94 protein-coding genes (1 of these 94 running past the window's edge) are annotated in these 115,343 nt (G+C 36.3%); 26 read left to right on the top strand and 68 right to left on the bottom strand.

Annotated elements, in window-relative coordinates:
- Window positions 1-102 carry the 3' end of a polysaccharide deacetylase family protein gene (locus DFR56_RS13050; RefSeq protein ID WP_110395895.1) on the top strand. The gene continues 744 nt to the left of window position 1, outside the view, so the window shows 102 of its 846 coding nt (coding positions 745-846); the start codon falls outside the window, past its left edge; it ends in the stop codon at window positions 100-102.
- A gap of 482 nt (window positions 103-584) precedes the next feature.
- Here the strand turns inward: DFR56_RS13050 and DFR56_RS13045 are convergent, their stop codons facing one another.
- The 3 genes from DFR56_RS13045 to DFR56_RS13035 form a co-directional block, all read right to left on the bottom strand.
- Window positions 585-1,928, bottom strand: coding sequence for a glucosaminidase domain-containing protein (locus tag DFR56_RS13045; RefSeq protein ID WP_110395894.1), 1,344 nt, complete (start codon window positions 1,926-1,928; stop codon window positions 585-587).
- A gap of 305 nt (window positions 1,929-2,233) precedes the next feature.
- Complete coding sequence (locus DFR56_RS13040; protein ID WP_244916528.1) at window positions 2,234-3,094, bottom strand: nuclease-related domain-containing protein; 861 nt, start codon at window positions 3,092-3,094, stop codon at window positions 2,234-2,236.
- A gap of 1,014 nt (window positions 3,095-4,108) precedes the next feature.
- Window positions 4,109-5,035 (bottom strand): AEC family transporter, encoded by a 927-nt coding sequence (locus DFR56_RS13035; protein WP_110395892.1) that lies wholly within the window; start codon window positions 5,033-5,035, stop codon window positions 4,109-4,111.
- Between the two features lie 296 nt (window positions 5,036-5,331).
- On the opposite strand from DFR56_RS13035, the gene DFR56_RS13030 reads away from it, so the two are divergent.
- The 3 genes from DFR56_RS13030 (at window position 5,332) to DFR56_RS13025 (ending at window position 7,396) form a co-directional block, all read left to right on the top strand.
- The gene (locus DFR56_RS13030; RefSeq protein WP_110395968.1) at window positions 5,332-5,661 is read left to right on the top strand and encodes a DUF3870 domain-containing protein; all 330 of its coding nucleotides are present in this window, start codon (window positions 5,332-5,334) and stop codon (window positions 5,659-5,661) included.
- A 340-nt stretch (window positions 5,662-6,001) separates the two neighbouring features.
- The gene (locus tag DFR56_RS23720; protein ID WP_280523458.1) at window positions 6,002-6,127 is read left to right on the top strand and encodes a hypothetical protein; all 126 of its coding nucleotides are present in this window, start codon (window positions 6,002-6,004) and stop codon (window positions 6,125-6,127) included.
- A gap of 477 nt (window positions 6,128-6,604) precedes the next feature.
- Window positions 6,605-7,396, top strand: a complete 792-nt coding sequence (locus DFR56_RS13025; RefSeq protein WP_158525639.1) for a metal-dependent hydrolase — start codon at window positions 6,605-6,607, stop codon at window positions 7,394-7,396.
- Between the two features lie 623 nt (window positions 7,397-8,019).
- On the opposite strand, the gene DFR56_RS13020 is transcribed toward DFR56_RS13025, so the two are convergent.
- The 3 genes from DFR56_RS13020 to DFR56_RS13010 all read right to left on the bottom strand — a co-directional run bounded on the left by DFR56_RS13020 (window position 8,020) and on the right by DFR56_RS13010 (window position 11,664).
- Window positions 8,020-8,979 carry a hydroxymethylglutaryl-CoA lyase gene (locus DFR56_RS13020; protein ID WP_110395890.1) on the bottom strand — a complete coding sequence of 320 codons (960 nt, stop codon included), beginning with the start codon at window positions 8,977-8,979 and terminating at the stop codon, window positions 8,020-8,022.
- 182 nt (window positions 8,980-9,161) lie between these two features.
- A complete protein-coding gene (locus DFR56_RS13015; RefSeq protein ID WP_110395889.1) occupies window positions 9,162-10,370 on the bottom strand; it encodes a CaiB/BaiF CoA transferase family protein in 1,209 nt (402 codons plus the stop codon).
- Between the two features lie 544 nt (window positions 10,371-10,914).
- A complete protein-coding gene (locus tag DFR56_RS13010; RefSeq protein ID WP_110395888.1) occupies window positions 10,915-11,664 on the bottom strand; it encodes an IclR family transcriptional regulator in 750 nt (249 codons plus the stop codon).
- 420 nt (window positions 11,665-12,084) lie between these two features.
- Between DFR56_RS13010 and DFR56_RS13005 the strand changes: the two genes are divergently transcribed.
- The 5 genes from DFR56_RS13005 to DFR56_RS12980 all read left to right on the top strand — a co-directional run bounded on the left by DFR56_RS13005 (window position 12,085) and on the right by DFR56_RS12980 (window position 17,631).
- Window positions 12,085-13,134 carry a Bug family tripartite tricarboxylate transporter substrate binding protein gene (locus tag DFR56_RS13005; protein WP_211320628.1) on the top strand — a complete coding sequence of 350 codons (1,050 nt, stop codon included), beginning with the start codon at window positions 12,085-12,087 and terminating at the stop codon, window positions 13,132-13,134.
- A gap of 61 nt (window positions 13,135-13,195) precedes the next feature.
- Window positions 13,196-14,260 carry a tripartite tricarboxylate transporter substrate binding protein gene (locus tag DFR56_RS13000; RefSeq protein ID WP_158525638.1) on the top strand — a complete coding sequence of 355 codons (1,065 nt, stop codon included), beginning with the start codon at window positions 13,196-13,198 and terminating at the stop codon, window positions 14,258-14,260.
- A 365-nt stretch (window positions 14,261-14,625) separates the two neighbouring features.
- A complete protein-coding gene (locus tag DFR56_RS12990) occupies window positions 14,626-15,072 on the top strand; it encodes a tripartite tricarboxylate transporter TctB family protein (protein WP_110395884.1) in 447 nt (148 codons plus the stop codon).
- Between the two features lie 15 nt (window positions 15,073-15,087).
- Complete coding sequence (locus DFR56_RS12985; RefSeq protein ID WP_110395883.1) at window positions 15,088-16,587, top strand: tripartite tricarboxylate transporter permease; 1,500 nt, start codon at window positions 15,088-15,090, stop codon at window positions 16,585-16,587.
- A gap of 18 nt (window positions 16,588-16,605) precedes the next feature.
- Window positions 16,606-17,631, top strand: coding sequence for a Gfo/Idh/MocA family protein (locus DFR56_RS12980; RefSeq protein WP_110395882.1), 1,026 nt, complete (start codon window positions 16,606-16,608; stop codon window positions 17,629-17,631).
- Window positions 17,632-17,737: 106 nt separating this feature from the next.
- Here the strand turns inward: DFR56_RS12980 and DFR56_RS12975 are convergent, their stop codons facing one another.
- The 7 genes from DFR56_RS12975 to DFR56_RS12945 form a co-directional block, all read right to left on the bottom strand.
- Window positions 17,738-19,021: an ArgE/DapE family deacylase gene (locus DFR56_RS12975; protein WP_110395881.1), complete on the bottom strand. Its 1,284-nt coding sequence runs from the start codon at window positions 19,019-19,021 to the stop codon at window positions 17,738-17,740.
- A gap of 446 nt (window positions 19,022-19,467) precedes the next feature.
- Window positions 19,468-20,829, bottom strand: coding sequence for an APC family permease (locus DFR56_RS12970; protein ID WP_110395880.1), 1,362 nt, complete (start codon window positions 20,827-20,829; stop codon window positions 19,468-19,470).
- Between the two features lie 321 nt (window positions 20,830-21,150).
- Entirely contained in the window at window positions 21,151-21,789 is a 639-nt protein-coding gene (locus DFR56_RS12965; protein ID WP_158525636.1) for a GNAT family N-acetyltransferase, read from the bottom strand.
- 1,416 nt (window positions 21,790-23,205) lie between these two features.
- Complete coding sequence (locus tag DFR56_RS12960) at window positions 23,206-24,627, bottom strand: NAD-dependent succinate-semialdehyde dehydrogenase (RefSeq protein ID WP_110395878.1); 1,422 nt, start codon at window positions 24,625-24,627, stop codon at window positions 23,206-23,208.
- A 60-nt stretch (window positions 24,628-24,687) separates the two neighbouring features.
- Window positions 24,688-26,055, bottom strand: coding sequence for an aminotransferase family protein (locus DFR56_RS12955; RefSeq protein WP_110395877.1), 1,368 nt, complete (start codon window positions 26,053-26,055; stop codon window positions 24,688-24,690).
- A gap of 225 nt (window positions 26,056-26,280) precedes the next feature.
- Window positions 26,281-28,386, bottom strand: a complete 2,106-nt coding sequence (locus DFR56_RS12950; RefSeq protein WP_110395876.1) for a sigma 54-interacting transcriptional regulator — start codon at window positions 28,384-28,386, stop codon at window positions 26,281-26,283.
- Between the two features lie 369 nt (window positions 28,387-28,755).
- Entirely contained in the window at window positions 28,756-29,076 is a 321-nt protein-coding gene (locus DFR56_RS12945; protein ID WP_110395875.1) for a MazG nucleotide pyrophosphohydrolase domain-containing protein, read from the bottom strand.
- A 97-nt stretch (window positions 29,077-29,173) separates the two neighbouring features.
- Here DFR56_RS12945 and DFR56_RS12940 point away from each other — a divergent pair, with 97 nt between their 5' ends.
- On the top strand, window positions 29,174-29,755 hold the full coding sequence (locus tag DFR56_RS12940) for an LOG family protein (RefSeq protein WP_110395874.1): 582 nt from the start codon (window positions 29,174-29,176) through the stop codon (window positions 29,753-29,755).
- A 508-nt stretch (window positions 29,756-30,263) separates the two neighbouring features.
- Here the strand turns inward: DFR56_RS12940 and DFR56_RS12935 are convergent.
- The 3 genes from DFR56_RS12935 to DFR56_RS12925 form a co-directional block, all read right to left on the bottom strand.
- Window positions 30,264-32,012, bottom strand: coding sequence for a thiamine pyrophosphate-binding protein (locus DFR56_RS12935; protein WP_110395873.1), 1,749 nt, complete (start codon window positions 32,010-32,012; stop codon window positions 30,264-30,266).
- Between the two features lie 351 nt (window positions 32,013-32,363).
- A complete protein-coding gene (locus DFR56_RS12930; protein ID WP_244916511.1) occupies window positions 32,364-33,350 on the bottom strand; it encodes a zinc-dependent alcohol dehydrogenase in 987 nt (328 codons plus the stop codon).
- A 53-nt stretch (window positions 33,351-33,403) separates the two neighbouring features.
- The gene (locus DFR56_RS12925) at window positions 33,404-34,834 is read right to left on the bottom strand and encodes an aldehyde dehydrogenase family protein (RefSeq protein WP_110395872.1); all 1,431 of its coding nucleotides are present in this window, start codon (window positions 34,832-34,834) and stop codon (window positions 33,404-33,406) included.
- 727 nt (window positions 34,835-35,561) lie between these two features.
- Here DFR56_RS12925 and DFR56_RS12920 point away from each other — a divergent pair.
- From DFR56_RS12920 to DFR56_RS12910, 3 genes are all read left to right on the top strand, one after another.
- Window positions 35,562-36,923, top strand: coding sequence for a hypothetical protein (locus DFR56_RS12920; protein WP_110395871.1), 1,362 nt, complete (start codon window positions 35,562-35,564; stop codon window positions 36,921-36,923).
- A gap of 103 nt (window positions 36,924-37,026) precedes the next feature.
- The gene (locus DFR56_RS12915) at window positions 37,027-38,043 is read left to right on the top strand and encodes a LacI family DNA-binding transcriptional regulator (protein ID WP_110395870.1); all 1,017 of its coding nucleotides are present in this window, start codon (window positions 37,027-37,029) and stop codon (window positions 38,041-38,043) included.
- Window positions 38,044-38,182: 139 nt separating this feature from the next.
- Entirely contained in the window at window positions 38,183-38,815 is a 633-nt protein-coding gene (locus DFR56_RS12910; RefSeq protein ID WP_158525635.1) for a DJ-1/PfpI family protein, read from the top strand.
- Window positions 38,816-38,989: 174 nt separating this feature from the next.
- Here the strand turns inward: DFR56_RS12910 and DFR56_RS12905 are convergent, their stop codons facing one another.
- The 14 genes from DFR56_RS12905 to DFR56_RS12840 all read right to left on the bottom strand — a co-directional run bounded on the left by DFR56_RS12905 (window position 38,990) and on the right by DFR56_RS12840 (window position 52,203).
- Complete coding sequence (locus tag DFR56_RS12905; RefSeq protein WP_110395868.1) at window positions 38,990-39,766, bottom strand: enoyl-CoA hydratase-related protein; 777 nt, start codon at window positions 39,764-39,766, stop codon at window positions 38,990-38,992.
- 104 nt (window positions 39,767-39,870) lie between these two features.
- Window positions 39,871-41,079: an acetyl-CoA C-acyltransferase gene (locus DFR56_RS12900; RefSeq protein ID WP_110395867.1), complete on the bottom strand. Its 1,209-nt coding sequence runs from the start codon at window positions 41,077-41,079 to the stop codon at window positions 39,871-39,873.
- 3 nt (window positions 41,080-41,082) lie between these two features.
- On the bottom strand, window positions 41,083-41,946 hold the full coding sequence (locus DFR56_RS12895; RefSeq protein ID WP_110395966.1) for a 3-hydroxyacyl-CoA dehydrogenase: 864 nt from the start codon (window positions 41,944-41,946) through the stop codon (window positions 41,083-41,085).
- Window positions 41,947-42,214: 268 nt separating this feature from the next.
- A complete protein-coding gene (locus tag DFR56_RS12890) occupies window positions 42,215-43,693 on the bottom strand; it encodes an aldehyde dehydrogenase family protein (protein ID WP_110395965.1) in 1,479 nt (492 codons plus the stop codon).
- Window positions 43,694-44,247: 554 nt separating this feature from the next.
- The gene (locus DFR56_RS12885) at window positions 44,248-45,027 is read right to left on the bottom strand and encodes an enoyl-CoA hydratase/isomerase family protein (RefSeq protein WP_110395866.1); all 780 of its coding nucleotides are present in this window, start codon (window positions 45,025-45,027) and stop codon (window positions 44,248-44,250) included.
- Between the two features lie 78 nt (window positions 45,028-45,105).
- Entirely contained in the window at window positions 45,106-45,882 is a 777-nt protein-coding gene (locus tag DFR56_RS12880) for an enoyl-CoA hydratase/isomerase family protein (RefSeq protein ID WP_110395865.1), read from the bottom strand.
- Window positions 45,875-46,180, bottom strand: a complete 306-nt coding sequence (locus DFR56_RS12875) for an EthD family reductase (RefSeq protein ID WP_110395864.1) — start codon at window positions 46,178-46,180, stop codon at window positions 45,875-45,877. Before DFR56_RS12875 ends, DFR56_RS12880 begins: the two co-directional genes overlap by 8 nt.
- A 350-nt stretch (window positions 46,181-46,530) precedes the next feature.
- Window positions 46,531-47,040 (bottom strand): 1,2-phenylacetyl-CoA epoxidase subunit PaaD, encoded by a 510-nt coding sequence (gene paaD / locus DFR56_RS12870; RefSeq protein WP_110395863.1) that lies wholly within the window; start codon window positions 47,038-47,040, stop codon window positions 46,531-46,533.
- 70 nt (window positions 47,041-47,110) lie between these two features.
- Window positions 47,111-47,929 (bottom strand): 1,2-phenylacetyl-CoA epoxidase subunit PaaC, encoded by an 819-nt coding sequence (paaC, locus tag DFR56_RS12865; RefSeq protein ID WP_110395862.1) that lies wholly within the window; start codon window positions 47,927-47,929, stop codon window positions 47,111-47,113.
- Window positions 47,926-48,291, bottom strand: coding sequence for a 1,2-phenylacetyl-CoA epoxidase subunit PaaB (gene paaB / locus DFR56_RS12860; RefSeq protein ID WP_377724100.1), 366 nt, complete (start codon window positions 48,289-48,291; stop codon window positions 47,926-47,928). Before paaB ends, paaC begins: the two co-directional genes overlap by 4 nt.
- 199 nt (window positions 48,292-48,490) lie before the next feature.
- The gene (gene paaA, locus DFR56_RS12855; protein ID WP_110395860.1) at window positions 48,491-49,474 is read right to left on the bottom strand and encodes a 1,2-phenylacetyl-CoA epoxidase subunit PaaA; all 984 of its coding nucleotides are present in this window, start codon (window positions 49,472-49,474) and stop codon (window positions 48,491-48,493) included.
- A 302-nt stretch (window positions 49,475-49,776) separates the two neighbouring features.
- Window positions 49,777-50,199, bottom strand: a complete 423-nt coding sequence (locus DFR56_RS12850) for a PaaI family thioesterase (RefSeq protein ID WP_110395859.1) — start codon at window positions 50,197-50,199, stop codon at window positions 49,777-49,779.
- Window positions 50,200-50,429: 230 nt separating this feature from the next.
- Window positions 50,430-51,224, bottom strand: a complete 795-nt coding sequence (locus DFR56_RS12845; protein ID WP_110395858.1) for an ABC transporter ATP-binding protein — start codon at window positions 51,222-51,224, stop codon at window positions 50,430-50,432.
- A complete protein-coding gene (locus tag DFR56_RS12840) occupies window positions 51,217-52,203 on the bottom strand; it encodes an ABC transporter permease (RefSeq protein ID WP_110395857.1) in 987 nt (328 codons plus the stop codon). Before DFR56_RS12840 ends, DFR56_RS12845 begins: the two co-directional genes overlap by 8 nt.
- A 403-nt stretch (window positions 52,204-52,606) precedes the next feature.
- Here DFR56_RS12840 and paaX point away from each other — a divergent pair, with 403 nt between their 5' ends.
- Window positions 52,607-53,449: a phenylacetic acid degradation operon negative regulatory protein PaaX gene (paaX, locus tag DFR56_RS12835; RefSeq protein ID WP_110395856.1), complete on the top strand. Its 843-nt coding sequence runs from the start codon at window positions 52,607-52,609 to the stop codon at window positions 53,447-53,449.
- 44 nt (window positions 53,450-53,493) lie between these two features.
- Here the strand turns inward: paaX and DFR56_RS12830 are convergent, their stop codons facing one another.
- Window positions 53,494-54,486: an NAD(P)/FAD-dependent oxidoreductase gene (locus DFR56_RS12830; protein WP_110395855.1), complete on the bottom strand. Its 993-nt coding sequence runs from the start codon at window positions 54,484-54,486 to the stop codon at window positions 53,494-53,496.
- Between the two features lie 4 nt (window positions 54,487-54,490).
- Window positions 54,491-54,754 carry a ferredoxin gene (locus DFR56_RS12825; RefSeq protein WP_110395854.1) on the bottom strand — a complete coding sequence of 88 codons (264 nt, stop codon included), beginning with the start codon at window positions 54,752-54,754 and terminating at the stop codon, window positions 54,491-54,493.
- A 584-nt stretch (window positions 54,755-55,338) separates the two neighbouring features.
- On the opposite strand from DFR56_RS12825, the gene DFR56_RS12820 reads away from it, so the two are divergent.
- Complete coding sequence (locus DFR56_RS12820; RefSeq protein WP_110395853.1) at window positions 55,339-56,316, top strand: NAD(P)H-dependent flavin oxidoreductase; 978 nt, start codon at window positions 55,339-55,341, stop codon at window positions 56,314-56,316.
- A gap of 309 nt (window positions 56,317-56,625) precedes the next feature.
- Here the strand turns inward: DFR56_RS12820 and DFR56_RS12815 are convergent, their stop codons facing one another.
- The 14 genes from DFR56_RS12815 to DFR56_RS12750 all read right to left on the bottom strand — a co-directional run bounded on the left by DFR56_RS12815 (window position 56,626) and on the right by DFR56_RS12750 (window position 68,187).
- Window positions 56,626-57,375 carry a glutamine amidotransferase gene (locus DFR56_RS12815; RefSeq protein ID WP_110395852.1) on the bottom strand — a complete coding sequence of 250 codons (750 nt, stop codon included), beginning with the start codon at window positions 57,373-57,375 and terminating at the stop codon, window positions 56,626-56,628.
- A 47-nt stretch (window positions 57,376-57,422) separates the two neighbouring features.
- Window positions 57,423-58,250 (bottom strand): N-acyl homoserine lactonase family protein, encoded by an 828-nt coding sequence (locus DFR56_RS12810; protein WP_158525634.1) that lies wholly within the window; start codon window positions 58,248-58,250, stop codon window positions 57,423-57,425.
- A 43-nt stretch (window positions 58,251-58,293) separates the two neighbouring features.
- Window positions 58,294-59,421 (bottom strand): ABC transporter substrate-binding protein, encoded by a 1,128-nt coding sequence (locus tag DFR56_RS12805; RefSeq protein WP_110395850.1) that lies wholly within the window; start codon window positions 59,419-59,421, stop codon window positions 58,294-58,296.
- A 26-nt stretch (window positions 59,422-59,447) separates the two neighbouring features.
- The gene (locus tag DFR56_RS12800) at window positions 59,448-60,218 is read right to left on the bottom strand and encodes an ABC transporter permease (RefSeq protein WP_110395849.1); all 771 of its coding nucleotides are present in this window, start codon (window positions 60,216-60,218) and stop codon (window positions 59,448-59,450) included.
- Complete coding sequence (locus tag DFR56_RS12795) at window positions 60,215-60,997, bottom strand: ABC transporter ATP-binding protein (RefSeq protein WP_244916509.1); 783 nt, start codon at window positions 60,995-60,997, stop codon at window positions 60,215-60,217. The genes DFR56_RS12800 and DFR56_RS12795 overlap by 4 nt, the downstream gene beginning before the upstream one ends.
- Window positions 60,994-61,917: a ribokinase gene (gene rbsK, locus DFR56_RS12790; protein WP_110395848.1), complete on the bottom strand. Its 924-nt coding sequence runs from the start codon at window positions 61,915-61,917 to the stop codon at window positions 60,994-60,996. Before rbsK ends, DFR56_RS12795 begins: the two co-directional genes overlap by 4 nt.
- A 6-nt stretch (window positions 61,918-61,923) precedes the next feature.
- Window positions 61,924-62,943 carry a LacI family DNA-binding transcriptional regulator gene (locus tag DFR56_RS12785; protein WP_110395847.1) on the bottom strand — a complete coding sequence of 340 codons (1,020 nt, stop codon included), beginning with the start codon at window positions 62,941-62,943 and terminating at the stop codon, window positions 61,924-61,926.
- Between the two features lie 332 nt (window positions 62,944-63,275).
- Window positions 63,276-64,217, bottom strand: coding sequence for an aldo/keto reductase (locus tag DFR56_RS12780; protein ID WP_110395846.1), 942 nt, complete (start codon window positions 64,215-64,217; stop codon window positions 63,276-63,278).
- Window positions 64,218-64,287: 70 nt separating this feature from the next.
- Window positions 64,288-64,692 carry a PaaI family thioesterase gene (locus DFR56_RS12775; protein ID WP_244916508.1) on the bottom strand — a complete coding sequence of 135 codons (405 nt, stop codon included), beginning with the start codon at window positions 64,690-64,692 and terminating at the stop codon, window positions 64,288-64,290.
- A 295-nt stretch (window positions 64,693-64,987) separates the two neighbouring features.
- Window positions 64,988-65,746 carry a type I 3-dehydroquinate dehydratase gene (aroD, locus tag DFR56_RS12770; RefSeq protein WP_110395845.1) on the bottom strand — a complete coding sequence of 253 codons (759 nt, stop codon included), beginning with the start codon at window positions 65,744-65,746 and terminating at the stop codon, window positions 64,988-64,990.
- Window positions 65,747-65,809: 63 nt separating this feature from the next.
- The gene (locus tag DFR56_RS12765; RefSeq protein ID WP_110395844.1) at window positions 65,810-66,646 is read right to left on the bottom strand and encodes a sugar phosphate isomerase/epimerase family protein; all 837 of its coding nucleotides are present in this window, start codon (window positions 66,644-66,646) and stop codon (window positions 65,810-65,812) included.
- 584 nt (window positions 66,647-67,230) lie between these two features.
- Window positions 67,231-67,365, bottom strand: a complete 135-nt coding sequence (locus tag DFR56_RS12760; RefSeq protein WP_110395843.1) for a YvrJ family protein — start codon at window positions 67,363-67,365, stop codon at window positions 67,231-67,233.
- Between the two features lie 263 nt (window positions 67,366-67,628).
- Window positions 67,629-67,847 carry a DUF2922 domain-containing protein gene (locus DFR56_RS12755; RefSeq protein ID WP_110395842.1) on the bottom strand — a complete coding sequence of 73 codons (219 nt, stop codon included), beginning with the start codon at window positions 67,845-67,847 and terminating at the stop codon, window positions 67,629-67,631.
- Window positions 67,848-67,962: 115 nt separating this feature from the next.
- Window positions 67,963-68,187, bottom strand: coding sequence for a DUF1659 domain-containing protein (locus tag DFR56_RS12750; protein ID WP_110395841.1), 225 nt, complete (start codon window positions 68,185-68,187; stop codon window positions 67,963-67,965).
- A gap of 383 nt (window positions 68,188-68,570) precedes the next feature.
- On the opposite strand from DFR56_RS12750, the gene DFR56_RS12745 reads away from it, so the two are divergent.
- Window positions 68,571-71,195, top strand: coding sequence for an N-acetylmuramoyl-L-alanine amidase (locus tag DFR56_RS12745; protein ID WP_110395840.1), 2,625 nt, complete (start codon window positions 68,571-68,573; stop codon window positions 71,193-71,195).
- Between the two features lie 796 nt (window positions 71,196-71,991).
- Here DFR56_RS12745 and nagB read toward each other — a convergent pair.
- Both nagB and DFR56_RS12735 read right to left on the bottom strand, forming a co-directional pair.
- The gene (nagB, locus tag DFR56_RS12740; protein ID WP_110395839.1) at window positions 71,992-72,705 is read right to left on the bottom strand and encodes a glucosamine-6-phosphate deaminase; all 714 of its coding nucleotides are present in this window, start codon (window positions 72,703-72,705) and stop codon (window positions 71,992-71,994) included.
- Between the two features lie 380 nt (window positions 72,706-73,085).
- The gene (locus DFR56_RS12735) at window positions 73,086-74,138 is read right to left on the bottom strand and encodes an LCP family protein (RefSeq protein ID WP_110395838.1); all 1,053 of its coding nucleotides are present in this window, start codon (window positions 74,136-74,138) and stop codon (window positions 73,086-73,088) included.
- A gap of 773 nt (window positions 74,139-74,911) precedes the next feature.
- Between DFR56_RS12735 and DFR56_RS12730 the strand changes: the two genes are divergently transcribed.
- The 3 genes from DFR56_RS12730 (at window position 74,912) to DFR56_RS12720 (ending at window position 79,099) form a co-directional block, all read left to right on the top strand.
- A complete protein-coding gene (locus tag DFR56_RS12730) occupies window positions 74,912-75,691 on the top strand; it encodes a PIG-L family deacetylase (protein WP_110395837.1) in 780 nt (259 codons plus the stop codon).
- A 166-nt stretch (window positions 75,692-75,857) separates the two neighbouring features.
- Window positions 75,858-76,970 carry a non-hydrolyzing UDP-N-acetylglucosamine 2-epimerase gene (gene wecB, locus DFR56_RS12725; protein WP_110395836.1) on the top strand — a complete coding sequence of 371 codons (1,113 nt, stop codon included), beginning with the start codon at window positions 75,858-75,860 and terminating at the stop codon, window positions 76,968-76,970.
- A 134-nt stretch (window positions 76,971-77,104) separates the two neighbouring features.
- Entirely contained in the window at window positions 77,105-79,099 is a 1,995-nt protein-coding gene (locus DFR56_RS12720; protein WP_110395835.1) for an acyltransferase family protein, read from the top strand.
- A 140-nt stretch (window positions 79,100-79,239) separates the two neighbouring features.
- Here DFR56_RS12720 and DFR56_RS12715 read toward each other — a convergent pair whose 3' ends face one another.
- The 12 genes from DFR56_RS12715 to DFR56_RS12660 all read right to left on the bottom strand — a co-directional run bounded on the left by DFR56_RS12715 (window position 79,240) and on the right by DFR56_RS12660 (window position 100,023).
- The gene (locus DFR56_RS12715; RefSeq protein ID WP_110395834.1) at window positions 79,240-82,257 is read right to left on the bottom strand and encodes an N-acetylglucosaminidase; all 3,018 of its coding nucleotides are present in this window, start codon (window positions 82,255-82,257) and stop codon (window positions 79,240-79,242) included.
- Between the two features lie 928 nt (window positions 82,258-83,185).
- Window positions 83,186-85,147, bottom strand: coding sequence for a hypothetical protein (locus DFR56_RS12710; protein ID WP_110395833.1), 1,962 nt, complete (start codon window positions 85,145-85,147; stop codon window positions 83,186-83,188).
- A complete protein-coding gene (locus tag DFR56_RS12705) occupies window positions 85,083-87,776 on the bottom strand; it encodes a glycosyltransferase (RefSeq protein ID WP_110395832.1) in 2,694 nt (897 codons plus the stop codon). Before DFR56_RS12705 ends, DFR56_RS12710 begins: the two co-directional genes overlap by 65 nt.
- Window positions 87,776-88,741 (bottom strand): class I SAM-dependent methyltransferase, encoded by a 966-nt coding sequence (locus DFR56_RS12700; protein WP_110395831.1) that lies wholly within the window; start codon window positions 88,739-88,741, stop codon window positions 87,776-87,778. Before DFR56_RS12700 ends, DFR56_RS12705 begins: the two co-directional genes overlap by 1 nt.
- Before the next feature lie 223 nt (window positions 88,742-88,964).
- Window positions 88,965-91,082 (bottom strand): glycosyltransferase, encoded by a 2,118-nt coding sequence (locus tag DFR56_RS12695; protein ID WP_158525632.1) that lies wholly within the window; start codon window positions 91,080-91,082, stop codon window positions 88,965-88,967.
- Window positions 91,082-93,139 carry a CgeB family protein gene (locus tag DFR56_RS12690; RefSeq protein ID WP_110395829.1) on the bottom strand — a complete coding sequence of 686 codons (2,058 nt, stop codon included), beginning with the start codon at window positions 93,137-93,139 and terminating at the stop codon, window positions 91,082-91,084. Before DFR56_RS12690 ends, DFR56_RS12695 begins: the two co-directional genes overlap by 1 nt.
- A gap of 36 nt (window positions 93,140-93,175) precedes the next feature.
- Window positions 93,176-94,084 carry an ABC transporter ATP-binding protein gene (locus tag DFR56_RS12685; protein WP_110395828.1) on the bottom strand — a complete coding sequence of 303 codons (909 nt, stop codon included), beginning with the start codon at window positions 94,082-94,084 and terminating at the stop codon, window positions 93,176-93,178.
- A gap of 18 nt (window positions 94,085-94,102) precedes the next feature.
- Window positions 94,103-94,930: an ABC transporter permease gene (locus tag DFR56_RS12680; RefSeq protein ID WP_110395827.1), complete on the bottom strand. Its 828-nt coding sequence runs from the start codon at window positions 94,928-94,930 to the stop codon at window positions 94,103-94,105.
- A 25-nt stretch (window positions 94,931-94,955) separates the two neighbouring features.
- The gene (locus tag DFR56_RS12675; RefSeq protein ID WP_110395826.1) at window positions 94,956-96,212 is read right to left on the bottom strand and encodes a nucleotide sugar dehydrogenase; all 1,257 of its coding nucleotides are present in this window, start codon (window positions 96,210-96,212) and stop codon (window positions 94,956-94,958) included.
- A 33-nt stretch (window positions 96,213-96,245) separates the two neighbouring features.
- Window positions 96,246-97,583 (bottom strand): glycosyltransferase, encoded by a 1,338-nt coding sequence (locus tag DFR56_RS12670; RefSeq protein ID WP_244916526.1) that lies wholly within the window; start codon window positions 97,581-97,583, stop codon window positions 96,246-96,248.
- A 2-nt stretch (window positions 97,584-97,585) separates the two neighbouring features.
- Window positions 97,586-98,785, bottom strand: coding sequence for a glycosyltransferase family 4 protein (locus DFR56_RS12665; RefSeq protein ID WP_110395825.1), 1,200 nt, complete (start codon window positions 98,783-98,785; stop codon window positions 97,586-97,588).
- A gap of 140 nt (window positions 98,786-98,925) precedes the next feature.
- Window positions 98,926-100,023, bottom strand: a complete 1,098-nt coding sequence (locus DFR56_RS12660; RefSeq protein ID WP_110395824.1) for a glycosyltransferase family 4 protein — start codon at window positions 100,021-100,023, stop codon at window positions 98,926-98,928.
- Between the two features lie 746 nt (window positions 100,024-100,769).
- Between DFR56_RS12660 and DFR56_RS12655 the strand changes: the two genes are divergently transcribed.
- From DFR56_RS12655 to DFR56_RS12635, 5 genes are all read left to right on the top strand, one after another.
- Window positions 100,770-101,051 (top strand): hypothetical protein, encoded by a 282-nt coding sequence (locus tag DFR56_RS12655; RefSeq protein WP_110395823.1) that lies wholly within the window; start codon window positions 100,770-100,772, stop codon window positions 101,049-101,051.
- 126 nt (window positions 101,052-101,177) lie between these two features.
- Complete coding sequence (locus tag DFR56_RS12650) at window positions 101,178-101,987, top strand: VOC family protein (protein ID WP_110395822.1); 810 nt, start codon at window positions 101,178-101,180, stop codon at window positions 101,985-101,987.
- A 64-nt stretch (window positions 101,988-102,051) separates the two neighbouring features.
- Window positions 102,052-103,026 carry an aliphatic sulfonate ABC transporter substrate-binding protein gene (locus DFR56_RS12645; RefSeq protein WP_110395821.1) on the top strand — a complete coding sequence of 325 codons (975 nt, stop codon included), beginning with the start codon at window positions 102,052-102,054 and terminating at the stop codon, window positions 103,024-103,026.
- Between the two features lie 7 nt (window positions 103,027-103,033).
- The gene (locus tag DFR56_RS12640) at window positions 103,034-103,810 is read left to right on the top strand and encodes an ABC transporter permease subunit (protein ID WP_110395820.1); all 777 of its coding nucleotides are present in this window, start codon (window positions 103,034-103,036) and stop codon (window positions 103,808-103,810) included.
- A gap of 15 nt (window positions 103,811-103,825) precedes the next feature.
- Complete coding sequence (locus DFR56_RS12635; protein ID WP_110395819.1) at window positions 103,826-104,578, top strand: ATP-binding cassette domain-containing protein; 753 nt, start codon at window positions 103,826-103,828, stop codon at window positions 104,576-104,578.
- Window positions 104,579-104,688: 110 nt separating this feature from the next.
- On the opposite strand, the gene DFR56_RS12630 is transcribed toward DFR56_RS12635, so the two are convergent.
- Both DFR56_RS12630 and DFR56_RS12625 read right to left on the bottom strand, forming a co-directional pair.
- Entirely contained in the window at window positions 104,689-107,748 is a 3,060-nt protein-coding gene (locus tag DFR56_RS12630; RefSeq protein ID WP_110395818.1) for an efflux RND transporter permease subunit, read from the bottom strand.
- Between the two features lie 2 nt (window positions 107,749-107,750).
- Complete coding sequence (locus DFR56_RS12625; protein WP_158525630.1) at window positions 107,751-108,608, bottom strand: efflux RND transporter periplasmic adaptor subunit; 858 nt, start codon at window positions 108,606-108,608, stop codon at window positions 107,751-107,753.
- An 814-nt stretch (window positions 108,609-109,422) separates the two neighbouring features.
- Between DFR56_RS12625 and DFR56_RS12620 the strand changes: the two genes are divergently transcribed.
- Window positions 109,423-109,611, top strand: coding sequence for a YjfB family protein (locus tag DFR56_RS12620; protein WP_110395816.1), 189 nt, complete (start codon window positions 109,423-109,425; stop codon window positions 109,609-109,611).
- 68 nt (window positions 109,612-109,679) lie between these two features.
- Here the strand turns inward: DFR56_RS12620 and DFR56_RS12615 are convergent, their stop codons facing one another.
- The 6 genes from DFR56_RS12615 to mreB all read right to left on the bottom strand — a co-directional run bounded on the left by DFR56_RS12615 (window position 109,680) and on the right by mreB (window position 114,123).
- Window positions 109,680-109,955 carry a hypothetical protein gene (locus DFR56_RS12615; RefSeq protein ID WP_110395815.1) on the bottom strand — a complete coding sequence of 92 codons (276 nt, stop codon included), beginning with the start codon at window positions 109,953-109,955 and terminating at the stop codon, window positions 109,680-109,682.
- Between the two features lie 350 nt (window positions 109,956-110,305).
- The gene (gene fabZ, locus DFR56_RS12610) at window positions 110,306-110,728 is read right to left on the bottom strand and encodes a 3-hydroxyacyl-ACP dehydratase FabZ (RefSeq protein WP_110395814.1); all 423 of its coding nucleotides are present in this window, start codon (window positions 110,726-110,728) and stop codon (window positions 110,306-110,308) included.
- A gap of 190 nt (window positions 110,729-110,918) precedes the next feature.
- Window positions 110,919-111,179 carry a DNA-directed RNA polymerase subunit beta gene (locus DFR56_RS12605; protein WP_110395813.1) on the bottom strand — a complete coding sequence of 87 codons (261 nt, stop codon included), beginning with the start codon at window positions 111,177-111,179 and terminating at the stop codon, window positions 110,919-110,921.
- A gap of 147 nt (window positions 111,180-111,326) precedes the next feature.
- Window positions 111,327-112,154, bottom strand: a complete 828-nt coding sequence (locus tag DFR56_RS12600; protein WP_110395812.1) for a flagellar hook-basal body protein — start codon at window positions 112,152-112,154, stop codon at window positions 111,327-111,329.
- 12 nt (window positions 112,155-112,166) lie between these two features.
- Entirely contained in the window at window positions 112,167-112,985 is an 819-nt protein-coding gene (locus tag DFR56_RS12595; protein ID WP_110395811.1) for a flagellar hook-basal body protein, read from the bottom strand.
- 136 nt (window positions 112,986-113,121) lie between these two features.
- On the bottom strand, window positions 113,122-114,123 hold the full coding sequence (mreB, locus tag DFR56_RS12590) for a rod shape-determining protein (protein WP_110395810.1): 1,002 nt from the start codon (window positions 114,121-114,123) through the stop codon (window positions 113,122-113,124).
- Window positions 114,124-114,549: 426 nt separating this feature from the next.
- Here mreB and DFR56_RS12585 point away from each other — a divergent pair, with 426 nt between their 5' ends.
- Complete coding sequence (locus tag DFR56_RS12585) at window positions 114,550-115,146, top strand: AAA family ATPase (protein ID WP_110395809.1); 597 nt, start codon at window positions 114,550-114,552, stop codon at window positions 115,144-115,146.
- Window positions 115,147-115,343 lie beyond the last annotated feature (197 nt).

The following is a 115,343-nucleotide window of genomic DNA, read 5'->3' as shown; positions in this document are numbered from 1 at the left end:
CAGCCCGCTAGCGGAACCGCACAAGGCGTGATTGAAGCTGTTCCATCGTTAAAGGAGCGTGGCTTTGAATTTGTGTTGTTAGAGGGGAAAAAATTGGAGTAGGATGAGTTGAGTGGAATAGGAATCTAGGATTTTAAAGGGACTTAGAATTTATTTTTACTCGAATAGAGGGATGTTTCTACTAAAGTGAAATTGCAACATTCGTTTACCATTTTGTAAAAAGGAGCGCTAACTCACACGCCCCTCCTAACTCTTTTAATCTATTGTTTCCAAATAGCATGTTTAAACCAACATCCGTATATTTCCATAGCTATTCGTTATGTAAGTATTTATTCAAAAACTCCGAACGGTATAATCCAGCTCAGTGTGGGAAAATACGGCTTCAATGCGGGAATTTTTCGAGAAAGTGCGGAAATTACCGCTTCAATGCGCAAATTTTCGAGAAAGTGCGGAAATTACAGTTTCACTGCGCAATTTTTTGAGAAAGTGCGGAAATTACAGTTTCACTGCGCAATTTTTTGAGAAAGTGCGGAAATTACAGTTTCACTGCGCAATTTTTCGAAAAGGCGTTGGAGTTTCTAAGACTATTTTTCCGCATACATTGGGATATCATAATAATATGTCGGATCGGTCAATTGCTCATATATTTCTTTTATTCTTATTGTCTGCTTTTCCGCCCAACCGATATCTGTGGCGTATTGCTTCCATTGCTGGCCCTCGCCCATTTTCGGATTCCACTTCATTTTGTAAAGTGTATTTTGGTCAAACTCATTATAAATATACCCTTCACCGATCCATGCGGCTCCGTCTTTGATAGCAGATTCGGGTGTGAACCACTTGTTTTCGTACGCCGTCTTTGCACCACATTCGAGTGGACAGCTATCCGCTGCACCAATTCCGAACATATTGTAAGTTGTTTTAATTTTTTTCAAATTTTCACGATTACTGTCCGTTACGACGACAGGTTCACCTTTTCCGTTTACCCCAACTTCCACTCCAGTTGCAAGTGCTGATGTACCGTGACCAGATTCTAATAGCGCGTGTGCGATAAGGTATGCTTCATTAATCCCATGCTCCTTACCCGCTGCTATGAACGCCTCCCCTTGTCCTTCTAAAATCCCTTTACCCTCAAGCACTGTATCAAGCTCCGATGCAGGAACATCAATCGTTGCATCAAGACGTATGTGTTGAAACAAATTTCCATCCTCACCATTCGGATCGAGTTGAACTTTTACATCTTCTGGAGTTGGAATCCGCCAACTTTTATAATACACTTCTACCCAATTGGGTTCTAGCCCAGCAATCGTTAAAGTGTCCCCTTTTTCCAATTTTCCAAAAGCGTGATTGCTCTTTGCAGGTCCTTGGCGCACCTTCGTGTTCGTCTTTACTTCAATTTGATCCGCATGGACGTCACTCGTTTGCACAAAATATGTATTTGTCTGGTAGGCAATCTTATACCATACATCACTTTCAGATCGATTATGCTCCTGCCATTCTACGGTTCCAAACCGCTCCTGTAATAATTTTGTTAATGTAAGTGGCTCTTGTTTGGACGACTTTCCAATATTTTCCTCAATGCCAACAATAAAAACAGGCGCCATTTTTGGAAAATCAAAAGCAATTTCACTTTCTAAAGAAGGTGCTGTCCTCACATTGGCTACTGGCACCGAAATTATCGGGCTGACCATTTTAACATCATTAAAATGAACATAACTAGGCTCATTTCGATAAATATCTGTAATCGGATTCGCATTCGCATTTACTTGAATATCTACCGCCTCATCAAGCGTAATGTGATAATCCGTAAATTCTTTCTCCTCATTTTTGTCCGAACGTGGCACTTCACCATCAGCAGCCACCCTTTCTAATGGTTGCCAGCTCAAAAAAATGAACATAACCACCGTTAAATGAATATATTTATTTCTCACTCTGTCATCCCCTGCTAGTAATCTAGTCCTAGAATAATAATATAGGAAAACACGGTATTTTAGTAGTAAATTTATAAAGAAAAATTTCCCTCAACTTTATGAACAGAAATTTTAAATGGTAGGGATTTAAGGAAGTGGTCTGGTTGAGAAAGTGCGGGAAAAATCAGGCTCACTGCGGAACTTTTCGGCAAAGTGCGGAAAAAGTCTCACTCATTGCGGAACTTTTCGGCAAAGTGCGGGAAAAACCTCGCTCAGTGCGGAATTTTTTGAGCAAGTACGGAAAATGTTCCGCACTTACTTCCTTTTTATTTTTTCATCCATATTTGTCTGCTTTTTTTGATAAATAGATGGGAACTTTTTATAATATGGAGTGCTTCGTGACGGTCATTTAATTGTAAAAATTCTCTACATGCTTTGTTAGTAATGGTCTTGCTTATGAGTAGTATATAATCTTGTAATCCTTTTAGGTATGCGTCTTTTGAGTATGCGCCACATTTGTAACAACGTCCTTTCCCATGTAAACGTTCCATGCCCAAGTTTTCGCATTGTTGGCAGTGAACACCTGGCAAAATTTCATTTTTCTTTATATCGAATGTTGCTAAGATATCATAATCAAAATCTTCACATTCTCGCATGATTGCACGAACCACTTTATTTTTTAGAGTAAGATTTACTATTCGATTTTTTGATATATTTTCATTCAGCTTCATTAACCTAAGTGGGATGTCATCGATATATGATACAACTTTACCTATTGTATCTTCATCTCCTTTTACATTGATGATTGTGCTAGATTCAGAGAATGCGATAAAATAGTAAATTGGAAAACTACTTATGTTACGGCTTTGCAACCATTGATGTAGATAGTATTGAATTTTTTCACCTTGCGTCAATGGATATTTGTACCCTTTCAGCGTTTTTCCATTATCTTGAACAAATTGTTTCAGGATCGTGTCAAAGGTGACAGTACCTTCGAAGCTTTTTACGTCAAGAAGAAAAATCGCAAACGGTGTTATGATGAACGAGTCAATTTGAACTTTTTTTCCAAATATTATTAATGTGATATCGCTTAAAATAGAATAATGATCTGGTAGTCCCTTGAGATGATAATCTAACTTTCGTTCCCCATGATATCCTTTAAGGTATTTTGCCGCTTGTTGCTTTATGAGTGGTAGCTTAGGGTGATTTGGAGCTAATCGAGAAATTAATGCATCTAGTTTTTGAAGTGGTATTGGTGGCTTTCGTTCGCGGATAAAGATGTTTTCACCTACTTTTTATAGCCATCATAAAGCATCTAAGTGAGTTCGTCAAAAAAGCAAAATGCGGATTTAAGGTATCTTTCATCGTGAGAAATGCTATTTTGCTCTTAGACAAAATTCCTTTTTAATACGATTCTTCCGGGGCAAAAGACAAATTTAACTATTAAAAAAGGGTTTTTTCCGTCTGGAAAATCAACCCGTCCGTTTTTCAACTAAAAAACACGACAATAAATATGCAGCTAAAGACACTGTACAAAACTGTCCCTCAAAACACGCCGAGCTCTGAAGGCGTACAAAAATAGTGGTAGATTTAGGCGCTTACGCTACGTATGAACAAATAGTGAGTCTTCCCTCATTTTAACTATGTCCTTTTCTTATGGAAAACGACTTTTTTTATTTTTAAAAAAGGCATCGTTCAGTTAATAGAGGAGTGATCCGATAAGCTTCGCTACACTCCTATAGCGAGACCACTGAAAAATTGTTTACTAGAGTCATAATGTTGATTTTCGCTTCAGACGGACGGGCAAGTGCTGAGCCGCTGTCTCGCTTTCCCGCAGAAGTCGCCGCCTCAAGCTTCAATTAGGAACATGGCACTTATCAATATCCAAGCTATACAGTGAGATCATAGCTAGAAGCTGCCGCCACTTAGATGTTTACTATCTTATTTACCGCTTTCCTACTTAATCCGCTACACACATCTCATCTTCATAATTTTCATATGTGCATCGTGTTAACTTAAAAATTTCCTGCTAAATCTATCGAATAAAATCAATATAGCACGAATGCCCTTTAATATAGCGACAGGCTTAGCGGATATGCACGATATTGCGATTCCACCATTTTCCGCATAAAAGTATCTTTCATCAGAATTTGTTCGGACACTAAGTAATAGTAAATCCGGCGTTGCACCCGTGTCACTTTTTAAGCAAACAACATCCGGCCCACATAAATAAAAAACGTTACAGTGAACGCACTCGCCAATGTTGAAAACAACACAATTTGCGCAGCTAAATCAGGATGATTTTTATACTCTTGCGCAATAACGGCACTATTTACAGCAGTCGGCGTTGAACTTGCGATAAGCAATGCTTGGGCGGTAATGCCGCTAATTCCGAAAACGAAAATCATTCCTAAAGCAACGAGCGGACCAGCGATCAACCGCAACACGAGACTAAAATAAACGGTGCCGAGTCCAGCTGTCAATTTCAACTGAGCAACTTGAGCGCCGAGCGTAAGGAGTGCGATCGCAATCATGGCGTTCGCAATATAATTTGCTGGCACCCAAATAAAACCTGGAACGCTAATGTTTAATGCATTCACGATTAGTCCACCAATCATCGCGTACATGACAGGCATTTTGAAATAAGCAAATGCAGCCTTCAGTTTGCCCGCAGACATCGATTGTAAAGAAAAAATGCCGTATGAAAAAATAAATATATTTTGAAACATTAAGACAATGACTTGAATGGACATTGCAAAGGGATCGCCACGAAAGACAAGATCATTCACTGGAACGGCATAATTACCCGAATTGAAAAAAATGATGCTATTTGTAAACGTCACTTTTTTTCCATGTTCAAGCTTTAATAGATGGGCAACGATAAAGGATAAAACATATAAAATAAATACGAATAATCCAATAAAAAAAAGCACTTTAATAAACATATTAAACGCAATTTCGGTACTCGATAATTTGACAAAAATAAATGCTGGCACGACAAAATATATATTCAAACGCGCCAAGGTTTGCACATCGAGTGAAAACTTTTTTTGTAGAATATAACCAATCGTCATAATAATAAAGACCGGCAAAATAATATCACGTAAGATCGTTATTAACTCAAGCAAAGTACCACCTTCAAATTTTTTTCTAATCCCTTTCCTCTATCATAAAGAATTTATCAGGCGAAATCTTAAATGATGAGAACTCTTCTGTTAAAATTTACATTTATTTAACATCGATTAAAATTATTAACTAAAATGGCTCGTCTATTTACAACAAATGTATCTTTTATTCTAAAATGCGTCAATCATTTTTTTATTTAGAGGGAGGGCTTATCTTTATTAAGAATAGTGATATTTGAATATTACTAATATTCTATTATAATAAATGATATCTTTTTATGAAGGAGGATTTACTATTGATGGATAAGTATAAGAATCATGTTCTTGTTGGAGGATTTGCTCAGCTTCCAAAGGGTACACCTGCATTTGAGATGCAAAAATCGATTGGTTGTATCTTAATTGTTAATCAAGATACTGCAGTAATTGAAAAGGCTACCTTTACATTTATTAAAGATTTAACGAATGACTTTATTTCTTCTCTGCTTATTGGATATTCATTAGTGGATGATATTGATGAAATATTATTAAATATGGAAAAAAAATTTTTAGTCCCTCCTCAAAAGGCAGTTGCACAATCGATTCTTTCTGCTAGAAATCGCTATATAGAAAATGCTCTATTAGAAAAATGAGTGATTTATTTTTTCGAAAAACTCTTGCGTTTCAATCGCTGTTTTCCTATACTATAATGTACATACAAATAGAACTGGCTAATCTATGGAGTGAAAGATATAGTTCTAAACTCGTCTAAAAGTAGATTAACAACCAGTAATATTTGCTTCATCTTTGCATGGCTTTTTTTCCTGCAATGATTACGCAAAATTATTGGTTTTTTGTCGTTCAGAATTTTTACGTAGATTGATTTTGACCGAATCGATTCGTTGAACAACTGCTTGTAGACGAAAGGGGGTACATGTTCTGAAACACTGTAAAAATGTAAAATTTCAATATCCGAGTAAAAGGAGGGAGGGAATGAAAAAGAAAGACTATACGCTTAACTTTGTGTTATTACCTTTAGTAAAGGAGAAGGGTGCACAACCAAGATCCGAAAGTATCATAAGAAATAAAAAAGTGGTGAAAAATCCTATTCATAAATAGTTTCCAGATAAAGCTCATGTTATATCAATCTCACTAAATATCACCTGAAATAGAAAATATAGTGTAAACTTAATTTTCTATCCATTTCTTATTGCTTATTTTTTCCAGCATGTTAAGATAGAAAGTGACAATAAAACCTCATGAAATGACAAAGAAATTTGTAAATGAAAGTTCTCGTTTTTTCACTCACATCTTAGAAAGTCTTTCCACTTATATACTTGCTCGATTGAAAACGTGGAATGTAATGATTCCACACTCTACATACTGTTAGTTGCGCAAAACTTTTTCACAAAAAAAATGACAATCAGTCGTTTAATACTGCTAAGTACGATCATTCATTGAATATAGTTGATCTTTGTCATCTTCCCTTTAAGCTTCACTTAATACTAAAAGTTTTTCGTGGTAGTTTTCAGAAGATTCTACCTGATAAGAGACGTATTTTTTTAAAAATTTATATAGAAAGAAAGGATGGTTTTTTTGAAAATTCTTAGGCTTGGTCACGCTTCTTATGTATTAAAAAGCAAGGCAGGTAATAATTATTTAATCGATCCATTTCTACACGCAAATCCTGGTTGCCCCGAACAGTACTTGAGCCCTGATTTTTTACAATCAATAAGTGCCGTATTTTTAACACATGGACATTTTGATCATACAGAAGGCTTGCAAGATCTAGTAAAAAACAATCCAGATGTACAAATCATTGCCCAATATGATTTAGGTTTAATTTTATTGCAAAACGGCTTCGAAAATGTCCAACTAATTAACATCGGTGGAAAAGTTCATTTTAGCGATATGCATGCAACAATGGTCAAGGCAAACCATTCCTCCTCCTATAATGAAATAATTGGAGCACCAATGTATGCAGGAACTGCGGTTGGGTATATGTTTAACTTTATCGACGATATGACCATCTATCATTCTGGAGACACAGCCATGATGTCCGATATGGAATTATTTCAAAAGTTCCATCAACCAGAAGTAGCTATTTTGTCGGCTTCAGGTCAATTTGTCATGGAACCGGAAGAAGCTGCCTTTGTCGTTAAAAACTTACTCGACGTCAAATACGTCATTCCAAATCATCAATTTCCAAACCACCAAACAACACCACGAAAAGAAGTCCTAGACGGCATGTTAGAAAACTTCCCTGTCATTGAAACGATGATGAATAAAGACCATAAGTTAAAAGAACTATTAGAAGACTATGATCAGACAGAAGTCGTTCTATTGAACTACGGCGAAGAAAGAGAGTTTTCATTTAGTATTAGTTAAGTGAGGTTAAATTTCCAACAAAAATAGGGAAGCCCTTGCACGATCATAGCTTTATCATGCAAGGGCTTCGTTCTTGTTTAATTAATTTTGATAGTGCATATTCTTAAGATTCAGTGCGAGAATTTTGCTGCAATTGCGGAAGTCAAATGGTCCATTTCTAAAGCATTTGTGCGATTGCGGAAGTTGAATCGTCCATTCCGGTATTGTGGATTGTCAGGATGAATTTTGGCTTTCAAGTGTAACATTCGAAAAATTCCCGTGATGGAATAGCATTTTTACGCACTTTCTTGAAAATTTCCGCACTCGGCTAGAGTTTTACGCACTTTATCGAAAATTTCCGCGCTCAGCTAGAGTTTTTCAGCACTTTATCGAAAGATTCCGCAACGAACTAGAAGTTTTACGCACTTCATCGTTCCAGTGCAGAATTCAAACATCACATGATGAACGCTTTTACGGAATTCGCTTATCTCATTACGGAATGTATACCATCCATTGCAAAAGTTCAATCGTCCACTGTCAGCAGAAATATTCCTTCACTATCTATAAGTAACTTTCCCTTTTAGTATTATTGCCTTTGCATACTATTCTACAAACATCTGAACCTTTATCATACTGGAACTCCCCTATTCCTCGACTTTTTCCTGTCCGCTCGGTGCGTCCTCATGCAAGCAAGAAGATGGTCCGGCTTTAAGCATATAGCTATCTCCTGGAACACTAATTAAATCGCGCACTTCCTTCGCCACTTCAATTAAACGATTCAAATTTGTGCCAGTCGCAATTCCCATTTCCGTTAGCATATGGGCAAGATCTTCTGTTGCGACATTTCCCGTTGCACCAGGGGCGTACGGGCAACCGCCAAGCCCAGCGATAGAACTATCGTACAGTGTGACACCCTGCTCTAAAGCAGCGAGCGTATTCGCAAGTGCCATGCCACGCGTATTATGAAAATGCATCGAGTAGGCAATATGCGGAAATACTTCCTGCAGAACTGCTAATGTGTCGTATACTTGCTTCGGATGTGCCATACCAGTAGTGTCGGCAAGTGAAATTTCGCGTACACCCATGGAATCATAGCGCCCAACTATTTCAACTAGACGCTCTACAGGTACCACTCCTTCAAATGGACACCCAAACGCAACCGAAATCGATCCCATTACTTCAATGTTATTCGCTGCAGCATAGTCAAAAATTGGTGTCTGCTTTTGTTGTGCGTCCGCGACTGTTGCATTGGCGTTTGATAAGCTATGCGAATCAGTTGCTGAAAGCATTGTTTTTACCTTTTTCACCCCAGCACCGACAGCCCGTTCTGTTCCTCGTAAATTAGGTACTAATGCTCGAACATCGACACCTTCTAGTTCATCGATGACAGTGCGCACAACCTCTTCTGCGTCTTTAAGCTGCGGAATTGCACGAGGATGGACAAAGGAAGAAATTTCTAAAGAAGAAATTCCTGTTTGGGCTAATGCACGAATTATTTTCACTTTATTAGCTGTTGGAATGAATTCCGAAATGGACTGGAATCCATCGCGTGGAGCCACTTCGCAAATTGTCACACGTTCTGGAAATTGTAAGCTTTTTCCCATGTAAAATCATCCTTTTAAAAAAGATTTTTCTTTATTTTATAAGGCGGAGAAACGAAAAAATAAAATGATTGCCGCTATGATGGAAAAAACATTTGTGAAAGTGGAACAATAATATTCCTCTCCCATAATTTCCATTTTGTGCTTTTGAACTACGTATCCGTTTAGCTTGCCTCGTAAGTTTTTTATATAATGCCTTGTTCTTTTAGTGCATTAATTTCTTCTTCTGAGAGTCCTAATGCTTCACTTAGAATTTCATTATTATGTTCACCAAGTTCAGGTGCACGGTGACGAATTGCTCCAGGTGTTTTTGAAAATTTCGGTACGATTCCTGGAACTTTTACTTTTCCTAAACGAGGGTGTTCCACCTCGACGATATTTTCACGTGCTTTATATTGTGGATCATTAAAAATATCTTCAATCGTATAAATTGGACTAACTGGAACACCTTGTGCATCAAGATTTTCCGTTAACTCTTTTTGTGTATATTGTTTAATAAAGTCGGAAACAATTTTTTGTACATCGTCGTCATTTTTTAATCGTTCCGAATTCGTATAGTAACGGTCATCTTCTAACATATCTTCACGTCCCATCGCTTTCGCTAGTCGATCGAACGTTGAATCTGTACTGCAAACGAGGACAACAAACTTTCCGTCTTTCGTTTCATACGTTCCAGCCGGGCTTGAGTGACCTGATAAACCTGGACTTCTTTCTCGAATTTTTTTATTTTGGTCGTATTCGGCAACAAGGAATTCAAGCATCCGGAAAATCGATTCATACAGCCCCATTTCAACGACTTGTCCCTCATGTTCCTCTCCAGTATCGCGATGGTATAATGCTGCAACTGCTGCGAATGCTACATAAACCCCTGTAATATAATCGAGCAATGAATACGATGGGCTAACTGGAGGACGATCCGGATACCCTTGGATTGCGGTATGTCCGCTAAAAGCAGTTCCAGGTGTCCCGAATCCAGCTTTTTCTCGATATGGGCCAGTTTGTCCATATCCAGAAACTCGTACCATCACTAGTTCTGGATTTTCCTTTTTTAAATCTTCATAGCCAAGATCCCATTTTTCCAGTGTACCTGGACGGAAATTTTCGATTAAAATATCAGATTGAGCGATCAGTTTTTTGAAGATTTTTTTCCCTTCATCTGTGCGAATATCAAGTGTTAATGATTTCTTGTTTCTGGCAAGCCCTGGCCATCTTAACGCTTCTCCATCTTTCCAAGGTCCCACTGTCCGGAGCGTATCTCCCTTATTCGGTAGTTCAATTTTTATGACTTCTGCTCCAAAATCTGCTAACAATGTTGCCCCAAAAGGTGCCGCAATCATCGTTGAAATATCTAGTATTTTTGTTCCAGTTAACGGACCAAAATTCTTTGCTGTCATCCTCATTACCTCCGTATAGATGTTGGATCGATCCAAATTAAAATGCCATTTGTACGTTGTAATAACTTTTTTTCGTACAAATGTCTTTGAACATCATTTTGATAATAAAATGATTAGTGCTCGATAAAATTAAATGGTGAAGATATTCATGTATTCGTTGACTCATCATTGTAAGTCTTTTAATAAAAAAATCGCTTGGTTGCTATTTGCACCTATTTGAAAAGTAGTGTTCGGTTATCCGAAGTTTTAACACAATACTGTCCTATCATTTATAGGCAATCCATCCGTACTACTAAGTATCGCCGGATTTTGTCGGCGTGCCTCATTTTCCGGAATGCAGTAAATTCTTCCGTCCTTACCGAATGCATTGTTAATCACACAGGCATTCCACTCTTCCACCAGTTTGCAGTCAATCCCTCCGTGTTACCGAGCGTTCACCTTTCCGCTAGACGAACTTGGCGATTTACCAAGCGGTATACAACTTTCAGATCTTCCAAGCGATTTTCCAGTCTTTCTCTACATGCTCGCCAACGCCGGTTGGCATTTAAATCGTATATCCCATATTCGTCGAAATTTCAAGGGCGGACGCGACAAGAATAGTCTTTAAATCAGTAACTTTTTTGGGATTAAATCGCTGTGCTGGCCCTGAAATCGAAAGTGCGGCAATTACTTCACCATTAATATTAAACACGGGAGCGGCAGCTGCTGATGTGCCGAGTTCTCTTTCTTCAATACTTTCAGCGTATTTTTCCATGACGATTTGATTTAATTCAGTTAAAAGTTCTGATTTGCTTTTCACCATACTTTGCTTTTCCATGACATCGTCTATAAATTTTCGTGATTGATAAGCTAATAACACTTTACCGCTTGCACCTACCGTTAATGGTAACTTTTGCCCGATTTGAATCATATGTTTCACCGATTGTAAACTTTCAAACTGTTGAATACAGACGCGGTGCTCTCCTTCTATCACGTAGAGATTTACTGTTTCTTTCACTTGATCGCGCAAACGGACCATGGCAGGTTGGGAAACTTCTTTTAATTCCATGGAACGACCGGCTGCATGACCTAAGAAATATAATTGTCTGCCGAGCCGATATTTTCCTGATGTCACTTCTTTTTCTAAAAAGTTATTTTCTTCTAATGTAGCGAGCAATCTTGTCGTCGTTGATTTAGCTAGTCCTGTTTCATTCGAAATTTCAGTAAGCGTCAACTCCTCACTGTTTTTTCCGAAACATTGTAATATATCGATTGCCCGTTGAACGGATCTAATCACTTGTGGGTTATTTTCCATTATTAACTAGTTCCCCTTTCATATTTCACATTAATGGAACTTAGTTCTGTATAATAGAACTCTAAGTCTAGTGTAAAACAATTAGAGTGCTTTTTCAATCTTTTTTATTTCTTCCTTATATACAAATTTTCTTTCCACAAAAATAAAACAAATGAACTGTATTTCTATATCCAATCTAAGGAAAAATTCCTATAATCTTTGATTTTTTTAAAAATTTCTAATGACATTCTTATTTTTTTATGTTAGAATGCTTTTATCATCAAATTCCATGTAGAAGTATATTGTTCCACACAATGGAATTTCATAAAGTCAGTAGTAAACGTTTTCAGATTTAACTAAAAAATGGAGGTGAGTTTTCTAACCGTAAATACTTATCATTATGCAAAAAAATGAATTATAATGAATAAGGAAGGTAGAGTGATGATGAATAAAGTGATTAAAAAAATTGGATTTCTATTTGCTTTACTTGCACTATTTTCTTTAGCAGCATGTGGTGGAGGTGAAAAAGACGCTAGTTCAGCGGACGATTCTTTTCCTGAAAAAGATATTACTGGTGTGATCCAGTGGGGTGAAGGTGGAGCAACCGATATTATTTCCCGGTCGCTAGCATCAATTGCAGAAGACGAACTTGGCGCATCCCTCATTATGCAAAATAAAACAGGTGCGACAGGTGCGATTGGAGCACAATATGTATACGACCAATCTGCTGATGGATATACCTTATTATTCGGAGCGGAAAACCCAAACCTTTATCAACTTTTAGGCATTTCTGAAAGGGATTACGTAAATGATTTCGTTCCAGTTTCAATTATTGGACAAAGTTACGCTGGAATCGTCGTAAATAAAGATTCAGAATTTGATACATTAGAAGATTTAGTTGCTTTTGCAAAAGATAATCCTGGCAAATTAAATATGGGAACTTCAGGTACTGGTGGTTTACCGCATGTGGCAAGTGCGATGTTAAAAAGTGAGCTTGAAACAGAATTTAATTTAATTCCTTATGATGGGGACGGCCCTCTTGCTGTTGCATTACTTGGAAAAGAAATTGATGTTACAGTGTTAGCCGTTTCAGCAGCACAGGAGTATGTAGACTCTGGCGACTTTAAAATGCTTGCCGTTCTTAATAACAGTTCATTAGACTCTATTCCTGATATTCCACCAATTACGGATATTTATTCGCAGTTTGATGCATATTTACCGTGGGGACCATTCCAGGGCATATTCGCACATAAGGATACACCTGAAGAGGTCGTTCAAAAGTTAAGTGATGCATTTGAAACAGCGCAAAATGATGAAGCCTTTATTGAAAAACTTACGAGCCTTGGCGTTGACCCGTTAAATTTACACGGAAAAGAAGCAGAAGACTTCGTAAAAGCAAACCGTTCAACATCTACTTGGATGCTGTATGAAGCCGGGGAAACAGACGTCTCTCCAGAAGATTTAGGCATTCCAAAAATTGGTGAAGAATAATAAAATACTTGAAAGAAAATGAAATCAAGTAACAATGAAAAAAACAGGGGGAAAAAACAGCATGAAGAACAAATTTTTAAAACGAACAATCCCACTTCTCGCAATTGTTATGCTAGTGCTAGCAGCTTGTGGCTCTGGTGGCGATGGGGATAAAAAGGATTCAAAAGATAGTGAAGATGCAGCGAGTTCATATCCTGAGAAAAACATTGATGGAATCATCATGTGGGGTGAAGGTGGAGCAACGGATATTATTGCTAGAACACTCGCTCCAATTGTTGAAGGCGAAATTGACGGTTCATTCGTTATGCAAAATAAAGCAGGATCGGCTGGTGCAATTGCAACGAAGTATGTAAGTGATCAACCTGCTGATGGATACACTTTATTATTCGGTGCAGAGAACCCGAACCTTTACCAAGTATTAGATATTGCTGATCTTAGTTATCAAGAAAATTTTGTTCCTATCTCAGTTATTGCTAGTAGTTATGCAGGAATTATTGTAAAAGCTGACTCACCTTTTAACACGATTGAAGATTTAGTAGATTATGCGAAAGAAAAGCCAAATGATTTAATTTTCGGTACGACTGGTGAAGGTGGGCTTCCAAGTGTTGTACTTGCAATGTTAAACAATGAATTAGGTACTGAATTTAAAACTGTTCCATATGATGGAGAAGGTCCTGTATCAACTGCCCTTTTAGGTGGCGAAGTGGATGTGACATCTGTAACAGTTTCAGCTGCACAAGAATATGTTGAGTCTGGAGATTTCCGTATGTTAGCAGTTGTGAACGATGAGTCAATCGAATCACTTCCAGATGTACCAGCTGTTACAGACGCTTATCCAGAGATCGGAAAATATTTACCGTGGGGTCCTTTCCAAGCAGTATTTGCACATAAAGATACTCCAGCTGATGTCGTTGAAAAATTATCAGCATCTTTCCAAACTGCAGTAGAATCAAGTGATTTTAAAGCTACTTTAGAAAGCTTAGGAATGGAATACATGAATATTAGTGGACAAGAAGCAATTGATTTTGTCGACAAAAACCGTTCTACTTCTGCATGGATGTTATATGAAGCAGGCGAAACGAAAGCATCACCAGAAGAATTTGATATTCCAAAAGTAGAAGAATAAAAAAATGTGGAGAAGCTCGCTTTAGGGCGGGCTCTTCTTTATTTTCATTGTAAGATATTCTGGCTATACGCAAGTATTAGATTTATTACCGATGAATTTGGTTAAGTGCTGATTGATGTGCTGTGCTCCATTTAATATGTTTTACGCACTTGCATTTGAAATTTTTGCACTTTCGATAAATTTTTACGCACTTGAACTCGAAATTTGCGCACTTGCTATAAAGATTTACGCACTTGAACTCGAAGTTTGCGCACTTTTGTATAAAAGTCAGGTACGACTTCACAAATTCGCAAATGAATATGTGACATGTCCATCTATTAATAAATTTACACCTCTAATTATTAGCTTTGAAAGGAGGAGTTGATATGCAAGCTGTAAAAAAATTAGCTCCTGGAATGATAATGGTTATCGTTAGTCTTATATTTTTTAGCCAGGCACTCGTCATGGAAAAAGCCTCAATACTTGACCCTGCAGGCGGAAGTTTTTTCCCAGCGTTAATTTCGATTATTATGCTGTTAACTGGAATTAGCGTTTTATTGCAACAGCGTCCTACACATCAAAGTGAAGAGAATAAGGAAGAGACTTTTTCATTAAAAGAGTATAAATTTATTTTAACTTTCTTCGCAATGATCGTCGTTTACGTTATTTTACTTTCAATCATTACCTTTTTTCCAGCGACGTTTATTTTCTTATGTGCCAGCATGCTTTACTTGAAAAATGTTTCATGGAAAGTGAATATTCTCGTTTCCATAGGTAGTGTTATCGTTATTTATTTATTATTTTCAAAACTTTTTCACATTATTTTTCCATAGTAAGGAGCGTTATCCATGGAAGTACTTCAAGATTTTCTTATACCATTTTTAGATATTAGATTATTATTACTCGTTGCTGCTGGTACATTTGCTGGGATTATTATCGGTGCCATTCCTGGACTTTCAGTTACGATGGGGGTAGCGCTACTTCTTTCCCTCACTTACTCTTGGGAAATGTACGATTCGTTAGCGCTTATGCTCGGTGTTTATTTCGGTGGAGTTTTTGGTGGTTCAAGAGCGGCTATTTTAATTAATATGCCTGGTGCTCCATCCTCTGTTGCAACAACGTTTGACGGGTATCCGATGGCTCAAAAAGGGGAGGCAAAACTTGCATTGACACTGACGACGATTTTCTCTTTTGTTGGAGGGATTGTTGGTGTTCTCATTTTAGCAACTGCTGCCCCACTTGTATCAAAAATCGCCATTCATTTTGCCCAACGTGATTATTTACTTTTAGCCTTGCTTGGACTTCTTTTAGTCGGAAGTCTCAGTAAAGGAGCAACCGGGAAAGGAATTTTTGCTGCAGGTGCTGGTATTATTATCGGTCTTGTCGGAATGGATACAATTGGTGGCGGAAGTAGATTTACATTCGGTTCTTTTCAATTAATGAATGGAGTTAATTTTGTCGTAGCGATTCTAGGGTTGTTTGGGATGTCAGAAATTTTGTATCAAATGAAAAATCTCTCTGCAGAGGGAAAGGCATCGATATTGAAGAAGACAGCTTTTCCAACGATTGCTTTTTTGCTGAAGTTTTTACCGTTATCATTACGTGTTTCGGTACTAGGTGTGTTAATTGGAGCTTTGCCGGGTGCGGGGGGAGAAATTGCGGCACTACTCGGATATGATCATGCGAAACAGACGGTTAAAAACCCGAACCGACCTTTCGGTGAAGGGGCTCATGCAGGGGTTATTGCTCCAGAAGCAGCGAATAATGCGGCAATCGGTGGTGCACTTATTCCACTTCTAACATTAGGAATTCCGGGAGATGCTGTAACAGCTATTTTTATCGGAGCTTTATTCATTCACGGCTTACAACCAGGACCATTATTAATGGAACAGAGTGGCGATTTATTTTGGATGATGGTCGGATCAGCAACACTTGCGAACATTTTCTTGCTTATTTTTGGACTTGCTGTCGTTACAATCTTCATTCGTATTATTACAGTTCCGAACCAAATTTTACTACCAATTATTGCGGTCATCACGGTGATTGGTTCTTATGCACTGAACAATAACATTACGGATGTTTATTGGATGCTCGGCTTTGGATTTATCGGTTTCTTTATGAAAGTATATAAATTTCCAGTGGCACCACTCGTGTTAGGAATTATTTTAGGGCCACTCGTGGACACGTCCTTCCGTAGGGCTTACATGGGATCAGATGGTGGATTTGACTTTTTACTCGGTTTTGTCAACGCACCAATCACACTTATTTTAACGATCGTTTTTGTCTTTACATTGGTATCACAGACGAGTATGTTCCAACAACTAAAAGCAAAATTTAAAAAAGCTTAATTAGAGGTGAGTACGAAAATGAAATTAGCTGTACTCGGACTAAATCATGGGTACAAATTCGCCCAAGATAGTAAACAGATTGCAGGTGTCGAACTTGTAGCAGTTGCAGGAAATGACAAATTAGCTAAGCAGCGAGCGGAATTGCTCGGTGCTCCTCTTTTTGTCGATTATCGAGATTTACTTGAGACATGTGAACTAGACGGGGTGATCATCACATTGCCTAACCATTTACATGAAGAAGCTGTTCGACTATGTGCAGAAAAAGGAATTCATGTGTTAGTGGAAAAACCAATTGCTGCAACGGTGACGGATGGTGAAGCGATGATCCGCGTTGCTAGAAAGCATGGGATTCATTTATTAGTCGGACACCATCGCCGCTTTTCAAGTAAGGTGAGAAAATTAAAAGAAACGCTTGCATCTGGCGTGATTGGTAATCTAGTTGGGATCAATATGATGTTTACGTTAGCGAAAGATCATGCCTATTTTGCCGAGAATTGGCGTATAACTAAAGGTGGCGGTCCCCTATTAATTAATGCGGTCCATGATATTGATACGATTCGCTTTATGACAGGCTTAACAATAGAGCGCGTGTATGCATCAAGTCAAAACCTCATTCGAAAAAATGAAGTCGAGGACACAGCTTCCATTTTAATGGAAACTGCTGAAGGTCCAACAATTAATTATTTCGTCTCTGATGGTGTTCCTGCCCCTTGGTCCTATGAATTAACGACTGGGGAAAATCCGAAATATGCACGTGCTAAAGGAGATTGTTATTATTTTTTCGGGACAAAAGGGAGCATAGCTTTTCCAAGTTTTACGGTTTATACATATGATGAGAATCAATACGGTTGGGATCATCCTTTGCAATTGAAAAAAATGAATGTTCAAGATAATGACCCAATGACAGCTGAACTATTGCATTTTATCGATATTGTAAAAAGTGGAGTGTCCCCATTCGTCACAGGGGCAGACGCTTTGGAAACATTAAAAGTGATCTTAGCGATTAAAAGGTCGGCAGAGGAGAGAAGGATTGTCGAGATTTAATGGACACTTTTTAAGGAAGTGAAAAACACCAAAAGGAAGGACACGATCGTCCCCCGTTTGGTGTTTTTTATATGGCCGTTAGGAACCGGCCGACATTGCGACCATTTTACCCACTCGTTTCGCCATTCTCCCTCGCACTTTCACTCCAATCAATGATATAATTGGCAAATACGTTCACGACCTCCACGACACTTTCCAAATGAACATTTTCATCAGGACCGTGCATATTTTCACCTACAGGTCCAAAGCATATGCCTGCCATCCCGTTGTAATATTGCGTAAACCGTGCATCATTTCCAGATGCTCGCCCAACAATCTTCACGTCTCGACCTAGCACATCGCCTGCTGTTTTTAAAAAGCCTTGGACGAAAGAATGTTCGGGATCTTGATACCACGGCTCTGTTGTCCATCCAAACCATTCAATCTCGGGTGGGTGAGCTTTAAACCAATCATCGTCAACAACTGCCCTAGCCACCGTTTCTTGAATTAATTTTTTTATTTCCTTCCTGCTTTCTCCCGGAATAAAACCGATTCGGCATTCTAACATCGCCCCTCCTGGAACCGTTGATACCCAATCACCTGCACGAAGCACCCCGAGATTCAAATGAACCGATTGACCAGATCCTTTTTCATACAGGTCAAATTTTACATTTTGGGCCCGCAACTCGTTCAATTCCTCTAGTGCAGCAACAATTTTATACATTTTTGAAATGGCATTGATCCCATGATGTGCAAGACCAGCATGTGCGGTCCTGCCAACCACCTTTACTCGAAAATACATAATGCCAGCATGTGAGATCGTCGTATTAAAATGGTGTGGCTCCGTTGAAATATATCCATCTGTTCGAAAGCCTGCTTCCAAACAAGCGAGTGCTCCACCACCTCCACCAGCTTCCTCTTCAATCACGGAGTGCAACTGGACATCGCCCGTAATCGGATAGGCAAGATCGATAAGTGTTTTCAGCGCAAACCAGTTGGCTATTAAACCCGATTTCATATCGGCAGCGCCCCTGCCGTACAATTTTCCGTCTATTATTTCCGCCCCCCACGGGTCAACGGTCCAATTCCCTACAGGCTCTGGTGGAACGACATCTATATGACCATGCAAAGTAAGAGATTTTCCATCCCCAACGCCATGATGAATGCCGACTAAGTTCGTTCGCCCCGCAAAGGGAATTTCAGAATCGACAAAAGCCTCGTGTTTTGCAAGCTCCTCGTAGTCTGGGGCCACTTCATGGATCGTTAAACCAATTTCCGCAAATTTACGCTTCATATAGGCTTGACCCACCATTTCATTACCAACAACTGTTTCAATTTGGACGAGCTCTTGAATCGTTTTAAATAACGCTGTTTTATTTTGTTCGATATAATTGCGAATTTTGTTTTTCAATGCAAATTCTCCTTTTAGTGCGTGTTCAAAAAGGCCGATAAAAAGGATCAAGAAGTTCCACTGGCTAAAAGCGCCACGTCCTGGGACTCCGCTAAATGCTCATCCCATCAAAAAGCATTGGGGCTCCGCTAAATGCTCGTCCCATCGAAAAGCATTGTGGCAACGCCAGTACTAGAACGTCCTATTCGTCGAAGGCGGCGTAGCTCCCGAGAACAGAGCGTATGCCTTTACATACGTGAGTACCGGAAAAGCAAGATTAGAAAACTTTGCATTCGCTACGCCTTTACTGCGAATGCCCTAGTTGCACTTATGCAGTAAGAAAGGATATATCCTTTCTTAGCTGCCAACGCAGAAATTCGATGCGTCATTTTTGTTGGACTTTTTGAACAACCTCTTTTACGTTTTGGCAAGTTGCAAAGGATTGATCCGTTTGACCATAGACAAAACTAAGCCTCTTTATTCACCAAATCATCCGCTTCACTTTCATCAAATGTACCCATCTTCTTTTTAAAAAATCTTGTTATAAACAACATATAAATAACACCTACAATGATCCAAACAAGACCTCCAATAAACGCATCTGCATGCAGGTGATACCACAGAATTCCCGTCGTTGCAGCTCCTAACAATGGCATAATTAAATACTTGAAAATATCGTTCGCTGATTTGTATCGTTTTTTCCGAAAAATAAAGTACGCAATCACAGACAAGTTAACAAACGTAAAAGCAATTAATGCTCCAAAATTAATGACAGAAGCAATAAGCTCTAAATCCGGCCCAATTGCCAGAAGCGAAACAACTCCAGTTAACACAACCGTAAAAACAGGCGTCCGAAACTTTGGATGGACATAGCCAAATGCTCGTTTTGGAAGCACTTCATTTCTACCCATAACGTAAAGCAGTCGTGACACACTTGCATGGGATGCTAGCCCTGATGCAACAGTCGCAGCAAAAGCTCCCGCCAAGAAGATGAGTTGAAAAACTTGCCCACCGACGTAAAGCCCGATTTCCGGTAATGTATCATCCAATAAATTAAATACACCGATATCAGGAAATAATGATTGTGTAAAATAGGCCGCAATGAAAAAGACCATTCCACCAAGTAACACTGTCACGATAATCGCTCTTGGTACTGTATTTGCATCTTTTGCCTCTTCCGTATACATCGTAATCGCATCAAATCCGATAAACGAGAAGGCAACGACAGTCGCTGCGGTAAAGACTGCTATCATCTCCACATCTTGGTGCCAAAGTGGATCGATTGTAAAAATGGTCCCTGCGCCCATACCATGATAAAGCTGAACAGAGGCGATAATGATAAAAATGATCATTAACGCTAATGTAAAAACAACGAGGATGACATTCAGTCCTGATGTCGACTTCATACTATATACATTAATTGCGGTAACGATTGCGACATAGGAAACGACCCAAATCCATACAGGCACTTCCGGAAAAAGGGATGCCATATAAATACGAATAATAAGTGCATTAACCATCGGCAATAATAAATAGTCAAGTAATGAAGCCCAACCGACCAAAAAACCGACATGCTCTCCCATCGTTCTTCTCGTATACGTATACGCCGAACCCGCATCAGGGAAAACTCGTACCATCTTTCCATAGCTAATTGCTGTAAAAACCATGACGATCAGCCCGACAAGATATGCGAGCGGCACAACCCCGCTCGAAATTCGCGAAACAATCCCAAACGTATCAAACACAACAGTCGGTGTCATATAACCTAACCCAAGCGCAACAATTGCCCAAACACCTAACGATCTTTTCAATGTCGCCTGTTTACCCATATTCCTATCTCTCCCCCATCGTAATTATTCTCGAAAACTTTTTATAATAAATTGATGTGAAACTTGCGCACTTACGATCTAAAATTCCGCACTAAATGGAGATTTTTTTTCCGCACTTGCAGTCTGAATTTCCGCACTTCAAAGTGGTTTTTCCGCAATCGCAGGATAAATTTCCGCACTTGATGGTGGTTTTTCCGCAATCGCGAGCTTATTTTCCGCACTTCATAGTTATTTTTGCGCAATCACAGACATATTTTCCGCACTACATAGCTTATTTTCCGCAATGAGTACTCCATTAACGAAATATGCAATCGCTTACAATTATGTTAATTCGTACTCATCATTTTTCCATTCCATCGATGTTGCATATTGTAAAGATTCTTTATCATCAGGCAAATAATTCGCGATCACCTTATTTAGTTGAAACCCATTCTTCTTCTGAAATGTGAGCACAGGATCATATATTTTATCCGCCATCACTGCTTTCGCATATTGCTCTGCACTCATTTTGTCTGCGTATTGATAATAATTCGGGATACGCCCACCAATGATAATACTTTGCAAATGTAACTCTTTACATATTTTTTTGCGTGCCTCATATAATTGCTTACCAATACTCATATTCCAATAATCTGGATCAACGCCAACCTCTATCCCATACAAATTAACACCCTCGGGATTATGGTTACGAATATATCCGTCTCCCGAAATCTCGTCATACGTATGATCATATCCATAGTCGGAAAAATTGACGATTAAACTAAGTGCACACCCGACAATTTTCCCACCATATTCTACACAAATTTGCCCTTTCGGAAAAATGTTCAACTGACTTTCCATATGCTCATATTTTAGTGACATCCCTGGTCCAAAACATTTATGGGATAATGCTGCCACTTCTTCTAAATCTTTCTGTTCAATATTTCGAACGATTATTTCCTGTTCTACCTGTTTTGCCATTCTCTTCCGCCTCCTTATTAATGTTTGCATAGACAAAACGTTTCAAAAGTTTGTGCTCATTTTTTAAATAATTAGGGTCTGCTGAACAACTAAATTGTGTTTCATCTTACCGTTGTCTTCCGCGAAATGTACAGTGCTTTTTAGCGGGCACGGCCTCAGCCCTCCGACGCACAATGTTTATTGCGACGAGTAATCGCAGTCGCAGGACGTGCTAGTGCAATCTTTACGGTGGGACGAGTAATCGCAGTCCCAGGTGTTGCGACAAAGCTTTTCGATGGGACGAACGAAAGTGCAAACTCTTTTCGATGGGACGAGCATTTAGCGCAGTCCCAGTCCCAGGACGTCGCGTACTTAACCTGCCTCGGAAGAAAACCACTTCCTGCGGGGTATTCCGACGTACAGGATGTACTAGCGCAGACGAAGACATAAGGACGTGGCGTTCTTAGTCTGCGTTCCTCTGTTGCTTTTCCCGCTGGAGTCAGTCACTTTCGCTCCAGACAACTAGAATAGTTCATTGCATGTGCAAAGGTTTTTTGGTAAAACAGTCAAAACCCTTGCACTTTATATCGAGAAAAACGGGTACAAACTATCGATGTAGATGGGATTTCTTTTTATTCAGTAAACCCTAATTAATTGAGTCAATTTCATAACAGACTACTTCTAGAATAAAACCGAACAACAAACAAAAGTATAATGTTATCGTTTGTTTTTACATCCTATAAAATTTTGGCTGGAACGGCAGGTGGTCGACTCCTGCGGGAAAGATTACAGACTAAAACCGCCCCTTGCGGGCAACGTCTGCATACCCCTTGCCGGGGCAGGAGGCTTATCAGCCGCCCGCGGAAAGCGATCACCTGGAGTGAAAGCCTTTTAGCAATATAGTTCGGTTTTTGAAGCGCTATAGTGAATGATGAAATTGATTTCATTAGCTTTCTATGAAAGTCTTTAGTCAAAATAAATGGTAAGGATGCAATTTTCCTTTTGATAAAGCATCTTCTGAATCTTAAAGAAAGTACATCCTTTAAATACACACGCATGTTGCTAGACGAATGCCGGGAAGAAATGACCGCGTATCATACGAGAGCGCTGCTTAGACATATATGAATGTATCAATCAAGATGAATGCATCTGTGCAAAATTAACGCGTATGTTAGAGAACGATGCGGCGGTGCGAATGTAAAGAACAAAGTACAAGGTTTTGTGTAATGAATACGTATATAGCACAATTAAATGTGCTGATTGCTATAAGATACGTAACCACATCTGACCTTCTTCTTAAAGGAAACACGCTTCCTTTGTTCCTTCCTTTCATCGGTTGCCGCTACTTCTTAATCGAAATGCCTTAGCCCGCGCTTATGTAGTAAGAAAGGATGTATACTTTCATATCTACCAAAAAACTTCCACACTAAGAAGCGTTCATTTCATATGAATAGACACAAACTTTTCTTCCAAATATTCTTCTAGACCATATTTTCCGCCTTCTTTTCCAATTCCGCTTTCTTTTATTCCACCAAAAGGTGCTTGAATGACGATTGGTGCAAGGTCATTAATCCCGACGATACCATATTCCAATTCACGCATCATCCGAAGCCCTCGCCCTAAATCTTTCGTATAACAATAGGCAGCGAGCCCATATTCTTGATGATTCGCTTTTTCAATTACTTCCTCCTCTGTTTGAAACGTAAAAATTGGTGCGACTGGACCAAATGTTTCCTCTGTCGCGATTTGCATTTCTTCATTGGCATATTGAATAACAGTTGGCTCATAAAAATAGCCGTCGCCACCGCTAAATGAATGCACTTTACCACCAGCTATTATTTTCCCGCCATTTTCGGTCGCATCTTCCACTTGGGCGGCAACTTTTTCAAGTGCGCCAGCGTTTATTAATGGTCCGACATCAACACCATCGTCCATTCCATTTCCAATTGTCAATTCAGCCGTTTTCGTTGCGAGCAACGCACCAAATTCCTCTGCAATACTTTCCGCCACGTATACACGGTTCGTACTAATACATGTCTGACCAGCATTTTTAAACTTTGTCATTAAAACACCAGTGACTGCTTCTTCTAGATCTGCATCTTCAAAAATGATAAATGGCGCATGGCCACCAAGCTCCATTGAAACCTTTTTTACCGTATCAGCTGCGTCGCGCATTAATTTCTTGCCAATTCTTGTTGATCCAGTAAACGTAATTTTGCGCACGTCAGGACTTGCTGTCATTACTTTTCCAATTTCTGCTGCAGGACCAATCACTAAATTGACGACCCCAGCTGGTAGTCCCGCTTCATGAAAACATTCAAATACTTTAATCGCCGATAACGGTGTTAAAGATGCAGGTTTTAATACGACTGTGCAGCCCGCCGCAAGCGCAGGGGCAATTTTTCGTGTGATCATTGAAAGTGGAAAATTCCACGGAGTAATTGCCGCACACACTCCGACCGGTTGCCTTAAAACCATTAAATGTTTATCTGGATGGGAAGCGGGGAGCGTGTCTCCATACAACCTTTTTGCCTCTTCGGCATACCATTCTAAATAATCGATCGCACTTATTACTTCCCTTTCTGCATCTGCTAACGGTTTACCGTTTTCACTCGTGATCGTTTCGGCTAATTCCTTGCTCCGTGAACGCATGAGCTTGACGACTGTTGCTAAATAGTTACTCCGTTTTACACCAGTCGTATTTTTCCACATTTTAAACGCTTCTGTTGCCTGAGCAATTGCCTCTTCTGTTTCCTCCGCACCTCCAGTGACGATGGATTCAATTACTTCTCCTGTGGCCGGATTAATGACATCGAGCTTTTCACCTGATGTCCGCCATGTTCCGTTTATATATAGCATTGTAAATCCTCCTCTTCTTTAAAACGCTTTCATTTCACTACGCTCCTGCCTACACCCTTTTTATTTAAAAGTAGTGAGCGCTTCATCGATAATGTGAATGATTTTTTCCATTTCTTCCGCATTTGTTACTAGTGGTGGTGCGATAGCGATAATATGATTATGGGCTCCAAGTGCACGTAAAATAAGTTGGCGTTTAAAACATTCATCGACAACTTTATTTGCCGGAAAGACATCTTCGCCAAAAAGCTTCCCACGTGACGGATCTTCATACAATTCAAACGCACCTAACAAACCGATACAGCGCGTATTTGTCACGATAGAATGTTTTTCGGCTAAAAATGCTAACCCTTTTTTCAATTCTAGCTCCATCGCCTGCACGTTTTCTACGACATTTTCTCGCTCGATTATTTCAATGTTTTTTAACGCAATGGCACAAGCAGTCGCATGAGCACTATACGTGAATCCATGTGCAAGCATTCCGTCATAGTCTACAATCGTATTTCTCACTTCATCATTTAACATGACACCACCAAGTTGTGCATACCCACTCGTTATTCCTTTCGCAATCGACATCATATCAGGAACGACATCCCAGTTTTCAACGCCGAACATTTTTCCAGTACGAGCAAACCCACAAATGACTTCATCGGCAATAAAAAGGATTCCGAACTCATCACATATTTTTCTAACTGCTTGCAAATAACCTTCTGGCGGAATATTTACCCCTCCTGCACCTTGCACAGGTTCCATAATAATGCCCGCAATCGTGTCTGCACCTTCTCTTTCAATGATACCGCGAATGGACTGTTCATAATTTGGATCCGTTTTATCGCCTAATTCACAGTTTAGTAAATGAGGTTTCGCATGAAAAATTTCATCAATATTCGATCCTGCAAATTCATGAAAAGCAGGAATTGCTGTAACTGTTTGTGCTGCCAATGTCACCCCATGATATGCGCTATTTAAGGAGATAAAACTTCTTTTTGTCGGTTTTCCTTTTAACCCCCAATAAAAGCGAGCAAATTTGATCACTGTATCATTGGATTCTGATCCTCCCGAAGTGAAAAATACGGCATTTAAATCTCCCGGGGCAAGGTCCGCTAATTTTTTTGCAAGCTTAATCGCTGGTTCATTGGAAAAGCCTTTAAACGCCGAACTATACGCGATTTTTGACATTTGTTCTTTACCAGCATCCACAACTTCCTCTTGTCCATGCCCGATATTTACGTTCCAAAGCATCGACATTCCATCGATATATTCTTTTCCATCCATCATATTTTTCACATAGATACCTTTTCCTTCTGAAAAAATAATTCCTGGCCCTTTCGCGACTAATTCATGTGGATTTGTCGATGGATGGATAAAATGTTGTTTATCCAACTCGACTAATTCATTTACTTTATTTGTTTCAACTGCATTTTTGTTCATTCTTTTTCCTCCTTGTCTTTTCAAGAATTGTGTTAGTTTATATTATTGCAATTTATATGCCAACATGAAAAAAAGCAGTGAATGATATACGAATAAACGGATATATTCCCTGCGTTGATACTATTTTAAACTAGTTGTTATTCCATCTTATTTTTCTAAAAGTCTGAAAAATCACCAACTTTTCTATGCGTGTTTGCATAATGTATGTCTAGATGCATAAAGTTATTAAATTCGTACCATTTCTTTATCTTGTAAAATTTTTTTATATTTACGACTAACAGTAGATTGATTAATTTGTAATACTTCTGCAGCTTTTGTTGTCGTTTCATATTTTTCCATCGCTAATGTAATTAATTGTTCTTCAAGCAATTCTTTCGCTTCTTTTAATGGGACAATTTCAGTAATGATTGGTTGAGCCTGTCTTTCTATTCCAAAATGCATAAATGGACGGATGAAATCAGCTGTAATAACATCTTCATCTGCAAAGACGACGAAACGCTCGATTAAATTTTGTAATTCGCGAATGTTTCCTGGCCAATTATATGCCTCTAGTAGACTTAATGCCTCTGGTGAAAGATGATAGTTTTTATTATATTGGTTATTTAATTGTTCGATAAAATGATAGGCCAATAGCGGAATATCTTCCGGACGCTCCCGTAACGGCGGAATCGTAATTGGAATGACATTAATTCGGTAAAATAAGTCATCACGAAATGTTCCTTCCTCAACTAATTGTTTCAAGTCTTTATTCGTCGCCGTTACAATTTGTACGTCGATTGGAATCGTTTGTGTACTACCGACTCTCGTAATTTCTTTCTCTTGCAATACTCTTAAAAGCTTTACTTGAAGACGAGAAGGTAATTCGCTAATCTCATCTAAAAATAAGACCCCTTTATGCGCTTTTTCAAAATAACCGATTTTCCCCTCATGATCTGCTCCTGTAAAAGCACCTTTCACATAACCGAAAAGCTCACTTTCTAACAATTCTTCCGGAATCGCTCCACAATTGAGTGCTAAAAACGGTTGGTCCGCTCGCTTGCCGTGCTTGTGGATCACTTCGGCAATTAAATCTTTTCCAACACCCGATTCTCCTAAAATCATCACCGACGAATGAAACTCTGCTAATTTTTCCAGTTTCATCATGACCCGCTCCATTTTCGAACTGCCATAGATCACTTTTTTACCAAACTTCTCTTTATTCTTCAAATCTTCTAATTGTTTTTGATATTCTTTTGTCAATTTCCTCGTTGCATCTAATTCATCTCTTAGTTTCGTCGTCTCCGTAATATCTCTTGATGCAATCACAATTCGGTGCAAATCTCCACTTGCATTAAACACAGGATTCCCGATGGCCATCATATTTTTTCCACTTTTTGTTTCTTGCACGATCGATACTTTCGTTTCTCGTTTCATGACAAGCCTTGCAACGGTCGCACCAATTTCACCAGCATGTTCAAGATCGAATAAACTTTTTCCGACAAGTTCTTTTACATCTGTCTCTGAAAAATCGTCTATAAAATTATCACTGTAGCGAAGGATAACTCCTTTATGATTAACAACCAAAATTTCATCATACATCGAGGTCAAAATCGCTTGTAAATCCGCATTTAAATCTTTCACATATTGAATTTCCATCGCCATTTCTTCGACTTTCGGCAGATCCTGAACGATAATCATAATCCCTTCCACATGTCCAGCCGCATCAATAATGGGGCTATAGTCAAACAAAACTCCGAGCTCATCCGTAATGTGAATTTGGTTAAGCAATGCTTTTGATGTTGCAAAAACTTGTTCGATTTTATGACGATTAAAAATTTCTCCCACATCTGCATTCATCACTTTTTCATATGAAGATTTCACCATTCGCAGTCCAGCTTCATTGCAGTTAACAAGTTTTCGTTCTGTATTGACGATAAAAATACCCATCGGAATCGATGCGAGCATCACTTTTAATAGATTCGTATTCGTATCTTCTTCTCGGAGCAACTCAATTAAAAGGTCCTCCCTACGAATATAGCCGATCCATTTATCATCACTTTTTACAAGGGCAATCGGGTCACCTAACGTCTGAAAAATAAACGGTAACGAAATAGACTCTTCATCTTTTAACACACCGACCATATCGAGTGAATTTGCATGGGATTTCAACACTTCTATCGTCATATTTTTATTCATATTCCCAATAAAAACATACGCATAAAGCTCCCCTTTCTTTTTTAAAAACAAAAAAGGGTCTCGATTATTCTTAATTTTTTCCTTCCAATTAGGTTCAAGAGGATCTACCGAAATACTAAATAAAGAATGAATTTTATCCCGCGATACATTCAACATAACAGCATCTCCTTCATTGACTATTTGCAAAGCAGTAACTAATATCGTACGCAGTTCAAAAATTTTCCGCACTTTCGATGAGAATTTACGCACTTTTCGCAATCACGATAAAAATTTGCGCAGTTACTAAAAAAATTCCGCACTTGAAATTAGATCTTCCGCACTTTCAGAATTTTTTCCGCAATCGGAACGGGAATTTACGCACTTTCCTAATTTTTTCCGCACTCACCATGAGATTAGCCGCACTTTCGAGAGTTATTGCAATCTTATGAGATAATTATTTTAAATTCTTCAACTATTTTATTGATTATACCATAATTTTATAAGCCGATTTTTTTCGCGGTAATAGTTAAAAAGGTTCACACTAATTTATTCATCCGTGTAACGCTTTGAGAGCTTCTCCTTATGAGAATGAAATATTTCTTCTAAAGAGATGTTATATTTATTGGCGATCACCATTACGTTACCTAATACATCTCCTAACTCTTCTACTAAAGCCTCTCGATTATTCCGATATGATTCCGTTACTTCGTCCGGTCTATCCCTCCCAATTTCAAGGGCTCTTATGGCTCGTGCTACTTCTCCAGTTTCCTCCGCTAAAAAGCCAATCCGAATAAAAATGTCTAGCTCTGACCAGCCTCTATTTTCATAATAATCATTTACCCACTGTTGAAATTCAGTTACATCCATTTTTTTCTCACTCCTTACATTCCATTATCGTAAAGTTTAACAAATCATTGTGACTTTTGTATAATATAAACGCGAATTCGTTAGGGGGAAGGTCAGAATGAAAAATGTAGCTGTATTTTGTGGTTCAAGTAATGGAGCATCTAATGTTTATATAGACAGTGCCAAAAAACTTGGCAAAGAACTAGCTAAACGTAATATTACTCTTGTTTATGGAGGAGCAAGTGTTGGCGTGATGGGAGCAGTTGCGGATGCTGTTCTAAAAGAAGGTGGGCAAGTCATTGGAATTATGCCTAGTTTTTTAGAACAGAGAGAAATTTCCCACCAAAGATTATCAGAACTGATCGTTGTCGATTCTATGCATGAAAGAAAGGCTAAAATGGCAGAGCTTGCAGACGGGTTTGTCGCTTTGCCGGGGGGACCAGGAACATTGGAGGAGTTTTTTGAAATTTTTACATGGGCTCAATTAGGACTTCACCAAAAACCTTGTGGCCTTCTAAATATCAATCATTACTTTGATCCTCTTGTGGAACTGTTTAATCATATGACAAAGGAACAATTTTTACAGGAAAAGTACCGTTCTATGGCACTTGTAGATACTGAACCAAATCGGTTACTTGAAAAATTTAATGTGTATGAACCGCCAGCCATAAAAACGTACATGAATGAAAAGCAGACGTAAGACAGACCAAGTTACAGATGCTTGCACATAAAAATGACCGTACACATAATTTTTTACCGAAAAAGAGGTAATTTTTCACTCGATTACCCGAGTTAAGATTGTAAAGTGAGTCAATTTCATAATAGACTACTTCTAGAATAAAACCGAATAACAAACAAAAGTATAATGTTATCGTTCGTTTTTACATCCTATAAAATTTTGGCTGGAACGGCAGGTGGTCGACTCCTGAGGGAGAAGAGGCCTAGATAAGACCCCGCAATATCGAAAGATTACAGACTAAAACCACCCTTTGCGGGCAACGTCTGCATACCCCTTGCCGGGGCAGGAGGCTTATCAGCCGCCCGCGGAAAGCGACCACCTGGAGTGAAAGCCTTTTGCTCAAGCAATATAGTTCGGTTTTTGAATCGCTATATTGAATGATGAAATTGATTCAAGTATTAAATCCAAATTCAACAGATAAGAACACCTAAAGGATTTTTTCCCTTAGGTGTTTCCAGATGACAATATATTATTTCACGCTTGCGTGGTGCACTTTTTTCCCTGGAGAGTAGATGTCCATAATATTCCAGTGGCCATCTGTAGGAACTGGATTGTTAATCATTGGCACATCGATTACAACAGGTTTATTCATTTGAATCGCTTTTTCAAGTGCTGGTTTAAATTCGTCTGCTGCATTAATTTTAATTCCTTCGACACCATATGCTTTTGCAATTGCCGCGTAGTCAGGTGATTTGTCAAAGACAGTTCCGAAAGTTGTGTCATAATGCGCTTTTTGGAGTCCAGCAATTGTTCCAAATGATGAGTTATTCATGATAATCCAAATGACTGGAATATTTTCTTCTGCCGCTGTTGCTAAAATGGCTGGATTTTGGCCGAAACCGCCATCTCCAACTAATGAAATAACGACATTGTCCGGTGCTGCTATTTTTGCTCCCATTGCAGCAGGTGCGCCGAATCCCATCGTTGCAAATCCACCTGGAGTGAGGATACTTCCTGCTTTATAAATCGGGAACTGCTGTCCGACTCCGTTTTTGTTCCAACCTACATCCGTTGTAATGTATGCATCTTTTGGAATGACTGCTTCGACATCCGCCAAAATTCGTTGTGGCATTAATGGGAAGCTATTATCATTACGGACTTCCTCATTACTTGCTTTGAATGCTTTTCTATTTTCAGCTATTTCCTGTTTCACTTTTTCATTCGTTTTTCCTTCTGGATAAAGCTCTTTCGCTACACGATTTAGTACAGTAAGTGCCTGTTTTAAATCAGCAACAACGCCGATTTCAACTGGATAATTGCGCCCAATTTCGTTTGCATCGATATCAATTTGAATTAATTTTGTGTTCGGAATGTCAAACGTATACTCAGATTCCCATGAGCTACTATCTGCTTCAGCAAATTGAGTTCCTAAAGCTAGAATCGTATCTGCAGTACGAGTTTTTTCGTTAATAAATTTCGTTCCCCAGAACCCAGTCATACCGAGCGTTAAGTCGCTATCATCTGATACGACACCTTTCCCCATCAGTGAATGAGCGACAGGAATATCAAAATGCTCATTGAATTCACGTAATTCTTCGGCAGCATCAGCTAAAATAACCCCACCACCCGCATAAATGACAGGGTTTTCAGCGTTCACTAGTTTTTCAATAATTTCTTTCGCTTTTTCATCATCGATAGAAGGCTTTGTGATAGAACGAGTATGATGTTTTACACGCTCAAATAATGCTGAGTCAATCTCTTTTGAAAACATATCCATCGGCACCGAAACTAATACCGGGCCAGGACGGCCTGTTTCTGCAAGTTGGAATGCTTTTTCGATAATTTCCGGCATTAAATCTGGACGATCCACACGCCATGCACGTTTGACAAATGGCCGATAAATTTCATACTGTGATGCATCTGCATGTAAATTTACTTCTTGGTGTGGATGTTTTCCGTAAAAATGGCTCGGAATATCGCCAGCAATAACGACCATCGGAATGGAATCAAGTGCAGCATTCGCCACACCTGTTGCCGCATTCGTAAGTCCAGGTCCTAAGTGGCTTAAAACTACTGACGTTTCTTTTTTTACACGTGCATATCCATCTGCCATATGAGCAGAAATTTGCTCATGTCTTACATTGACAAACTTGATGGAGCTTTTCTCAAGCTGAGAAAGAAATGCAATATTCGTATGACCACAAAGTCCAAAAATGTGTTCTACGCCACGATCTTCTAAATAATCAATTAATAAATTTGACACTAATTTTTTTGACATATAATTGCCTCCTAAAAATTCATTTGATTTAAGGTTGGGTACTATTTGTTCGTGCTGCAATTCTCCAGATTGTATCGATCTAAAAATTACTTAATACTTCATTATTCTCAAACGTCAGTGCGCAAAATTCTCGCGATAGTGCGGAATTCTCAATCGCCAGTGCGCAAAATTCCGCGATAGTGCGGAATTCTCAAACACCAGTGCGCAAATTCTCGCGATAGTGCGGAATTCCTAAACACCAGTGCGCAAAATTCTGAGATAGTGCGAAATTCTCATACGTCAGTGCGGAAATTTTCGCGATAGTGCGGAATTTCCAGCCCTTCTGTAGAAGTGACTAGTAAGCGTAATATGCTAAAATGCTAAAACTATTTTGCGATATTTTCCCGACGCAGCTTTTTCGTATGCTTTTTCAAAATCTTCAACCACCATAATATCGGAAATAATCGGCTCTACATAAAAATTTTCGTCCAACAAATAATCGATACTTGATAAAAAGTCATCTGGCACATTGTAAATGATCGATCCAAAAATCGATAATTCTTTACGCACCATTTTTACAACTGGGATTTCAGCAACTGCTGGAAAACCGATTGCGACAACTGCTCCACCAGGTTTTACGATCTCAATACATTGTTCAAATGACTCCTTCACACCTGCAACTTCAAGGACAATATCGAATTGATTCTCGTGCACATTTTCCGGATGACAAATTTCAATGGCCGGATAATGATCTTGTACTTTTGCAAGTTTTTCCGGATTTATATCGATTGCCGTAATTTTTGCCCCGAAATAACTGGCCAGTGCAACTGCTAACATCCCCTCCGTCCCACAGCCGATAATGGCCATGGAACTACCTTTCGCTATGGTCACTTTTTTCAATGCATGCACGATGACCGCTAGCGGTTCAATCAAAATCGCTCGTTCATTCGAAAGTTTTTCTGGTACTTTCACAATATAGTTTGACGAAACGACGAAATACTCGGCAAACCCACCGTGTTTATTGATACCTAATGATTTTTTTTCGGGACAAATATTTGTTTTGCCCGCACGACAAAATTCACATTTTCCACAGTAAGAATTCGGTTGGACGACAACACGATCGCCGATTTCCACTTTTGCATCTTGACCAGCCTCGACTACTTCCCCTAAAATCTCATGGCCTGGAACGACGGGATAATTCGCATGTGGAAGTTTCCCTTTATATACGCCGATATCAGATCCACAAATTCCACCATAAATAACGTTGATTTTCACTTCATCCGCTTGAAGTTTTTGCGTCATTGGTACTTCACACCAGGTCACTCGCCCTGGCTTTTCCATATATAGTCCGTTCACCATCGTCCCACCTCCTTGGATCAACATTTTCTATCCATATCATATCACGGATACATTTAATCCATGCGAAGGACGATCATTTTCGATTCGGTCATTTCTTGTACTGCATAACGTGGGCCCTCTCTACCGATCCCACTATTTTTCACACCGCCATATGGCCAGTGATCTAGTCGGAAGTTTGATGTTCCATTAATGACGACACCGCCAACTTCCATTTCGTCCGCAACTTTATAAGCTAAGTCGATTTGATTCGTAAAAATTCCTACTTGTAACCCAAATGGAGAATTGTCTGCTTCCGCAATCGCATCATCCAGATTGGTAAACGGAATAACACTAACGATTGGACCGAAAACTTCTTCACAAACAACTTTTGCTTGCTTTGGAGGGTTCTTAAGTACAGTCGGCACAACGGATGCACCGTTTTTCTGTCCCCCATGCAAAATTTCCGCACCAGCTTTCACTGCCTCATCAATCCAGCTCATAATTCGGTTTGCTGCATTTTCATCTACTAACGTTCCCACATCTGTTGTCGGATCAAGTGGGTCACCCACTTTTAGTTTTGCCACTTCTTCTACTAAACGTTCTGTAAACTCATCGACTATTTTTTCGTGCACGTAAATGCGTTGAACTGATATACAACTTTGCCCTGAATTACTATATCCAGTGCGCGCACATTGTGTTGCTGCCCGGTTAAGATTTGCATCTTCATGAACGATTGTTGCCGCATTTCCACCGAGTTCGAATAATTGTTTTTTAATGCCCGCAATTTCAGAAATATTTTTACTTGCGATAATTCCTCCAGTGAAAGAAATGATATTGACGCGATCATCACTTACAATTTGCTGACCAACTTCTACTCCACCTAACACCATATTGATCGCACTTTTCGGAAATCCGGCTTCAAAAAGAAGTTCAAGCAATGCTGTTGCAATTAATGTTGTTTGAGGAGCAGGTTTTAAAATCGTTACATTCCCCCCAGCAAAGGCTGGACCAACTTTATGACAAACAAGATTCAGTGGCGCGTTGAATGGTGTAACTGCTGCAACGACACCTACCGGAACACGGTACGTAGACGCTATCGTATTGACACCACGTTCAGAAACATCTCCAGGCAATGTTTCACCATGAAGCCGTTTCGCCTCTTCTCCCGAAAGTTCCAATGTTTCGATAGATCGATCTACCTCATCCAATGTGTTTTTTAGCGGCTTCCCCAATTCACTTGAAAGAATTTTAGCAAAAGTTTCTTTTCTTTCTTGTAAAAGTGCTGCTGCATTTTTTAAAATTTTTGCCCGTGTACTAGATGGGATTCGCTTAATTTCTGTTTTACTTTTATAGGAAGCTTCAAGCGCACGATCCACATCATCTTTCGTTGCGACATATTGTACACCTATTTTTTCATTAGAAAATGGATTAATAATATCTTGCTGCTCACGATCAGTCGAAAGCCACTCGCCTTCTATAAAAGAATTTGCAATTTTCAACTCCATTTAATCACCCTCTATAATAATTGTATCGATCTAATTTTTTGTTGATTTTCTCTGAGAATACAGTAATATTGTATATATGTGCATCTTATTTAGATCGATCTAATTTGAAATCGTTATCAACATAATACACTATATCTTATTAAATTTCAATACAATTACTATTTGAGTCCATTTCACAAATGCTAATTTTAATGATAAACCCGAACAATTAACCAAAATATGTCTATATAAAATACTTATTACAAGATTGGAACGTATGGTGGCGACTCCTGTGGGATAAAAGGCATCGATGAGACCCTGCCCCGGCACGACGTTGGGCGTAAAGGCCGGTTTTATCTGGCCATCCTAAAATTACGAGGAGATCATCAGCCGCCCACGGTAAAGGAGACACTGTGAAAACAAGCGATAGCGCAGGTTGAACAGATGTCGCTCTTATGCCCTGTGGTGAAAGCAGACCACCTGAAGTGAAGAACGACGTATTTCTGCAAATCTGTAGATTGTTCGGATTTACATGCAACTATATGAATTGAGAGATTCATTCATATGAAAAAACAGCAACTTTAATCCGTATTTTAGTAGATTGGCATTTTAGCGATTGTGCAAGGATCTGTTCTATATTTATTGACGAAACTTGCTCGTGATGATAGAAAAACATTCGACCACTCGCGAAATTCGTAGTAAATCAATACCCAATTTCGGAGCCATTCGTTCAAAAAGGAGGATTTTCATGTTACGGGTATTTTTATATCCCTTCATCATTATACTTTATATTGCCGCTCAATTAACGGAGAGCACGACACTCCTTTATATCGTCGGAATTTTTGCCAATATAACCGTAATCGTATCCCTTTTTCATGCGCGAGGATTGTACTTGTATTCAGGAATTATATTTTATGTGATCGGAATGATTCTATTTCTTCTAAATGATCTTCCTTGGCAGGCATTTTTCCTTCAATTTGATACGATGCTTGGGATTTTGGCTTTATTTTTATTGCTACCGTTTTTAAATTCGTTAATCCTTGTTGGACGGTATGATAAGCATTTAAGTTCCCTTTTACAATATAACATCAATCATGTTGGAGATTTATATAAGCGTGGTTCATTTGTTAGTCATATTCTTGGACTGTTTTTAAATATTGCAACAGTTCCATTAGTATTAAAATCACTGCATAAATCGTTAAATATTTATCCGACTTCGATCACAGATAGATTTTATACTACAAGCATTTTACGGGCATATGCACTTTGCTTAATGTGGAGTCCGATGGAAATTATGATTATTAAGTCACTTGAAATTACAAATGTTGATTATTTATTTGTTTTTCCAATCTTATTTCTGCTCACTATTTCGATATTATTCATTGATACAACGATCGGAAAACGAAAATATGGGCATCTCAAAATAGGGCTTGAACAATCGCACGTTTCACTTGAGATTATTTTTAAAAAAATGAAAGATTTACTTGTACTTCTCTTATTTTTAGTCGTTTCCGTTACTTTATTAAATCGAATAGTACAACAAGGTTATTTATTTTCATTAGTTCTCATGATTATTCCCATTTCGTTTATTTGGGCAATAAAAATTCGTAAAGTTAGACGATATATTATCCATAGCAAGCAACATTGGCAAATGAAAACGAAAGGATTAGCGAATTACTTTTTCATGTTTTTAAGTGCTGGTTTTTTCGTCAATATGGTAGCAAATACAAAATTATTAACAGTTTTACAATATGCATTTGTTCATTTTTCTGAGCAGTTGCTTTTCCTATTTTGCCTAATCGGTCTTTATTTTTTCATCACATCTTTTATTGGGTTTCATCCATTAGTTTCGATCGTTTTGTTAGCTGAAATTTTACAGCCAATCATAGCAAATATTCCAAGTATTCCGTTATCGATCGTCTTAATTATATGTAGCTTAAGCACTGTTATGTATAGTCCTTTTAATGTTTCGATCTCCATTTTAGCAAGTGAAATTAATTTACATCCATATCGAATTGGTGTGTGGAATATAGCATTTTCATTATTATTAATGGTAATTTCGATTGTTTTTGCTTATACTATACATATAGTAGGAGGCTTTTTTACATAGAATTTTCATCTACTCCTGCTTGTATACAATTTTTAGGCAATGTAATATAATGAAAATACTGACAAAAAAAAGAAAAACTTGAGCGTTAACATTTGGGGGGGCAATTATGAAGACACCACAACGCCGCGTTACATTGCAAGATGTCGCTAATCATGCTGGTGTATCTCGAGCAACTGCATCGCTCATCGTAAGAAACAGTCCAAAAGTTGCTGAAAAAACGAGGGAAAAAGTTTTAAAATCGATGAAAGAACTGGGATATGTATATGATCGAGTTGCAGCGAATTTACGTTCACAAAGTTCAACAACGATTGGTACGATCATTACGGATGTCGGGAACACATTTTTCGCACAATTTTTACTCGGGGTTCACCAAGAATTAGAAAAATACGGGTACACTGTTTTATTAGGTACTACATTTGATTCATTGCAAGACCAAGAACGTCTCATTTCCACCATGTTAGAAAATCGGGTTGGTGGCATCTTACTCTGCCCAGTTTCAAGCAGCTCAACTGAAACAGTAGAACGGATTAAACAACTTGATATCCCTATCGTATTAGGAATTCGGGAATTGCCCGATCTTGCTTGTGATTATGTCGGATTAGATTATCAAGCTGGCGCCTATACTGCAGTCAAGTATTTACTTGAAAAAAAGAAACATAAACGGGTAGCTTTTATTGGTGGGATTTCTGATTCATCCACATGGCAAGAAAGAATGAGTGGATACCAAAGAGCTCATGAAGAAGCGGGTATTCCAATCGATAAATCACTTATTTTTGATAGTGAACCGACAAGAGAAGGTGGACTGCTTGCGGTGGAAAAAATAATGAAGCATCCCGAGCCACCAACGGCTATTTTTTGCTTTAGTGATTTAATTGCGTTTGGAGCCATTATCGGCCTCAGAAAAATGGGCTATCAACCTGGAGAAGATATCGATATCGTTGGATTTGACAATATTCCAGAGGCAGAAATTTCGTATCCTCCATTAACGACCATTTCATCCTTTGCTCAAGTGACAGGAACAAAAGCTGCAAACCTTCTCCATCAACGGATTAGAGAACCTGTTCGGGAACGACAACGAATTATTATTGAACCACAATTAATTAAAAGAGAATCATCTTGAGAATTGCGAAAAAGATGTTTTGCTAATTGCAAAACATCTTTTTAATGGTACAAATAATTTACTATAAAACAAAGCCTATCCTATTTTATACATCTCGTTTAAAATGGTTATGATCGGTTTCAATAGAGGAGATAATAGAATGAAAAGAAGAAAGGTTGGAATGTTTCTTTTTGATTTTGTCGATTTACTAGATGTTTCAGGCCCTCCTGAAGTGTTATCATTAACGGCCAATAATAAAGCAGAACAGGCATTTACCCTTTACAAAAAGCAGTTATTACCTACACGACCGTTTGAGGTAGTAACGATTTCAGAATCGGGAAAGCAAATTATCACCCACTCGGGGATAAAAATAGAACCCGATTTTTGTATAGATCGCTGTCCTAAATTAGATATTTTAATCATTCCGGGCGGGCCATTAAGAGGAATACAATCTATCCTGAAAAATAAAAGAATGATAGATTGGATTAAAAAGCACCGTCATATTGAATATGTTTGCTCGGTCTGTACGGGGGCAATTATATTAGGAGAAACAGGATTACTAGATGAAAAAAAGGCAACAACTCATCACTTAGCATTAAAAATGTTTCAAAAAAATTACCCGCCTATCCATGTAGTAACAGATCGCAAAGTTGTCCATGATGGAAATCTGATTACTTCTGGTGGAGTTTCATCGGGAATTAACATGGCACTATATGTTGTGGAACAAATAATGGGAAAAACTGCCGCTGAACGGACTGCTAAAACAATTGAATTTGATTCGTTTTTATACTAAAAAGAGGCTCCCGATATCGTTTTAAAATTTAATTGTTATTCGTTTAAATGGTAAAAATAAAAACGCATGTAATCAAGAGGTGGTTACCCCCGAAAGATAGACATTTTCACTCTAACTCCCGGGGGTCGGTACCATTGAATTTCATGCGTTCTTTCATTTCCATACTAGATTAGTTTATCGTCCCTTAAATTTCGGTACTCTTTTTTCAGCAAATGCTGCTAACGCCTCAACACGATCTTCTGTCGGAATCGTTATTTCATATGCTTTCGCTTCAATTTGGAGTCCTGTTTGGAGATCAACATTCATTCCTTGTGTTATGGCATACTTTGCTTGCCGAACCGCAACTGGTCCATTTTTCATCATCCGATCCGCCAACCTCCGACATGTCGCCATTACTTCCTCACGTCCTACAACATCTAGTACGATTCCCAGTTCTTTCGCCTCTTCCGCCGTTATTTTTTTAGAAGTGAAAATGAGTTCTTTTGCACGCATTTCTCCGATTAAGCGTGGCAAGCGCTGGGTGCCGCCCGCACCTGGAATGATGCCCCAACTCGTTTCAGTTAAACCTAACTGGCAATCCGTACTTGCAATACTCAAGTCACATGCTAACATGAGCTCAAAACCGCCGCCAAAAGCATATCCGTTCACAGCGGCAATCGTTGGTTGTGGAAGTGAAGCGATTCCGTTAAATACATCTCCAATCAATTTTACATTTCTCTTTACTTCATTTGGCTTTAACGTTTTTCTTTCTTTCAAGTCTGCTCCCGCACTAAATGCTTTCTCGCCTGCCCCCGTGAAAATGACGACATTTATTTCTGCATCAAGATGAATTTCCTCTGTCACTTTTTGCAGTGCACATAATGCATCGTAATTAAACGTATTTAGCGCTCGTTCCCGATTGATCGTTACGTAACAAATGCCGTTTTCTTTTTTTGTTAAAATGGTAGACATAAGTCGCTACTCCTTTTTATGCTCTTTATGAAAAAATTCTAGGGAAATTTCCAAAAATCTTTTCCCCGTATTGCGTTTATTTCAGTAACAAAAATATTACAAATCTATAGCTCATCCACATTTTCCACAATTGTCGCAATCCCTTGCCCGACACCGATACACATCGTCGCAAGGCCGAATTTTGATCTACGTCTTTTCATTTCATAAATGAGTGAGGTCAAAATTTTTGCCCCGCTAGCGCCTAGAGGATGCCCAAATGCAATTGCTCCACCATTCACATTTACTTTTTCAGAATCAAGCTCGAGTTGACGAATACATTCGATCGCCTGTGAAGCAAATGCTTCATTTAATTCAATCAGATCAATGTCCTCCATCTTCAATTCTGTCCGCTGGATCGCTTTTCGTGTCGCATAAATAGGTCCTAACCCCATAATATTTGGCTCAAGACCTGATACAGCACTTACTACATATTTTGCCAATGGCTTCACACGCAATTCCCGTGCTTTATCTGTACTCATTAGCAGCAACGCACATGCCCCATCATTTATGCCAGAAGCATTTCCAGCTGTCACTGTCCCACCTGGAAAAATTGGCCGTAAGTTGTTTAATTTTTCTAAACTTGTTTCTGGTCTAGGATGCTCATCTTTATCGACTGAAATTGTATTTCCTTTTCGGTCTGTGTAAGACACTGGTACAAGTTCTTCCGCAAATGTATTTGCATCGAGTGCACGTTTTGCCCGTTGCTGACTTGTGTAGGCAAATTTATCCTGCTCCAGTCGAGAAATACCAAATTGCTCTGCCACATTTTCAGCTGTTTCAGGCATGGAATCTGTCCCGTACATTTCTTTTAATCGTTCATTCGTAAAACGCCAACCGATCGTCGTATCGAATAATTTCCTATTACCACGTGCATATGCCATGTCAGGTTTTGCCATCACATACGGTGCCCGCGTCATACTTTCCGTTCCCCCAGCGATATAAATATCACCTTCACCAGCGATAATGCCGCGCGCCGCATATGTAACCGCGTCAAGTCCTGAGCCACATAACCGATTTATCGTCGTCCCCCCAACATTTAGCGGTAATCCAGAAAGTAAGGCTGCCATACGCGCTACATTACGATTATCTTCACCCGCTTGATTTGCATTTCCTAACACTACATCTTCTATTTCTGTTGCTGGCACGTTTGGATTTCTTTCAAGAAGTGACTTAATCGTCACTGCAGCTAAATCATCTGGTCGGACATCTTTTAAAGCCCCATTATATCTGCCAAACGGCGTTCGCACCGCATCTACAATCACAACTTCTCGCATTTTTCATTCACCCTTTTTCGTGTAGTCGTATACTCCTTTTCCCGTTTTTCTGCCAAGTCTACCTGCTTTCACATATTGCTCCAATAAGGGCGCAGGACGGAATTTATCCCCCAATGTTTCATGTAAATAGCGCAAATTATTTAAGCGCGCATCTAAGCCAACGAGATCCCCGAGTTCGAAGGGACCCATAGGAAAATTGAGGCCGAGTTTGATCGCCTTATCAATATCTTCTGCTGATGCCACCCCTTCCTGTAACATATGAAATGCCTCATTGCCAACTAATGCACTAATTCTACTCGTTACAAAACCAGGAAATTCATTTACTTCAACTGTCTCTTTCCCCATTTTTTCCGCAACTTGCTGTACTTTCTTGACCGTTTCATCGCTCGTTTCTAGTCCGCGCACAATTTCCACAAGTTGCATGACATGAACTGGATTAAAAAAATGCATCACTGAAAATTGTTCAGGGCGGTTCGTGTAAGAAGCAAGTTCCGTCGGGCTAATAGTCGACGTATTTGAAGTGAAAATCGTATGCTTCGGTGCATATTTTTCCGCTTCGTTCATAATAGTTTGTTTGAGGTCCCGTTTTTCAGGTACTGCTTCAATGAAAAAGTCTGCCTTCTCAACCGCCTTTTTAAAATCAGTCGATGTGTGCAAATGAATGAATAAATTTTCAATTTGCGCTTCCGAAACCTTCCCTCGCTCAATCCCCTTTTCGCCAATCCGCCTCATATTTTGTCTCGCATCATTCAACTGACTTTTAGAAATATCAACCAATGTCGTTTGAAAGCCAGCAAGGGCGGAGACATACGCAATCCCTCGCCCCATCACACCAGCTCCCACAACTGTAATATTTGATATCGTCATGGTGTTGTCTCCTTTTCTTTTTAAAAATAAATGAAACTTTATTGCCGAAAAAATCACGCATCGTAATCCAGTCGCAGAAATTGCTTCTTCCATTGTGGAAGTTGTTACTCCCTGTGTGGTGGATGCTACTCCAGTGCGGAAATTTCTACTCCAGTGCGGAAATTTCTACTCCAGTGCGGAAATTTCTACTCCAGTGCGGAAATTTCTACTCCAGTGCGGAAATTTCTACTCCAGTGCGGAAATTTGCGCGGTAGACGCGCAAATTCCCTTATACGCCAAATGGATTGATTGGTTTTGATCCGTAATAGGATAGTACACTTTTATCTTCCATATATAAATCGAGTGACTCGACTGCCAACTCACGCCCAATTCCAGACTCTTTATATCCACCAAACGGTGTCCCGGGAAATGCGGAGAATGGACTATTCACCATGACAACTCCAGCTTCAAGTTGATGGGCTACACGTGTTGCTCGCCCTTGATCTGTCGTCCAAATTGCTGATGCTAAACCATATTTTGAATCATTTGCACGAGCGATTACTTCTTTTTCATTTGAAAATTTCTCCACTACAACAACAGGTCCGAAAATTTCTTCGCGAACTGCTTTCATTTCAGATGTCACATCAACAATAACTGTCGGCTCATACCAATAGCCATTTTCAAATCCTTCGATTTCTGCTTCTTTTCCACCAGTAAGAATGGTTGCTCCATCTTCTACCGCCGATTGCACATAACCATCGATTATTTCTAATTGTTCACGGCTAATAATCGACCCGACATGTGTCGCTTTATCAAATGGATCACCTAAATTGAGTTTTTTCGTTTTCTCCACAAATTTTTCCAAAAACTCATCATATATCGATTCATGAATAAACATCCGAGAACGTGCTTCACAAGACTGACCAGTATTAAAATAAATTCCGAATAATGATCCTGCAACAGCCCCATCGATATCCGCATCTTCAAAAACAATGTTCGGTGATTTTCCGCCGAGTTCAAGCGTGATCCGTTTTAGTGTGCGAGAAGCTTTTTCCATAATATCTTTTCCTGTTGGAGTGGAACCAGTAAAGGCAACTTTATTTACCTCTTCATGATTCACCAAATAATCACCTATGACAGCGCCCGAACCAGGAACTGTATTCACAACTCCTTCAGGCACACCTGCTTCATGACAAATTTCATTGATCAAAATTGCTGTAATCGGCGTCAGACTTGCGGGCTTTACGATAACCGAACAGCCTGCTGCAATCGCAGGTGCAATTTTCCACGCCGCCATCATCACTGGGTAATTCCACGGGATAATTTGCGCACACACCCCGACAGGCTCTTTATGCGTATAGTTGAAAAATCCATATGGCATATTATTCACAGTTCCACGATGACCGACAATCGCACCAGCATAAAATTCAAAATCCTCAATCGCCTGATTGATTTGCCCAATTGCCGCTCCTGCTGATTTTCCACTATTTAAAACTTCCATTTCGACTAGTTCTTTAAAACGGTCACGCATTATTTCAGCTATTTTGTTCATTACACGTGCTCGTCTACCCACCGGCCATCTGCGCCATTTTCCATGATCAAACGCATTTCTTGCTGCTTGAATCGCTTTTTCCGTATCCTCCGTATTTGCTTTGGCAACGGTAGCTAATTTTTCTCCTTTGGCCGGATTGTATGTATCAGAAAATTCACCAGATACACTTTCAGCCCGCTCTCCATTAATAATCATCGAATAATGTGCTCGTTTCATCGTTCCTACTTCTGTAATCGGTTCATTAATTGCAGTCTCTTTCACTTTTAATTCTCCCTTCCATTTTTAAGAATCTACTACTTTTAACTTACTTGTTCGAAGTACAGAAAATTCCTATCTAATAAAGCTGAATTTATTCATATAATGCCAAGTGCAATACCATAATGCGGGCTTCTTGCCTAAAAATGATGGCCCTATAAACATAATGCCGACTTTTCACACGAGAATGATAGCTCCATAAACATAATGACGACTTTTCACCTAATAATGATGGTCCCATAAACATAATGCCGACTTCTCAACTAAGAATGGTGACTCCAAACTCATAATGACGACTTTTCACACAAAAATGATGACTCCATAAGCGTAATGCCGACTTCCCACCCAAGAATGATGGCTTCATAAACATAATGCGGGCTTCTCAACCAAGAATGATGACTCCATTAACATAATGCGGACTTCTCACCTGAGAATGTTTACTTCTCTAGCCAAGAATGTGGAGCTTTTTCTCATTTTGTTCAGTGATACAGCGATCATCCTGCTTACAAACAATGTCACTTCCCTACAAATTTCGGTTTCCGTTTTTCTCGGAAAGCTTGTAGTCCTTCTTGATGATCTTCCGTTAATCCTGCTATGCGCTGGGCTTGTGCCTCCTGTTCAAGCGCCTCCTCAAATGGCAAATGCATACTATCCATCATATAGCGTTTTACTAATGAAAAAGCTTTCGTCGGCATCCCCGCAATTTTTCCGGCAAATGCAGCCACAGCATCATCCCATTCATTAAACTCGACTAGTTCTGTCGCTAAACCAAATTCAAAAGCTTCTTTCCCTGAAATTGGCCTTCCAAGCGTGGCAATTTCTAGTGCTTTCGCATATCCGACTAGACGTGGCAAAACATAGATAAATCCTGAATCAGGAATAAGCCCTATCTCCATAAATGCGCTCACAAATTTGGTTTTATGATGGACTAGGCGAAAATCACAAAGAAGTGCTAAACTCATGCCCGCCCCCGCTGCAACGCCATTCACGGCTGCAATTGTCGGCTTGCTCACAACTCGCAACGCTTTTACCATTGGGTGATAACGTTCTCTTAAAAACGTTGCATGGTTCGTATGTTCATCGACATTTCCAATATCCTCCCCAGCGCAAAATGCTCGCCCAGCACCTGTGATCACGATACAACGGACATCGCTGTCGCGATCTGCATCTGTCACCGCAACGATTATTTCCTTATTCATCAACGGTGTAAATGCATTAAAGGAATCAGGTCGATGTAATGTAAGCGTAGCGACACCAGCCTTTTTTTCATACAACACTGTTTCAAATTTTTCCATTGTTTATTCTCCTTACATAAAAGGTGAACGTTATCCGAGCAATTGCCACATCTCCCAAAATTACCATACACTTACAACTTACTCTCCCTTAAAATGGGCTGCTCGTTTTTCTATAAACGCTTGCATTCCTTCTTTTTGGTCGGCTGAATCAAAGGTAAGATAAAAGTTTTTCCTTTCCAAGGTGAGACCATCCTGGAGTGGTAAATCTTCTGCTTTCCCTACCGCTTCTTTTATTAATCGGACGGCAATCGGGGCTTGGTCTGCCAATTTTCCCGCGAGCCGCATTGTTTCTTCCTCTATTATTTCGGGAGCAACGACCCAGTTAATCACACCAAGTTCAAGCGCAACTTCTGCACTAATATGTTCGCCGAGCCAAATCAGTTCAAGCGCTTTTCGCTTTCCAATTGATCGGGTTAAAAGCTGTGTACCACCAGCACCCGGCATGACCCCGAGATTTACTTCTGGAAAACCGAACTGCGCATTTTCTGCAGCAATGATTAAATCACAGTGCAGCGCAAGTTCAAATCCGCCACCAAGTGCAAAACCTGATACCGAAGCGATGACTGGTTTGTTCACAGACATAAATCTGTCCCAAATTGCGAACGGGTCAGCAAGTTCAAATGATAAAGGCGATTCTTTCATCATCTCTTCAATATCAGCACCTGCTGCAAAAGCCCGTTCATTTCCTTGCAAAACAATCACACGAATGCGAGGATCGTTATCAAAAGCTTCCATTTGGCTGGCGATTTCTTCAATCATTTTTCGGTTTAAGGCATTTAATCTTTTCGGTCGATTTAATTCAATTACACCGATTGTTCCTTCCGCTTCCGTACGAACGTTAATAAACTTACCCATCGACTTCTTCACCGATCATCAGTGTAACGAGATCACCTGCAAATTGCATAACATCCTTTCCAGAAGCTTTACCTTCGTCTGTTCGCATTGCTGTCTGCAGTGCGTCCATATCGTCGTACACCATTTCACATAACAAATAAAATTCACTTTTTCCCATTGGTGATCCAACAATTTTTGTCACATTCATTTCACGAAGTCCAGGAATTTTTTCCGTTAGTGGGGCATGCACATTAAAATAATGCTCATCAAACTTTTCCTTATCCTGTGGTTGCTTGTATAACGCAATTACTTTTGCCATTTTTCATTTCTCTCCTTTTATTAAAAAATTTTATGCAGATGAATCAATTTCATCATTCAATATAGCGATTCAAAAACCGAACTATATTGCTTGAGCAAAAGGCTTTCACTCCAGGTGGTCGCTTTCCGCGGGCGGCTGATAAGCCTCCTGCCCTGGCAAGGGGTATGCAGACGTTGCCCGCAAAGGGCGGTTTTAGTCTGTAATCTTTCGATATTGCGGGGTCTTATCTAGGCCTCTTCTCCCGCAGGAGTCGACCACCTGTCGTTCCAGCCAAAACTTTATAGGATGTAAAAACGAACGATAACAATATACTTTTGTTTGCTGTTCGGTTTTATTCTAGAAGTAGTCTATTATGAAATTAACTCAGATGTATCTTTTAATACAGGTTTCATCGCTTCAAATGGATTCCGACAATCTAAACAGTAGAGAATGCTTCTACAAGCTGTCGGTCCAAATACATTTTCCATCGACGTATAATTTGATTCACAATATGGGCAAGCCACTGTCCATTCCGTACCGATTGTGTAATTTTCAGGAGGTGGGGAAATACCGAGCTTTTTCAACTGAATTTTTCCCTGTTCTGTAATATCATCCGTCGTCCACTGTTGTTCAAAAGAAAATGTCACCTCACAACGCTCTACCCAAGGAAGTGTTTCCACTGCAAGCTTTACATCTCTTTCAATAAAATCGAGGGCTGGACATCCTGCAAAAGTGGGCACCATCGTTACATAAACATCTTTTTCTGAAATGAGAATCGAGTGCACCATGCCAAGATCATAAACACTTACATTCGTAAGTTCCGGATCATCGACTGTTTTCAACACGTCTAAAATCTCTTCCTCTTGTTTCACCTGTGTCATCGATCCCCCTCCTCTCCTGTTGATGTAATAAGTTTTATACACCCAACCCTACCAGCTCCTCCCATTCACATCACCATACCGCTTGCTCATCTATTTGGTACACTTCTGTAAAAATGTTGATCGCTTGTTGTAAATCTTCCCCATGCATTCCCTCTCTACCATTTCCTAGTGACTTTTTTGGAATCGTGGCATATTTTGCAGGGAGCGTCTTTTTCACTTCTTCTAACCAGTACTGTTTGAACGTTTCTTCCTCGATTAAAATACCAAACTTCGCAATATCAGATGCTTTCGGCCCAAGACTTAACGCATCACCAAACTCTTCCCATGCCTCATCAAGGCGAGATAGCAGTTTCTCTTTCGCTTCATCAGTCGCACCAAGCAACTGTTCCATCCACAATTTCCAATGTGCAAGATGGTAAGTTTGTTCCATTATTATTTTCGTTGCCATATTTGCGAGTGGTTGATACGTGCTTTTCATGGCTGCCTGTAATTTTACTCGTTTCATTGTTTCATAGAGAAAATTCCTTACGACCGCAAGTGCCCAATCATAGTCGGGCTCTTCGATATAATGCCCATCTCCATTCATTTTTTCGAGATAAACAGAACTACGTCGCTCATCGACTTTTCGTGCATGGGCTAATGCATCTGCATCCCCTTCACCTAGTTCTTCAAGCAGCTGGAAAAACATCGTCGCATGCCCCATCGTATTTTGAGTGATGGAAGAAAAAGCAACATCTTCTTCAATAAACGGAGCCAATCCTAGCCATTCAGAACCACGAAACGAAATAATGAAATCATCATCCGCAAACTGATAAAGTAACTCGGCTAGTGCCTCGGCATATGCTCGATTTTGTTTTGCTACTTCGGCCGTTTCCATTGATTTGTTCATCCTTTTCTCCCCTCACTCCACGACATAATTTCCTTTTCATCTAACATCTTTAATTTTTCTTCTTTTTCGCGCCACAGTTTTCGTAAATAGCCGTACCCTTTCGTATTGCGATAATCTTTATTATCAAGCCGTTTCGTCAATACTTGTTTTTCTTCACCTGTAAGCGCCCGAATATCTTCTCGTGCAACGACCCATATATCGATCGCATCTTCCCGTCTCATAAAATTTTCCTGTGCCATCATTAATGCCATTTCCTTATTGGGCGCAAGCAAACTGAACTGATGTTGAAGGGGAAGTTTATTACTTTTTTTACTAAACACTTCATATTCTTTATAAAAGTTTTTTTCATTTGCTCCCGACATTTTCATCTACTCCTTTCTCGCAAACTATATCCCATTACGCCTCGGTGTAATGGCGTCCAGATTTTCTCGAGCCTACTCGGAAATTTCTTTTAAAAATCTGGTGCTATCCGCCGAAGTCTTTAACTTGATTCAGTTGGGGTTTGAACCCCCACTAAATGAAAAGGATAAACTAGAAATCGAGGACTTCTGCTGAAGCAAGTTAAACGACCGCTTCCTCTTCGGCTAATGCGCGCCTTACCCACCTACTATTTTCATGAGCAATCTCTCTTAATCTAAGTCTTGCTTTTGACCTCGGACCATGATTATTAATAATTTGTTTAAAGTCATCCCAATTCGGTTGTGCATATGTCCATTCTTTCGTGTCTTCATTAAATGTGAGCGTCTTATCTGGAATCTCGAGTCCAAGCGCCTTGACACGCGGAATATATTTATCAAAAAATGCTTGGCGTAATTCTTCATTCGTATTGATGCGAATTTTATATTTAATCATAATATCTTGGCGCGAAGAACCGGTAACTTTCGGGCTCGGCGGTCCAAAAAACATAATTAACGAATCCCACCAACGACTAAATGCTTCTTGTAACATTTCTCTTTGTTTTTTCGTCCCGTTCGCAAGTGCCATCACAAGTGCCTCTCCATGTTGAGCATGAAAAACTTCTTCCGCACAAATTCGTTGTAATGCTCGCTGATACGGCCCATAGGAAGCATTTAGCATATTCGTCTGCGTAATAATTGCCGCCCCATCAACTAGCCAAGCAATAATTGCCGCATCTGCCCATGACTTTGTTTTCATATGAAAAACATTATGAAACTTAATTTTTCCTGTTAATAAATCTTCCATCACTTCTTTTCTCGTCGTTCCAAATGGTTTTTGTAAGTCTTCTGCAACACGAAGAAGTAACTGGCCATGCCCCATCTCATCTTGCACTTTCGCCATAATAGCAAGCTTCCGTTTTAAAGATGGTGCTTTCGGTGTCCACTCCTTCTCCGGAAGCGCTCCCATTATTTCGCTAACCCCGTGCATCGATATTAACCGGATGAGCGCAGTCCGATAATCATCAGGCATCCAATCATTTGCCTCCACTTTTTCACCATTGTTTATTCGTTGCATAAAATGTTCGTATTTTTCTTCATCAGTTGAAACGTTTTGAATGGAGTCTGCACCTTCTATATAATGATACATTACACTTTCCTCCCACTACGTTTTATTAACGTCATACTATCATTAGGTAATTCTTTAGTCAAGATGTATTTTTTGATGGACAAAAAGGATAAAACTTTCTTACTACCTAAATGCAACTTTCGTTCTCGTTCCTTTAAGCTTAGCGATAAACTAGGTTTTCTTATTTGATAAGTCCTACCATTAAAATTAGGATGAACTTTGCTGTGCCGTCGTCTGCCAAACACTTATTTACGAGAATCCTAATAATTAGTATGCCAATTTCAATCCTCTTCACTTCAGAACGCTTATCCGTCTGGATAAACTCATTGTTTAATAATCAGTACAGAAGAAACACAATTTGCTACAAGCTTATTCTGTTGCTTCACTTCCGCGGTTAAATAGGAAATTCTTTTCCCACGTCTTTCCACTTTCGCCGTAATTTCAACTTCTCCCTCTGTCGTCGGTCGATGAAAAGTCGTATCAAGATCAATCGAAGCAAACCCTTCCTCATCCGTTAACTGAGAAGCGATCGCATATGCCATCATAATATCAACCGCAGCCGAAACAAATCCTCCCATCACAATGCCGTGCCCATTGATAAACTTATGATCGACCACCCAAACTCCATGCGCCACCCCATCAGCCGCTTCCGTGACCATCACTTGCATCGTTTCATCACATGGTGGTGGATTTTTCATTTGGTTAGCAACCTTTTGTAAATCTGTTATCGTGTAAATTTCTTTCATCTGTTTGCCTCCTTTATGATTTTTCAAGCAAAAAAGTTTTGAAATGATCCAGTCTAAAAATTAGCGCCTTCGCTTGCTGGATTCTGCGCCCATTGCGGAAAATGATCCATCTAGTGCGGAAATTTACTGACCCACTGCGGCATTTGATCGCCCTACTGCGGAAATTCTGCGATCAAGTGCGGTAATTTTGCTCCCTATTGCGGGATTTTTCCACCAAGTGCGAAAATCCGCTACCCTAAAACCGCCTGATCACTTGCTAGTTGCCTACCGCGAATACGCTGAAACTCTTCTAGTAAATGTTCAATTGTCAGCTTGCTCTTTTCCTTGCCACTTACATCAAAAATAATCTGACCTGCATCCATCATAATGAGCCTGTCACCCATGTCGAGCGCTTGCTGCATATTATGTGTCACCATCAATGTTGTCAGGTCAAACTTTGCGACAATTTCGGATGTTAATTCGGTGATTAACTCTGCCCGTGCTGGATCCAGTGCTGCCGTATGCTCATCTAGTAATAAAATATTTGGTTCTGTAAATGTGGCCATCAATAACGAAAGTGCTTGCCTTTCTCCACCTGAGAGCAGCCCAACTTTTGCGGTCAGTCGATTTTCAAGTCCAAGATTTAAAGTTTTTAAATAATCTCGAAAGGAATCTCGGCGTTTTTTAGTGACACCAAGCTTTAATTTTCTCGACTTATTACGTGAAAAAGCGATCGCTAAATTTTCTTCAATTGTCATTGATGGTGCTGTTCCTGCCATCGGATCTTGGAAAACGCGCCCAATAAAAGCAGAGCGACGAAACTCCGGCAAATGATCGACTCGCTTGCCAGCAATTAAAATGTCACCAAGATCAGAAAGGAGGTTTCCTGAAATAACATTCATTAACGTCGATTTGCCTGCCCCATTTCCACCAATTACCGTTACAAATTCACCTTTTTTCAATCCTAAATTAATATGTTGCAATGCCCGCTTTTCATCAGGAGTTCCTTCATTAAATGTAATGGAAATATGTTTTAAATTAAGCATTTTTCACATCCTCCATGTTGAGTGCTGCACGCTTTTGTTCGCGACGCTGTTTTTCCCGCTGAGCCTGCAATATTTTCGGTGCAACTAATGCTAAAATAACGAGTAAAGCGGTAATAAGCTTCATATCACCTGTCTCTAAAAATTCGACACGGAGGGCAAGCGTCACAACGATGCGATAAACGATCGCCCCTAAAATGACCGCGAGAGTTGCCCGAAAAATCGTTTTAATTCCGAATAAAGCTTCCCCGATAATAACAGAGGCAAGACCGATAATGATCATCCCAATACCCATTCCAACATCGGCAAAGCCACCGTGCTGTGCAATTAATGCGCCAGAAAATGCGACAAGTCCATTCGAAATGCCAATCCCAAAAATAATCAAAGTGTCCGTATTCGCGGAAAAACTCCGGATCATTCGCTTGTTATCACCCGTTGCTCGAAGCGCCAATCCGACCTCTGTTTTTAAGAAATAGTCAGCTAACATTTTAATAATGATAATAATAATGATCATGACAAACACGATGCCCCATGTTGGAGGAACTCGTTCAATTCCTACCATTGTAAGAAGATTATTTAACAAATGATCAAATCCAATTTTCTCCCAAAACGAGATGAACTGTGTTTTTAATGTCGATTCATTTAATAATGAAATTTGTGGAGATCCCATAATCCGTAAATTAATTGAATAGAGTGCAATCATCATTAAAATTCCTGATAATAACGCATTAATTTTTCCTTTTGTATGAAGAATACCTGTTATACACCCCGCGAAAAAACCTGCCGTTGCACCTAAAATAGTTGCGAGAACAGGTGACAATCCATTCATAATCGAAATAGCTGCAACTGCCGCTCCTGTTACAAAACTTCCATCAACCGTTAAGTCCGGGAAATCGAGCACTCTAAAAGATAAATATACACCGAGAGCCATAATCGCATAAATTGCTCCTGATTCTACTGCACCAAATAATGATAAAAACATGTCATCCTCCATCCCATCACATATTTTCAATGAAGTAAACGCTTACAATAATATAGGATTGTATGAATCATTCACCTCATTGCAACACTTATATGACATTAAAATAAATTACGTTACTATTACGTTATGTAAATTATATATATAATCATATATTGTGTCAATATCATTTTTATAACTAAATAAGGGAAAATCTATTGTAGAGATTTGTTTACCAGTTTACAGAAAAATATCGTATAACGAAATATGTGTATGACGATGAGAAAATGGTATATAAAGTTGACTTTATGTTATAATAGTGAAAATTGCATCATCAAGGTTATTAAATCATCATTATAAATACGGTTAGAAAACTTGGCTTATCGTCAAGCCTTAGCTACACGTATGCAATAAGAAAGGATTAGCGATGGATAAAAATTTTAGCACACGCTCCATGATTTTTACGATTTATGGAGATTATATTCGACATTACGGAAATGTTATTTGGATAGGAAGTTTAATTAAATTATTAGAGGCATTTGGCCATAACGAGCAAGCAGTCCGAGCAGCTGTTTCACGTATGAGCAAACAAGGATGGCTAAAGTCAGAAAAAAGAGGAAACAAAAGCTATTACTTCCTTACCGAACAAGGGGTAGCTCGTATGAAGGAAGCCTCGAAAAGAATTTATAAAGAGCCTACCCCACCTTGGGAAGGTAAATGGTGGATTCTCGTTTATACCATTCCTGAGGAAAAAAGACATTTACGAGATAAATTAAGGGAAGAGTTAGTTTGGAGTGGTTTTGGCCTTTTATCAAACAGTTGCTGGATAACACCTAACGATTTAGAAGATGAAATGACGCGAATGATAAAAAAATACGAAATTGAAGATTATGTCAGCTATTTCCAAGCCACATATAAAGGTATGCAAACAAATGAGGAATTAGTCAAAAAATGTTGGGATCTTGATGAAATTAATGAACGATATGCGCAATTTATTGAACAATACAGCCAGAAATATGTGATCGATAAAAGTAAAATAAATAAGAATGAAATCAGTGATAGCAGCTGTTTTGTTAAAAGTGCTTGGCTTGTCCATCAATATCGCAAATTTTTATTTATTGATCCGAGTTTACCTGATGAGCTTTTACCAGAAAAATGGCTTGGTGATTCTGCAACATCATTATTTAAAGATTATAATAATATTTTATCGAAACCAGCGAAACGTTTTTTTGAGTCGATCTTTGAACTTGGTGAGCTAATTGAACAATAAAAAAACTTGACTACATTGTCAAGTTTTTTTGTTTTGGCGAGCCATTAATTCGATACTTTCTCAAATAAGTGAGTGCTATGAACATTGACCCGTGCCTTCGGATCAAGCATCAACTTCGCTTGATTGACAGCAATGGTTGCTTCTCCAAACCCAGTTGCAATTAGTTTCGGCTTTCCTTTATACGTGCAAATATCTCCTGCTGCATAAATTCCCGCAATAGTCGTTTCCATCTGTTGATTGACACGCAGAGAATTACGTTCAATCTCTAAACCCCATTCTTTTAAAGGGCCTAAATCTGTGATAAATCCATAACTGACAATAATTTGATCGACATTTATAAATGCCTTTTCTTCTTCGCGAACCTTTTGAATTAAGACTTGCTCCAATCGTTCACCATTCCCGATTAGTTTTTTTATTTCAAAGGGAGTGACCACATGCACTGTCGAGTTTTTAAGTTCCGTTATGCTTGATTCATGGGCACGAAATTGGTGACGACGATGTACTAATGTCACCTCTTCGGCAACTGGTTCAAGTGTTAAAGACCAATCTACTGCAGAATCACCCCCACCACAAACGAGCACGCGCTTGTTTTGGAATTCAGCGACATTTTTAATAAAGTAATGGATGTTTTTTCGATGCGTTTGTACATTTTCCACTTCTAATGGACGTGGTTCAAATGCCCCTGCACCAGCTGTAATAATAATGGCTCTTGTATAATACACGTCTTTCGAAGTCACGATAACAAAAACCCCATCTTCTTGTTGCTTCACATCTAAAACTGCTTCACCTAATGTTATTTTTGGTGAAAACGTGAGTGCTTGCAGATGAAGTTGTTTCACTAAATCTTGCGCTTTAATTTTTGGAAATCCAGCAATGTCATAGATGTTTTTTTCCGGATAAAGAGCTGCCAATTGCCCACCAACACTTGGCATGCTATCAATGAGATGGACAGAGGCTTCTCTCATTCCTGCATAAAAAGTAGTAAACAAGCCAACAGGACCCGCACCGATTATGGTTATGTCTGTTATTTCTTTCATCCATTTAAGCCCCCTGTTCAAAAGCTTCTTTTAAAGGATCTCCATTAAACGGCTCATTCGAAACTTTAATCGATCCTGTTGGACATTCATCATGCGCATCTTCCAAATCAAATAAAACATCCTCGTCAACTGGGATATTCCCAACGTTATCATCCCCAATAAAATAGGATAATCCCGCATCATCATAGGCAAAAATATCCGGCGCAATTGCCCCACAACTTCCGCATGAAATACATGTATCTTGATTTACAATTGTATATTTACACACCACTTTCACTCCTTGAAATTTTATATAACGTAATTATAACGTAACCTTATTTTTATGTTATACTAATAATACAGAAATACATTTCGTGTGTCAATATCGTTTTAGCAACACTAACTAAATCAATTTCATCATTCAATATGTCAGTTAAAAATCCGAATACCGAAGATTAATTAATGGTTTCAACTCTAGATGAATGTTTTTAGCGACCGGCCGCTAAGCCTTCGTCATGCTAAAGCGCTCCTATTCTTACATGGGCCTGACGCACAATGTTTATTTCGACGAGTAATCGCAGTCGTAAAGGCGGTCCCAAATGTTTCCGATGGGATGAGCATTCAGCGCAGTCCTGGGACGTGACCGTTTTTAGCCGACCAGAAAAGTCGACCACTTAGAGTGAAAGCCTTAGCTGTTCGAATAGGAAGATTCTTCAATATCTCATGTTCAGATTTATCCTTTTAATTAGCTATCTATGAAAATAACTCAATTTATAAACATAGAAGGATAACAGTTTTCGGGAGAATGCTTAAAGAAACCCTTACAAAAAGGGTAATTTTTTAAAAGTAATTTATAAAAGGAGCGAATAGGAAATGAGCCATCACTTTTGCAACATGTTACAAATCAACTATCCGATTATTCAAGGTGGGATGGGAAATATAAGTAATGCCCCACTAACGGCGGCTGTATCAGAAGCGGGGGGGCTTGGCACCATCGGATGTGGTACAATGAAGCCAGATGAGGTGCAACAAATTATTGTGGAAACAAAAAAACGTACGAAAAAACCTTTTGCTGTCAATATAGCGATCAATGTCTCTCCATATACGAAAGAATTAATCGAGCTTGTCATCGAACAAAAAATACCAGTTGTCTCCCTATCAGCAGGAAACCCAGCTCCAATTATTCCATTATTAAAGAAAAATAACATCAAAGTTCTTGCTATCGTCGCTGCAGTTAAACATGCCGAGAAAGCAGAGTCTGCAGGTGCAGATGCCGTTGTTGCCGAAGGGTTTGAAGCAGCAGGAATTAATTCAAATCTTGAACTTACGACAATGACATTAATTCCCCAAATCGTAAAAAATGTATCGATCCCTGTTATTGCTGCTGGTGGAATTGGTGACGGTAAAGGGCTTGCCGCTGCTTTCATGCTTGGTGCTTCCGGTGTTCAAATGGGTACACGGTTTATCGCAACGAAAGAAGCACCTTTTCATGATCTTTATAAGCAAAAAGTTATCGGAGCGAGCGATACAGAAACAATGATTATTGGAAGATCAGTCGATCAGACAAGACGTGTATTACAAGGTCCATATGTCGAAACAATTCACACGAGAGAAAAATCAGGCATTTCAGTAGAGGAATATAACGAGATGACAACAGAAGCTCAACATACAAAAGGTGCTTTAGAAGGCAATCTAACAACAGGATTTATGAATGGTGGTCAAGTTTCTGGATTAATTGAAGATATGCCAACCGTTTCTGATTTAATGGAAAAAATGATGACAGATGCAAAAAAACAAATCCAAAAAGTGAATGAGCAGCTAATATTACCAATCAATAACATACAAAAATAATGAAGATGATTTGATAGGATGAGATAAATTACTTCAACGGTTTTGACTCCAAAAAATAAATTAATGAGCAAAACGGATTACATCTTTTAGTGTCCAGAAGCTTGATAATTGTTCAAAATTTCATATGCTCTAATTCACACATCGTTTCCAGACACTTAAAAAATACTTATAAAAGTACTAAAATAAATACTTTTTCATTATTAAAAGAGGTCCAGCAAATGAATCTACAAGACCTCTTCGAAAAATCATTTTTATTGCGACGAGTAACGTAATCGCAGGGACGTGCTAGTCTCCTCATTTAAGTACAATTTATTTTTTAGCAAGCCAAGTGACGATGCCATTCCATAAATTAGCGTAGCCGTCCCAATCTAAAAATTCCTTTGGCCCCCAATGCGGAGAACAATCCGATGCAAAAGCTGCTGTTCTCCCATCGCCATATTCATGAACAGCTAAGAAAGGATCATCTCCAGCTTTTACTAACACTTCAGCAGAGTCTTTTGCAATTAATTGATTATACCCTAGAAATGCGGGCCACTGTGATGGAACTCCTTTCAAAATAGGATGTCCCCCATTCATTTCTAACGGAATGATTCCTTCAGGTTTCTCCATACGATCATCATGTGGGTGCATATTCACTGGTAAACACTTTTCAATTGGCGTTCCATAGTATTTACCTAACGCTTCAATTCCTTGGAAGGTTAAATAACCACCAATCATCATAAATCCGCCACCTTGTTCTACATAATCATGTATCAATTGTAAACGGTTTGGCGCTACGACAGATTGATCAAAAGTTGTGCTTGACAATAACAATGAATTTGCCCCTACATCACTAATAATCACTACATCATATTTTTTAAGTTCTTCTAATGTTGTTGGAAACTGGTTTGGAACTACATGGCTAGGTAAATAATCAAATGCATGTCCTTCTTCTAAAAAAGCTTCTCGAATCCACTTAACACCTTCATCATATTCCGAAGTTGTAAAACTATCGAATCCTTTTACATGGATAATATGTTTCATCCATGATTCACCTGCAAATAATATTTTCAATGACATCTAAATCTCCCCATTCTCTCATTTCTCTTTTAACATCAATCAATTTTTTATCCTATAATTCCATTTGGATAATATTCAAAAAATTCATAATCATGGTTCGGAACGATGATATCCGAGTTTCCCTTAATATATTGGAAATTATTTACCCATTGTTGTACATTCCAAATTGGACCCATTGGCCATTCATGTCGAATATTCGAGTAATTATACAGAAAGTCCGATGCTAGACACACTTTCCCATCCATTGTGTTTGCCATAATAATCATTTGTCCAGGAGTGTGTCCACCCGCTTGTATTAATTCAATGTTTTTCGTCAATTTCATATTACCTTCAATCACTTTTAAACGATCACTAATCGCCGTAATTTTATGTTGCCATTCACGGTAATAAAAGTTAGTGAATTTTGGTGGACTGATTAAAAATGGAATTTCTTCCTTCTGCACAATAAATGTTGCATTTTTAAATAACTCGTTATTGCCAATATGGTCAAAGTGCAAATGCGTTAAGACAACAATATCAATATCATCAGGGGTCAACCCTTTAGCTGCTAATGCAGTTGTAATTTCCTGTTCTTTTGTTTTCGTTGCAATATAATCAATACCGTATTGATTTTGTAGCTCCATGATTTCTTCACAATCACCTAAACCTGTATCAATGAGGATGTTTTTGTCCTCACCTTCGATAAACCAAATAGGTACTGGCACCATTAAACCTGGTTCCACTGTCCCGTCTTCGTTGTATTTTCTCTCTTTATACCCGAATGGTACAAGTTCTTCTTTTGTTACTAATGGGTGTTTTTCAGGACTTCCAAATACACTCGTTGCATAACTACTTTCTAAAGCACCCGTTACTATATTATGAAGTCTGACAGTCATGTTATTTCCTCCTAATCTAGTTCCAGTCATTTATTCTACTTATTTAATAACCGCTTTCATCTGCACCATATTTGTCCATATATTTTTGTTGAAATTCTTCCCCTTTAAATGCAGAATATGGAACCTCTTTAGGAATTAATTTATCTACCTCAACAAAATATTTATTATCATTGTCCCAAGTTCTTTTCCAATACCCGAAACCTTTTTCATCAAGGATGTTTTCATTTACGAGCGCTGCATTTCCTGGGAAATCTTCAATTTCTGTAAAATATTTTTCAAATTGATCAACGGTCATTCCCGCACCTGTCTCAGAATTTATTTTATCTGTGATGATGTTACCAACTTCCTCCATGTTCTCCTCTGTGTAACGAATAACTTTAAACATGACATGCTGTAATTTTAGAAGTGCCTCTTCATTTTCTTTTGTGAATGAATCAGTTGAGATCCAACCATTTATTGGTACAGGAGCAAGATCAGGCCCAACTAACATCGTTGTATATCCTTCTTTTTCTAATCGTGTTCGTTGTGGAATACCACCAACATAAGCATCACCAGTTCCTGAAATAAACGCTGCCAATCCTTGGTCAGGGTCCATATCGATGACTTCAAAATCTTCCCTAGCAATTCCATTGTTTTCTGTCACTTCAATGACACTTTTACCCATATCGCTTCCCATTGTTGTAACAATCGTTTTTCCTTTAAGTTGTAGGGCTGTTTCTTTTACAGCGTCCTCATGAGACATTCCTTCAGCTTCAAAATCTTCTACAGTTTTAAATCCAACATCAGGACGCCCCATCATCGCTTGTCCTTCCGTAAAAATATTCCATGGATAAAGGAAAATCGCTTCTTCCATTTTATTATGTCCAGAAACAATACCAGTTGTATTGTAAACAGCAACATCAACAGAACCAGAAGCTAAAGCAGGCATGACTGCATTCCATGCAAGCATTTCAAATGAAACATCAAGTCCCTCTTCTTCAAACCATCCTTTCTCTTCTCCAATGATCGGAAGGAGTGTATCTTGAAAAGGAGAAACTCCAATCGTTATCTTCGTTAATTCTTCTTTTGATCCATTTCCTGCTTGTTCCTTTTTTTCTGAAGCTCCGCCACATGCAGACATCGCAAGTGCTATGATTAGTAGCAAACTCAAAACCTTACTTGTTCTCTTCATCTTTTCCACCTCTTCTTTTAGTAAAATTAATTAGGATTTTCGGTCCATTTTGTTGCTTTTGAACTAATTATTTTTAGCAATCTTTCTAATAAGAAAGCCTCTATTCCAATAATAATTGTCCCTAGAATAACTACCTCTGTATTTAATGTTCGACTTGCTTGCATAATAAGATAACCTACACCATATTTTGCCCCCATAAATTCAACTGCAACAGTTACAGCAAAAGATAATGCAATCCCAATTCTTGCTCCAGACATGATTTCTGGAATAATAGCTGGCAGTACTACAGTACGATATGTTTTTCCAGGTGTTGCACCTAATGTTTCGGAAGCTTGTAAATATACGGGTGGAACGTTTCCTGATGCAACAATCGTGTTAACAACCATAACCATAAAACACGCTAAAGCGCTTAAAAATATTTTGCCCGAATCTCCTACACCAAACCAAATTAATACGAGTGGAATGAGTGCGACTGGTGGAACTGGGCGTAATGCTTCAATAATCGGGTTTAAGATATGGAATGTCCATTTACTTTTAGCAAGGATAAGTCCAGTAATAACTCCAATTGCTGAACCAATAAACCAACTAACCACAACACGAATCAATGTCGCACCTGCATGGTAAAAGACACCTTCATTCATCATCGTAATCGCAGCCCAAACACCTTCTGGACTCGGAAAATATAGTGGTTTTATTAACCCAGTACCACTTGTTAGTATCTTCCAAAGAATCAACATTACGAGCAAAGAACCGATACTCACAAGCATCCACTTCGAACGATGGAAAAATTTATTCACTCTTGTTCAACTCCTTTAAATATTCCGTCTATTTGTTTACGAAGCCGCTGAAATTCGGGCTCCATTTTTAAAGATGGATCTCTATCCTTAGGAAACGGAATTTTTATATCGGAATGAATTTTTGCTGGTCGAGCTGTCATGACGATGACACGATCCCCCAGAAAAACAGCTTCTTCGATATCATGTGTAATAAAAATAATACTTTTGTTTTCCTCACGTGTTAAATCTAATAAGTCTTTTTGCATTACTTCTTTTGTCATTACGTCTAAAGGTCCAAACGGTTCATCCATTAGTAGTATTTCTGGTGAATTAATATAAGCTCTGGCAATATCCACCCTTTTTCTCATACCTCCAGACAATTCTTTCGGATATCGATCAGCAAATTCAGTGAGTTTTACTTTTTCCAAATAAAAATCAATTTTTGATTCCCATTCACTTCGCGGGAGACCTCTAACTTTCGGTCCATATTCAAGGTTCTTTCTTACAGTCAACCATGGAAATACCGAATCTTTTTGAAATACTACTGTTCTGTCAGGGCCAGGTTTGACCACCTTCTTTCCGTTGATGGACACTTCTCCACTAGAAGGCTGTAAAAAACCAGCAATCATATTTAATATTGTCGTTTTACCACATCCCGATGGACCTACAATACAAACTTTCTCCCCTTTATTTACAGTTAAATTAATATGTTGTAACACGGTAATTTTTCCTTTTGGTGTATCAAAATCTTTACATACATTATTTAGAAGAATAAGGTTTTCTGATGATAAGGTACTCACATAGATTCTTCCTTTCTTTGCATGAAGTTATTTACTTTGTCCACGTTTGGTATTGAGTTTTGAGCGCCTTCTATTGTGACAGAAATCGCAGCCGCTACAGAAGCATAATCCAAGCTTTTTTCAACTGAATGTCCTGACATATATTTTGCGATAAACGCTCCGATAAATGTATCTCCAGCGGCTGTCGTATCTACTACCGGTACTTGTAAAGCAGCAGTAGAATATACTTTTTGCTTATTGTTCATATAAAATGACCCTTTTTTTCCTAATGTAATAATTACTTCTTTCACACCACAGTCAATTAGGAATTGTACTGATCTTACTATATCTTCCTTTGTATCGCATTTATATTGTGTCATTTCAGTCGCTTCATGTTCGTTTAAAATTAATATATCAATCAGTGATAAATAATCTTTTGAAATGGCTAGAGCGGGTGCTGGGTTAAAAACTGTTTTTACTTGATGATGTTGCGCTTTTTCCAAAACAAATGCATTTGCTTCCCATGGAATTTCATTTTGTAATAATATGGCATCGAACCTATCATATGATACTCTGGATATATCTTCTTTTGTAATAAGTCCATTTGCTCCCTGGCTTAAAATAATATTATTTTCACCTGTTTGATCTATGGTGATGAGTGCCATTCCAGTAGTACTGTTTTTTTCTTTCACATGGGTAAGGTCAATACCATCATCTGATAAAATTCTCTTTATTTCGTTTCCAAAAAGGTCATTTCCAACTGCTCCTACCATACAAACGGAGGCTCCTAATCTTGCAGCGGCAACTGCTTGATTCGCACCCTTTCCCCCTGGAAAAAGAGATGTTTCCATTCCATGTATTGTTTCCCCAGGTAATGGATGTCGATTTACTTTTGTAACGATATCGATATTCATACTTCCCGCCACCAAAATCGTAGACATTTTCCCTCAACCTCCGTTACGTAAATTCCGTACAGAACCAAATTTTAGTAGTTCACAGCCTAATGTTACTTTCTTTGGAACGGTACTAGTTGATTCCTTTTTTGTTAATTTTTGAATTAATATCTCCGTAGCATGTACTCCCATTTCATGTGTAGGACGTTTTACAACAGATACTCTTGGTTCGACAAATTCAGCAATATCATTTTCATCAAAGCCGATTAACGAGATATCTTTCCCAATTTCCAGTTTTAAATCTCTTAACGCTTTAATAGCTCCTTGGCAGATCATGTTATTTGCGCCCAAAATGGCGGAAGGTGGATTAGAACCATTCATTAATTCAAAGGTTGATTCGTAACCATGTTTCTCTGTCCAATCTCCCTCCTTGTAATATTCATTAACTGGTTCAATATTATGATCCTTTAAAGCTTGTTCATACCCCCAATATCTTTCGGTTCCATCATTGAAATCTTGCGGACCAATAATAACCGCGATATTCCGATGACCATTTTCAATAAAATGGGTGGTTGCATCATATGCTCCCCTGAAGTTATTAATCACTACACCGTCCAGCCCACTTTCTTCAATGTAACGATCAACCAAAACAACGGGTTTATTAATACTCTTGTAAAACGCTTCCTCTTTATGTGCACCGACAAGAATGACTCCATCTACATTTCTACCTTGTGCACTTTCAAAAAATATGCTTTCTTCCTTTACATTGTCATTTGTTGAAAATACAAATACATAGTAACCCTCTTGACGCGCTACACTAACTGCTCCCTTAATGACTGCTGTATAGAAAGGGTTTTCAATATCAGGTACAACAACCGCCAACATTTGCGTTTGTTTTGTAATCATCGATACCGCCGTTGTATTCGGTACATAATTCAGTTCTTTAACAACCTTTAATACTTTTTCTTTCGTTTCCTTACTAACCCTATCCCGTCCATTTAGTACTCTTGAAACGGTTGCTACTGAAACATTTGCCTGTTTGGCTACTTCTTTAATGGTAATTTTCTGGCCCATTTGAACCTCCAATTTCATTGTTATATATAAACGTTTACATCGTTTATAACCTTGTTAATACCACCTTATAAAATATAATAAGATCTTTTTTGTAAAAACGTTTACATTGATTATAATAGAATAAATTACATTTTTCAACATAATTTTTTTCATATTATTAAATATTCTTAAGAATCATAGAATGAAATGGGCATTGTTAATATTTTCCTACGTAAATTTTAAGGGATAGGATGATCGCGATTCCTCATTTTCTGTAAAAACGTTTTTACATCTAACAGCACCTAAATTAAAAAGATGTTCCTTCAAAAATAGAGGGAACATCTTTTTTAACTTTAATAAACAAATATCTGATCGATATCATTTATCTCTTTTTCTGTTAACTTAACGTTTAATGCCTGTAAATTGCTTAACACTTGATCACTACGTTTGGCACCAGGTATTACAGCATCAATCGCATCTTGCGTTAAATACCAAGCTAGCACAAGATGAGCAATTTCCACACCTTTACTCGTAGCTATTTGGCGTAGTTTGTCAACATTTTGTAAATGTTGTTGGAAAGTTTCTCCTTGAAAATGTGCTTGTTTCGCTCGTAAATCTCCTTTTGCAAATGTTGTTTCTGCCGTATATTTACCAGCCAATAACCCAGAAGCAAAAGGAAAATAAGGGACAAAGGAAATATTATTGTCCAACGTATATGGGAAATAATCATTTTCGGCCTCTCGTTTTATTAAATTATACTCCCCTTGAACGACATTCACATAACCATCCCGATTCGCTTCTTTTAATTGTTCAAGTGAAAAGTTCGACACTCCGATCGCACGAATGATCCCTTTTTCCTTTAATTCTTGTAATGCACCAACTGCCTCGTATTTCGGTGTTTTTTCATCCGGGTAATGGATGTAAAATAGATCAATATAGTCCGTTTGCAATCTTTTCAGGCTTTCTTCTACTGCTTGCTTTAAAAATGCTGGTGAATTATCGAAAATAGTGTTTCCGTCCACATAAGTATGTGCGGCCTTCGTTGCAATGACGATATTTTTACGTTGCTTCGTTTCTGCAAGCACTTCCCCAATAATTTCTTCTGAGCGTTTTGGTCCATAACTAAAAGCGGTATCCCAAAAGTTGACATCATTTTCAATCGCTGTCAGCAAAAATGCCCTGCCTGCTTCATCCTTTATATTTGGATAAAGTCTTTGTCCCCCAACTGCATTCGTTCCAAGACCAATTGGATTGACATATAAATCTGTACTGCGAATAGTCACTTTTTCCTTCATTGTATCCCTTCTCTCTATTACATTTTTATTTCCCACTTTTTTGCAACCAAGTCTTTATAGACAAGATTTTTTATACATCCTTTTCTTTCATCATATATGTTGCAATGCCAATTGCAACCTCTTTGCCTTCATCATTTTCAATAACCGCTTCTCCGACGACTATTGATTTTCCTAGCTTAACAATCCGCCCTTTTGCGACCAATTTTTCTCCAACTGCTGGTCTTAAATAATTCACCTTTAAATCAACGGTAACCCCACCACGTCCTTTTTCAACTCGTGAACGTAAGGCAGATCCAACCGCCGCATCTACTAAACTTGCAATTACCCCACCATGAACCGTTTTTCTACTTTGCGTTATTTCATGGATAATCGGCAATTCAAGTACAGAATGACCATTTGCCAACTCAATCTCCTTCAGTCCAATATGGTTCCAGTACGGGTTATACCCCATTGTATTCTCACAGTTTTCGTTCATAAGACCATCCTTTCTTTTTTAATGGAAGATTTACGCACTTTGGATGAAATTTCAGCACTTTACTCGAAAGTTTACGCACTTTGCCCGAAATTTCAGCACTTCACTCGCAAGTTTACGCACTTTGCCCAAAGTTTCAGCACTTTGATGAAGAAGTTCCGCATTGCATTAGGTGTGCATACTCGTCAATCTTATTGCGTTCCTCATCATATCATGAAGCATGCTTAATCTTATATACAAAAAGAGGACAAGAATCCCTGCCCTCTAGCGTTCAGCTACGAATGAACTTTTTATTAACTTATTCCCAACTCGGAACTAATTCCTGAGTTAATTTAATTGTTTCACGTAATTTTTTAACTGGTATTTGACCTGGAGCCGAAAGTTCTACTCCAACTCCAAATGTGATGATGGAGCCGTATGCCCAACCAACGATTCTACTTAAACCACCAATATCACCCATTGACATTGTAACGACTGGCACATCGAGTAAATCGTCAATTGTTTTTGTCACTTCTAGTAAACGAAGCACATCTTCCTGTGTCTTAGGCATAACCGCAAATTTGGCAATATCTGCTCCATGCTGTTCTGCTAGTTTTGCACGTTTGACAATTTCTTCATTATCAGGTGTGAAAGTAAAATTATGATACGATAAAATTAATTGTTTTCCATTTTCTTTCGATACTGACCGTATTGCTTTTACAAATTTTTCTTCATTTGATGTTTCATAGTCAACAAAATCTACTTTTGTTTTGCGGCAAACTTCACTAATTAAATGTACCTTTTCATCTTCAGTTAACGAAATTTCCTCTCCGCCTTCATGTGCTGCACGAATTGTAAATAAAAGTGGAATATCCGTTGTATTCTTAATCTCTGCAACAAGTGCTAAAACAAGTTCTACATCCGCTAAATCTGTTAAAAAGTCTGCACGCCATTCGATTAAATCTGGTGTTTGTGGAAGGATTTTTTCTAGTTGATCCAACACTTCTACTTTTGTTTTTCCCGTTAAAGGTGTACAAATATATGGTGCTTTTTTATTTTCAAATATATCCGTTGTCATTATACTACACTCCGTTTCGTCTTTCTTTCTTAAAATAGTATACCATTGCAATCATCATTTGAATTAGCAATTCACTTTTTCTTTATTTCTTGGATGTTTTGCAAAATATTCTTTTGCAGTTACTAGGCATCGACGAGCAAATTCTTCATACCCAAGTAAATCGGACTGTTGTTTATTTGGTAGTTCAATCGAATAAGGGACCTGTGGAATCGTATTTACGATGCCCGCTACATCGATACCGCCTTCACCAACGTATGAACGAGCCTCTCGAACGATGCGGATCATCTCGTCATGATCTGTCGGAATAACGCCTGGAGCATCACATAGATGAACAAAACGGAACCAATCTTTTGGTACCTTTTGTAACTCGTCAATTGTATCATGTGATCGGTGGAAATGATGAATATCAATCATAAGCCCAGCGTTCTTTTTATCTACAGTACTTAACACATCAACCACACCTGCTAGATTTGAAACGCTTGCAATTGGAACAAATTCAAGTTCTACCGTTAATCCGTACTGATCAGCCAATTCGCAAAGCTTAGCAAATTGCTCGATATAATATGCGCGATCATCCGTCCAAATACTACTCAACACATGCTTTCCACCAAGTTCTGCTGCAACTTCAAGCTCTGGCTCATATTGTTTCGGGTCAACTCCATCTGCAATTCTAGCAAGTTCAATATCTAATAATTTTAAGCCTGTGTCTTTCAATGCTTGTTTCGTTTCTTTCAAAAGCTGGCTATTTTGCGCCAATGAAAAATTTGGTTCGCCAGGCAATCCCATATAAATTGGGCGAAGACTGACAAAGTCATACCCTGCACGAGCTGCCATATACGTCATCTCTGGCGGTGGAGTATTCACCACTGTCAAATAAGCTAATGAAAATTGTTGTGTCACACTAATTCCTCCTCAGTTGATTTTGGATCGATCTAATTTTTAGTGCGTAAAATTTAAAGTTATATCTTTTTCAAGTAAATCGATCTACTTTTAGAAAACGTTCTTTCGGCCATTAGCAAAAATAATTGAGTTTTTAGATCGATCTAACTGTGAAAGCGTTAAAATTATCATACAACATTTAATTTAAAAATTCAATTGATATTTATAAAGCATATAATCCCTTGGTTCCTTACTACCGAGCATTCACATCATACTGTTTTACTTCCTATGTTTATCCAAGATGACCACAAAGAAAATGAATAGTAACCATTTATGTAATTACTCTCAAAAAAACTGATAATAACCGGAGACTCTATGGGGCTAGTTCTTCATATGACAAAAATTTACGAGCTCAATATATTGATTTCAAATTATTATGCAATGCTATAGGCACTAAAATAGGTAAAAGAAAATTGATATGAAAAGAATCAGCTTTAGAAAACTATTTTTCCGACTATATGTATGCACACTTTCCAAAATTACGTTTTAAGGCAACATCAAATAAACTCCCCTTTCCCTAAGAGGAGCTCAATCATTATACAATATTATTTCATTTTCTCTGGCAATATCCGGATTGATTCGTTCAACACATCTAGCTTTCCTTCAATACGGTGCAACAAATAGAACGTTATCGCGATCGGAAAACTTAGCTCGGTGATAAACGTTACCCAGGTTTCCATTAAAGTCGCCTCCTTACCATCGGTTCGGGATACTTTTTTAAGGAACTTCTACTAAAACTGCCCCTACTTAAAAGGTAACGCAATTTATTAGGTGCTAAGTTTGATTCCGGCAAATTCACAAAATTACTTAACTACCCAGCACTAGATTAACTTCCAATCCATTTTCTTAGAGCCTTTACTAAAAAAGTTCCTAGCTTGTAAAAAAAGAGACCAGAGATTTGCACCACTGGTCTCGTTATCTTCCTTCCATTTCACTTTCATCATTACATTCCGATATCAATGTCGGTTACTACACGTTCAACGATACGAGCTCCTTTTTTGGCAACAATATTTCCACCAGTAGAATCGAAAACATTTTGTGCGATAATTTCATCCATTGCCGTGTTTATTGCAACTTCATCTGCTGGATCTACTGGACTATCCAATGAATATGTGACGGTTTTTCCTTCTTCATTTTCAAATAGTAATTCTAATTTTTTCACTTTGTCCCCTCCTCTCCTGCAATTTTCCGAATGTCATGAAGGATGCTTCCCCCATCCTACATCAACTTCCTCACTTAATTTTTCTCCCTCGTATCCCTCCATAATGGAGAAACCTTTATTGCCCCTCAATCTCAGAGTGGTCGAATCGCTCGACACTATGAAGTGGAAGTGTTTGTAGATTAGCTAGTGCTGTAGCTACTGCAAACAACTGGGTTGGGCTTGCGTCTGTTTTTACGTTATTAAATGATTTCGTTTTGAAAATAGGGTTTCCACTTGTAGAATGTTTTCCATTTTCCAAAACGAGACGCACTTGGGATTTCATCAATGTACTTGTTGCCATCAGTTATCACCCCGCTTTCACCACTATAATCGAAACTCGATCACGAAAAGTGGCATCCTTTGATAAAGAATTTAAAAATATTTACAAATTGTCGGATCAACTGTCACAACATGACTGATTCATTTAGTACTATTTTTGCTACTTTTCAACACTTTTTCATTCGTTTTGCCGATTATATAAATAAGGCTAATACTATTAAAATGCATGAGAAATTATTCGACAAAATCACTATATTACACTAAAATAGATAATAAGGCTTCAAACTTATTTACTACTTTAAATGTAAATCTAATAATAGGTATAAAGAATCTTGAACCAAATGAACTAGTCGAATAAGTAGGCCTTTACTAATCGATCTTTTGTAAGGAGGTGAAAATAAGAGAGTGGTAGAAAATAACATAGGTTTAAGAGAAAAAGGTGATATAAACTTGAAATTAAAAAACATCCTTTTTTCGACAATTGCTCTATTTTTAGTTTTTTGTCTCTCTCCCAAAATATCTTATGCAAATGAGCCCGATTCCTATCATTTGTTACAAGTGACAGAAACAATAGATTTAGATGAAGGTATAACTATAGTAGAAGGTACATATCTTTATGGGAAATTAGAGGACAGTGTAGTTCGTATACAATTTTCCAATGGAGACATTACAATCCCATTTAGTTCAGTCGAAGAGGTTAATAACCATTCAAGTTCACTCGAATTTATTTATATTAATACAATAGACGGAATGGAGCAAACCCTTTCCAAAGACACAAAGGTATATTCAACAGAGACCTTTGACAGGGTCCAGCTTCTAATTAATAAAGAAATATCTTATCCCGTTTTTAAAGATGAATTAGGAATTACATTTATTTATATAGGTAATTTGAAGTACGTCATAATAAATGAGGATAAGGAAACAGACAGTGAAGTTGAATTGGAGATTCCTAATATTCCAACTGAAGAAGTAGAGGAAGTAGTTCAAAATCAAGATGATGAACTGGTAGAAGATTCTAGTGATCTCACAGGTAATGAATACGAAGCAGACGATTTATCCGATTCTTTAAATGATGAGATCAATCAAAACGCTCAAAAGAATACTGAACAAATTGATAATGAAAACCATAAACAGCCAGTTAGAGCTACTACGTCTTTTAGCACATTACAAAGAGCTACGACCTCTTCAGCCGATCCATGGAAAGGTGTATCTACGAATTATTTTAAAGTAACAAAAGATGATTTGGTTGTCTATGATAATCGAGGTGGAGGTCCTTTAAAACCAATAGGAAAACTTAAAAAAAATCAAGTATATCCAAGAGTAAGTGATTACGGAAACTGGCATCGAATACAATATGGTAACATTTATGGCTATGTACGAAAGGCAGATACGATTCCTGATAATGGTTCAATCCTGAAAAATAAAAATAGTGCCTATAAAAATCAGTCTCGTTCATTCAAAGCATTAAAGGATGTTGTTATATATGATAATACGTCTGGTAGCCTAGTCCCTTATGGTGTTATTGATAAAGGACAGTCCTATCCAATTGCTACAGATTATGGGAACTGGTGGCGAATCGTTTTTTCTGATCGTGTAGGATACGTTCGAAAAAGTGACGTAGACTCAGAGTTCCTAAAAAGTGATAAGTATTTTAGGGCTGAAGGAAATATTCCTATTTATGATAATCGAAGTGGATCACTAAAAAAAGTTGGAGAGTTGAAAAAAGGCCAAATCTATCCCCGAGTAAGTGACTACGGAAACTGGCACCGTATCCAGTTTGGCGATATATATGGATATGTTAGAAAATCTGACACTTCTGTTGCATCTGGAAGTAGTATAAAAAACTTGAATAAAAACTATACAAATCAATCACGTACATTTACTGCCTTAGAAACAGCGACAGTGTATGATAATACATCAGGCAAATTAGTACCTTTTGGAACCATAGATAAAGGCGCAACCTTTCCGATTGCCACAGATTATGGGAACTGGTGGCGAATCGTTTTTTCTGATCGTGTAGGATACGTTCGAAAAAGTGACGTAGAATCGGAGTTCATTAAAAGTGATAAATACTTTAAAGCTGAAGGAAATATTCCTATTTATGATAACCGAAGTGGATCACTTAAAAAAGTTGGAGAGTTAAAAAAAGGACAAATCTATCCAAGAGTAAGCGATTATGGAAACTGGCATCGTATCCAGTTTGGCGATATATATGGATATGTTAGAAAATCTGACACTTCTGTCACATCTGGAAGTAGTATAAAAAACTTGAATAAAAACTATAAAAACCAATCACGTACATTTACTGCCTTAGAAGCAGCAACAGTGTATGATAATACATCAGGCAAGTTAGTCCCTTTTGGGACCATAGATAAAGGTGCAACTTTTCCAATTGCCACAGATTACGGGAACTGGTGGCGAATTATCTTTTCTGATCGGATTGGGTATGTTCGAAAAAGTAGTGTTCACGACTCAGTCGAGAAAAACGTAAAAATATTCATTGATCCTGGTCACGGCGGAAATGACTCTGGTGCAACTGGAAACGGTCTAAGAGAAAAAGATTTAACATTAGCCATCTCGAAAAGTATTGCAGATTATTTAATAAATAATTATTCTAATGTTGAAGTTAGATTGTCTAGGACAAATGACACCTTTATTACGTTGGAAGATAGGGCTAAAATGGCGAATAGCTGGAAGGCTGATTACTTTTTAAGCGCTCATATTAACGCTGGAGGGGGCACTGGCTTTGAAAGCTATGTTCACCCTACTAATAATTCCAATCAATCAAAAAAATATCAGGATATAGTTCATGAAAATGTAGCAAAAGAGGCTGGCGAAAGAGATAGGGGCAAAAAGACAGCTGATTTTAGTGTATTGAGAAACACAAACATGCCAGCAATACTTATAGAATATTTATTTATAGATTCAAAGAGTGATTCAGAAAAATTAAAACAACAAAGTTATATAAATAAATTAGGGAAAGCGACTGCTGAAGGAATCGCAAAAGCCTTCAATTTAAAAAGAAAGTAATTCAGTGATAAAGAGATGGCTAAAAAACCCCTAAGATAAAACAGTTGGAAAAAGTATAACTTTTCTCCAACTGTTTTAAATTTCTCAAAAAAATTGATATCAGCTTCTTTCAAGGGAATCTAGGTTAGAAAACTTTGCATGCACTTTATCAATCGCCCTTCGGAACAAGGAATCACCGATTTCCATTTCGAACCTAAATGCTTTCTTCCTCAATCGCTAACAGTAGATCTCAGCAATAGAGCTGTATATTCCAATGAATTTGACAATTCTTTCTGTTTTGTCTCCATACATTATTTAATGACTACAGATACCAATCTATTTGAATGTTGAATTATGTTTAGTTTAGTTTGTACATCTATGGAATCATCCGTCAAGCCAAAAAACGATTAAAGATAGCGAAGCAAATTAGAAATAAGTAGAAATGCTTTCAGTACTACATGTGATAAATACTTTAAAATCAATTAAATGAAAGCAGGTAACAGATATAACTGACTTATATGATAATTCATCGTTCGCTGTAAAAGAGTATTTTTCTTATATGACTTATGTTGGAGAAGTGGTTACCAAATCTTATAAAACATAAATACATTTCGAGAAAATCAAAAGATTCTCAATGCGATAGTTTTAAAGAGCAACCAAGGTAATGAAAATAACTTTCACAATTACGAAAGGTCACAAGAAAAAAATTAATTAAACGGTCTTAGTTCAAAACTTCGAATTAAAGTCGTTGATTATTTATTTCTACTGTCTACTGGATAGGGAGCAATTCACTTTTCCTAAACAGCCTAATATTAGTTTACAACGTTACATCTGTAATAATTGTAGTATTTGGGTGACGTTGTAAAATGGAGGCAGGAACTTCTTCTGTTATTTCACCATGTAGAACCTTTTTAAGTATTTCAGCTTTTTTATCACCTTGCACTAAAAGCATGATTTCTTTCGCTTCCATGATCGTACCTAAGCCCATTGTAAGAGCTTCTGTCGGGACTTTATCAAGCGAATCGAAAAAACGGGAATTTACTTCTCTCGTTGATTCCGTTAATTCAACAACATGTGTTCGTGAATCAAATGACGTTCCGGGCTCATTAAATCCAATATGGCCATTTAAACCAATACCTAATACTAAAAAATCCAAGTTTCCTTCTTTTGTTATTGAATCATCAAATATTTTACATTCTTTTTGTAAATCATCTGCTAACCCATTTGGGAGATGTGTGTTTTCTTTTTGTATGTCAACATGATTAAATAATTTTTCATCCATATAAAAACGATAGCTGTTTGGGTTACCTGCTGTAAGGCCAGCATACTCATCTAAATTGAAAGTAACCGCATTTTTAAACGATACGTCACCGGCTTGGCATTTTTCCGTCAATTTTTCATACATTCTTTCAGGAGTTGAACCAGTGGCAAGGCCAATTACTGGCTTTTCTAATCGACTTAACGCATGAACAAAAAGTTCTGTCGCTTTCTCACTTAATTCTTCATTGTTTTTTACTTTCACAATTTTCATCTGTTTCACTCCTCGTAAGTTGACTCTTAGCAAATCAAATATTCATTGTAGAAATACTTTCATTCTTACTAATTTACTTTTAAGAACTCCCCATAATTATTTTTTTATTACAATCATTTTTATAATAATTCATGTTCCAAGATAAAAGAGTTGCTTTAGCCAAAATATCTCCTAAAAAGTTCATTAAAACACAAACTCGTTGAAAAAGCTTCATTCCCATGCTTGAGCCTATGATGATCCGGACATTCTAATGATGGATTGATCCATATAAGCAGGAGTATCGCCTTTTCAACAAGTTTTAAAATGTAAAAAACTAGTATATAATATTCGAATCAAATTTGTTATTTTCACTTGCTTTTTCAGGATAGCCCATTTACAATTTAATTATTTATAGATGGATCCGCACTTTCAAATTCAGTAGATTCATTAAACGAATCTACATACTCTGATAACTCTAAATGTCCCTTAAGCATATTAATAGTCTCTTGTAATGCATCATCATCTAATTGCCAATAATAAATATTTTCTGGTTGATAGTCATATCCCTCAAGTGATAGTTTCTCGACATTCAATTTACTTCCATGGGTAGCGTATGAAAAAAAACTTTTCATTTCAGTAAAAGTCATATTAGTCGATAAATTGTTACCTACTGCTTCGATAATATCATCATATTTAAAAACTGATGTAACCGAGGTTGATTTGTTAATAACTGAATCGATCAATTCTAATTGACGCTTCCCCCGTTCCACATCGCTATCTTTCTTTCTAGTACGAGCAAAAGCCAGTGCTTCTTCACCATCTAGTATCTGTTTACCTGGAAGTAAGTGGATACTATCCCTATGGTCGCCAGAATCTGATTCTTTTACTTCGTAAGGAACATCCGCCTCAATTCCTCCTATAGCATCTATTACATCTACAAAAGCATGGAAATTCAATTTAACATAGTAATCTACTGGAATGTCTAGCAATCTTTCTACTGTCTCTATAGTGGCATAAGTTCCCCCAAAAGCATGCGCATGATTAATTTTATCTTCATAACCTACTTCCGGAATATAAACATAAGAATCACGTGGGATACTTAAAAGTTTGATGCTTTTTTCATCCTTATTTAGAGTCGCTAAAACAAGAGCGTCCGTTCTTGCAATTTCTCTACCTTTTCTCCCCTCATTCTCATCAACACCCATTATTAATATCGATACATTATCAAATTTTGGATCTACATAATCATCCCTTAAATCAGATTTATCGCGTCCACCATCTTCAAACGCACCACTTAGCGCAGAATCCGCTTTAATATATAAATAGGCACCATAGAAAGTTACTGCAAAAAAAGCCAAAAGCATCGGTAAAAGAATAAATTTAATTCTTTTACGTAATCGTCGTTTTGGTTTTCGTGTATCTATCCTCGATCTCTTATTATTATTCCCAACCATAAATAAAATCCCCTTTTAGTATTTAGGTACTCCTAGATTCTAAAAATAATTAACATTTATAAATAAATTCCATCCTAAATTATACTACAAAATCAGAAATTAGTACACAATAAAAATATTTTGAAATATGTCAACTTTTTCTCGATAATATTATTATATCAATAATTTGACTCTTCTCTTTATATGATTTCTACTACTGTCATTGCTTAATGCCATAGCATTTAACCTATCTTAACTCAATGTTATTTCAGACAATACTTTTCGGCTTATTAAACTAATTAGCTATACCAATCTACTAAAGCAAAGATTATTGTTGATAAATTCTGTAGTAGTTTGATCAATTTTTTTAAAAAATTGCTATTGCCTTTTGTCTTTTTTTATTCCAAAGTTTTGTAGAGTATAAATACGATAATCCATTAGTAATATGTTATAATAATAAGTTGAAAATGAATACTTTAGAAGGAAAAACACATCAACATTTTACATGGTGAAATTAACCAAAAGTACATACTAAAAATAGAATAGATGTCTCCTATATGTAAGTGAATATTGACATAAATAGCAATCTCTAAAAGAAATATAATTTACATTTAGAGATACAAAGTCTTCTGAAATTTCTTGTGCCTATTCTTCTCAGTTGTTTCTTTTAATCTTTGAATTTTGGGTTTTATACTGACGAACATTAAGTATTTAAAAAGCAATTCTGTTCGAATAAATAACGAATAAAGTTATTTATAAAATTTAAAAATGTTTTTAAAGTGAGGTTTAATGTAATGTTTAAACGAAAAACTATTATTCACAGAAAACTAATGTTTATACTGATATTAGGAATTATTATTCTAGAAACTTCTTTGAATAATTATGTTGTTAAAGCTGAAGAAGATCAAAAAACAGCAATTTTTTTAGTTCCACATCAAGATGATGAACTATTAACTTTTGGTGTTGCTATTCTAGATCACTTGTGGAACAATTATGACGTTCATTTAGTCCTAATGACCGATGGTGGAGCAAGTGCAGCTAATAAAGTGATATGTGATAAATTAGGTTTTGAATTAACAATTGAACAATTTGTTGAAGCAAGAAATAATGAATTTATTAGATCTGCACAAATATTAGGTGTAGATCAAGACAATATACATTTCATAGAATATAAAGATGGAGAAATTACCACAGATGATGTCAAAAATACTATTTTAACTTTTCAAGAACAATATCCAAATGCATCGTTTAAGGCAACAAGTTACTTAGACAAAAATAGTTCCCATGCAGCTGTTGGAGAAGGTTTACAACAAATGTATGATGAAGGTAAAGTTAAAGATGCTCGTTTCTATATGACCTTTTATCAATTTGGGTATGAGCCAATCCCTGAAACTGGCTATGATAATTATCATCCACATTTTCAGCCATTAATAGAAGCATCAGCGGATGTATATAATAGATGGCAACCAGAATTTGCATGGTATGCAATAGGAGGGCATTCAGTCCCAATGTTATTAGAAAAAGTTAAAGAGAATCCTATTAGTAGGTGGCATATGCCCGGATTTGAAAGATAATATAGTATTCAAACTAAATTTCTTTTAAAATTTAGTTGATTCATTCACACATAAACTACTACTTCTTAATAGTTTAAGAAAAGGATGCAATAGTATATAATATGTGTGGAGTTATAAACAGAAAGACAATCTAAGATTATTATAAGCAGTTTTTGGAGGGAGTAAGTTGACTAAAAAAGTAAAAGTAATGACTATATTTGGAACAAGACCTGAAGCAATAAAAATGGCTCCACTTGTTTTAGAGTTAAATAAAAGAAAAAATGAATTTGAATCAATTGTAACAGTTACTGCTCAGCATAGAGAAATGTTGGATCAAGTATTACAAATATTTGAAATTACACCCGATTTTGATTTGAATATTATGAAAGATAAACAAACGCTTGTGCAAATCACTAATCGTACTCTAGAAGGCCTAGATCAAATAATGAAAGAAGTAAAACCTAATATAGTACTTGTCCACGGAGATACTAGTACAACTTTTGCGGCTTCACTAGCTGCTTTCTACAATCAAATAACAGTTGGGCATGTTGAAGCAGGACTTCGTACATGGAATAAGTATTCTCCGTTTCCAGAAGAAATGAATCGACAACTTACAGGTGTAATGGCAGATTTACACTTTTCACCTACAGAAAAATCAAAACAAAATTTATTAAATGAGAATAAGCCTGAAGATCGTATATTTGTTACAGGAAATACAGCCATTGATGCTTTAAAAACTACAGTTGATAAAGCCTATACACATCCTATTTTAAATAAAATTGGAAATGATCGACTAGTGTTAATGACTGCTCATCGAAGAGAAAATTTAGGAGAAAATATGCACCAAATGTTTCGAGCAATAAAACGATTAGTCGAGACACATAATGATATTCATGTAGTATATCCAGTACATTTAAATCCAGTTGTTCAGCAAACGGCTGACGAAATTTTGGGTAATCATGATCGTATTCAATTAATTAAACCATTGGATGTTGTTGACTTCCATAATTTTGCGGCTAACTCCTATCTTATATTAACTGATTCAGGTGGAATTCAAGAAGAAGCACCATCCCTTGGAGTTCCTGTCCTCGTTTTACGTGATACAACTGAACGACCAGAAGGTATTGAAGCTGGAACATTAAAACTTGCGGGGACAGATGAAGATACCATATTTGACCTAGCTAATGAGCTATTAACAGATAAAAGTAAATATGAGATTATGGCAAAAGCACAAAACCCTTATGGAGATGGAAGTGCATCAAAAAAAATAGCTAACGAAATTATTAAGTTTTTCAGATAAGTCGTAGATTTAAAATTAAAAAGACAGCATAGTATTGCTGTCTTTTTTGAAACTTTCCAAATAGCTATTCATTTATACACAATATTTTGTTTTATGAGAAACAATGATCTTAAGATTGAAATGGGATGATTTAAATGAGAGAACTAAAAACTCCAAAAAAGGTATTTAGAAAAGAAATAGAAGGATTACGAGCAGTTGCTGCTATGCTTGTAGCAATTTATCATATTTGGTTAGGAAACGTTTCGGGAGGAGTGGACGTTTTCTTTGTTGTATCGGGATTTTTAATAACAACTTCACTTTTATCTAACTATGAAAAACACGGTAAAGTAAACTTTTTTAACTTCATTAAACGTTTAGCTACTAGATTATTTCCCGTTGCATTTTTTGTATTATTTATTGTTACCATTTTAAGTATCATACTACTCCCTAAAATTCAGTGGATGCAAACAGTAAAGGAAGTATTTGCTTCTTCTTTATATTATCAAAATTGGCAATTGGCTTTTGATGCAGTTGATTACCTTGCACAAAATAATGAAGCAAGTCCTTTTCAACATTATTGGGCCTTATCTATACAGGGTCAATTTTATTTACTTTGGCCGCTAATACTTTTCATTTCCGTACTTCTTGCAAAAAAAGTTTTTAACAAGTCAATTAGAGTTAGTTTTTTTGTATCACTAGTGTTTGTCTTTGTTCTATCATTCACTTATTCTATTTATAAAACATCTATAAATCAACCATGGGCATATTTTGATACATTTACTAGAGTATGGGAATTTAGTTTAGGTGGTATTATAGCAATAATAATTCCATATATTGCTGTACGTAAATCTTTAAGTTTTATTTTAGGTTGGACTGGATTGATTGCTATTATATTATGTGGAATTATTCTCCAGGTTTCTACCGTTTTCCCTGGATATGCTGCACTCTGGCCTACACTAAGTGCGCTTGCTATTATTATTGCGGGATCACAAGGAGGTACTTTTGGGGTTCATCGCATACTTGCATCTAAACCTTTTATGAAGCTGGGAAGTATATCCTATGCGTTTTACTTATGGCATTGGCCAATTCTTATTTTCTACTTTGTTCTCTTTGAAAATAATAAAGTACCCTTTTGGAGTGGAATAGTTTTAATCTTACTATCATTAATACTTTCTTACTTGACGACTACTTATATAGAGAAGCCTTTAAGAAATATGAAATATATAAACACAAATTGGATAAAAACACTTATACCAGTTTCTTTGACAATACCAGTTCTTATAACTGCAAGTATTTGGTCAATAACTATAGAAAAAACAGATACCGAACTTGCATTTGCTTATTATAATTCAGATTATGCTGGAGCAATGGCTTTGTTAACAGGAAATAGTGAAATAACTCCATTAAATAGTGATCAAATTGCTCCACAACCAATACAAGCTAGGCAAGACCTACCAAAAAATTATGAAGATAATTGTCATCAAAAGCCTGGGAAGTCGGATGTTATTGAGTGTGAATATGGTGATTTGGATAATCCAAAATACGAAATTGCACTAGTTGGCGGGTCCCATTCAGCGCACTGGCTCCCTGCCTTAGATAGCTTTGCTGAAAGCGAAAATATTAAAATTTTGAATTTTACTAAAAGTGGATGCAGGTTTTCAGCAGAAGGTAGTGTTGATAAAGATTGTAAGGAATGGAATGAAAAATTAATTGATAAATTAAAATCAATCAAACCAGATTTAGTATTCACACATGCTGATGTCGCTGGAGAAGATAAGGTACCGGATGGATTTTTGGTACAGTGGGATAATCTTAACGATTTAGATATACCTGTTTTCGCAATTAGAGATAATCCTAGATTTGGTTTTGATGTTGCTGTATGTGTTGAGGAGAATGGTGTAGATTCTAGTAACTGTATTGTTAGTCGTGAAAAAGTACTTCCCCTTAATAGTGCTTGGAGCCAATTAAAGGAAAAACCTGAAAACGTTCATTACGTCGATTTAAGTGATTCATTTTGTGAAGATACAGAATGTAAACCTGTTGTAGGAAATGTACTTGTCTATAGGGATAATGGTCATATAACTGCAACATATGCACGTACGCTTGGACCAATTTTACAAAATGAATTAATGACTATTTTGGAAAAATAGCATATTAACTTAGTTGAATAAAGAAAATTGACATTCGTGTAGTTTAGGATATTTAATAATTATATTTGTCATAATGTATCTTATCTTTATCAAAATAAAGCTGTCTACGTAGTTAACTTGTAGACAGCTCTTTCATTTGATTAATTATAGGATGGGTAATCAAACTCTAATGAATCAGTTATCCCCAGTTCTTGATAAAGATTATAAATAGCATTAACTTGTTTTGAAGCCCAGGCAACATCTGTAGCATATTGCTTCCAAGCGTTTCCATCTTTCATTTGTGGGTTCCATTTCATCTTATAAAGCGTATCCTGTTTAAATCTGTTCTGGATATAACCATTACTAATCCATTTGGCTCCTCCATCAATCGCCAGGGCAGGTGTAAACCATCCATTTGCATATGCCGTCTTGGCTCCACCATGTAATGGGTTTGTATCAACTGCACCAATTCCAAACATATTATATGTCTTTTTAATTGCCGTCAACTGGCTACGATTTTGTGCAGTTACAACTTCTAAATCACCTTTATTATTTATTCCAACCTCAACACCATTTGCTAGTGTAGAGCTACCATGACCAGTCTCATGGATAGCGTGTGATAATAAATATACATCATTTATTCCATGGTTTCTTGCTGCGTTGTAAAAAGCACTTCCTTGACCCGAAAGGGATCCTTTTCCTTTTAGATAATTATTAAGCATTGTGACGGAAGCACCGCTTGGTTTAGATAGAACTAAAAATTGAAATTTTTGTTTCGGATCATTCATAAAATTTTTAGGGTCCAAATAATAACGTATCTGGTCTGGTAATGCAGTAACTTCCTGTACTTTATCAGTTTTAATTGCATACCAATTATTCATTTCTCCTAATATTTCTACCTTGGTTCCTTTTGCTAACTTATCAATTACCTTGCTATCCTTGTCGCTTGAATTAGGTTTATTTCTTACATTAAGTGAATTAGCGGTTACTCTATTATTTTTGTCTATATATCCCTTATAAACAAAAGCATGTGAAGCCCAAACCTTAGGGTTCCGTTCTGGATCCTTTTGAATATCTACTGCTTGGTTTAAAGTTAAATTGTAATTTGTATAGGACACACCATATAGGTCTACTTCTGTTTTTCGTACATACCCTACTCGATCCAAATAAATGATCCTCCACCAGTTACCATAATCTGTGGCAATTGGATAGACTGTCCCCTTTTCTAATGTACCAAAAGGGACTAAATTACCCGAAGAGTTATCGTAAATAGTAACCTTTTGATTTGCTATAAATTTATTATTTGAATTTTTGTATTTACCATTTAAATTTTTTATTTCTTTACCAGTAGCATATCCCGTATGGGACTTTCTTACGTACCCGTATATGTCTCCGAATTGAACGCGCCACCAGTTGCCATAATTGCTTACGATTGGATAGGTTTCCCCTTTGTTAATCTCTCCGACTTTAATTAGTTTTCCTGTTCGATTATCAAATACTTCTGTATTCTGAGTTACTCGGAAATATTTATCCGTTGAACTGGATGTAGCTCTTACTTCATCTTTACGGACATATCCTACTCTATCAGCATAGATAACTCGCCACCAGTTACCATAATCTGTGGCAATCGGAAAAGTTGTGCCTTTATCTATTGTTCCAAAAGGGACTAACTTGCCTGATGTATTATCGTACACTGTTGCTGTTTGTAAGGCAGTAAATGTACGCGATTGGTTTTTATAGTTATTATTCATGTTTTTTATACTACTTCCAAGTGCAACAGAAGTTTCTGACTTTCTGACATACCCATAAAAATTACCAAACTGAATACGATGCCAGTTCCCGTAGTCGCTTACTCGTGGATAGATTTGTCCTTTTTTCAACTCTCCAACTTTTTTAAGTGACCCACTCCGATTATCATAAATAACAATATTTCCCTCTGCTCTAAAGTACTTATCACTTTTTATAAACTCTGATTCTACGTCACTTTTTCGGACGTATCCAATACGATCTGCAAAAATAACTCGCCACCAGTTACCATAGTCGGTAGCAATTGGATAAGATTGTCCTTTATCTATAATTCCATACGGTACTAATTTACCAGAAGTATTATCATAAACGACAACATTTTTTAATGCTTTGAATGAACGTGATTGATTTTTATAGGAACTGTTTTTATTTTTTAGGCTTAAACCATTATCAGGAACGGTATCTGCCTTTCGTACATAGCCATAAATATTACCATATTGAATACGATGCCAGTTACCATAATCACTTACCCTTGGATATACTTGATTTTTTTCCAGTTTTCCAATTGGTTTTAAAGATCCACTCCGGTTATCATATACGACTAAATTATCTTTAGTTACTTTAAAATAATTTGTAGATACACCTTTCCATGGATCTACTGTACGAGTCGCGGTACTTTGCATTGCACTAGAAGTTGTAAAGCTTTCTTGAGAGATATTCTCCTTTACTTCATCTGTGGTATCAGCTTCACCATGTTGATTATCTTCATCAAGAGTTTGTTCTTCAGATGGATATGTATCCTCAATTGGATCATTACTTCCTAAATCTTCTTCGGGGTCTTTAGCCTCTTCTTCTAAACCCTCATCCTCTTCCTCCTTTACATTATCGTTGTTTTCTTCCTCACCTGTATTATCTGATACTAAATTCTCAAAAGCTACAATTCTATCTTCTTCACTTAAATAGAATTCTATGTTCCCTAAATAGAATACTTCCATTCCAAGTTCATTTTCACTTATAGGATATGTTAAATCCTCATTAATTACCAAACGAGGGTTTTCATTAGGTTCTAATGAATATAATAGGAAGTCTTTTGAAAATTGCTTACTATTTTCTTGTGCAAAAGAATCGTGGAATGTAGGAGTACTCTCATCTTCACTAACCTCTCTAACTATTTGAAGAGGAATTACTGCAAATGTATCCGCATATTGGAAGGAGATTACTTCTTCCTGTATTTCTCCATAAAGATATGTATCCTTATTGATGATTATGCCTTCATCTAATTCAACTTGTTCAGTTGTTTGAAATAGCTTTGCAGTATTAATCTCCCCATCTTCTTTTACAACTCCAATAGAAGGGATAGGAGATAAAACTTGAGAAAATAGTAATAATATTGCTAGTGATAATACTGTGAAAATACGTTTCATTTTTATCATTTATAACCCCTTTCCATATTTTTATAAATATTTGATACACATATTATTATACTATTGATACATAGTAAACACAATGTACTAGGACATAAGTTTGTGTTAAAATAGGAAAACACTCCATGAAAGAGTGTTTTTCTGGTCGATATTGACAGTTCTATAAACTAGTAATTAATAACTCCTTTTTATTTACAATAATAATACATGCATTATCGAATGCTCTCATTAATTAAACCATTCTGGATTCAGGTATTAAAACGAAACTCACCCTGCTCTTGGTCTTCCGTTTTCTACATGTAAGAAAAATGTACTTCCAGCACCCTTAATAGGTTTATATGTATTGTAATTAATCACAATCGCATACATGTACTGAACTGGGGATTTAATTAAATGCTCATCAAGTTTACTAGACCTCGTTCTTTCTTGTCATGTATTATAATGTTTATCATTCACGTTGGAAACCCAATACGAGTTTTTCGTAGTTTTCTTAAAAGTCATTCTCGTTCCTGGGATTTGATGTTCTAAATGAATAAACTAATTTAAATGCACCTTTTGGTGTTCTCTCTGACCTTCAAAGAAAGAATTGCTGTATTTTGCTTTGATAATGTGTTTGTAGTTATGAGCCTCCAGTAATCTATCCAGATCTTTTATCCAAATGCTTCTTCATAGAGTCAATTAGACTCACCGTAAGATCAACCTACCATCTGGGAATAAAAGATTTGCTTCAGATGCTTCTCATATTTCCAATTAGTCTAGTTGTCGTTATGGGTAAATAACATGTACGTTTTTGTAGTAATAAATTGAGATCGATTCGTAGTCTAAAAATGTAAAACCTCCCAAAATTTTATAAATACTCATCCTGAAAGTGCTATAACCATCATTTATTTTTTCCGATCATTTTATTCCTAGTTAATTGATCACTAATGTAGATCAACTAATTAACAAATTTAAAGTCACCTATCCACAACCTAGAAGCATTTACCCAAGAAGCTAAACTAGAAGGTGAATGATGTTCAATATTTATATATAAGTCTTTTTGTTCAGATAATTTATCAATTTGAAATACATGTTCACCATAAAGATCTATAATATCTCTTGGTTTTTTAAATAAATTTGATTTAACTGTTATTTTATCTCTACCGTTTGGGTTATTATAATAAAATCTCAATTTAAACTGTAATCCTTCCCTAACATCATAATTCAAAAAGTTAATGTACAATTCATAAGACTCTTTTTTTTTTATATTATTATTAGAGAACTTAAATAAAAATCCACCATTAGTAATTTTTTGATAGATTCTCTCCGGCTGTGTCGAGGATGTTTTAATTAGTTTTAGACCTAGTTCTGACAGTCCACTTAGATTAGAATTTATTTTTTTATACTTTTTTAATTGACTTGCAGTGGATAGATATTTACTTTGTAAATTATTTGGTGAGTTTATATCCCAATAATTTAAAATAGGCCATAACTGATCAATAAGTTCAACAAATAACTTGTTTTTATGTCTATCCTCGATTGGATAAGAAAGTATTAAATCAACTATTTTTCTAGCGTTTAATAACAATATTGTATCAAATGCAATATCTGACTCACCAACAACTCCACCATGCCATTGAATTAACCTGTATGACAAAAATAACAATTCTAAAGGATTATAATTATAAAAGTTTTCTAACTGCGCATAATCCAATAAATTGGATACGTGCTTATTATTATCTGCTTCGTCCTCAATATTTGTCCATTTTTGTACATATTTCGCAATTGTTTCTACATCCCAATCCTCAACGTTTATAGATTCAAACGGAAATATATATTTTCCAATATTAAATAAAGCAGATGACCTAATATGTAAATAATTTTCACCTCCATATATTCGGTAATAATCATTAGCTAAATTATAATGGTGGTTCGAAAACACATTATGCTTAATTGTTTCTATAACACTTAAGTCTGTTGATTCATCCGATGAAATTTCAATAAATTTATGATTTAAGTTCAAATTATTTACAATAGAATCGACAATTTCTTTATCATTTTGGAATGTCTTTTTTACAAAATTACTCTCATTTGTAGTATCCTTTAAATATGTGAAAGTTTCCAATCTATGAATGAGTGGCTTTAATATAGCTAAAGACATTTTACTATCTCCACCACCTGTTAATGAGAGGAGTAATTTATAATTAGATTTATTTAACCATTTAACTGTTTCATTTAAATAAGAAATTAATTCGCGTCTGATTTCTTCTTTTGACCTAACTGAATATTTTCCAACAGGATAATATCTTTCAATTTTTGCAGTAGTTATTTCTAACGACATGTTAGGAATCAACTTTTCAACAGATTCAAAACGTGTATGACTTGAAAAGCTAACTTCTTTAGGATTATTGTAGAGCTTTTTAAGCTTATGTTCCATTGCTTCATTAATTAAGGTATCATGCGAACCGATTACCAATCTTCCTTTGCCTTTATAGTAACAAACTGCCTTTAGCCCTGCAACGTCATGAAAGAGCCGGATTTCCTCATTAGCATTTAAAATAAGTAGAAATCGACCACTTAGGTAAGATAAATTTTCTAAAAAATCATTATAGTTTGATTGTCTAGACATAATTAAGTTTTTAATAATAGCGTTTTTACTTAGGTCTCCATTTCTTATATCAAAAAAATAACCTAATACAATAATTTGTGATTTATTATACTGTAATTCAAAAAATTCATTACTATTGGAATAATAAAGTGTCAATTCTTCATTAATACTAAATTCATGCCAATTATATTTATTATTGAATTTTTCCCTTGTTAATAAAAAACCAAAAGGGTATTTCAAATCATCCTTAATGGTTATCACCCGCTTCAAAATAGCTTTTACAATAGTTAATAAATCCCAAATAATCTTCATTATGCATACATCTTTCAAAAAACTCAATTGGTTCAGCCTTTTTTTGCAACTCACTTTGGTATATTTCATAAATTTGATATAAAGTTTTTAAGCTATCTTTTTCTTCTCCTTCTCGGATTTTTGGGACTCTGAATAAATACCAACGGATAAAATAATCCGAAAACCGATCTGAAATATAGTGTTTAAACAGTCCATTTTTGTTTAAAAATACATATCTTTCTTTCTCTAAAACTAGGTACTTATCGAAAAATTTCTTTGATATTGTATTTGTTACAGAATTACTAACCGCGGCATAATATATGTGTATATCTAGATCAATCGCTTTAATTTTTTCACAGTTAAGTAATAATTCTTGAAAAAATAAGGAATCCTGTCCGGCTGCCTTCTCAATCATTTGTAAATTATTTTTGAGTATTATTTCTTTTTTAACAATTAATGCTTGAATACTCTGCACACGCAAATTTGAATCTTTCAAAAACTCAGATGTATTTGTTATGACACCTAATGGATTTTTGTTTAACACATAGTGAGAATAATTTAATTTTTTTTCATCAAAGTCGATTTTTACTATATCTCCAACGACAAGATCAAGTTCCTCGTCTTTTTGCATCTCATTAAACATGCGATAATATCCATCATTAATTGCTTCATTATCAGGATCAAGATAAGTAATATAGTCTGTTTTAGCTAAATGAACTCCTTTATTTCGAGGACGTGAAGCACTTCCGCTTCCACCATCATTAAATTTGTACAATTGTACATTAGGATATAACCTATTTAATCTATCTACCATATTTATTGTAGTTTTATCTGTAGAACCATCATCTACTAAAATAATATCCATTTGTTCAAACATAGATGAACGTAGTAGACTTTGGAAACACTTTCCATACAAATGTTCTCCGTTATTATAAACAGGTACAATAACAGACAATTTTAATTCTATTACTTCTTCGCTTACATTTTTTGGATCTGTGTTTAATTCTAGACAGTCTATACTATAACCATTATTACATTCAAAATCTCTAACAATTTTTGTTAATTCTTTTGCCAGAAAGCTTCCAGTAGAGAAAACGGTCTTATACTTATCTCTTATCCTGTTAACATAATCATGTTCAACACCTAATACTTTATCATCACCATCATAAAAAGAATCTTTTGTCACATATGATGAAGCTGTGTATTTAAAAGCGTTAATCATGTCCTCTAAATAATATTCTCCATATTCATATTCATTATTGAAAAACGTAACATAATCAAAAGAATGATAGTTTTCTTGCAATTGTTCAACCGTAATTAGTTGTCTGTGTTCGAATGTTTGGCGTTCAAAATTCTCAGCGTTGTTGGAATCACTTATATCTTCTACTACTACGGCAACTACTTTTTTAGGAATAAAGTCTTTTCCATAACCGATTTTTTCCAAAAGAGTATTCACTCTATGAAAAGTTGTATGTTGTTTTAAAACCTTCCTTACCCCATACATCTGATGTGAATAAAGTTCTTTATTCTTCGAATTATTCATGATCCCTTTAACTTCCGAACTATTTTGGACCATGAAGACATTTGGGAAGAGATTATTAATACCAACACTATAATTGGATAATATTAAATTTCCCATGGCTTGTAATTCATATACTCTATTTGCAAACATTGTTTCACTCGTTTGAACGGAATTTAAATTGATCGTCCAAGGATATAATTTAAATACTTTCTGTAGTATTGAATGATCAATACTTGGTGAGATATACTTTAAGTATTGATAAGGAAATAAGTGGTTTGGTAAGTTTTTATTAAAATTCCGATCTATTATTTTTAAATCATGGTTGGCAGAAATAATACCGTCAAATATTAATCGAGTGTCCCTCATTCTATTAGGATATTTCTCATACCAAGAGCCTGCAAATATCGCTCCTTCTAGCTTTTCATTATTAGCACTGATCCCGATTGGATTATTATATATAGGATTTACTCCAAACTCTAATACATAAACATTATCATTGTTACAATCATTTTTATAGTCATTTATTTTTTCAATTGCAGTTGTAAAAATATAATCGCATTTTTTTGCTATGTCAATAAAATTATGATAGTTAGTTGGATCCTCTTTAGAATAAAATACTATTTTTGCCCCTTGAGAACGAAAATAATAAATAATATTGTCTAGCTCTTCTCTTATTTTGGAGTTATTAGGATTTCCCATTCCTCTCCAATTTTCATTAATCCCTTTCCATGATGTAGCAATAACTAACACATCTAATTCAAGAGTAGAATAGCTGTTTCTATCAACATAAATGACCTTGGCAACATCTTTAAACGAATTAAAGAGGAATTCATCTGCTATTAATCCAATTCTAACATTTATTTCATTAAAATATTCAGTTCCATTGCTTTTCGGTATTTTTTCTATAGAATTTTCTATTCTGTCAATAAAATTTTTGTCACTATAACGTTCTTTTAACTTTATATATTCACTTTGTCTCACAAAATAATCTAAATTCTTTATATTAAAATCAACGTTTATATCTTCCTTTTCTAAAAAATCGAGTTCCTTTTTAATATTTACAAGCAAATCGACTTTTCTAGAACTTATTACTTCTAACCAACTATCTTGAATTATTTTAGAACACATTATTTCTTACTCCTTCTGTTTCTTAAATTCCAATACTTTACAGTCAGTTTACCCAGTGTCGAGTTCTTAATATTATTATATCTATGTTGTAACATTTCATATTGTCTACTTAATTCCCTTTGTTCCTTTAACAATTGTTGCTCTCTACTATATTGTTCTAATAATTCTTTTTGGATCTTAACTTTTTCTACTTTTTCATTTAGAAACTTCTTTTTAAAATCATTGTTTGTTTTGATTGAAGTATTAATATCTTGTGCTTTTTGTAATTTATCTTTGAGTATTTTATTTTCCTTTTGGTATTGATTTTGCTTATTAATATAATCTCTTTCAATTTGATAAATTGCTTTTTCAAATCTATAAAGTAGATCATTATCCAATTCTTTTCTCGTAATATTTGATCCTTTTTCAAATATTACCCCTATCCATTTTCCGAAAAATTCTATTTCCGTTATATGCAACTGTTCAGTTTGTAGTTTCAAAAAGTCAAGTAAATAAAAAGTTCTTTTATGATCTATAAAATCGTTTATTCCAAATGGGGTAGTCACAATTAATCTTCCGTTATTTTCCAATTGCGCAACTGCCTTTGAAAAGAATGATTGGACATCATTAATATGTTCTAACACTTCACCTAAAATTACACAATCATATTTTTCTTTAAAACTGAAAAGCATCAAATTTTCTTTTTGAAAGTGTACTAATTTCTGTGTTGTTTCATCTTCTTTTTGTAGATTTTCATTAGCATCATTGATTGCTGTTTCCGATAAATCGATACCAAATACTTTTTTTCCTTCTCTCCCCAATAAGATAGAGGTTATTCCTTGTGAACAACCAATGTCTAAGATTTCTTCACCTAATGCATTACTACATACCCAGTGAATCCTCTTTCGTACATTTTTTCTAAATTGCGTATTACCTTCTGAGTAATATGCATCATAAATTTTATCTTGCAATTTTTCAATATCCATTAAATAATCCTCACTTTTAAGCAACTTTTATATAAAAATATAATTTAAGTATATCAGACTAAATACATTATAAAGTTTGTCTTTTATTAATACAAGGGTTTGTCAAATATTGACGAAAACAGCAAAATGATACTATTCATTTTATTAAACAGATTCAAATCCTTAACTAAAGAAAAGCATGTACCTTTTCTGGCACATGCTAACTTGTTCGTAATCATTACAGTCATTCACCAAATATTATATCATCTAATTTGCTAATAATAGTTCCCATGTCGTATTTTTTTACCATTGCTTCATAGTCATGTCTTGAATCAGTTCTGTTTTCAACCTGATTCAAGATCAGTTCTACCGCTTCTTTTTCATTTTTAACAACATTCTCTAGCGGATATAATGTTTCTGCTCCTGGCCAATTGAATACAATTGGTATCGTTCCACTCGCCATCCCTTCCATTGGTGCCAGGTGGAAACTCTCTACATCACTTGTTGATAATATAAAGTTAATATTTGTAAACCATTCAGCAACATCGTCTCCATGAGATTCAAAAATAACATTTTTTCTCCATTTCGAACGTTTTATCTTTTTAAATAATTTTTTAAAATATATAATTTCGATCGGTTGCTTCCATAACCACGGTAAATCCTTTGGGTGCTTCCCTTTAATATAAAGTTTAAATCGCTTGTCATGATTATATAATTCTTCAAAAATTGTAATTGCCCGATCTAATCTTTTTAACCTCGGTAAATAACCTAATAAACCAATATGGTATTCAACATTCTCTTGTTTTAGTTTATTGAAGCGATTTACATCAACCATATTAGGAATGATCATCATTTTATTTCTAGGTATATTCTTCACGCGATGAAATTCTTCGTAAATATGTGTGCTTATAGCTATTACCTTCGTTACATTATTAAAATTAACAAGCTGTAAATGATCGGTAACTAATTCTTGACGATGAATACGAATATATAGTTTTTGCCCTTTTAGTTTATTGTTGGAGTAAAAAACCGCATTCCCTAAACCCCATTCACAAAATATAATATCTGCCTTCTGAAGTAAGCTAATACTTTTACGTTCATCATGAGCACTGTGATTTCTCCATTTATCAATTAACACATTGTATTTTCCAGATTGTTTACAATGATCAATATACCAATTAAGGAATTTAAAGTCATGACTAGCAAATAATATCGTAGGTTTAGATTGAATTAGTTTATTCAATTCGCTAATAATCGCTTTACTTACATTTGTAATTTGATATTTCTCACTTGCTTGATAACAACGTTTAGCTGCTTTTCTAAAGATTTCCTCATTTGTAAAGGCTAATTTGATTTTTTCAACTAGTTCGTCAAAGCTATTACAAAATAGCGGATAATCTTCACCTAATAACTTTACATACTGTTTTGTTTTTCTGACAACGACCGGTTTTCCACTAATGCCGTATTCCAAAAACTTTGTCGATAACTCAAGACTTTGATCATTGTCTATTTCCGATGATCGATAAGCAAAGCCTAGATCGGACGATTCGATCAATTTCATAGATTCGTCTCGTGATACAGCACCAACCCAATTAATTCCGCTTGTATTGTCAAATTGATCCGCTATCTTTCCTTTTCTTGATGATAGGTCCGCTTGAAACTTATCTCCAGCAATATTTAAAGATAACATATCAATATCTTTTTTCACTTCTAAAAACGTATCAAGCATTGCCTCTGTTTCCCACATTTTAGCGAACTTTCCAGTATAAACAATTGAAAAATTAGAAATACCGAATCGAGGTTCTGTTCCGATATCCGTAACTGTAGGTGGTAAAATAATAAACTTTTCACCTGAAACGTGTAAATGATCAATTAGATAATCACGCATCTCTTCCGTCTGGACAAAGAGTGCCTTAGATGTTTTATATGCTTTCTTAAAGAACTCTTTGTCATTTGAAGACTTCGTAAAATTAAAATCTGTAATATAAGGAATTAATTTATAGGCATATTTCTTTTTTAAGCAATAGGAAGTTAGATCTTTACCTCTTGTGACGATAATATCATAGTTGTTTTCCTTGTCTAACTTCTTTATTACTTCACTAGCTTCTTTCGGCTCTAACCTAGGAGTTCTCTTTAATATGGTTCTACCCGCTACTCCAAATGGATTAATAAACGTTATATTTTCTTGTTGCTTAATATTATCCATTACTTGTCTTCTTTTTACTGGAGTCTTTAAAAGAATACTTAAGTCTACATTTCCATTATACGTTAAGATATTCGCTAAAGAAGTTAACCAAATTGCAGACCCATCCATAATATTTAAGTTTTGGTCACCATATAGTAATATTTTTATTCTCTTCATCATTGAAGCTCCTTACTATTACGAGATTCATTTCCGAATGAAAAATTAAATTTATCGGAACTAAATATTCTTTTCCCTTCCTGTTTATATAGAACTTCAATCAGGTTGGATCTACATTGAACGATATCCTTTAGTGAATAATATTTTATGTCCTCCACTGTTAATACGGCTGTTTCTTCATAAATATTGTCTACATACTTATATTCATGTTCAGCATAATTGTAATCATCTAACGCATCCATAAGACTCTTTTTCCCTACGATATCTGCATTCGAATAGATACATGCATGCATTAAATCTTCTAAATAATGCTCTCCGTATGTGTACTTTGTATCCATTACCGTAATATATTTCGTATCAATTAGCTCTGTAATATCCCTATTTTTTGTGTGATGCATTAAATATGAAGAGTATTTTTCATTATTGTACTCATTGATTATTTCTTCATGACCCTCAAATAAATCCAATACCAAAAACACTTTGATATGTTCAAACGTTTGATTTTCAACAATGTTAAGTGCTTTTCCCAATTCTTTTCCTGATGTTAAATAGAATAAGATTGTCACATCATCTTTACTTTTACGGTATGTCACTTTTACCGTATCCAATATATATTCCATTCTTTTTTTGTACGTATGTTTATGAAATACTTCACGCATTCCTTCTATTGCTCGCTTACGATAAAAAATTATATCTGTCATCAAACGCTCAGTTTCTTTCTTAAAATCTGGTTCATTTTCATATATAGTAATAAGATCCTTGAATGTTTTTTTCAATCCTACAGCATAACTACTAATGACTGGAGTTCCACTAGCTAACCCTTCAAAAACTCTTCTTGAAAACATTGTTGGTGAATTTTTCACACTATTAACATTTAAAATCAGACGGTAATCTTTATATGCTTTATAGATTTGATGATATGGGAGTGAACCTAAAATATTATTTTTAAATTCATTTGGAAAATTAAAGTCTGTATTACTTTTTCCATAGTTTCGATCAAAAATATCTAAACCAAATTCTTTCGCAACCTTTAATACGTCATCCATATCTTTCTTCCGTTCAGGGTGACGATTTGAATAATAAGAGCCCGCAAAAGAAATTCGGCTCTTTTTATTGTTGTCAGCAGTGATTGGATTATGAATTGTTGGATTAGCGGCGAATTGTAGCGTGTAAACACGGTCATGTCCTACAAACTTTCGATAAGCTGGAATCATATCCGCGTCTGTTGTAAAAATATAATCAAATAATGCCGCCGTTCGTTTAAATTTTTCAAAGTGTACCGGATCCTCTTTATTCCAAAAAACAGTTGGAATTTTATGTTTATTACACCATAACAACAGCTCTTTTAATTTTTGATTCTGATTATTATTGTTATATGTTGCAACCTCGTATTCCCATGATCCCTGATTTCCTTTCCAAGCAGATTCCACCATTAATAAATCAGGTTTTTCATGTTCAAATACGATTGACCAATTGTCTGGGGTAAAGGTCGTTAATGACACGACATTTTTAAAGCTAGCCATACTAAACTCATCAAAAATACAAGCCATTTTTATATCTTGCATTTTTTTCCCACCTTGGCTAGCAAGTTCGTCTATTAATCCATATTTTTTGGCAGTAAAATTAGTAATCTCGACTTTCCCTTTTCCCGCGAGTCTGATTGCTATCCGTGCATATTTCGTTTGGGGTTGAGTAGTGATGATTTTTTTATCGTTTATTTTCAAACGGTTCGTATGAATCCTTTTATATTTTTCGTCATACTCTAGCAAATAGAAAATAACATCTACATTAGCTGACTTCACTCCAGAAATTTCGAATATATTTTGTTTATCTAATAAAATCTTAGGTTCATTTTTCCCTACATGGGAAAACTTCGTATTATTTTCATATAGCGTTAAATAGTCTACTCTTCTTGACTTAGATTCAATTGACATCGTGTTACTATCTACACTCATCTTTATACGATTCTTATTAAAATTCCAACTATTAAATTGAAAAATATCCTTGGGAAGGTTGTCAATTACTGTATCATTCTTTTTACCTCTTAATTTAAACATTGATTTTTCTCATCCCCCAGAGTTAAGTTTGTACACTTACAATCCATTCGTTAGTAGTAAGATACCCATAATAACTACAGGAACAACGACTAAAGTACCTTTAACCATTTTAGAAACGAAATTTCCGCCCCTCTGCTTTTTATGATGCTGCATTTCTCTAATTTGTTCGCCAAACATTTCTGCCTTATATTTCTTCTTACCCGCTTCTGGTAAGGCATTAAACCATTTGGTAAATTCAGTATAATTTTTCAACACTCCGTCTGCATTACCGAATTCCTTAATTTGGCCATAATGCATCCAGATAACTTTTTCACAAAATGATTTCATCTGACTAGCTGAGTGACTAATGAAAAATATCGTTTTACCTTGTTTTTTAAACTCGTCCATTTTCAATAAACATTTTTGGGTAAATGTGCTATCCCCTACCGAAAGTGCCTCGTCAATAATTAGAATATCGGGATCTGTATGGACGGAAATAGCAAACCCTAATCGGGATCTCATCCCACTAGAATAATCTTTCACTGGCTGATGAATATAATCGCCAATATCGGCAAAATCAATAATATCAGGTTTTACCTTTTCAACTTCTTCTTTTGATAATCCGTGCATAATACATTTTAATTCAATATTATCTAACCCAGTTAAATTATTATTAAGCCCAGCGGAAATAGCAATTAACGAACTCACACCATCAATGTATACTTCTCCACCCGATGGTTGTAAAACTCCTGCCAAAATATTGGACACGGTAGATTTACCAGATCCATTTAATCCGATAATTCCAATCGTTTCCCCTTCGTAGACTTTAAAGTTGATGTCTCTTAAAGCCATAAATTGTTTATTACCATCTTTTTTAATTGATAATAGATTTAAGATCTTATCGGAATTCTTCGCGTACAAGTCAAAGGTCTTCGTTACATTTTTTAATCCCACTTTTTTATTCATTTTAAATACATCCCTTTATTACAAATAGTCCATGAAATCTTTTCTGAATTTCAAATGCAAAACGGAGCCAAAATATAGCAATGCAAAAGTAACTATCCAAAAATATCCCATGTATATTAAATCTTCGAAAAACCACGCTTTTCCTAATACGGAGTCCCGAAATCCTTGCACAATATAATATAACGGATTTAATCGTAAAATATTTTCTAATAAACGTCCAAAATCACCAAGCTTTTTAACAATTAGATCTGTACTCCAAAGGATAGGTGTTAAATAAAATAACATTCTCATCATCGATTGCAATAAAAGCTGAAAATCTCTCACTAAAGTAGAGATTGTTGAGGCAATGAGAGCAAACGCTATTAAAAACACATACATTGCAAAAGTATAGTAGATTATTTGTAATGTGTATAAAGATGGTGTTATTCCATATATAAATGAAACTAGGAATAGTATAATAAGCATCACAATGAATTGTGGCGTACTACTTACAATTCGAATCGTAGGTAATAAACTAATTGGAAAATTCATCTTTGAAACGATTCCTATCTTTTGGTGTACACTATTCGCACCTTGGATGATGGAAGGTGCAATAAAAAACCAAGGGACTAAACCAGCCAGTAACCATAAAAAGAAAGGTGTGCCATCTATAGGAGCACCCCCTCTTATTCCTAATCCAAATACAAACCAATAAATACCTATTTGAATGGCTGGATTTAAAAATTGCCAGAAAGAACCTAAATAATGAATTTGATAACTGCCTTTTAATTCAAAGGCAGCCATTCGAATAATTAATTCTTTATTGTCAATTTGTTCACGTATTACTTGTCTCACAGACTTTAACATATTTTTGCATCCTTTATAAGGGGGTTTATATAAATTTATACAAGTTCCCAAAATTAATATATTGTATACTGTCTGAATGTTCATTTACAACATTTTTCGTATCAAATACAAGTTGAACATTCATTTTCTCAAAATGTTTACTAGTTAGATGTTTGAATTCTTTATGGTCACTTAAAATTAATACAATATCAGAACCTGTTAATGCTCTTTCTATATCTTTTTCTACAAAGCTTAAATTAACATGCGGATCATAAGCAACTACTTCATATTCTGAACGAGCATGTAATGCTTCGTATATATCCATTGCAGGACTTTCTCTAATATCATCTACATTACCTTTATACGTTAAACCAAAAACTGCAATTTTCTTACCATTATTTTTTGTTAACAACTTTTCAGTAGCTTGGATGACATACTCAGGCATTGAATTGTTAATTTCACGCGACAAAGTTATCATTTTCGCTTGCTCAGGTGCTTTCGCAATAATAAAATAAGGGTCAACAGCTAAGCAATGTCCTCCAACACCTGGGCCTGGATAATGTAGATGAACACGCGGATGTTTATTGGCCATTTTAATTACTTCTAATGCATTAATATCTAATTCATTACATACCTTAGTTAATTCATTAGCTAACGCAATATTTACATCACGGAATGTATTTTCCATTAACTTAGACATTTCAGCCGTTTTAGCATTTGTTTTTATGATTTCACCTTGAACGAAAGTTTCATAAACTTCTACTCCTTTATCTGTACATACCGGAGTAATCCCACCAACAATTCGATTGTTATGGACGAGCTCATACATGATTTGACCAGGTAATACACGTTCTGGACAATGTACTAAATAAATATCCTCACCAATAACAAAACCTGCTTCTTCTAATCTTGGTTTTACATGGTCATTCATCGTTCTAGGTGCTATTGTCGATTCAACAATGACAACATTTCCTTTTTCTAGTAGCGGAATAATTTTTTCCACAGACTGCATAACATATGTGATGTCACAAGATTTATATTCATCTGCTTTATTTGGTGTAGGTACCGCGATGATAAATGTGTCTGCTTTTTCTGGTGTTAAAGATGCACGAAATTTTCCAACATGCATAACAGACTCTAAAGCATCTTGTAATCCTGGCTCCTCAATATGAATCTTTCCATTATTCAGTAATTCAATTGCCTCTTTTTTCACATCGACTCCAATTACATCGACACCATGGCTAGCAAACATGATCGATGTTGGCAAACCAATATACCCTAATCCAATCGTACAAAGTTTCAAAATAATACCTTCTTTCCACTATACTTTAGTTATTTAATAATCTCGATAAACTTCGAGTAAATTTTTTTGTTCTATCTCCCAATTATACTTTTTTCGAGCTTTTTTGCAATTGTTGCTAAAATAATCACGTTTATCGGGGTTATCTAATAAATAATTAACACCTCTCGCAATTTCCGCTGGGTCATGAGGGTCTATCGTAACACCAACTTCACTATCTTCAACAGCACGTTTTATTTCAGGGAAATTACATGCTACGATAGGCACTTCATTCATCATATACTCAAATAATTTATTTGATGAAGCAGACCAATGATTAAAACATACGTTATTTAAAACTTGAAAACCTAGATACGCATTTTTTGTATATTTAGGTAAATCTTTTATAGGTACTTTATTAATAAAACGAATGCCATCTTCTAATTCTCGTTTTTTCACCATTTGCTGTAATTTCCCTTTAATTTTTCCATCTCCAATAAAAACGAGTGTACCTTCTTTGAAAAGCGGAAAAGCTTCAACCAGATTTTCCAAACCACGTCCTGGTTGAATGCCACCTTGATATAATAAGATTTTCTCCTTTTCTGGAAGGCCAAGGATTTTGTGAAGATCTATTGTTTCGTGAACCTTTTGAATTTCTAATGATGGATAATTGTGTAACACATGTGGATAAAAACCATACAATCGTTCGTTATAATTTGCTCGTGTATGGTTTTCAACCATCATACTATCTACTTTCTTAATAAGAAAACCTTCAATTCTTTTAAACCATGGGCTATCATATCCTGTACGGCTGGTTTGCACCTCATGTGAGTCATAAATTAATGGTCTTTTTTTAAGTCGCCATTTGGAAGTAATATAACCTTGTGGTAGTGTATTTAAATCATTGGAATGATAAATATCATAATTACCAATATAACCTTTTATAATCATTTTTAAAATTAAAGTACTATACGTAATAGGAACTCTGATTTTGGATATAAATAAACTTCCCGTTACAATTAGAAGCGATAGAAAAATCCATGGACTTACATAACATATGGCTCCTAAAACAAATAATAGCGGGATTAGTAGCCACTTTTTTGTCACCGTAAGTTGATAAGTCTTTAGTAGTATGGAAAAAATGATAGGATCTCTTTTCAACCTGTAAACCCTAAAATGTTCATTAACTTCTTCATATCTCTCTAAAGTAGGATCATCTGGATCATGAATGCATATTAGTTCAACATCATAACCATTTTGTGATAAAGTTGTGCATTCCCTCAAGACCCTCGCATCATTTGTGAAATGATTCCAAACAAACATACCTACCCGTTTCATTATGCTTTCCCTCATTATATTTATAAATCTTAGGTTATTTCCACCCAAAACATTCATATTCAACTGATTATATCAAGTAATTTATTAATGTTTTTCTCCCAAAGGAAATCTTCTTTTACGGTGCTTAAACAATTTTCTTCGAGCTGTAATAGTTTTTGTGGATTGTTTTTTAGTATTACAATTTGATTCACAATAGCATGCACATCTTGATGCTCAAATACATAGCCGGTTTGACTTTCAGTGATTACTTTTGCTGCAACACCTTTAACACCTGCAATGATTGGGGTTTTACAAGTCATATAATCTATCAACTTGCCAGGTAAAACTGTAGAAAAAACATCTTCATCATTTAAAAAAGCAATAGCTACCTTACTGTTCTTAATTAATTCCAAGCTTTTTTTTCTTGTAGACGGTTTATGCAGTACCACATTGTTTAAATCATTTGAATGTATATATTCAGTAAATTCATCTGCTTTTACACCATAACCAATTACATCAAAATAAATGTCCCTATCATTTAACATTCTTGCTATTAACTTTAATCTATCAATATCTTGAGCTAAACCAATGTTGCCAGCGTATATAATACGAAATTCTTTGTCTACAATTTTAGTTTCTACAATTTCTGATGCGCGTGGCCCATTAGGTAGATAGATAATAGGCGTAGTGGAATCTTCTTTTAATTTACTTTTAATATGTTTTGTAAATCCCTTACTATTAATAACGATATACTCAGCCATTTTGTACATTCTCTTTTCCAAAATGCGAAATAAATTAATTATTACTTTATTATCAAATGTTTTTACACCTATTAAACTGTCCGGCCATAAATCTCTTACCTCCAAAATCAGTCTAGATTTCATCAGCTTTTTTCCGAAAAACGCTGAAAATACAATAAATATCGGTGGTGTACTTACATATATATAATCATATTTTTCTTTCCTTAATTTCCACATTAACAGGATAAACCGATACATTATTTCTAAAAAGAAAAACAGCCTCTTAATAATATTTTTTGAAAAATTTCTATCCTTTATAGGAACTCGAATAATTTTTTCCGTTTTTTTATTTAAGTCTTCATCATCCCAAAACACACGATCTTTATACATGCTTTTGTTTGGATAAGCGGGTTCTGTAGTAAGTATATGTGCTTCAACATTATTTTGATTAAGTAATTGAAAAATATTTTTCATTCTATTACCCGCACTACCTATTACAGGATAAAAATTTTGTGTCATTATTAAAACTTTTTTTGTCATGAATAACGCTCCTACTAATAAATAGGTACTAGCTCATTTTATCATAGTTTTAAGTATTGTGTTACATAATTACTTTACATATTTTTAACAATCCAGTCATAAACAAACGCAAAGTCTTTTTGATTATGTTCGTTATTCTTTTAGTCTTTATGATCATTTGGTGATATTATACGTTGTCGTATCCCAAACATTTTTAATATAATATCAACAACCGGGCGCTTCCCCCCCATCACAAGTCCAGCAATTTCAGCAAGAATATGAATCAGTACTAGAACGATACATGTAACTAGGAGCGAAATAAAAAGGGATGCTTTCGCAAATAGAATTGCCAATATACCAAATATGAGACTAAAAGCATACATAATTAAAACGGATTGTCGATGTGTAAAGCCAACCCGCAGCAATTGATAATGGATATGTTTATTATCAGGCTTCATAATTTGTTGTTTATTTGTAATTCGGCGCACAATAGCAAAAAGCGTATCAAAAATCGGGACAGCTAGGACAATGACAGGAATGATGAAACTAAAAAGGGCAATATTTTTAAATAGCCCAAGCATAGAAATAACCGCAATCATATACCCTAAAAAGTTTGATCCTGTGTCACCCATATAAATTTTTGCTGGATAAAAATTATGATATAAAAATCCTAAATTGGCACCAATAAGGACGATACTTAAGTATGCCGCAAATATTTGTAAGTCAACAAGTGCCATAACAAACATACTTAAAAGGGCAAATGTTGATACTCCTGTTGCAAGTCCATCAAGCCCATCAATTAAATTAATTGCATTCGTAATGCCCACTACCCAAAGTACCGTAATAAGAACACTGAACACTCCTAAATCAATCATTCCGATAAAAGGTAATGTCACACGTTCAATAATTAATCCAGAAGAGATTAAGAATGAAGCCGCAATTAATTGCCCAGATAATTTAATAATCGGACGTATATCAAATTTATCATCCAAGATGCCAGTTATGACAATAACAAGTGCACCAAGGGAAATCTCTAATAAATGTACATGTTCAGGCTGCAAATAGAGAAGACCTAAAGCAGCTCCAATAAATATTGCTAATCCACCAATTCGTGGTGTCGCTTTTTTATGTATTTTTCGTTGATTCGGAAAATCAACGATATTAAATTTAAATGCAAGTTTTTTCACCAGAAATGTAAGAAAGAAAGTTGATATGAGAGCAATAAACGACGCTATCATTAAGTCAACATAATTTAGCATATTATTCTCCTTAAATGTAAGAAAATGAATTCATTATTTTATATTGTTTGCTAGCTTAAATTATAGCGAAACTATGTCGACTGATGCAAATAATAGTTTGATTTTGTTGAAGAACGTTTTTGAGGAAATGAAGTGCAAAATAAGGACAACTGCATGGGGCAGTATGGTGAAACGGTGTTTTTAATATGTTTCTTGATTAGAAAAAAATATGTTCATTTCCTGACAGGATAAGCTGGAATTTTAGCAGCATGGATATAGGAGATGAGACGGTAAAACTTTACGGCCGTTTGTGCTACTTAGACTTCTTTGTGAAAATCATTGAAACGACTCCCTTATTCAGAATAACTGAGTACGGTTTACGGATAACTTATAATAGAGCCTTTCAACGATCTTAGCTTTCATAAGAAATGTCAGAGGGTCATTGTTAAATTATTACTTATCACTCTTTCCCTCTTTTTAGTTTATTTACTTTCTTTTCCGTTAAACCTGTCACCATAATGATCAGCTTCATATCTAACTTAATTTGTATCATTTTTTTAGCTATCAGCTGGGCTTGATATTTTGGGAGCTTTTCCAATATCAATGAATAAATGTTATTTTAACCTATCATCTTCCTCACTACCAAATAATGCAGAGGGGAATGCTCGAGAACATTGATTTTTCATGTCTAGTGTAACGATTTAGGATCTCTTCACATATTCATAATTGTATGGATGATTACCCAAACAAAAAGGATGATGTAAAAGATGATAACTGCATCAAAGAAACTAAAATTATTAACATTAGCGACAAAATACGGTGTAGAAGTTGAAAACTTTTTCCCTGGAAACATTGTCATTAGCATCGCTGCATGGGATCGATATGAAACGAAAATTATTCAATTAATGGAAGACTTAAAAAGTGATCCACATATTAAAAATATTATATGGGATCAAGGTGTCGTTAACATTCACTATGTTGAACATGCACTAGATGATAAAAAAATAATTAATGATTGGCTACGTATCTTCGAAAAATATTCGTTTTGAATATTTTTCGATCAGTTAATTCCTAGTTTTTATATAGGATTAGTTTTTTTATTTCTTGACTCCCTAAAGTTTTCCTGTATAGTAATAGTTAATTAATTACAAATTATTAATCTTTGGAGGGGAAAAATGACATTAAAGTTTGATCATCTTATACAGTTTGTTCATGATCCAAAGAAAGCTATGAAGATTTTTAATGAGCATGGTTTTCATGCTGTTGAGGGTGGTGTACATGAAAATCGTGGAACGTATAATGGATTAAGTTATTTTGATTTAAGTTATATTGAATTTTTGGGAGCCTATGATAAAAATTTAGTCAAAGAAACTAAGCATCTAGATTATAGTTTATTTTCTACTATTTTAGATAATAATTTTTCTGAAGGTTTTATTCGGACAGCAATACGTACAGAAGATATCTTAAAAACTGCTGATCGCCTAGAAAAAAAGGGCTTAACAGTACATGGACCAGTTTCTTTACACCGTAAAACCCCAAACGGAACCCTTATTAAATGGAAGTTATTATATGCTGGCAACCAAAAAAGTGGACCAGAACTTCCCTTCTTTATCCAATGGAATGAAACAGATGCTGAACGTAGACGTAAGTTAACAAAACAAAAAGTAATAAGCAATCATCCAATTGGAAATGTACAAATAGATTATGTAGCTTATGCAGTGAAAAATGTGAATCAAATTGCGGATCAATGGGCAAATATACTAGGTTTACAGACAGAGCCTTTCACTTATGACGATAAACTAAATGCAAGTGGAAAGAGGTTGTTGCTAAAAGAAGGAAATATTTTATTACTTGAACCGAAAGGAAATGGGATTGTTTCAAAAATCATTGAAGAGAGAGGAGAAAGACCATTTAAAGTTTCATTTTTCGGATCCTCAGAAAAGAAGTCATTCCATTTATATAGCGGTCAATTTGAATTAAAGTAATTTTTTTATAACTTAATTCATAGTAAAACTATGCGTTAAATATATTATAAAAGGAGAATAGAGCATGGTCAGAAAACTTATTTTATCAGCACTAATAGCGTTGTCATTCATAGTAGTTTCAGGCTGTGGCGAAAATAAATCCGCACAGGAAAACCAATCTAACGAAGAAAGTGAGAACGTTGTCAGGATCGGTTTTCAAAAAGGGAACACATTAAACATTCTAAAGGAAAGTGGATTTTTAGAAAAAAAGCTAGAGTCGGAAGGTTATAAGGTAGAGTGGCGTGAATTTGTTCACGGGGGAACTTTATTAGAAGGACTATTTACAGGACATATTGATTTTGGCCATGCAGCAGATGGTTCAGGAATAAGTGCGCAGGCTGGGAATAAACCTTTTGTTTACGTTGGAGCAGATTTGCCAAATCCAGAAGGTGTTGGTGTTCTCGTACATGAAAACGCTGGAATTAATTCCATTGAACAATTAAAGGGTAAGAAAATAGGAGTTCTTAAAGGTGGGAATCATCATTATTTAGCAATCTTAGCTATTGAAGATGCTGGACTAACAATTGATGATGTTGAATGGGTGTATTTGGAGGATGCTGCTCAGCAAAGAACTGCATTTGAAACGAAGAAAATTGATGCTCTTGCAACGTATGATCCATTTTTTGCTGGAGTAGAAGTTGATTTAGAAACTATTAACTTAACAGAAGGGAAAGACTACGGATATCCGAATCGGACATTTTATTATGCGAATGAAGAATTTTATAATGAACACCCTGAACTGGTTGCACTTATTTTAGAAGCAACGGATGAATCCGACCAATGGGCGAATGAAAACAAGGATGAAGTTGTCAAACTTGTTTCTAATATGTTAGGTATTGAAGAAAATATTATTGAACGTGCTGTGAATCGGAGAGAATATGCGGTTGATCAAATGGAGGAAGACATAATAAAGGCACAGCAAAAACAAGCAGATGTATATTATGAAATTGGTTTAATTCCAAATAAAATTGATATTAAAGATCGAGTTCCAAACGAATAGTGGAGGAATGAACGTGACAAATAAATTTATTACATCTTTTATACCTTGGCTTATTCCTATTATTATTGTTATCGTCTGGCAAGTTGCTGTAGCAGTGGGAGTTGTTTCAGCTCAATTATTACCAGCACCTTTCACAATTCTTACCAGCTTTTATAACTTACTTGTATCTGGCGAATTATTTTATCATATGTCAGGTAGTTTAGCGCGAGCCCTTATCGGTTTATTAATTGGTGGAGGCATTGGATTTGTTTTAGGTGTTGCAAATGGATTATCAAAGTTTTCCTATGCATTCACAGACACAACGTTACAGATGATTCGAAACATCCCGAATTTAGCTCTTGTACCACTTGTTATTATTTGGTTCGGGATAGATGAAGGTGCTAAAATATTCCTCGTTTCCATCGGAGTCATGTTTCCTATTTATATTAATACACTTCATGGTATCAAAAATATAGATCCGGGCTTTATTGAAATGGGGAAGATGTACGGTGTGAAAGGTTGGCGATTATTTAAAGAAATTTTACTTCCTGGTGCACTTCCATCCATTTTTGTCGGTCTTCGATATTCATTAGGTGTAATGTGGATGACATTAATAGTAGCTGAAACAATTGCCTCAACAAGAGGTGTTGGATATTTAGCAATGACTGCACAACAATTTATGCAGTCGGATATTATTATTATTACGATTCTTCTTTACGCTTTTTTTGGAAAAATTGCAGATATGCTTTCTCGCTGGGGAGAGAAAAGAGCTTTACGTTGGCATAAAAGTTATGTTAATAACTAATTTGGAGGGTTTCATATGGCTGTCTTAACAAAGGTTAAGAATAAAGTATATAATGAGCATGCTGTTCATATTTCATTAAAGCAAGTGGAGAAAAGTTTTAACGATAAAGTTGTTTTGAAAGATATATCACTTGAAATTGGAACTGGCGAGTTTGTGGTAATTGTCGGTAAATCAGGAAGTGGAAAAAGTACACTATTACGATTAATCAGTGGTTTAGAATATCCTACGTATGGCAATGTACTTTTTGATGATACTTCCATTGATCAATCAGCCAAAAGCGCTAAAATGATGTACCAAGATTCAAGATTATTACCTTGGAAAAAAGTAATTGATAATGTTGGCTTAGGGTTAAAAGGTAATTGGTATCCAAAGGCAAAAGAGAAATTAGAACAAGTTGGTTTACTCTCCCATCAAAATGATTGGCCTTCCACTCTTTCTGGTGGACAGCAACAACGTGTTGCTTTAGCACGTGCTTTAGTTCATAACCCTTCACTTTTATTATTAGATGAACCAATGAGTGCATTAGATGCATTTACTAGACTAGAAATGCAAAATTTAATTGAAAACCTATGGATTAAACAAAGATTTACCGCATTATTAGTAACACACGATGTTAGAGAGGCTGTCAAATTAGGAGATCGTATCATTTTAATTGAAGATGGTTTCATTACTCTTGATATTAAAAATCCAATAAGCCGACCACGAAGCCTGACAAACTCACAGTTTTCTAAAATAGAAAAACAAGTGTTGGATCGAATAATGAATTAGCATGAATGAACTATAGAAACGTATCCTATCAAAATAAGACTAAAAACTAATCATATGAAAAAGGCCTGTATTGAGGTACTATCTTGCTCAATACAGGCCCTTATTTATATTCAAATATTACTTTTTCTACGCAAAACCTTCTTCGTCAAATCATCAAAATAGGTATACACAACCGGGATAAGTAATAAGGTGAAAATACTTGATACTGTTAGCCCGAATATTATTGTAATAGCTAGTGGCTGTTGCATTTCCGCACCTTCACCAAGAGCGAGACCTAGTGGAATCATGGCAAGTACTGTCGTTAATGTCGTCATCAATATTGGACGCAGACGACTCCTACCCGCTTCTACTATTGCTTCATACCGATCTAAGCCACGTCTTCTTAATATATTAATGTAGTCGACGAGGACGATCGAGTTGTTCACAACAATTCCCGCGAGCATGATGATTCCAATAAAGGCGGGGATACTAAACGATAACCCACTTACAAGCAAACCAAGTACGACACCGACAACGGTTGCTGGCATAGAAAACATAATGATGAACGGAAATAAAAAGTTTTCAAATTGGACAGCCATTACGGCATATACTAAAAAGATGGAAAAGATAAGTGCCAATGTTAAATCACTAAATGATTCTGCCATATCTTCTGCCTCCCCGCCAATGGAGAAGCTATATCCTTCCGGCAAATCCATTCCCTCTAAATGAGCTTCAATATCCCGTGCCACACCGCGTAAATCACGTCCGGAAACTTCACTCGTTACATTCATTTGAGCTTGTTGGTTGTGACGAATTAATGTAACTGGCCCTTGCACTTCTTCAAATGATGCAAGTTCATTCAATGGAAGAACTGCTCCATTTGGCGCATTTATTTTCATATCTTCCAAATTGCTAATCGTTTGTCTATCTTCTTCTGGATACATAAGTGACACATCAATTTCACGACCTTCTTCACGAAAAATTGTGATCACTTGCCCGATAAAATGCATTTCAATTTGCGATTGAATTCCTTCAACGGTTAATCCGTAAAGAGCTGCTTTATCACGATCGACTTCTACTTTTAATTGTGGTACGCCCAGTGATGCTTCCGATTCAGGATTATAAACCCCGTCAATTCCTTTAATTTCTTCCACGACACGTTCACTCAGTTCCCGCAATACTTCATGTTCTGGTCCGTTTAATTGCACTTGGATTGGAGCACCCATACCAATCCCTGCTTCCATTTCACTAACGATTATCTCAGCTCCAGCAATGGATTGTAACTTTTCATCTAATTGTTGAACAAACGCAGCTGTCGATGTGTCTCGTTCGGAAGCTGGAACAAGTTGAATAGTGAAATTCGCTACATTGCCGCTTGTTGTTCCACTAGCAAAGTCCCCGCCACCTACTGTAACAAAACTAACATCTATTAGATCATCCGTTTCATGTAGGATGTCATTTACTTGAGTAATCATATCCTCTGTATGTTCTAAACTACTCCCTGGACGGGTCTCAACGCGAATTTCCATCTGTCCTTGGTCTCCCGCCGGAATGAACTCTGCACCGATCAGTGGTGTAACTGCAATACTTCCGACAATCAATAATATAGTGGTAAGGATAGACGTTTTTCTAAACTTAAGTACCTTTTTCAGTACACCAGCATAAGCGTTATTCACTCGTTCTAAGAAGCGGTCAAACCAATAACGACGCCCTTCTTCCATAGCTTTTGATAATAATTTAGAAGATAACATGGGCACAAGCGTGATCGCAACAATAAGTGATGCGAGTAATGAAAATGAAACAGTTAATGCAAGTGGTGTAAATATATCAGACGCAATTCCTTCTACATAAACAATAGGCAAAAATACGACTAATGTGGTCGTCGTTGATGCGATAACTGCTGGAGTTAATTCGGCCGCCCCTTTTGTGGCTGAATCAAATAAACTATATCCTTTTTGCCTATACGAATAAATATTCTCCAAAATGACGATCGAACTATCAACCATCATCCCGATTCCAAGTGCTAAACCACCGAGCGTTAAAATGTTTAACGTCTCTCCAGTAAAGTACATTAGTGCAAACGTTGAAATAATTGCTATTGGAATCGATAATCCAATGACAATCGTTGCACGAATACTTTTTAAAAACAAGAGTAAGACGAGAACAGATATAACGCCACCAATTAAAATATTTTGAATGACGGAATCAACCGCCTCTTGAATAAAGTCGGACGTATCGATAATGACATTCAAGTTCACATCTTCAGGCAAACTCCCGTTTATTTCAGCTAAACTTTTTTGGATGTTTTTCGCTACATCAACCGTATTAGCATCTGTCTTTTTTAGAATCGATAATACAACAGACGGTTCACCATTTACGAGTGTAAGGCTATTTGTTTTTTTAAATGTATCTGTTACTTCAGCGACATCTTGCACTTGGACCGATGCGCCAGATTCAGATTGGACAATCGTTTGTTTAATATCTGTTAATGAGGTGTATTCACCGGTGATACGAACTTGTAGATCTTGTGTACCTTTTTCAATTGTACCGACGGATGCCGATTTATTTGCACTATTAATTGCCTGAATAATTTCTTGAGTTTGAATACCATATTGCATCATGGCTGATTCATTTAAAACAAGTTGGATCTCTCTCGTTTTTGCTCCTTCTACAGTAACAGAAGCAACTCCTTCTTGTCGTTCAAAAAATGGCACGACTTCATCATCCGCAAGCTCAGTAAGGATTTCTGCGTCTTTACCAGTTAGGCCAATCCAAATGACTGGTAGTTGATCTGGACTAAACCGCATTATCTTTGGATTTCCAGCCCGCTCAGGCAAAAAGTCTTTTACTTGATCTATGCGTTCTCGAACATCAAGTAATGCTTGGTCTAAATCAGTTCCATTTTTAAACATCATTAGTACGAGTGAAGAATCTGTTTGGGATTGAGATTGAATTTGTTCTATCCCTTCTATCGAACTAATCGATGATTCAATTGGTTTGGAAATAAGATTTTCAACCTCTTCCGGTGCAGCATCTTCATATGTTGTTGCAATAACAGCTATTGGTAAATCAATTTTAGGGAATAAATCAACAGCTAAATTCCGAACTGAAACAATTCCGAGGGCAATAATCGCTAAGACGATCATGATGACTCCGACAGGTCTTCTAACAGATAACGAAACTAATTTCACGATTATTTACCTTCCTTTACAACTTCAACTTTACTATTGTCGGATAAAGTAAATTGCCCATTAATAATGACTTGATCCCCTTTTTTCAAGTCAGCCTTAATCGCTGTTTCTTCAGACTGTGTTTCTTTTATTTCAATTGTTATTTTTTCAGCAACATCACCGTTTACAATGTAAACAAATGATTCATCACTTTCCTTCATAATTGCCTCTGTCGGGACAATGATTGTATCTTTGACCTTTTTATCTGTGGCGACTATTTTCCCAGTCATTCCAGGTATAATATGGCGATCTTCATTATCTAATTCGGCTTCTATTAGGAATTGTCCAGTATCATTTGGCAGCGTATCAATTGCTAAAACAATTGCCTCAACATGCTGATCATCAATAAGCACTTTTATCTTATCGTCTTTTTTAAATTGATCGAGAACCGTCGGTGTTACAGTAAAAGAAATTTTTAATGTATCTAAGTCAACAATCATCATAAGCGGTTCTTCATTCGATTGAAAGGATCCTTCTTGTACATGAAGATGGGCAATTTCACCGTCATTCGGTGCATAGATTGTTTGACTTCCCATCTGTGATTTAATTGTTGCAAGGTGATTTTCTTTTTTTACTTCATCGCCATTTTCAACTTTTAAAGAAGTAATTTCTCCAGGTTGTTGCACAATAATTGGAGTTTGCTTCACTGGTGAAATCTGTCCATATATTACTTTTTCAATAATGAAATCACCTGTTTTGACTTTTGCTGTTTCCACAGGTGTAATAATTTCTTCGTTTTTATTTTCTTCTTCTGGTTCATTACAAGCTGAAAAAAGTAATAATATAAGTAGAATAAATGCAGAAAATAACAGTTTACGCATGCGATGACCTCCAAATATAAGAATTAAAAATATACCCTTTACTATCATACACCCATCAGTTGAGTTATGAAAGAATTTGGTTATGTACAATGATGAAGAAACTGGAACAATTGATGTAGAAAATTTATTACGTAAATGTCCTAACCAAAAGTTAATTATTATATGAAACCTTTGCTTATCACCTAGCATTTACCAGTGAGAACTAACGTTTCATTTCGGGAGAATTTTACTTTCCTATCTGCTAAATGAAATCAAATGCGTAAACATATTTTATTGTGGCTTGAACTTCTCATGACTAGGTCACGAGATTCTTTAAGGGGGCATACTAGGGTTACGGTATTTTTATCCAGGTTTAACCTATGTCGGTTGATTAAGATAGCTAAAGCTGTGACTCTACTGAAGCCCTGTACGACTGAAGTTGCGAGTGTTCTCGGCTAATTCATAAAAAAATATCTTGGAAAATAACCAATGGCTTGACTTGACCTTTCTATTTGCAAGTCAAATTGGTTCACCGAGGTTTTAACAAAGATGTTAGATTTGCCTTTTAATTGAATGGCTGTATGTTTCTCATAAGTTACATGTTTTTACGGGTAGGTGATTCAATTGGATGCTAAATATAGTTTAGAGTTCTTTTTATACAACTTTTTTCTATTTAGTAAATTTTTAGTTCAATGTAAAGTATGGCAAATAGTTAAGAAACAATACGTTATATGTCTAAATTATATCTGTATAGCGAATAGACTTAATTTTTTACTTAAAATTACCTAGTGCTTATGTTATGGTATGAGTATAGTCTAAAGGTAGGAGGGAAAAGATGGATATTGCAGCAATGTCGATTATTTTGAATAATAATCAGCTACGTATGGATGCAAGTCTTGCAGTAATGAATCAAACGAAGCAATTAGTGCAACAACAAGGGGAGCAATTAGTTGAAATGTTGGAGCAGTCGACAGCTCAAGCGCCTCACCCTACTCATGGAGGATTGTTTGACACTTCCATTTAAGGTATTGCCTTACAAAAAAACAATAAGAATGCCTTTGTTTTAGTAAGGGGGCATTCTTATTTTATTTGTTAACGGACATTATTATTGTTTGGTCCTAAATCATCATTTGGCCCTAAATTATCGTCCATCTGATTACGATTTAAGTTGTCGTTATTCATATCATTGTTACGATTATTGTTGTTCATATTATTGTTTCGATTTAGATCATTATTCCGATCTATATTATCATTTGTCGGCGCCTGGTTTGGAGTTTGATCATTGTTGTTATTATTATTATCTAATGGATTTGCACATCCAGTAATAAACGTAAGTGCTAACATGGCGACAAAAATTCTTTTTAACACAAATTATCCCTCCCTACATCATTTATTCCCTTTTAGCTTAACCAATTTTTTTACGGTAATACTCGATAATTGAAAATCCGTTGGTTAATATATAGGTGAAGGATGCATCAAAAAACACCTGCAACGAACAAAAGTACAAGCCGTCGCGCAGGTAATAGCACAACATGACGGAACTGCGCTGACCCTCGATCCACCCGCAAAGCCATTTGTGGCGCAAAAGACGTCCCCTATTTCTTTGAAGCAGGACATGACTATTTTTGATAAAAAATTTTCCTAGTACAAAAAAGAGAAGATCGTAGAACTGACTTTTCAACGATCTTCTCTCTAAGAAAATGAGTTTTTATTTTCTTCTATTTAATTGCAAATGTAATTTCAGCTTCACATGCTACTTCTCCATCAATAGTCGCAATTCCCTTCCCTTTTCCAATTGGTCCTTTCATCCGGATAATCTCAACTTCTAAGCGGAGCTGATCTCCAGGTTTTACCTGTCTTTTAAAACGACATTTATCAACACCAGCCAAAAAACCAATTTTTCCTTTGTTTTGCTCCATATCTAAGACAGCAATTGCCCCGACCTGAGCTAATGCTTCTAAAATTAATACACCAGGCATAACTGGATAGTCAGGAAAGTGTCCAGCGAAAAAAGGCTCGTTTGCTGAAACGTTTTTTAATCCAACGACTCGTTTTCCCGTTTCCATTTCTATGACTTTGTCCACTAACAAAAATGGATATCGATGAGGAATAATATCTTTTATTTGCTGAATATCTAACATGATTTAGCCTCTCTTTTCAACATAAATTGTATGAATAGGGTTACAAACTTACTAACACTTAGTAAAAGGGCTATGAAAGCAAATGGGAGAAAAGACGGAAATCACCTTATTTATTAAAAAACTTGCCAATAACAAATTTTTTTGTCAATCTGATGGACTTTCATCAATTAGGAAAGTCTTGATACCCAAATTATTTTTCTTTATTTATAATATCTACTATATGTTGCCACGTACTTTTTTCTAATACTTCTGTTGGAGTACCATCACCAATAACGCCATATCCAACCATTAAACCTAACACTAAACAACCTGCAAACAACAATAACACTACAATAATACGTAACCAAATTGGAAATTTACGAGTTCGCAGTTTTGTCTTACGTTTTCTTCTTGATTTTTCTTTTGTTTTCACTTCTTCATGCTTTTCTTCTCTTACTGAATTTGCTACCATCTTCAAGTCACCTTAATTCCCTATCTAACTAAGTTGTTAAATAGTTGTAAATATTCATCTTGATCTTTCTCTTAAGATCAATTAGTTTCTCACAAGACTATACCTACTTTTGACACTTAAAACAAGAAAAAACACGCTTCTTTCACTTTAACGTACTTGGTTAATTAAACCTTGCATTTGATCGACCATCGATATCGTTCTTGAGTTAAATTGATAAGACCGCTGTGCATTAATTAATTGTGTCATCTGCTCCTGGATACCGACATTTGACATTTCAAGTGCACGACTTTGTATTAAAGCAGTATTAGCTGGCGCCGCTTGAACAATAGTATCAAAATTAAGCCCTAATGCAGCTAAATTAGGTAGACGGAATAAATTATCACCTGATGCTTCTAAAATTCTTGGATTATTCATTTCTGCGATAGCAACTGTTCCAGCATATTCATTTTGCGTTCCCTGTTTAACAAAAACTTCACCATTTTCAGTTATATGAATAGAGTCAAAATTAGCTCTGAACTGAATTGGCCCATTTGCTCCGTAAACTGGATGACCATCCTTTGTTACGAGTATAACGTCCTCACCAACAGGCTGTAAGTAAAATGATCCATCACGAGTATAACGAACTTCTTGTTCTCCATTTTCTTCTACTTGAATTTGAAAAAAATGATTTTCGTTCAGTAACATCGTATCCAAATCACGGTCTGTCGTCTGAATGGAACCGAGGGATAAGTTATGATTAATTGCACCGAGCCTTGCTCCTGCTCCAACTCTAATTCCATCTGGTGTCTGCCGTCCCCGAGCATTTTCTGGATCAGATACATTATTTATTTGCTGAAAAAGTAAACTTGAAAACTCCGATTGTCTTGATTTATATCCAGCCGTTTGACTATTTGCTAGGTTATGACCAATCATATCCATTTGTTGTTGTAGTTGATTCATCGTAACAGCGGCCTGTCCCATCGCTCTAAGTGACATACATTATCCCTCCTATCCTAAACGTCCTATTTCATTTACTGCTTTTCCCATGCTCTCATCGTATGTCTTGAGTACTCGTTGATTTTGTTCAAATGTACGATATGCTTGCATCATTTCTGTCATCGCTTGTAATGGATTGACATTTGAACTTTCTAATGTTTGTTGTAACACAGAAAAATTTGCACCTGCTGTTGCTGGATCTTCTGCCTCAACGCCTGCTTCGTCCGCGCTAAGTAAATTCCCTTCTTTTACTAAGTCATTCGCATTTGCAATATAAACAATTCCAAGCAAAGCATTTCCATCCTCAAATTGCACCATTCCATTTGTTGTAACGACAAAGTCAAGTCCGTTTGTTTGGATTGGATTACCTGCCTGATCTAGCACATAATGGCCTTCATTTGTCGTCAAGAATCCCTCGCCATCAACTGTAAAGTTACCGTTTCGCGTATAACGAATGTCACCATTATCATTTGCAACAGAGAAAAAGATACCTCCCGTTTCTTCGGGTTTTTCTCCATCTACAATGGCAAGATCCGTTATCATACCAGTTTCCCTAATTGGACCTTGTTGGAAGTTCGGAATGGACTCTTGTGCATAAACTCCTGTGCTTAAGCTACCAATTGTTCGATTTTCTTTTAGTTGGAGCCCATTAGTTGTTGGCACTGATTTTGTCCCCATTTGCTTCATAAGTAATTCAGGAAAAGAGCGCAATGTAGCCTGATCTGCTTTAAAACCAGGTGTGTTCACATTCGCTAAATTATTGGAAATCATTTCTTGATTACGTTGTTGTGCAATCATTCCACTTGCTGCAGTATAAAATCCTCGTAACAAGTGAATCACCCTTTCTTGAACTAATTATTTTCACATGCAATTTGCTTGTTATATTGTAATGTTTGATTAGCATTGTTATGATAATGTGTTTTTTATATTGTTTTGTATCATTTGAATGATGAAAATAAATGTTCGATTAACCAATTTTTACTTTATCAATTTTGTCGATGTTCGATAGCATTATTCCTGTCCCTTTTGCTACACAATTCATAGGCTCTTCCGCAATTAATACAGGAACTTTCAACTCTTCTGCAAGTAATTGATCTATTCCATGAATCATTGCGCCACCGCCTGTTAAAATAACACCGCGATCGATAATATCTGCTGATAATTCTGGTGGTGTACGCTCAAGAACTGATTTAGCCGCTTGAACAATTAGGGAAACAGACTCACGGAGTGCTTCCTCAATCTCTTCTGAATGAACAGTAATCGTGCGTGGTAAACCACTTACCATATCACGTCCACGAATATCAATTTGCTCGTTTCGCGCACCTTTAAAGGCTGTTCCAACTGTAATCTTAATATCTTCTGCCGTCCGTTCACCGATAAGTAATTTGTATTTTTGCTTAATATAATGCAAAATATCGTGATCAAAAGTGTCTCCAGCAAGTTTAATTGATTCTGCTGTTACAATATCACCCATAGATAATACCGCAACATCTGTCGTTCCTCCGCCGATATCAATTACCATATTCCCGCTCGGTTGGAAAATTTCCATTCCCGCACCAATCGCTGCTACTTTTGGCTCTTCTTCCAAATACACTTTTCGACCACCAGACTTTTCAGCTGCTTCCTTAATCGCTTTTTGCTCTACTTTCGTAATATTTGTCGGGCAACAAATTAGCATTCTTGGCTTCGATAAGAACCCACGAACATTAATTTTAGTAATAAAATGTTTTAGCATCGCTTCCGTTACATCAAAATCTGCAATGACACCGTCTTTTAATGGTCGAATCGCTTCAATATTTCCTGGTGTTCTCCCAACCATAAGATAAGCTTCCTCACCAACTGCTAGTACCTTACCTTGCGTCCGGTCCATCGCAACAACAGCTGGCTCATTTAATACAATTCCTTTCCCTTTTACATGAATCAAAACATTCGCTGTTCCAAGGTCTATTCCAATATCTCTCGAAAACATTAATCCTTAGTCCTCCTAACACAGATCGATCACAATTTCACGCCTGTAAAATGATGTACTTCTAACATTACATTCTACCACAAAGTTATACAATATACTGCAAAAACTATAATAAAAATCAACTTATTTGAATTTTTTGTCACACATAGGGTAAAGTGCCTAGGTAGATGGTTCCCATCATTGATTTATGCCCTTTTATTCATCTTTGCGTCTGGTGGAAAATTAAGTAAAACAACAGTACCATAGATGTATAAACCAAATACGAGTGATATGTTGTGGGAAAATTAAAATAATCTAATATCGTAAAAGGTTTTGACATACTGGAAAAAGATATTTATAGTGATGACTTACGCTGTGTCAAGTCTTCGAATTATGATGTGGAATAATTTAACAGATGAACGTCATTAAAAGAAACAGGTGATTTAATTGATTATTTGGGTTAATGGTGCTTTTGGTTCGGGAAAAACTCAGGCTTCATACGAATTACATAGAAGAATCCCTAATTCATTTGTGTATGATCCAGAAAACATTGGTTTTTTTATAGGTAAGAATATGCCAAAAGAAATTTATAAGGGAGATTTCCAAGATTATTGTGTCTGGCGTGAGTTAAATTACATCCTTTTGAACTATATGGAAAACGAATATGATGGAGTTATCATTGTGCCAATGACCATAGTCAATCCTCATTATTTTGAAGAAATCGTTGGTAAACTAAGAAACGATAAAGTGATAGTTAAACATTTTGTGCTATGGGCTTCCAAGGAAACTTTACAGAAGAGATTACGCAGTAGAGGAGAGGGAAAGAATTCCTGGGGGGCACAACAAATAGATAGATGTATGCAAGGGTTATCAAATAATATTTTTCAACATCGAATTGATACGGAAAATATGACAATTGAAAGGGTAGCAGAAACAATTGCCTCCATGTCTGACATTCATTTACTACCCGACAACAGAAATAAGTTATGGAAACGATTGGACAGAATTAAAACACAACTAAAACATATTCGATTTTTAAGCTAGTTAAGCAATTTTATTCCATAAATAGTTCATTAGTTAAGTGAAGCTTTTGAACCTCTCCTGACTAAAGTCACGAGATTCTTGGGAACAGAGCATACTTGAGAGTGGTGGCATACACTACCCACAGTGGTTTCTCTTATACACCAAGCTATCTCCGTAGTTCCTACGGTTGATGATTATTTCTTTTTTACGTTAGGGAT

Origin of the sequence: Pseudogracilibacillus auburnensis (assembly GCF_003201975.1) — a bacterium.
Taxonomy (GTDB): domain Bacteria; phylum Bacillota; class Bacilli; order Bacillales; family Amphibacillaceae; genus Pseudogracilibacillus; species Pseudogracilibacillus auburnensis.
This window is presented reverse-complemented; position numbering and strand designations above follow the sequence as displayed.

What these genes read in the sequence shown, in the direction of transcription:
- DFR56_RS13030 (WP_110395968.1), top strand. Translation starts at nt 5,332, where the DNA reads ATGGATAAGTATAAGAATCATGTTCTTGTTGGAGGATTTGCTCAGCTT.
- DFR56_RS23720 (WP_280523458.1), top strand. Translation starts at nt 6,002, where the DNA reads ATGAAAAAGAAAGACTATACGCTTAACTTTGTGTTATTACCTTTAGTA.
- DFR56_RS13020 (WP_110395890.1), bottom strand. Translation starts at nt 8,979, where the DNA reads ATGGGAAAAAGCTTACAATTTCCAGAACGTGTGACAATTTGCGAAGTG.
- DFR56_RS13015 (WP_110395889.1), bottom strand. Translation starts at nt 10,370, where the DNA reads ATGACAGCAAAGAATTTTGGTCCGTTAACTGGAACAAAAATACTAGAT.
- DFR56_RS13010 (WP_110395888.1), bottom strand. Translation starts at nt 11,664, where the DNA reads ATGGAAAATAACCCACAAGTGATTAGATCCGTTCAACGGGCAATCGAT.
- DFR56_RS13005 (WP_211320628.1), top strand. Translation starts at nt 12,085, where the DNA reads ATGATGAATAAAGTGATTAAAAAAATTGGATTTCTATTTGCTTTACTT.
- DFR56_RS13000 (WP_158525638.1), top strand. Translation starts at nt 13,196, where the DNA reads ATGAAGAACAAATTTTTAAAACGAACAATCCCACTTCTCGCAATTGTT.
- DFR56_RS12990 (WP_110395884.1), top strand. Translation starts at nt 14,626, where the DNA reads ATGCAAGCTGTAAAAAAATTAGCTCCTGGAATGATAATGGTTATCGTT.
- DFR56_RS12985 (WP_110395883.1), top strand. Translation starts at nt 15,088, where the DNA reads ATGGAAGTACTTCAAGATTTTCTTATACCATTTTTAGATATTAGATTA.
- DFR56_RS12980 (WP_110395882.1), top strand. Translation starts at nt 16,606, where the DNA reads ATGAAATTAGCTGTACTCGGACTAAATCATGGGTACAAATTCGCCCAA.
- DFR56_RS12970 (WP_110395880.1), bottom strand. Translation starts at nt 20,829, where the DNA reads ATGGGTAAACAGGCGACATTGAAAAGATCGTTAGGTGTTTGGGCAATT.
- DFR56_RS12965 (WP_158525636.1), bottom strand. Translation starts at nt 21,789, where the DNA reads ATGGCAAAACAGGTAGAACAGGAAATAATCGTTCGAAATATTGAACAG.
- DFR56_RS12960 (WP_110395878.1), bottom strand. Translation starts at nt 24,627, where the DNA reads ATGCTATATATAAACGGAACATGGCGGACATCAGGTGAAAAGCTCGAT.
- DFR56_RS12955 (WP_110395877.1), bottom strand. Translation starts at nt 26,055, where the DNA reads ATGAACAAAAATGCAGTTGAAACAAATAAAGTAAATGAATTAGTCGAG.
- DFR56_RS12950 (WP_110395876.1), bottom strand. Translation starts at nt 28,386, where the DNA reads ATGTTGAATGTATCGCGGGATAAAATTCATTCTTTATTTAGTATTTCG.
- DFR56_RS12945 (WP_110395875.1), bottom strand. Translation starts at nt 29,076, where the DNA reads ATGGATGTAACTGAATTTCAACAGTGGGTAAATGATTATTATGAAAAT.
- DFR56_RS12940 (WP_110395874.1), top strand. Translation starts at nt 29,174, where the DNA reads ATGAAAAATGTAGCTGTATTTTGTGGTTCAAGTAATGGAGCATCTAAT.
- DFR56_RS12935 (WP_110395873.1), bottom strand. Translation starts at nt 32,012, where the DNA reads ATGTCAAAAAAATTAGTGTCAAATTTATTAATTGATTATTTAGAAGAT.
- DFR56_RS12930 (WP_244916511.1), bottom strand. Translation starts at nt 33,350, where the DNA reads ATGGTGAACGGACTATATATGGAAAAGCCAGGGCGAGTGACCTGGTGT.
- DFR56_RS12925 (WP_110395872.1), bottom strand. Translation starts at nt 34,834, where the DNA reads ATGGAGTTGAAAATTGCAAATTCTTTTATAGAAGGCGAGTGGCTTTCG.
- DFR56_RS12920 (WP_110395871.1), top strand. Translation starts at nt 35,562, where the DNA reads ATGTTACGGGTATTTTTATATCCCTTCATCATTATACTTTATATTGCC.
- DFR56_RS12910 (WP_158525635.1), top strand. Translation starts at nt 38,183, where the DNA reads ATGAAAAGAAGAAAGGTTGGAATGTTTCTTTTTGATTTTGTCGATTTA.
- DFR56_RS12905 (WP_110395868.1), bottom strand. Translation starts at nt 39,766, where the DNA reads ATGTCTACCATTTTAACAAAAAAAGAAAACGGCATTTGTTACGTAACG.
- DFR56_RS12900 (WP_110395867.1), bottom strand. Translation starts at nt 41,079, where the DNA reads ATGCGAGAAGTTGTGATTGTAGATGCGGTGCGAACGCCGTTTGGCAGA.
- DFR56_RS12895 (WP_110395966.1), bottom strand. Translation starts at nt 41,946, where the DNA reads ATGACGATATCAAATATTACAGTTGTGGGAGCTGGTGTGATGGGGCGA.
- DFR56_RS12890 (WP_110395965.1), bottom strand. Translation starts at nt 43,693, where the DNA reads ATGAAACGAGCACATTATTCGATGATTATTAATGGAGAGCGGGCTGAA.
- DFR56_RS12885 (WP_110395866.1), bottom strand. Translation starts at nt 45,027, where the DNA reads ATGGAAAAATTTGAAACAGTGTTGTATGAAAAAAAGGCTGGTGTCGCT.
- DFR56_RS12880 (WP_110395865.1), bottom strand. Translation starts at nt 45,882, where the DNA reads ATGGGTAAGTTTATTAACGTTCGTACGGAAGCGGAAGGAACAATCGGT.
- DFR56_RS12875 (WP_110395864.1), bottom strand. Translation starts at nt 46,180, where the DNA reads ATGGCAAAAGTAATTGCGTTATACAAGCAACCACAGGATAAGGAAAAG.
- paaD (WP_110395863.1), bottom strand. Translation starts at nt 47,040, where the DNA reads ATGACACAGGTGAAACAAGAGGAAGAGATTTTAGACGTGTTGAAAACA.
- paaC (WP_110395862.1), bottom strand. Translation starts at nt 47,929, where the DNA reads ATGAACAAATCAATGGAAACGGCCGAAGTAGCAAAACAAAATCGAGCA.
- paaB (WP_377724100.1), bottom strand. Translation starts at nt 48,291, where the DNA reads ATGTCGGGAGCAAATGAAAAAAACTTTTATAAAGAATATGAAGTGTTT.
- paaA (WP_110395860.1), bottom strand. Translation starts at nt 49,474, where the DNA reads ATGTATCATTATATAGAAGGTGCAGACTCCATTCAAAACGTTTCAACT.
- DFR56_RS12850 (WP_110395859.1), bottom strand. Translation starts at nt 50,199, where the DNA reads ATGAAAGAAATTTACACGATAACAGATTTACAAAAGGTTGCTAACCAA.
- DFR56_RS12845 (WP_110395858.1), bottom strand. Translation starts at nt 51,224, where the DNA reads ATGCTTAATTTAAAACATATTTCCATTACATTTAATGAAGGAACTCCT.
- DFR56_RS12840 (WP_110395857.1), bottom strand. Translation starts at nt 52,203, where the DNA reads ATGTTTTTATCATTATTTGGTGCAGTAGAATCAGGAGCAATTTATGCG.
- paaX (WP_110395856.1), top strand. Translation starts at nt 52,607, where the DNA reads ATGGATAAAAATTTTAGCACACGCTCCATGATTTTTACGATTTATGGA.
- DFR56_RS12830 (WP_110395855.1), bottom strand. Translation starts at nt 54,486, where the DNA reads ATGAAAGAAATAACAGACATAACCATAATCGGTGCGGGTCCTGTTGGC.
- DFR56_RS12820 (WP_110395853.1), top strand. Translation starts at nt 55,339, where the DNA reads ATGAGCCATCACTTTTGCAACATGTTACAAATCAACTATCCGATTATT.
- DFR56_RS12815 (WP_110395852.1), bottom strand. Translation starts at nt 57,375, where the DNA reads ATGTCATTGAAAATATTATTTGCAGGTGAATCATGGATGAAACATATT.
- DFR56_RS12810 (WP_158525634.1), bottom strand. Translation starts at nt 58,250, where the DNA reads ATGACTGTCAGACTTCATAATATAGTAACGGGTGCTTTAGAAAGTAGT.
- DFR56_RS12805 (WP_110395850.1), bottom strand. Translation starts at nt 59,421, where the DNA reads ATGAAGAGAACAAGTAAGGTTTTGAGTTTGCTACTAATCATAGCACTT.
- rbsK (WP_110395848.1), bottom strand. Translation starts at nt 61,917, where the DNA reads ATGTCTACGATTTTGGTGGCGGGAAGTATGAATATCGATATCGTTACA.
- DFR56_RS12785 (WP_110395847.1), bottom strand. Translation starts at nt 62,943, where the DNA reads ATGGGCCAGAAAATTACCATTAAAGAAGTAGCCAAACAGGCAAATGTT.
- DFR56_RS12780 (WP_110395846.1), bottom strand. Translation starts at nt 64,217, where the DNA reads ATGAAGGAAAAAGTGACTATTCGCAGTACAGATTTATATGTCAATCCA.
- DFR56_RS12775 (WP_244916508.1), bottom strand. Translation starts at nt 64,692, where the DNA reads ATGAACGAAAACTGTGAGAATACAATGGGGTATAACCCGTACTGGAAC.
- aroD (WP_110395845.1), bottom strand. Translation starts at nt 65,746, where the DNA reads ATGACAACGGATATATTTGAAAATAAAAAAGCACCATATATTTGTACA.
- DFR56_RS12760 (WP_110395843.1), bottom strand. Translation starts at nt 67,365, where the DNA reads ATGGAAACCTGGGTAACGTTTATCACCGAGCTAAGTTTTCCGATCGCG.
- DFR56_RS12750 (WP_110395841.1), bottom strand. Translation starts at nt 68,187, where the DNA reads ATGGCAACAAGTACATTGATGAAATCCCAAGTGCGTCTCGTTTTGGAA.
- nagB (WP_110395839.1), bottom strand. Translation starts at nt 72,705, where the DNA reads ATGAAAATTGTGAAAGTAAAAAACAATGAAGAATTAAGTGAGAAAGCG.
- DFR56_RS12735 (WP_110395838.1), bottom strand. Translation starts at nt 74,138, where the DNA reads ATGGTTGGGAATAATAATAAGAGATCGAGGATAGATACACGAAAACCA.
- DFR56_RS12730 (WP_110395837.1), top strand. Translation starts at nt 74,912, where the DNA reads ATGTTTAAACGAAAAACTATTATTCACAGAAAACTAATGTTTATACTG.
- DFR56_RS12720 (WP_110395835.1), top strand. Translation starts at nt 77,105, where the DNA reads ATGAGAGAACTAAAAACTCCAAAAAAGGTATTTAGAAAAGAAATAGAA.
- DFR56_RS12715 (WP_110395834.1), bottom strand. Translation starts at nt 82,257, where the DNA reads ATGATAAAAATGAAACGTATTTTCACAGTATTATCACTAGCAATATTA.
- DFR56_RS12710 (WP_110395833.1), bottom strand. Translation starts at nt 85,147, where the DNA reads ATGAAGATTATTTGGGATTTATTAACTATTGTAAAAGCTATTTTGAAG.
- DFR56_RS12705 (WP_110395832.1), bottom strand. Translation starts at nt 87,776, where the DNA reads ATGTGTTCTAAAATAATTCAAGATAGTTGGTTAGAAGTAATAAGTTCT.
- DFR56_RS12700 (WP_110395831.1), bottom strand. Translation starts at nt 88,741, where the DNA reads ATGGATATTGAAAAATTGCAAGATAAAATTTATGATGCATATTACTCA.
- DFR56_RS12695 (WP_158525632.1), bottom strand. Translation starts at nt 91,082, where the DNA reads ATGAAGAGAATAAAAATATTACTATATGGTGACCAAAACTTAAATATT.
- DFR56_RS12690 (WP_110395829.1), bottom strand. Translation starts at nt 93,139, where the DNA reads ATGTTTAAATTAAGAGGTAAAAAGAATGATACAGTAATTGACAACCTT.
- DFR56_RS12685 (WP_110395828.1), bottom strand. Translation starts at nt 94,084, where the DNA reads ATGAATAAAAAAGTGGGATTAAAAAATGTAACGAAGACCTTTGACTTG.
- DFR56_RS12680 (WP_110395827.1), bottom strand. Translation starts at nt 94,930, where the DNA reads ATGTTAAAGTCTGTGAGACAAGTAATACGTGAACAAATTGACAATAAA.
- DFR56_RS12670 (WP_244916526.1), bottom strand. Translation starts at nt 97,583, where the DNA reads ATGAATGTTTTGGGTGGAAATAACCTAAGATTTATAAATATAATGAGG.
- DFR56_RS12665 (WP_110395825.1), bottom strand. Translation starts at nt 98,785, where the DNA reads ATGACAAAAAAAGTTTTAATAATGACACAAAATTTTTATCCTGTAATA.
- DFR56_RS12660 (WP_110395824.1), bottom strand. Translation starts at nt 100,023, where the DNA reads ATGCTAAATTATGTTGACTTAATGATAGCGTCGTTTATTGCTCTCATA.
- DFR56_RS12655 (WP_110395823.1), top strand. Translation starts at nt 100,770, where the DNA reads ATGATAACTGCATCAAAGAAACTAAAATTATTAACATTAGCGACAAAA.
- DFR56_RS12650 (WP_110395822.1), top strand. Translation starts at nt 101,178, where the DNA reads ATGACATTAAAGTTTGATCATCTTATACAGTTTGTTCATGATCCAAAG.
- DFR56_RS12645 (WP_110395821.1), top strand. Translation starts at nt 102,052, where the DNA reads ATGGTCAGAAAACTTATTTTATCAGCACTAATAGCGTTGTCATTCATA.
- DFR56_RS12640 (WP_110395820.1), top strand. Translation starts at nt 103,034, where the DNA reads ATGAACGTGACAAATAAATTTATTACATCTTTTATACCTTGGCTTATT.
- DFR56_RS12635 (WP_110395819.1), top strand. Translation starts at nt 103,826, where the DNA reads ATGGCTGTCTTAACAAAGGTTAAGAATAAAGTATATAATGAGCATGCT.
- DFR56_RS12625 (WP_158525630.1), bottom strand. Translation starts at nt 108,608, where the DNA reads ATGCGTAAACTGTTATTTTCTGCATTTATTCTACTTATATTATTACTT.
- DFR56_RS12620 (WP_110395816.1), top strand. Translation starts at nt 109,423, where the DNA reads ATGGATATTGCAGCAATGTCGATTATTTTGAATAATAATCAGCTACGT.
- fabZ (WP_110395814.1), bottom strand. Translation starts at nt 110,728, where the DNA reads ATGTTAGATATTCAGCAAATAAAAGATATTATTCCTCATCGATATCCA.
- DFR56_RS12605 (WP_110395813.1), bottom strand. Translation starts at nt 111,179, where the DNA reads ATGGTAGCAAATTCAGTAAGAGAAGAAAAGCATGAAGAAGTGAAAACA.
- DFR56_RS12600 (WP_110395812.1), bottom strand. Translation starts at nt 112,154, where the DNA reads ATGTCACTTAGAGCGATGGGACAGGCCGCTGTTACGATGAATCAACTA.
- mreB (WP_110395810.1), bottom strand. Translation starts at nt 114,123, where the DNA reads ATGTTTTCGAGAGATATTGGAATAGACCTTGGAACAGCGAATGTTTTG.